This is a genomic window from Roseinatronobacter alkalisoli, from assembly GCF_028745735.1.
In the GTDB taxonomy this organism is placed as follows: Bacteria; Pseudomonadota; Alphaproteobacteria; order Rhodobacterales; family Rhodobacteraceae; genus Roseinatronobacter; species Roseinatronobacter alkalisoli.
On the sequence record NZ_JAQZSM010000006.1, the window covers coordinates 57,672 to 171,999 of the forward strand.

Annotated in this window: 105 protein-coding genes and 2 riboswitches (2 of these 107 only partly in view); of the genes, 39 read left to right on the top strand and 66 right to left on the bottom strand. The window is 59.9% G+C overall.

All coding sequences use genetic code 11. The annotated features are described in order from the left end of the window. From PUT78_RS08600 to PUT78_RS08610, 3 genes are all read right to left on the bottom strand, one after another. Positions 1-146, bottom strand: the 5' portion of a protein-coding gene (locus tag PUT78_RS08600; RefSeq protein ID WP_274351848.1) for an ABC transporter substrate-binding protein. The gene continues 1,168 nt to the left of window position 1, outside the view; only the first 146 of its 1,314 coding nucleotides appear in the window; it begins with the start codon at positions 144-146; its stop codon lies off the left edge, out of view. Positions 147-237: 91 nt separating this feature from the next. Then, entirely contained in the window at positions 238-1,260 is a 1,023-nt protein-coding gene (locus tag PUT78_RS08605) for a LacI family DNA-binding transcriptional regulator (protein ID WP_274351849.1), read from the bottom strand. A gap of 146 nt (positions 1,261-1,406) precedes the next feature. Next, positions 1,407-2,291, bottom strand: a complete 885-nt coding sequence (locus tag PUT78_RS08610; RefSeq protein ID WP_274351850.1) for a LysR family transcriptional regulator — start codon at positions 2,289-2,291, stop codon at positions 1,407-1,409. A gap of 99 nt (positions 2,292-2,390) precedes the next feature. On the opposite strand from PUT78_RS08610, the gene PUT78_RS08615 reads away from it, so the two are divergent. The 6 genes from PUT78_RS08615 (at position 2,391) to PUT78_RS08640 (ending at position 10,571) form a co-directional block, all read left to right on the top strand. After that, complete coding sequence (locus tag PUT78_RS08615) at positions 2,391-3,956, top strand: proton-conducting transporter transmembrane domain-containing protein (RefSeq protein ID WP_274351851.1); 1,566 nt, start codon at positions 2,391-2,393, stop codon at positions 3,954-3,956. Positions 3,957-3,987: 31 nt separating this feature from the next. Then, positions 3,988-6,345: a YbcC family protein gene (locus tag PUT78_RS08620; RefSeq protein ID WP_274351852.1), complete on the top strand. Its 2,358-nt coding sequence runs from the start codon at positions 3,988-3,990 to the stop codon at positions 6,343-6,345. Between the two features lie 82 nt (positions 6,346-6,427). Continuing rightward, a complete protein-coding gene (locus PUT78_RS08625; protein ID WP_274351853.1) occupies positions 6,428-8,239 on the top strand; it encodes an aminopeptidase P family protein in 1,812 nt (603 codons plus the stop codon). A gap of 94 nt (positions 8,240-8,333) precedes the next feature. Beyond that, positions 8,334-8,675 carry a DUF427 domain-containing protein gene (locus PUT78_RS08630; RefSeq protein WP_274351854.1) on the top strand — a complete coding sequence of 114 codons (342 nt, stop codon included), beginning with the start codon at positions 8,334-8,336 and terminating at the stop codon, positions 8,673-8,675. Continuing rightward, the gene (locus tag PUT78_RS08635) at positions 8,672-10,051 is read left to right on the top strand and encodes an FAD-binding oxidoreductase (RefSeq protein ID WP_274351855.1); all 1,380 of its coding nucleotides are present in this window, start codon (positions 8,672-8,674) and stop codon (positions 10,049-10,051) included. The genes PUT78_RS08630 and PUT78_RS08635 overlap by 4 nt, the downstream gene beginning before the upstream one ends. A gap of 64 nt (positions 10,052-10,115) precedes the next feature. Beyond that, a complete protein-coding gene (locus PUT78_RS08640; protein ID WP_274351856.1) occupies positions 10,116-10,571 on the top strand; it encodes a YcgN family cysteine cluster protein in 456 nt (151 codons plus the stop codon). Positions 10,572-10,830: 259 nt separating this feature from the next. On the opposite strand, the gene PUT78_RS08645 is transcribed toward PUT78_RS08640, so the two are convergent. Next, a complete protein-coding gene (locus PUT78_RS08645) occupies positions 10,831-11,565 on the bottom strand; it encodes a hypothetical protein (protein WP_274351857.1) in 735 nt (244 codons plus the stop codon). A gap of 150 nt (positions 11,566-11,715) precedes the next feature. Further along, positions 11,716-12,681: a helix-turn-helix transcriptional regulator gene (locus PUT78_RS08650; protein ID WP_274351858.1), complete on the bottom strand. Its 966-nt coding sequence runs from the start codon at positions 12,679-12,681 to the stop codon at positions 11,716-11,718. A 199-nt stretch (positions 12,682-12,880) separates the two neighbouring features. Here PUT78_RS08650 and PUT78_RS08655 point away from each other — a divergent pair, with 199 nt between their 5' ends. Then, positions 12,881-15,532, top strand: coding sequence for a cation-translocating P-type ATPase (locus tag PUT78_RS08655; RefSeq protein ID WP_274351859.1), 2,652 nt, complete (start codon positions 12,881-12,883; stop codon positions 15,530-15,532). Between the two features lie 133 nt (positions 15,533-15,665). Further along, positions 15,666-16,754: a hypothetical protein gene (locus PUT78_RS08660; protein ID WP_274351860.1), complete on the top strand. Its 1,089-nt coding sequence runs from the start codon at positions 15,666-15,668 to the stop codon at positions 16,752-16,754. A gap of 120 nt (positions 16,755-16,874) precedes the next feature. On the opposite strand, the gene radC is transcribed toward PUT78_RS08660, so the two are convergent. The 3 genes from radC to dnaK form a co-directional block, all read right to left on the bottom strand. Continuing rightward, a complete protein-coding gene (gene radC / locus PUT78_RS08665; RefSeq protein ID WP_274351861.1) occupies positions 16,875-17,651 on the bottom strand; it encodes a RadC family protein in 777 nt (258 codons plus the stop codon). A gap of 56 nt (positions 17,652-17,707) precedes the next feature. Next, complete coding sequence (gene dnaJ, locus PUT78_RS08670) at positions 17,708-18,871, bottom strand: molecular chaperone DnaJ (RefSeq protein WP_274351862.1); 1,164 nt, start codon at positions 18,869-18,871, stop codon at positions 17,708-17,710. Positions 18,872-18,944: 73 nt separating this feature from the next. Next, a complete protein-coding gene (gene dnaK / locus PUT78_RS08675) occupies positions 18,945-20,858 on the bottom strand; it encodes a molecular chaperone DnaK (protein WP_274351863.1) in 1,914 nt (637 codons plus the stop codon). A gap of 277 nt (positions 20,859-21,135) precedes the next feature. Here dnaK and PUT78_RS08680 point away from each other — a divergent pair, with 277 nt between their 5' ends. Further along, a complete protein-coding gene (locus PUT78_RS08680) occupies positions 21,136-22,257 on the top strand; it encodes a baeRF11 domain-containing protein (RefSeq protein WP_274351864.1) in 1,122 nt (373 codons plus the stop codon). Between the two features lie 58 nt (positions 22,258-22,315). Here PUT78_RS08680 and PUT78_RS08685 read toward each other — a convergent pair whose 3' ends face one another. Next, complete coding sequence (locus PUT78_RS08685; RefSeq protein WP_274351865.1) at positions 22,316-24,322, bottom strand: M3 family metallopeptidase; 2,007 nt, start codon at positions 24,320-24,322, stop codon at positions 22,316-22,318. 271 nt (positions 24,323-24,593) lie between these two features. Then, positions 24,594-27,080 (bottom strand): GcvT family protein, encoded by a 2,487-nt coding sequence (locus tag PUT78_RS08690; protein ID WP_274351866.1) that lies wholly within the window; start codon positions 27,078-27,080, stop codon positions 24,594-24,596. A 174-nt stretch (positions 27,081-27,254) separates the two neighbouring features. On the opposite strand from PUT78_RS08690, the gene panC reads away from it, so the two are divergent. From panC to PUT78_RS08715, 5 genes are all read left to right on the top strand, one after another. Then, positions 27,255-28,124, top strand: coding sequence for a pantoate--beta-alanine ligase (panC, locus tag PUT78_RS08695; RefSeq protein ID WP_274351867.1), 870 nt, complete (start codon positions 27,255-27,257; stop codon positions 28,122-28,124). Further along, positions 28,121-28,930, top strand: a complete 810-nt coding sequence (panB, locus tag PUT78_RS08700) for a 3-methyl-2-oxobutanoate hydroxymethyltransferase (RefSeq protein WP_274351868.1) — start codon at positions 28,121-28,123, stop codon at positions 28,928-28,930. Before panC ends, panB begins: the two co-directional genes overlap by 4 nt. Positions 28,931-29,002: 72 nt before the next feature. Then, positions 29,003-29,920 carry a bifunctional helix-turn-helix domain-containing protein/methylated-DNA--[protein]-cysteine S-methyltransferase gene (locus PUT78_RS08705; protein ID WP_274351869.1) on the top strand — a complete coding sequence of 306 codons (918 nt, stop codon included), beginning with the start codon at positions 29,003-29,005 and terminating at the stop codon, positions 29,918-29,920. A gap of 46 nt (positions 29,921-29,966) precedes the next feature. Next, complete coding sequence (locus PUT78_RS08710; protein ID WP_274351870.1) at positions 29,967-30,614, top strand: YiaD family glycine zipper/OmpA-like lipoprotein; 648 nt, start codon at positions 29,967-29,969, stop codon at positions 30,612-30,614. 146 nt (positions 30,615-30,760) lie between these two features. Beyond that, the gene (locus PUT78_RS08715; RefSeq protein WP_274351871.1) at positions 30,761-31,528 is read left to right on the top strand and encodes an FCD domain-containing protein; all 768 of its coding nucleotides are present in this window, start codon (positions 30,761-30,763) and stop codon (positions 31,526-31,528) included. Between the two features lie 422 nt (positions 31,529-31,950). Here PUT78_RS08715 and PUT78_RS08720 read toward each other — a convergent pair whose 3' ends face one another. The 5 genes from PUT78_RS08720 to PUT78_RS08740 form a co-directional block, all read right to left on the bottom strand. Then, a complete protein-coding gene (locus tag PUT78_RS08720; protein WP_337994666.1) occupies positions 31,951-32,514 on the bottom strand; it encodes a F0F1 ATP synthase subunit B family protein in 564 nt (187 codons plus the stop codon). Beyond that, the gene (locus PUT78_RS08725) at positions 32,511-33,029 is read right to left on the bottom strand and encodes a F0F1 ATP synthase subunit B' (protein ID WP_274351872.1); all 519 of its coding nucleotides are present in this window, start codon (positions 33,027-33,029) and stop codon (positions 32,511-32,513) included. The genes PUT78_RS08720 and PUT78_RS08725 overlap by 4 nt, the downstream gene beginning before the upstream one ends. A 73-nt stretch (positions 33,030-33,102) precedes the next feature. Continuing rightward, positions 33,103-33,339, bottom strand: coding sequence for a F0F1 ATP synthase subunit C (locus PUT78_RS08730; protein ID WP_071470100.1), 237 nt, complete (start codon positions 33,337-33,339; stop codon positions 33,103-33,105). A 64-nt stretch (positions 33,340-33,403) separates the two neighbouring features. Then, a complete protein-coding gene (locus PUT78_RS08735) occupies positions 33,404-34,111 on the bottom strand; it encodes a F0F1 ATP synthase subunit A (protein WP_274351985.1) in 708 nt (235 codons plus the stop codon). Between the two features lie 25 nt (positions 34,112-34,136). Further along, positions 34,137-34,490, bottom strand: a complete 354-nt coding sequence (locus PUT78_RS08740; protein WP_274351873.1) for an AtpZ/AtpI family protein — start codon at positions 34,488-34,490, stop codon at positions 34,137-34,139. Between the two features lie 216 nt (positions 34,491-34,706). Between PUT78_RS08740 and PUT78_RS08745 the strand changes: the two genes are divergently transcribed. Continuing rightward, on the top strand, positions 34,707-35,057 hold the full coding sequence (locus tag PUT78_RS08745) for an ArsR/SmtB family transcription factor (RefSeq protein ID WP_274351874.1): 351 nt from the start codon (positions 34,707-34,709) through the stop codon (positions 35,055-35,057). 178 nt (positions 35,058-35,235) lie between these two features. Here the strand turns inward: PUT78_RS08745 and PUT78_RS08750 are convergent, their stop codons facing one another. From PUT78_RS08750 to PUT78_RS08785, 8 genes are all read right to left on the bottom strand, one after another. Further along, positions 35,236-35,958, bottom strand: coding sequence for a proteasome-type protease (locus tag PUT78_RS08750; protein WP_274351875.1), 723 nt, complete (start codon positions 35,956-35,958; stop codon positions 35,236-35,238). 61 nt (positions 35,959-36,019) lie between these two features. Then, on the bottom strand, positions 36,020-36,838 hold the full coding sequence (locus tag PUT78_RS08755) for a transglutaminase family protein (RefSeq protein WP_274351876.1): 819 nt from the start codon (positions 36,836-36,838) through the stop codon (positions 36,020-36,022). Next, entirely contained in the window at positions 36,835-37,788 is a 954-nt protein-coding gene (locus PUT78_RS08760) for an alpha-E domain-containing protein (RefSeq protein WP_274351877.1), read from the bottom strand. Before PUT78_RS08760 ends, PUT78_RS08755 begins: the two co-directional genes overlap by 4 nt. Before the next feature lies 1 nt (position 37,789). After that, positions 37,790-39,208 (bottom strand): circularly permuted type 2 ATP-grasp protein, encoded by a 1,419-nt coding sequence (locus tag PUT78_RS08765; RefSeq protein ID WP_274351878.1) that lies wholly within the window; start codon positions 39,206-39,208, stop codon positions 37,790-37,792. Between the two features lie 119 nt (positions 39,209-39,327). After that, on the bottom strand, positions 39,328-41,334 hold the full coding sequence (locus PUT78_RS08770; protein ID WP_420793485.1) for a TRAP transporter permease: 2,007 nt from the start codon (positions 41,332-41,334) through the stop codon (positions 39,328-39,330). Between the two features lie 150 nt (positions 41,335-41,484). Continuing rightward, positions 41,485-41,955: a DUF1850 domain-containing protein gene (locus PUT78_RS08775; protein WP_274351880.1), complete on the bottom strand. Its 471-nt coding sequence runs from the start codon at positions 41,953-41,955 to the stop codon at positions 41,485-41,487. Beyond that, a complete protein-coding gene (locus tag PUT78_RS08780) occupies positions 41,955-42,914 on the bottom strand; it encodes a TAXI family TRAP transporter solute-binding subunit (protein ID WP_274351881.1) in 960 nt (319 codons plus the stop codon). The genes PUT78_RS08775 and PUT78_RS08780 overlap by 1 nt, the downstream gene beginning before the upstream one ends. Before the next feature lie 112 nt (positions 42,915-43,026). After that, positions 43,027-43,623 (bottom strand): LysE family translocator, encoded by a 597-nt coding sequence (locus PUT78_RS08785; protein ID WP_274351882.1) that lies wholly within the window; start codon positions 43,621-43,623, stop codon positions 43,027-43,029. A 90-nt stretch (positions 43,624-43,713) separates the two neighbouring features. On the opposite strand from PUT78_RS08785, the gene PUT78_RS08790 reads away from it, so the two are divergent. The 3 genes from PUT78_RS08790 to aroA all read left to right on the top strand — a co-directional run bounded on the left by PUT78_RS08790 (position 43,714) and on the right by aroA (position 46,300). Further along, on the top strand, positions 43,714-44,166 hold the full coding sequence (locus tag PUT78_RS08790; protein ID WP_274351883.1) for an Lrp/AsnC family transcriptional regulator: 453 nt from the start codon (positions 43,714-43,716) through the stop codon (positions 44,164-44,166). Between the two features lie 63 nt (positions 44,167-44,229). Then, positions 44,230-44,874, top strand: a complete 645-nt coding sequence (gene parA, locus PUT78_RS08795) for a ParA family partition ATPase (protein WP_274351884.1) — start codon at positions 44,230-44,232, stop codon at positions 44,872-44,874. Between the two features lie 76 nt (positions 44,875-44,950). Next, a complete protein-coding gene (gene aroA, locus PUT78_RS08800; protein WP_274351885.1) occupies positions 44,951-46,300 on the top strand; it encodes a 3-phosphoshikimate 1-carboxyvinyltransferase in 1,350 nt (449 codons plus the stop codon). A gap of 371 nt (positions 46,301-46,671) precedes the next feature. Here aroA and glnA read toward each other — a convergent pair whose 3' ends face one another. Both glnA and PUT78_RS08810 read right to left on the bottom strand, forming a co-directional pair. Beyond that, positions 46,672-48,078 (bottom strand): type I glutamate--ammonia ligase, encoded by a 1,407-nt coding sequence (gene glnA / locus PUT78_RS08805; RefSeq protein WP_274351886.1) that lies wholly within the window; start codon positions 48,076-48,078, stop codon positions 46,672-46,674. A gap of 59 nt (positions 48,079-48,137) precedes the next feature. Continuing rightward, positions 48,138-48,476 carry a P-II family nitrogen regulator gene (locus PUT78_RS08810; RefSeq protein WP_274351887.1) on the bottom strand — a complete coding sequence of 113 codons (339 nt, stop codon included), beginning with the start codon at positions 48,474-48,476 and terminating at the stop codon, positions 48,138-48,140. 184 nt (positions 48,477-48,660) lie between these two features. Between PUT78_RS08810 and PUT78_RS08815 the strand changes: the two genes are divergently transcribed. From PUT78_RS08815 to cobD, 3 genes are all read left to right on the top strand, one after another. Continuing rightward, a complete protein-coding gene (locus PUT78_RS08815; RefSeq protein WP_274351888.1) occupies positions 48,661-50,187 on the top strand; it encodes an NAD(P)H-hydrate dehydratase in 1,527 nt (508 codons plus the stop codon). A 101-nt stretch (positions 50,188-50,288) separates the two neighbouring features. After that, positions 50,289-50,487: riboswitch (cobalamin riboswitch) on the top strand. Between the two features lie 43 nt (positions 50,488-50,530). Beyond that, entirely contained in the window at positions 50,531-51,232 is a 702-nt protein-coding gene (gene bluB / locus PUT78_RS08820) for a 5,6-dimethylbenzimidazole synthase (RefSeq protein WP_274351889.1), read from the top strand. A 58-nt stretch (positions 51,233-51,290) separates the two neighbouring features. Further along, positions 51,291-52,271, top strand: coding sequence for a threonine-phosphate decarboxylase CobD (cobD, locus tag PUT78_RS08825; protein ID WP_274351986.1), 981 nt, complete (start codon positions 51,291-51,293; stop codon positions 52,269-52,271). A 12-nt stretch (positions 52,272-52,283) separates the two neighbouring features. On the opposite strand, the gene PUT78_RS08830 is transcribed toward cobD, so the two are convergent. The 7 genes from PUT78_RS08830 to PUT78_RS08860 all read right to left on the bottom strand — a co-directional run bounded on the left by PUT78_RS08830 (position 52,284) and on the right by PUT78_RS08860 (position 59,345). After that, positions 52,284-53,720: a cobyric acid synthase gene (locus tag PUT78_RS08830; RefSeq protein WP_274351987.1), complete on the bottom strand. Its 1,437-nt coding sequence runs from the start codon at positions 53,718-53,720 to the stop codon at positions 52,284-52,286. A 303-nt stretch (positions 53,721-54,023) separates the two neighbouring features. Beyond that, positions 54,024-55,031: a FecCD family ABC transporter permease gene (locus PUT78_RS08835; RefSeq protein WP_274351988.1), complete on the bottom strand. Its 1,008-nt coding sequence runs from the start codon at positions 55,029-55,031 to the stop codon at positions 54,024-54,026. Positions 55,032-55,112: 81 nt separating this feature from the next. After that, entirely contained in the window at positions 55,113-56,027 is a 915-nt protein-coding gene (locus PUT78_RS08840) for an ABC transporter substrate-binding protein (RefSeq protein ID WP_420793486.1), read from the bottom strand. A 17-nt stretch (positions 56,028-56,044) separates the two neighbouring features. Further along, positions 56,045-56,836: an ABC transporter ATP-binding protein gene (locus PUT78_RS08845; protein WP_274351891.1), complete on the bottom strand. Its 792-nt coding sequence runs from the start codon at positions 56,834-56,836 to the stop codon at positions 56,045-56,047. Continuing rightward, on the bottom strand, positions 56,833-57,042 hold the full coding sequence (locus tag PUT78_RS08850) for a hypothetical protein (RefSeq protein ID WP_274351892.1): 210 nt from the start codon (positions 57,040-57,042) through the stop codon (positions 56,833-56,835). The genes PUT78_RS08845 and PUT78_RS08850 overlap by 4 nt, the downstream gene beginning before the upstream one ends. A 179-nt stretch (positions 57,043-57,221) precedes the next feature. Beyond that, positions 57,222-57,425, bottom strand: a riboswitch (cobalamin riboswitch). 63 nt (positions 57,426-57,488) lie between these two features. Then, a complete protein-coding gene (locus PUT78_RS08855; RefSeq protein ID WP_274351893.1) occupies positions 57,489-58,598 on the bottom strand; it encodes a CobW family GTP-binding protein in 1,110 nt (369 codons plus the stop codon). Positions 58,599-58,760: 162 nt separating this feature from the next. After that, on the bottom strand, positions 58,761-59,345 hold the full coding sequence (locus PUT78_RS08860; protein ID WP_274351989.1) for an HNH endonuclease: 585 nt from the start codon (positions 59,343-59,345) through the stop codon (positions 58,761-58,763). A gap of 359 nt (positions 59,346-59,704) precedes the next feature. On the opposite strand from PUT78_RS08860, the gene PUT78_RS08865 reads away from it, so the two are divergent. Further along, a complete protein-coding gene (locus PUT78_RS08865; protein WP_274351894.1) occupies positions 59,705-60,445 on the top strand; it encodes a ZIP family metal transporter in 741 nt (246 codons plus the stop codon). 41 nt (positions 60,446-60,486) lie between these two features. Further along, on the top strand, positions 60,487-61,179 hold the full coding sequence (locus PUT78_RS08870) for a M48 family metallopeptidase (protein WP_274351895.1): 693 nt from the start codon (positions 60,487-60,489) through the stop codon (positions 61,177-61,179). 120 nt (positions 61,180-61,299) lie between these two features. Here PUT78_RS08870 and edd read toward each other — a convergent pair whose 3' ends face one another. Beyond that, positions 61,300-63,105, bottom strand: a complete 1,806-nt coding sequence (gene edd / locus PUT78_RS08875) for a phosphogluconate dehydratase (protein WP_274351896.1) — start codon at positions 63,103-63,105, stop codon at positions 61,300-61,302. A 204-nt stretch (positions 63,106-63,309) separates the two neighbouring features. Here edd and PUT78_RS08880 point away from each other — a divergent pair, with 204 nt between their 5' ends. After that, positions 63,310-63,486, top strand: coding sequence for an RSP_7527 family protein (locus PUT78_RS08880; protein WP_274351897.1), 177 nt, complete (start codon positions 63,310-63,312; stop codon positions 63,484-63,486). A 448-nt stretch (positions 63,487-63,934) separates the two neighbouring features. On the opposite strand, the gene PUT78_RS08885 is transcribed toward PUT78_RS08880, so the two are convergent. Further along, positions 63,935-64,390 carry a DMT family transporter gene (locus PUT78_RS08885; RefSeq protein WP_274351898.1) on the bottom strand — a complete coding sequence of 152 codons (456 nt, stop codon included), beginning with the start codon at positions 64,388-64,390 and terminating at the stop codon, positions 63,935-63,937. A gap of 114 nt (positions 64,391-64,504) precedes the next feature. Between PUT78_RS08885 and PUT78_RS08890 the strand changes: the two genes are divergently transcribed. After that, a complete protein-coding gene (locus tag PUT78_RS08890; protein ID WP_274351899.1) occupies positions 64,505-65,356 on the top strand; it encodes an SDR family oxidoreductase in 852 nt (283 codons plus the stop codon). A gap of 36 nt (positions 65,357-65,392) precedes the next feature. Further along, entirely contained in the window at positions 65,393-66,163 is a 771-nt protein-coding gene (gene truA, locus PUT78_RS08895; RefSeq protein ID WP_274351900.1) for a tRNA pseudouridine(38-40) synthase TruA, read from the top strand. Between the two features lie 49 nt (positions 66,164-66,212). Here the strand turns inward: truA and PUT78_RS08900 are convergent, their stop codons facing one another. The 3 genes from PUT78_RS08900 to recA all read right to left on the bottom strand — a co-directional run bounded on the left by PUT78_RS08900 (position 66,213) and on the right by recA (position 70,471). Beyond that, positions 66,213-66,506 carry a DUF1330 domain-containing protein gene (locus PUT78_RS08900; protein ID WP_274351901.1) on the bottom strand — a complete coding sequence of 98 codons (294 nt, stop codon included), beginning with the start codon at positions 66,504-66,506 and terminating at the stop codon, positions 66,213-66,215. Next, positions 66,503-69,163, bottom strand: a complete 2,661-nt coding sequence (gene alaS / locus PUT78_RS08905) for an alanine--tRNA ligase (protein WP_274351902.1) — start codon at positions 69,161-69,163, stop codon at positions 66,503-66,505. Before alaS ends, PUT78_RS08900 begins: the two co-directional genes overlap by 4 nt. A gap of 240 nt (positions 69,164-69,403) precedes the next feature. Then, the gene (gene recA / locus PUT78_RS08910; protein ID WP_274351903.1) at positions 69,404-70,471 is read right to left on the bottom strand and encodes a recombinase RecA; all 1,068 of its coding nucleotides are present in this window, start codon (positions 70,469-70,471) and stop codon (positions 69,404-69,406) included. Positions 70,472-70,734: 263 nt separating this feature from the next. Between recA and PUT78_RS08915 the strand changes: the two genes are divergently transcribed. Beyond that, the gene (locus PUT78_RS08915) at positions 70,735-70,941 is read left to right on the top strand and encodes a hypothetical protein (RefSeq protein WP_274351904.1); all 207 of its coding nucleotides are present in this window, start codon (positions 70,735-70,737) and stop codon (positions 70,939-70,941) included. 6 nt (positions 70,942-70,947) lie between these two features. On the opposite strand, the gene PUT78_RS08920 is transcribed toward PUT78_RS08915, so the two are convergent. Next, positions 70,948-71,523 (bottom strand): hypothetical protein, encoded by a 576-nt coding sequence (locus tag PUT78_RS08920; protein ID WP_274351905.1) that lies wholly within the window; start codon positions 71,521-71,523, stop codon positions 70,948-70,950. Positions 71,524-71,774: 251 nt separating this feature from the next. Between PUT78_RS08920 and PUT78_RS08925 the strand changes: the two genes are divergently transcribed. Further along, positions 71,775-72,467, top strand: a complete 693-nt coding sequence (locus PUT78_RS08925; RefSeq protein WP_274351906.1) for a DUF502 domain-containing protein — start codon at positions 71,775-71,777, stop codon at positions 72,465-72,467. Here PUT78_RS08925 and PUT78_RS08930 read toward each other — a convergent pair. Both PUT78_RS08930 and PUT78_RS08935 read right to left on the bottom strand, forming a co-directional pair. Further along, the gene (locus tag PUT78_RS08930) at positions 72,460-73,494 is read right to left on the bottom strand and encodes a patatin-like phospholipase family protein (protein ID WP_274351907.1); all 1,035 of its coding nucleotides are present in this window, start codon (positions 73,492-73,494) and stop codon (positions 72,460-72,462) included. The two genes, PUT78_RS08925 and PUT78_RS08930, sit on opposite strands and share 8 nt — an antisense overlap. Positions 73,495-73,690: 196 nt before the next feature. Beyond that, positions 73,691-74,464 carry a 3-hydroxybutyrate dehydrogenase gene (locus PUT78_RS08935; RefSeq protein WP_274351908.1) on the bottom strand — a complete coding sequence of 258 codons (774 nt, stop codon included), beginning with the start codon at positions 74,462-74,464 and terminating at the stop codon, positions 73,691-73,693. A gap of 295 nt (positions 74,465-74,759) precedes the next feature. On the opposite strand from PUT78_RS08935, the gene PUT78_RS08940 reads away from it, so the two are divergent. Continuing rightward, positions 74,760-76,577 carry an extracellular solute-binding protein gene (locus tag PUT78_RS08940; RefSeq protein ID WP_420793482.1) on the top strand — a complete coding sequence of 606 codons (1,818 nt, stop codon included), beginning with the start codon at positions 74,760-74,762 and terminating at the stop codon, positions 76,575-76,577. 39 nt (positions 76,578-76,616) lie between these two features. On the opposite strand, the gene PUT78_RS08945 is transcribed toward PUT78_RS08940, so the two are convergent. From PUT78_RS08945 to argS, 4 genes are all read right to left on the bottom strand, one after another. Further along, positions 76,617-77,489: a LysR family transcriptional regulator gene (locus PUT78_RS08945; RefSeq protein ID WP_274351909.1), complete on the bottom strand. Its 873-nt coding sequence runs from the start codon at positions 77,487-77,489 to the stop codon at positions 76,617-76,619. A 66-nt stretch (positions 77,490-77,555) separates the two neighbouring features. Continuing rightward, the gene (gene nagZ / locus PUT78_RS08950) at positions 77,556-78,557 is read right to left on the bottom strand and encodes a beta-N-acetylhexosaminidase (RefSeq protein ID WP_274351910.1); all 1,002 of its coding nucleotides are present in this window, start codon (positions 78,555-78,557) and stop codon (positions 77,556-77,558) included. Next, positions 78,554-79,633, bottom strand: coding sequence for an SPOR domain-containing protein (locus PUT78_RS08955; RefSeq protein WP_274351911.1), 1,080 nt, complete (start codon positions 79,631-79,633; stop codon positions 78,554-78,556). Before PUT78_RS08955 ends, nagZ begins: the two co-directional genes overlap by 4 nt. Before the next feature lie 326 nt (positions 79,634-79,959). After that, positions 79,960-81,705, bottom strand: coding sequence for an arginine--tRNA ligase (gene argS, locus PUT78_RS08960; RefSeq protein WP_274351912.1), 1,746 nt, complete (start codon positions 81,703-81,705; stop codon positions 79,960-79,962). Positions 81,706-81,834: 129 nt separating this feature from the next. On the opposite strand from argS, the gene PUT78_RS08965 reads away from it, so the two are divergent. Next, complete coding sequence (locus PUT78_RS08965; protein ID WP_274351913.1) at positions 81,835-82,788, top strand: Gfo/Idh/MocA family protein; 954 nt, start codon at positions 81,835-81,837, stop codon at positions 82,786-82,788. Positions 82,789-83,052: 264 nt separating this feature from the next. Here the strand turns inward: PUT78_RS08965 and PUT78_RS08970 are convergent, their stop codons facing one another. The 14 genes from PUT78_RS08970 to dusB all read right to left on the bottom strand — a co-directional run bounded on the left by PUT78_RS08970 (position 83,053) and on the right by dusB (position 99,001). Then, positions 83,053-83,883, bottom strand: a complete 831-nt coding sequence (locus PUT78_RS08970; RefSeq protein WP_274351991.1) for an ATP-binding protein — start codon at positions 83,881-83,883, stop codon at positions 83,053-83,055. Positions 83,884-83,954: 71 nt separating this feature from the next. Then, entirely contained in the window at positions 83,955-84,833 is an 879-nt protein-coding gene (tatC, locus tag PUT78_RS08975; protein ID WP_274351914.1) for a twin-arginine translocase subunit TatC, read from the bottom strand. Positions 84,834-84,854: 21 nt separating this feature from the next. After that, positions 84,855-85,316, bottom strand: a complete 462-nt coding sequence (tatB, locus tag PUT78_RS08980) for a Sec-independent protein translocase protein TatB (RefSeq protein WP_274351915.1) — start codon at positions 85,314-85,316, stop codon at positions 84,855-84,857. Positions 85,317-85,404: 88 nt separating this feature from the next. Then, positions 85,405-85,635, bottom strand: coding sequence for a twin-arginine translocase TatA/TatE family subunit (locus PUT78_RS08985; protein WP_274351916.1), 231 nt, complete (start codon positions 85,633-85,635; stop codon positions 85,405-85,407). A gap of 143 nt (positions 85,636-85,778) precedes the next feature. Then, entirely contained in the window at positions 85,779-86,639 is an 861-nt protein-coding gene (locus tag PUT78_RS08990) for a GGDEF domain-containing protein (RefSeq protein ID WP_274351917.1), read from the bottom strand. Positions 86,640-86,817: 178 nt separating this feature from the next. Beyond that, positions 86,818-88,146 (bottom strand): GTPase HflX, encoded by a 1,329-nt coding sequence (gene hflX / locus PUT78_RS08995; protein ID WP_274351992.1) that lies wholly within the window; start codon positions 88,144-88,146, stop codon positions 86,818-86,820. Further along, the gene (gene hfq, locus PUT78_RS09000) at positions 88,146-88,379 is read right to left on the bottom strand and encodes an RNA chaperone Hfq (RefSeq protein ID WP_142080093.1); all 234 of its coding nucleotides are present in this window, start codon (positions 88,377-88,379) and stop codon (positions 88,146-88,148) included. The genes hflX and hfq overlap by 1 nt, the downstream gene beginning before the upstream one ends. A gap of 174 nt (positions 88,380-88,553) precedes the next feature. Next, positions 88,554-90,074, bottom strand: a complete 1,521-nt coding sequence (locus PUT78_RS09005) for a potassium transporter TrkG (protein WP_274351918.1) — start codon at positions 90,072-90,074, stop codon at positions 88,554-88,556. Between the two features lie 94 nt (positions 90,075-90,168). Further along, a complete protein-coding gene (gene trkA / locus PUT78_RS09010) occupies positions 90,169-91,545 on the bottom strand; it encodes a Trk system potassium transporter TrkA (protein ID WP_274351919.1) in 1,377 nt (458 codons plus the stop codon). 121 nt (positions 91,546-91,666) lie between these two features. Continuing rightward, positions 91,667-93,049 (bottom strand): nitrogen assimilation response regulator NtrX, encoded by a 1,383-nt coding sequence (gene ntrX, locus PUT78_RS09015; protein ID WP_274351920.1) that lies wholly within the window; start codon positions 93,047-93,049, stop codon positions 91,667-91,669. Continuing rightward, positions 93,046-95,301, bottom strand: a complete 2,256-nt coding sequence (locus PUT78_RS09020) for a sensor histidine kinase NtrY-like (RefSeq protein WP_274351993.1) — start codon at positions 95,299-95,301, stop codon at positions 93,046-93,048. The genes ntrX and PUT78_RS09020 overlap by 4 nt, the downstream gene beginning before the upstream one ends. A gap of 186 nt (positions 95,302-95,487) precedes the next feature. Then, entirely contained in the window at positions 95,488-96,882 is a 1,395-nt protein-coding gene (locus PUT78_RS09025) for a response regulator (protein ID WP_274351921.1), read from the bottom strand. Continuing rightward, complete coding sequence (locus PUT78_RS09030) at positions 96,882-97,976, bottom strand: two-component system sensor histidine kinase NtrB (protein WP_274351922.1); 1,095 nt, start codon at positions 97,974-97,976, stop codon at positions 96,882-96,884. The genes PUT78_RS09025 and PUT78_RS09030 overlap by 1 nt, the downstream gene beginning before the upstream one ends. After that, on the bottom strand, positions 97,973-99,001 hold the full coding sequence (gene dusB / locus PUT78_RS09035; RefSeq protein ID WP_274351923.1) for a tRNA dihydrouridine synthase DusB: 1,029 nt from the start codon (positions 98,999-99,001) through the stop codon (positions 97,973-97,975). The genes PUT78_RS09030 and dusB overlap by 4 nt, the downstream gene beginning before the upstream one ends. Positions 99,002-99,189: 188 nt before the next feature. Here dusB and PUT78_RS09040 point away from each other — a divergent pair, with 188 nt between their 5' ends. From PUT78_RS09040 to PUT78_RS09050, 3 genes are all read left to right on the top strand, one after another. Continuing rightward, positions 99,190-100,338, top strand: a complete 1,149-nt coding sequence (locus PUT78_RS09040; protein ID WP_274351924.1) for a bifunctional 2-C-methyl-D-erythritol 4-phosphate cytidylyltransferase/2-C-methyl-D-erythritol 2,4-cyclodiphosphate synthase — start codon at positions 99,190-99,192, stop codon at positions 100,336-100,338. Between the two features lie 80 nt (positions 100,339-100,418). Next, on the top strand, positions 100,419-100,916 hold the full coding sequence (locus tag PUT78_RS09045; protein ID WP_274351925.1) for a phosphatidylglycerophosphatase A family protein: 498 nt from the start codon (positions 100,419-100,421) through the stop codon (positions 100,914-100,916). Further along, positions 100,913-101,401 (top strand): CinA family protein, encoded by a 489-nt coding sequence (locus PUT78_RS09050; RefSeq protein ID WP_274351926.1) that lies wholly within the window; start codon positions 100,913-100,915, stop codon positions 101,399-101,401. Before PUT78_RS09045 ends, PUT78_RS09050 begins: the two co-directional genes overlap by 4 nt. Here the strand turns inward: PUT78_RS09050 and PUT78_RS09055 are convergent. After that, positions 101,392-101,838 carry a type II toxin-antitoxin system RatA family toxin gene (locus PUT78_RS09055; protein WP_274351927.1) on the bottom strand — a complete coding sequence of 149 codons (447 nt, stop codon included), beginning with the start codon at positions 101,836-101,838 and terminating at the stop codon, positions 101,392-101,394. The two genes, PUT78_RS09050 and PUT78_RS09055, sit on opposite strands and share 10 nt — an antisense overlap. Before the next feature lie 64 nt (positions 101,839-101,902). Between PUT78_RS09055 and hpt the strand changes: the two genes are divergently transcribed. From hpt to PUT78_RS09075, 4 genes are all read left to right on the top strand, one after another. After that, a complete protein-coding gene (gene hpt / locus PUT78_RS09060) occupies positions 101,903-102,439 on the top strand; it encodes a hypoxanthine phosphoribosyltransferase (protein ID WP_274351928.1) in 537 nt (178 codons plus the stop codon). 86 nt (positions 102,440-102,525) lie between these two features. After that, positions 102,526-102,984 carry a c-type cytochrome gene (locus PUT78_RS09065; RefSeq protein WP_274351929.1) on the top strand — a complete coding sequence of 153 codons (459 nt, stop codon included), beginning with the start codon at positions 102,526-102,528 and terminating at the stop codon, positions 102,982-102,984. A gap of 70 nt (positions 102,985-103,054) precedes the next feature. Further along, positions 103,055-103,975: a c-type cytochrome gene (locus PUT78_RS09070; RefSeq protein WP_274351930.1), complete on the top strand. Its 921-nt coding sequence runs from the start codon at positions 103,055-103,057 to the stop codon at positions 103,973-103,975. A 116-nt stretch (positions 103,976-104,091) separates the two neighbouring features. Next, positions 104,092-105,267 (top strand): AI-2E family transporter, encoded by a 1,176-nt coding sequence (locus PUT78_RS09075; protein ID WP_420793483.1) that lies wholly within the window; start codon positions 104,092-104,094, stop codon positions 105,265-105,267. Between the two features lie 136 nt (positions 105,268-105,403). Here the strand turns inward: PUT78_RS09075 and PUT78_RS09080 are convergent, their stop codons facing one another. From PUT78_RS09080 to PUT78_RS09095, 4 genes are all read right to left on the bottom strand, one after another. Further along, positions 105,404-105,994, bottom strand: a complete 591-nt coding sequence (locus PUT78_RS09080) for a 5-formyltetrahydrofolate cyclo-ligase (protein ID WP_274351931.1) — start codon at positions 105,992-105,994, stop codon at positions 105,404-105,406. Positions 105,995-106,078: 84 nt separating this feature from the next. Continuing rightward, entirely contained in the window at positions 106,079-106,252 is a 174-nt protein-coding gene (locus tag PUT78_RS09085; protein WP_274351932.1) for a hypothetical protein, read from the bottom strand. An 87-nt stretch (positions 106,253-106,339) separates the two neighbouring features. After that, on the bottom strand, positions 106,340-106,981 hold the full coding sequence (gmk, locus tag PUT78_RS09090) for a guanylate kinase (RefSeq protein WP_274351933.1): 642 nt from the start codon (positions 106,979-106,981) through the stop codon (positions 106,340-106,342). A 5-nt stretch (positions 106,982-106,986) separates the two neighbouring features. Beyond that, positions 106,987-107,889 (bottom strand): YicC/YloC family endoribonuclease, encoded by a 903-nt coding sequence (locus tag PUT78_RS09095; protein ID WP_274351934.1) that lies wholly within the window; start codon positions 107,887-107,889, stop codon positions 106,987-106,989. Positions 107,890-108,115: 226 nt separating this feature from the next. Here PUT78_RS09095 and PUT78_RS09100 point away from each other — a divergent pair, with 226 nt between their 5' ends. Then, the gene (locus tag PUT78_RS09100) at positions 108,116-108,973 is read left to right on the top strand and encodes a PAS domain-containing protein (RefSeq protein ID WP_274351935.1); all 858 of its coding nucleotides are present in this window, start codon (positions 108,116-108,118) and stop codon (positions 108,971-108,973) included. Here the strand turns inward: PUT78_RS09100 and PUT78_RS09105 are convergent. Continuing rightward, entirely contained in the window at positions 108,865-110,232 is a 1,368-nt protein-coding gene (locus tag PUT78_RS09105; protein WP_274351936.1) for a class II 3-deoxy-7-phosphoheptulonate synthase, read from the bottom strand. The two genes, PUT78_RS09100 and PUT78_RS09105, sit on opposite strands and share 109 nt — an antisense overlap. Before the next feature lie 160 nt (positions 110,233-110,392). On the opposite strand from PUT78_RS09105, the gene PUT78_RS09110 reads away from it, so the two are divergent. Then, on the top strand, positions 110,393-111,424 hold the full coding sequence (locus PUT78_RS09110) for a GlxA family transcriptional regulator (protein ID WP_274351937.1): 1,032 nt from the start codon (positions 110,393-110,395) through the stop codon (positions 111,422-111,424). 265 nt (positions 111,425-111,689) lie between these two features. On the opposite strand, the gene PUT78_RS09115 is transcribed toward PUT78_RS09110, so the two are convergent. Together PUT78_RS09115 and PUT78_RS09120 are read right to left on the bottom strand one after the other, a co-directional pair. Further along, positions 111,690-112,928, bottom strand: coding sequence for a peptidylprolyl isomerase (locus PUT78_RS09115; protein WP_274351938.1), 1,239 nt, complete (start codon positions 112,926-112,928; stop codon positions 111,690-111,692). Between the two features lie 159 nt (positions 112,929-113,087). After that, positions 113,088-114,328: the 3' portion of an LPS-assembly protein LptD gene (locus PUT78_RS09120; RefSeq protein ID WP_274351939.1), read on the bottom strand. It continues 946 nt past the right edge of the window; 1,241 of the gene's 2,187 nt are visible here — the last part of the coding sequence; its start codon lies off the right edge, out of view; its stop codon occupies positions 113,088-113,090.

Consider the following 114,328-nt stretch of genomic DNA (forward strand, 5'->3'; position numbering starts at 1 on the left):
TCGGCGGTCAGGCCCTGCATGCGGATCATGTCGCCGTTGTTCACAGTGGCAATGGTCACAGTGCCGGACAGTTCCTGTGCATGGCCCGCACTTGCCGCAGCAATGGCCAGCGCACTCGCGATACCGAGTGACGTTCTGAAAGACATCCGTTCTCCTCCCTTGGTTGATTGGATGATGTAGCGCAGGGTAAGTCGAATCGCGCCGCGCAGTCAATATAAATTTTACGCGCGCAAATTTTTATGCAGACGCCCGCATCACCAAACGCCCCTCAAACAAGGTTTCGGAACGTGCCTGCCCGGACCTGCCCCCCTCGATCAGTTCAAACAGAATGCGCGTGCTGCGATTGGACACTGCCTCATAATCCTGTGCCACAGTGGTCAGGGGCGGACAGGTGAAACGTGAAAACGGGTGGTCATCAATTCCGGCCACGCGCAGCGCGCAACCCGCCGCATGCCCCACCCGCAAGCCACGTTCATAGCACGCTGTCAGAAACCCGATAGCAAGCCGGTCATTGCTGCACAGCACCGTATCCGTGCTGAGTTGCCCGCTGTCGATGATCTTCAGCGCCCCTTCATAACCGACCTTCTCGAATTCCCAGCCATCCCCCGCCACACGCAGCACCTTCGGGTCATGACCAAGGCGTTCCATGACTGCAATATAGGCATTGCGGCGTTTATTCGCGTTTGGGTTCACCGGCTGCATTTCGAAAAAACAGGGCGGCGCACCCGTGCGGCACAGGTATTCAACAATCTGGTCCACGAATTGCGCATTGTCCGACCCGACGAACGCCTCGCCCACGCCTTCGATATAGCTGTCAAACAGCACTGTCGGCACATCCTTGCAGAATTTCTCTATTCCGGACCTGTCAGACCGCCGCCCCAGTGGGGCCAGCAACACGCCTGCCGGTTTCAGCGACCGCAAGCTGTCCAGAATGTCGATTTCCAGTGCCTGATCGCCATGCGCACTGAACAGAATAGGCCAGAATCCGGATTCAATGCAGCGCCGTTCAATACAACGCGCGATTTCAGCAAAAAACGGGTCCGCCAGATAGGGCACCACAATACCGATATTCTTGGTCAGTTTCCGGTTCTGGTTTACTGCAAAAATATTGGGGCGGTAATCATATTGCGCCAGCGCCTGTTCAATCCGGTCGCGTGTCGTCTTGCGCACGCTTTCCGGGTCATTGAAATATTTTGACACGGTCGGCCGCGATATGCCGGTCAAACGCGCGAATTCTTCCATATTCCTGATTTTCGTCATTGGCACATCTGCATATTTTCCTGTCGGTTCTGATCGTGACTTTGCGCGCACGCTGATTTTTCACGCCGTCAAAAACGGCTTTACACGCGCAAATCATGAAACTTTACAATAGGCGAATATGTCAAGATCGGTCAACCGCCCGACAGTCAACCGCGCTGCGCGTAGTCCAGTACCTGCGCCAGCAGCGGGTTCGGGAAACGCCGTTTGCGGGTTACTGCAAGGAAATATTCGCGCAGCCCCTCCAGTCGCGCGGCGTCGCGCAACATGCCGGACGCCAGTTCATCGGCAACAACAATAGGCGGCAGGACAGCCAGCCCGGCATTCTCGCGCGCAAGAAGGCGCAGCATGGCCATGTCATCCGCTTCTGCGGCGATGACAGGAACGACACCCAGCCGCGCAGTCAAGGCATCGAATCCTGCGCGCAGGGCCGTATCGGGCGCGGGCAGAATCAGTGGCTCGCTGATCAGCAGATCCCGTATCGGGCGGTTTTGCGCGCCAACGCGCGCGGGGGTGCCAATCAGGCTGACAGGTTGTTCGGCCAATGAATCAACCAACCAGGGGCTGCTGGCATCCTGCGCCGGTGGCAGATTTGTCAGGACCACGTCCAGCGCCAGCGTTTCCAGCCCGCGCAGCAATTCCCCCTGCGAACCGGACCGCACCACCACTTCGACATCAGTGCGCCCGATCAGGGGGCGCAGGAACTGCATCTGGAAATTGCGCGACAGCGTGGCAAGCGCCCCCACGCGCAGCGCGCGCCGTGATGTACCGGCCTGTTGCAGCGTCGCGCTCAGGTCATCGGCGGTGCGAAAAATCGCTTCGGCATGGTCCAGCGCGATCTGGCCCGCCTCTGTCAGGTGCAGCCCGCGCCCGCGCCGTTCAAACAGATCATGCCCAAGCGCCGCTTCCAGCGCGCGTATCTGCGTGGACAGCGCCGATTGCGACAGGTTCAACCCCCGCGCGGCCCCGGTCAGGGTGCCATCGGTCGCGACCGCACGGAACAATCGCAGATGATGAAGGTTGATTTGCGCCATTATTTCACAAAACAGAACGAATTAAGCTAAAATATGTAATTTTATAGAAGTTATGCAAGCGGTATCTGCCCACAACACATATTGCACAGGACTTCGCCCATGCTGACGCTTCCGCCACTGACCCTGTTTGCCCCAATTCTGTTGCTGGCAGTGGCGGCATTGGCCGCCAGACATCCGGGCCGCCGTCCGGGCAAATTGCCGCTCTTGGCCGAAGGCGCGGCTTTTGCTGCTGTCCTGCTCGCCCTCGGCGGGGTGGCGCAGCTTTGGGCCAGTGGTCCCGTTACCCTGTCATCCGGTCCTGATGCTGCTCCGCTGTCCTTCCGGCTGGATGCCATCAGCGCAACAATGTCGCTGCTGGTAACTTTTGTGGGCTGGATCGTCACGCGCTATTCCCGCAGCTATCTGGATGGCGAGCACCGCGAAGGTGCGTTTCACGCCCTGATGCTGGTCACACTGGCGGCAGTGCTGGTGCTGGTACAATCCGGCAGCATGGGCGTGCTGGTGCTGGCATCGCTGGCGGTGGGGCAAGGCCTGCGCCGCTTGCTGCTGTTCTATCCCGACCGCGCAGAGGCCCGGCGCGCGGCTGCGAAATTCTCCCTCTGCTGGGGCGTGGGCGATGTCGCGCTGATCGCGGCGGCAGGGCTGCTATGGGGGGCATTCGGCACGACCGACATTGTGGCCCTGGCCGCGCTGGCCGCCACCGCCCCCCTGCCGGTGATGACCGGCTTCGCAGCCGGCCTGCTGGTTCTGGCCGCCGCTGTCAAAACCGCCGCATTCCCCCTGCATGGCTGGCTGACCGAAGTCATGGAAGCGCCCACCCCGGTTTCCGCATTGCTGCATGCAGGTATCATCAATGCGGGCGGATTCATTCTGATCCGTCTGGCACAAGTTATACAGGCCAGCCCCTCCGCCATGGCCGCACTGGTCATGCTGGGCGGGTTCACGGCGCTGTTCGGGGCGATGGTCATGCTGACGCAAAGTTCTGTCAAAACCGGGCTGGCCTGGTCAACTGTGTCGCAGATGGGGTTCTTGTTGTTGCAATGCGGGCTGGGCCTGTGGCCGCTGGCGTTGCTGCATATCGTGGCCCATTCCCTGTATAAGGCACATGCATTCCTGTCGTCCGGGGGCGCTGTTCAGGCAGTTGCTTCAGTGCGCAAACCCGGCCCGGTGGCGGTGCCGGGGGGCAAGGTAGTCATGCGGGCCTTCGCGCTGGCGCTGTTGTTATATGCAGGCGTGGCGACAGGGTTTGCGATGTTGTCCGGACCGAAATCACCACAAGCACTGGCATTGGGCGCAATCCTTATCCTTGGTGTGGCTTATCTTGTTGCACAGGGGTTGGCGGATACCGCGCCAAAAGCCCTGACACTGCGCACGCTTGCTGCGGCATTGGGCGCGGCCATCGCATATTTCGGCTTTCACCTTGGCGCGAGCGCGCTTTGGGGGCCGCATCTGCCCGCGCCTCCGGTTGCAGGGCCGCTGGAATGGGCGCTGATCACGCTGGCGATCATGTCCTTCGGGGTTGTCGCAATCGCGCAGGCGCTGTTTCCGATCTGGGCGCATCACCCCGCAGCGGCAGGACTGCGGGTGCATCTGGCCAATGGCCTGTATCTGAACGCCGTGCTTGACCGGATGATCGGCGGGTTGCGACTGTCGCAGCGCAATTGATTTTTTAACATTTCTACCAAGGAAAACCCGGATGTTCATCAGACATGCAGAAATCAAACCTGCACGCATCGCCGCCCTGCGCAAAGCCGCCGAAGCCGCCGCGCATGCCATCCCGCCCGCCTTTCCACTGGATGCAACCGTTGCTGTCAATCCTTTCATGGGACAAGCCGATCATGACCTGCCAGCCGCGCAGGCCAGACTGGCACGGGTCGCAGGCGTGCGCCTGACGCAGCCGCGCGAAACCTTTGCCGCACAGGTCATGGCAGGCACCATCAGCGACAATGACCTGCGCGCGGCATTGCAGGCCAGCGGCAGCCCGGACAAACCTTCGGATATCACAGCGCAGAAGGCACAGCTTGCCACCCCTGCGCCCCGCGCCCTGCCGCTGCCGACGCTGGCCGGGCTTGCCGCAACATCCGGCGGCACAGACTGGCCCGCCATCATTGCACGGTGTTTCGGGCTTTGGGCTGCGGGGCATTTCGAACGGGGGCAAGCGCTGTGGACACCTGCCCCCGGCCGGGATGCATTCACCGCATGGCGCGAATGGGCCAGCCATGACCTGACCCCCGAAATATCTGGCCTTACGGGGTTTTGTGCCCATGTCGCCGCCGCCCCCGATACGGCTGAACGCGCAATCCTGCGCGCCTGCGATGCGCTGAATATCCCCGATTGCGCCGCTGAAACCCTGTTTCACCGCCTGCTGATGGATCTGGGCGGTTGGGCGCAGCATGCGCGCTGGCTGTTGTGGCAGGCAGAACTTGCAGGCAACACAGACAGCACCGTGACCGACCTTCTGGCCATCCGCCTGATCTGGGAAGAAGCGCTTCTGGCGCATATGCCGGAACTGGCGCAACCTTGGGCACAAACCTGCGCAGCACATTCAACCCCTGTCAGCGCAGGTGCCGACCACATTATCGATGCCATATTCCAGGACGCCGCTGAGCGCGCCTATCAGCGCAAACTGGCCGCGGCACTGACCGGACCGAAGCCGCATGCCGGGCGGGCCACCCTGCAGGCGGCATTCTGTATTGATGTGCGGTCCGAAGTGTTCCGGCGGCAGCTTGAAAGCATTAATAACGAAATAGAAACCATTGGATTTGCAGGATTTTTCGGACTTCCTATCGCACACAAACCCCATGGTACAGATGACATGCAGGCGCATCTGCCGGTTCTGCTGGCCCCTGCGCTGACATCGTGCAGCCATGCCGACCCCGCAGCCGAGCATGGCGCGCGCATTGGCGCGCGCGCTGTCCGCGCATGGGGCAGGTTCCGGCAGGCGGCGGTTTCTTCCTTCGCCTTTGTCGAATCGGCGGGGCCGATCTATGGCTGGAAGCTGCTGAAATCTGCGCTGGCGCGCAGCCCGAAACCCGCACCGCTGGCCCCCGCGCCGCGTTTTGAAACGCCACTTCCGCCCGCAGACAAGGCCCGCATCGCGGCAACAATCCTGCGCGCCATGAGCCTGCAATCGGGCCATGCACGGCTGGTTCTGCTGCTGGGCCATGGCGCGCATGTCACCAACAACCCCCATGCCAGCGCCTATCAATGCGGGGCATGTGGCGGCCAGTCGGGCGAGGTGTCGGCACGGCTGCTGGCGCAATTGCTGAACGATCCCGACACGCGCAGCGGATTGCCCGCGCAGGGCATCACCCTGCCCGATGACACGCTGTTCATGGCCGGGCTGCATGACACCACAACCGACACGGTTACGTTGTTTCATGACACGCAAGCCCCCGCACATCAGCACGACATTGCACAGGCGCAGGAATGGCTGGCCCGCGCGAGTACATTGGCGCGCAACGAACGCGCCCCCCGCCTGCCACGCGCCACGGCGGGCAATCTGGCCACCCGCGCGGCCGACTGGGCAGAAACGCGCCCCGAATGGGGGCTGGCAGGCTGCGCGTCCTTTATTGCAGCCCCGCGCGCTGCAACTGCCGGAGCCGATCTTGGCGGGCGGGCGTTTTTGCACAGCTATGACTGGCAGGCAGATCAGGGGTTTTCCACATTGGAACTGATCCTGACCGCGCCGGTTGTGGTGGCAAGCTGGATCAGCCTGCAATATTACGCGTCCTGCGTGGCACCCGAAGCCTTTGGCGGGGGAAACAAACTGATCCATAACGTGGTGGGCGGTATCGGGGTTGTGCAAGGCAATGGCGGTATTCTGCGCCCCGGCCTGCCCTGGCAGGCGGTACATGACGGGCAGGATTTCATCCATACACCCCTGCGGCTATCGGTACTGATCGAAGCGCCCCAGCATGCCATTGCCGATGTGCTGGCCCGGCATGGCGCGGTGCGCGCACTGTTTGACAATGGCTGGCTGCACCTGCTTGCGTTGGAAAACGGGCGCGTTCAGGCACGCTACCGGCCCGGTCTGACATGGGAGGGGGTGTAGCACGCGAATGTGCCCGCCCCATTGACCCCCCTGCGACCCACCACTACCACTAGGCGCACGCACAGTCAGGAGCGCGCGCCACATGTTCCAGAATTACACCGCAACGACCCGCCCCGAAGATGGCCCGCCGCGCCTGCGCGCCTTGCGCCATGCGTTGCAGGGGCACGGGGTGGACGGGTTCATCATTCCCCGCGCCGATGCCCATCAGGGCGAATATGTAGCGTCGTGCGATGAACGACTGGCATGGCTGACCGGGTTCACCGGCTCTGCCGGGTTTTGCATTGTGCTGCCCGACCGCGCGGGACTGTTCGTCGATGGGCGCTACCGTGTGCAGGCAAAGCTGCAATGTGCCCCGGATTTTACCCCGGTCAACTGGCCCGAAACCAAACCGGCGGACTGGTTGTGCGATACCCTGCCCGCAGGTGGTGTTGTCGGGTTTGACCCGTGGCTGCACACCCCGGACGAAATTGACGCGCTGGAAAAGGGGCTGAAGGGCAGCGGCATTTCCCTCCAACGGATGGAAAACCAGATAGACGCCATCTGGAACGACCGTCCTGCCCCGCCATCGGCCCCTGCATATGCCTATCCAGAAGATCTGGCGGGCGCGAGTGCTGCCAGCAAACGCCGACAGGTCGGTGCGGCACTGGCCACCAATGATCAGCGCGCAACAGTGCTGACCCAGCCTGACAGCATTTGCTGGCTGCTGAATATCCGCGGTGCGGACCTGCCGCGCCTGCCGGTTGTTCAGGGCTTCGCGATTGTCCACGACGATGGCCGCGTGGACCTGTTTGCCCCGCCGGAAAAACTGGCGGCGGTAAATTTGGGCAGTGATGTGCAGATCCATCCGTTTGAAGCGTTTGAACCCGCACTGCGCAAGCTGGCGGGACCAGTACAGCTGGACAAGGGGTCCGTGCCGTTGCGGGTGCTGGATATTCTGCGCGACTGCAATACGGCTACCAGTTTCATGCCGGACCCCTGCCAGCAACCCAAAGCCCGCAAGACGCCAGCGGAACTTGCAGGCGCGCGCGCCGCCCATCTGCGCGACGGTGCGGCCATGGTGGAATTTCTGTGCTGGCTGGATGCGCAGGCCGCTGCACTGGTCGCAAGGCCCGACCATGTGTTGACCGAAATCGACATTGCCCGGCATCTGGAATCCTGCCGCCATGCCACTGGTGCACTGCGTGATCTGAGTTTTGACACGATCGCCGGGTCAGGGCCGAATGGCGCGATCGTGCATTACCGCGTGACCGAGGCCAGCAATCGCCGCCTGATCCCCGGTGACCTGATGCTGGTGGATTCGGGCGGGCAATATCTGGACGGCACAACCGACATTACCCGCACCATTGCCATCGGTCCGGTGGGCGGGCTGGAAGCCGCATGTTTCACCCGCGTCCTGCAAGGCATGATCGCCATTTCCCGCGCACGGTTTCCACGCGGCGTGGCGGGCGGGCATCTGGATGCGCTGGCGCGTTATCCGCTGTGGCTGGCGGGGCTGGATTATGACCATGGCACCGGCCACGGCGTCGGCGCATTCCTGTCGGTGCATGAAGGGCCGCAGCGCCTGTCACGTATTTCGCAAGTGCCGCTGGCAGAAGGGATGATCCTGTCCAATGAACCCGGATATTACCGCGAAGGGGAATTTGGCATAAGGATCGAAAACCTTGTGACCGTGCGCATGGACCCCGCCCCCGAAGGGGGCGATCCGCGTGACTGGCTGGCGTTTGAAACCCTGACCCTTGCACCGATTGACACCCGCCTTGTGGTGCCTGACATGCTGAGCGCGGATGAACGCGCGTGGTTGAACCACTATCATGCGCGGGTGGTCACGGCGCTGTCGCCTTTGCTGCCGGAGAATGCGCGCAACTGGCTGGTCGCGGCCTGCAAACCGGTCTGACCCGTCGGAATAAGGACAAATTGCGCACTTTGCCTTCGGGTCAAACCCTGCGATAGTGCGTGTAACAGGGTAAACAATAAGGACACGAAACAACATGATGCGGAATGTCAAAATATATCCGGCCGAAGGAACATGGGTGGTACGCGCCAATGGCGCCGTGATCGGGGAAAGCAACGCAGCGCTGGAACTGATACAGCGCGACTTTCCCTTCGTCATTTATTTCCCGCGCGAAGATATTGCCGCAGCGGTTCTGGAACCCTCTGACCGTGCCCTGATCTGCGATGACCGTGGGGCGGGCGAATTTTACCATCTTTCCAGCCCCGAAGGGCTTTTGCTCAATGCCGCCTATAGCCTGACCGCGCCCAGCGAAGCGGCTGCACAGGTGCAGGGTTATCTGGCCTTTGACGCCGGAAAAGTTACGGTCGAACGGGTATGACCAGCCCGATGCAACCTGCCTTTGACGCGCTGCATGCCCTGTTGGGCGACCGGTTCACCACCGGCACGTCGGACAGGGCGCTGCATGGGCAGTCAGAATCGCATTTCCCTGACATGCCTCCCGATGGCGTGGCCTATCCTGAAACCACCGCAGAGGTTGCGGGCATCGTGTCGATTTGCACCGCGCATGGTCTGCCGGTCATCGGATGGGGGGCGGGCACGTCACTTGAAGGGCATGCGCTTGCACCGCATGGCGGAATTACGGTTGATTTCAGCCGCATGAACCGCGTCCTTCATGTCAGCGCAGAAGATATGCTGGTTGTTGTCCAGCCGGGTGTGACGCGCGAGCAACTGAACGAAGAACTGCGCGCCACTGGCCTGTTCTTTCCGGTGGACCCCGGTGCGAATGCCACCCTCGGGGGGATGGCATCCACGCGGGCATCTGGAACAACAGCTGTGCGCTATGGCACGATGCGTGGAAATGTTCTGGCGCTGGAAGTGGTGCTTGCCGACGGACGCACCCTGCGCACCGGCACGCGCGCACCGAAATCATCTACCGGATATGACCTGACAGCGCTGTTTGTCGGTGCCGAAGGCACGCTTGGGCTGATCACGGAACTGACATTGCGCCTGCAGGGCCAGCCCGAAGCCGTTTCAGCGGCAGTCTGCGCCTTCGACGACATGGAAGCAGCGACGCAAACCGTCATTCTGACCATCCAGTCCGGCATTCCGATGGCGCGGATAGAATTCATAGATGCAACATTCGTCCGCGTTTTCAATGCGCAGAACGGCACGGACATGCCGGAAAAGCCGCATCTGATGGTGGAATTCCACGGCACAACCCAAAGCACGCGCGAACAGGCAGAAAGCTTTGGCGAGATTGTCACAGATATGGGCGGCAGTGCATTTCAGTGGGCCGAACGGCAAGAGGACCGCAACCGCCTGTGGAAAATGCGCCATAACGCCTATTACGCCGCGCGGGCACAGTGGCCCGACGTCCACGCCATGACAACCGATGTCTGCGTGCCGATTTCGAAACTGGCGCAGGCGGTCACGGAAACCGCCAGTGACATTGCACAATCCGGGCTGCCGGGGCCAATTCTGGGGCATGTCGGGGACGGGAATTTTCATGTGCTTCTGCTGCCTGACCGTGACGACCCCGCCCAGATTGCCAAGGCCAATGCATTGGCCCATCGCATGGCCGAACGTGCACTGCGCCTTGGCGGCACGGTCAGTGGGGAACATGGTATCGGCATGGGCAAGCTGAAATACATGGATGCCGAACATGGTGCGGGCTGGGATGTGATGACCACATTGAAAACCGCGCTGGACCCGCAAGGCATAATGAATCCCGGAAAACTGCTGCGCCAGACATGACATAAACAGCGCGGCGCGGGGATTCGACCTTTCCCTTGCGCCGCTGCCGTCTTACATGCCCCACATGAGTGAAAAACTACGCCATCGTTTCTGGGAAACCATTCCGCTGAACAGCATGACCCCGCAGGAATGGGAAGCGCTGTGCGATGGCTGTGGCAGGTGCTGCCTGAACAAGCTGGAAGATATCGACACGGGCGAACTGGTTTTCACCCGCGTGGCCTGTCGCCTGTTCGATGACAGCACATGTCGTTGCGGGAACTATGACATCCGCAAGCAGATCGTGCCGGAATGCGTTGTCCTGACGCCCGAAACCCTGGATGATATTGCTTATTGGATGCCCGCAACCTGTGCCTACAGGCGGCTGCACGAGGGCCGCACACTGCCGGAATGGCACCCGCTGATCACCGGTGACGCGAATTCCCCCCATAGCGCGGGCATGTCAATGTGCGGCCGTACTGTGCCCGAATTCGAAATCCCGGTGGAGGATTGGGAAGATCACCTGCTCGAAGACGAAACCTGACGCGACCGATCACACCGGAATGTGGCTTTGGGGGATTTCGGCGTGAAACCCCGGTTGATACTAACGCAAAGCACGCGCTATCGGCGAGTCAGGAACGGCAGCCCCACATTCAAGGCGTGTGGTGACGCTGGCCAAATCGGCAGGCGCAGGACAGCCAGACCTGTGGCGCGGCGGCCTTGCGGCCTTTGGGAATTACCAACACCCGGTTCACGCCAGTCCATCCGCAAACGGGGCGTTTCCCGCATTGCCGCACTCAGCGCTAGGGCTTGCGCAGTTGCAGTTCGCGCGCCACTTCAGCACGCACCAGTTTGCGGATATTGCGCGTGATCCGCTCACCCAACTCGCCCTGCAATTCCTGCCGCACAATGTCGGCAACGATCTGATACAGCATCGCTTCATCAATCACCGCTTCATCTGAAACCGCAGCGGTGTCATTTGCGGGCTGTCCGTCTTTTGTACCCTGCACCGCGCGCAACGGAACAGGTTCAGACCGGGAAAACCCCGCATCCTGTTGCGAAAGCGCGCGTTCCAGCCGCGCCAATGTGGCTTCCAGCGCCAGGTCCGGTTCCGCCCCTGCGGGGGTATCCGGGTTCGCATCGGCGATATCGGCAAGCGGCGCGGCGGCGGCGCGGTCCTCGGCGTCGCGCCGGTTCATCGCGCGCAGCATGTGAATAGCGGTTGGCGCTTCTGTGGGCACTTCCTGCTTTGGTTCCGCCGCCTGATCCGCCCCTTTCGCATCAGGCGCTGCCTGATCCGTGGCAAGCGCGTCATCCCCCGTATCATCCTGTGTAACGGGGGGCGCGGGTGTTTCAGCATCCGCTGCGGGCGCATCATCGGGCACGCGCAGCGCCGATGTAAGAATCAGCTTGCCCGGTGCCGCCTCCGCCGGTTGCTCAGGCGCCGACTGCCCTTGTCGGGTGGGATCCTGCGCAACCAATCTGCGGATGGATGACAAAACATCTTCGATTTCGCGCCGTGACATTGCCTCTGTCATTCTGGTCTGCCCTATACCTTACCCGCCCCAAAATCCTGAAGCTGCGCACCTTCTGCCCGGGTGCGTAGAGAATTCAGAAACAGCTTGTTGAACAATTCTTAACGCCTTGTGGCTGTTCACACAATCTTTTCTGTTGCGTGGCACCATTCGTTATCTGCCCAATGACAGCGTACTACACCACATATGGCGCACCAGCGCCGCTTGCCCCCTTAATCCAGTGCGGGCATAGATGCGTTTGGAATAGTTGCGCGCGGTTTCCACTGTCAGACCCAGTTGCGCAGCGGCGTCGATCAGCGACGCCCCTTCCCCCAGCGCACGCGCAAGGCGCGCTTCTGCGCGGGAAATGCCAAGCGCTGCAGCAATCAGCGCGGGGTCAGGCAGCGGCGCATTGATATGGCGCACATAGGCCGTGACGCAATGCGCCGCAGACCTGTCCGGCAGGATCAGCATGTCCAGCCCAGCCGGAAGGAGCACCACCGCAGGCGCTGTATATGCCTGTGCGGCACCAATCAGGCTGCTGGCATCGCGCCCGGATTCCGCCAGCAGATTGGCGGCCACCGCATCCATGTCCAGAATTTCCGCCTTGCGCATATCCAGCACCAGCCGCCCCACCCCGATACGCCGCGCCAGTTCTTCGGCCCGGTGCCGCTGTATTTCAGCGGCATGCATGCGGTGCCACAAATCCAAAGCCTGCGCCAGATGCGGCGCATAGGAGGCCAGCCGCGCCGTGTCAGCGGCCCGGAATACCCCGGAGTCGCGACGCAGCAACAGGCAGGCCGGGCCATTGTGGCATTTCAGCGCAAGCGCCCGGTTCTCTGCGCCCAGCCATACAGCTTCCTGGGCCAGCGCGCGGTCGTGCAGTTCTTCACCGGAATAAACCCGCGATGGTCGCAGCCCAGCGAATAACTGTGGGATCGGAACGTCATGCGCCGCATCCGGCGACGGTGGCGGGGCATGCCCATGGTCCCATGTCCAGTATGCGCGCGACAGAAACAGCGTGGCGGCATTGGTCTGAAACCGCGCGGCGACGGAACGCAGGAACCCTGTCCAGCCCGATACACCTGATGCGGTATCGCCCAGTTGCAGCAAAAGCGCGGAATCATCCGGTTCCAGCATGGTGACCCTTCGGCATCGCGATACAGGGTGGCAATACCCCCCTCCCAAATGGCAGGTAACATCAGGCTAAGGGTATTTCCCTCGCATGTCGATCCATATCGGGGCGGAATTTCCGGCACATGGGTTGCGCCGTGTCAAACCAGCCGTCACTTTTGTCGGGTAAGAACAAGCAACCACACCTGCATCTGAAAGGATACCCATGCGCGATTCTGCCCCCCCTTGGGCGACAAAGGCAGAAGATGTTCTGAACCAGCTTGACAGCGGGCCTGACGGGCTGGACGACACGGAATGTCGCCAAAGGATGGAACGCTATGGGCCAAACAGATTACCGGACGCCCCCCGCCCCGGCCGGTTAGTCCGGCTTGCGCGGCAGTTCAACAACCTGCTGATTCTTGTGCTGCTGGGTGCAGCGATTATCACCGCCTTGCTGGGTCACTGGATTGATACAGGCGTGATCATGGCTGTGGTCATCATTAACGCCGTCATCGGTTTCGTACAGGAAGGCCGGGCGGAAGCCGCGCTGGACGCGCTGCGCGACATGCTGGCCCCCAAGGCCAATGTCATCCGGGCGGGCAAACGGCAGGCCATTGCAGGTGCCGATCTGGTGCCAGGGGATATTGTCCTGCTGGAAGCGGGTGACAAGGTGCCCGCGGACTTGCGCCTGCTGGATGTGGCGGGTCTTTCGGTGGAAGAAGCCATTCTGACGGGTGAATCCGTGCCCGTGCGCAAATCCACCCCCCCTGTGGACGAAGCGTCCGCGCTGGGGGACCGCAAGCCAATGGCCTTCAGCGGGACAATGGTGGCCGAAGGCACGGGAACAGGGGTTGTCACCGCAACTGGCAAAGATACCGAAATTGGCCGCATCAGCACCATGATGGCGCAGGTTCAGACCCTGAAAACCCCGCTGATCCGCCAGATGGAAGTGTTTGCGAAATACCTGACCGGGTTCATTCTGGCCCTGTCGGCGGGGATATTGGGCTTCACGCTTGCCTTCCGCGACATGCCCTTTGCCGATGCCTTCATGATTGTCGTGGGCCTGTTCGTTGCTGCCATACCCGAAGGGCTGCCTGCGGTGCTGACAGTGACACTGGCCATCGGCGTGCAGACTATGGCGCGGCGCAACGCCATCATCCGCCGCCTGCCCATCATCGAAACACTCGGCGCGGTGTCCACCATCTGTTCGGACAAGACCGGCACATTGACGCGCAATGAAATGATGGTGGCGTCCGTTGTCACAGCGGGCGAAACGGCCACTGTCACCGGGCAGGGGTATTCCCCCGAAGGCCACATTCAGGGCGGCGACCACGCCATGCTGGACGCTATGGCAAGGGTCGCGGCACTGTGCAATACCGCAGCCCTGGTGCAGGGCGACAAGGGCTGGCACGTCGAAGGCGACCCGATGGAAGGCGCGCTGCTGGCATTCGCCGCCCGCGCAGGGCGCGACGACGACCCCGCGCTGCGCCCCAAACCCCGCGCCAGCATCCCGTTTGATGCGCGCTATCGCTACATGGCCGTGCTGCATGACGGGCAGATCCTGCTGAAAGGGGCCCCCGAACGGGTGATCGCGCATTGTGACCAGCAAATGGGGCCGGATGGCGCGCAAACGCTGGACCGCAACTATTGGAATGACGCAGCACAGACCATTGCCAATAACGGCCAGCGTGTGCTGGCACTGGCGCAGATGGCCCATGACGGGGATGACCTGACCCATGACACCGTGGCGAAGGGGTTGATACTGATCGGCCTTGTCGGGCTGATAGACCCGCCGCGTGAAGAAGCGATTGCCGCAGTCGCCGAATGCCACAGTGCCGGAATTTCGGTCAAGATGATCACGGGCGACCATGCGGGCACCGCCGCCGCGATTGGCCGGCAGATCGGGCTGAAACAGACTGATACCCCCCTGACCGGCGCCGAAATCGACCAGATGGATGACGCGACACTGGAAACGGCCATCCGTCGCACCGATATTTTCGCCCGCACCAGCCCCGAACACAAACTGCGGCTGGTACACGCCCTTCAGGCGCATGGCGCGGTTGTGGCCATGACCGGCGATGGCGTGAATGACGCGCCCGCCCTGAAACGCGCCGATGCGGGCATTGCCATGGGCAAAAAAGGGTCCGAAGCCGCGCGCGAAGCATCAGATTTCGTGTTGGCTGACGACAATTTCGCATCAATCGCCGAGGCGGTGAAACAGGGACGCACGGTTTATGCCAACCTGAAGAAGGTGATCACCTTCCTGCTGCCGGTGAACGGGGGTGAATCCATTTCGCTGATCATTGCGGTTCTGTTCGGCTTGATGCTGCCCATCACACCGCTGCAAATTCTGTGGGTCAATATGGTCAGTTCAGTTGCGCTGGCCATGTCGCTTGCCTTTGAACGCGCGGAAGCGGGAATCATGCGCCACCCGCCGCGCACGGCCAATGCCCCAATCCTGTCGCGCTTCATTTTGTGGCGGGTTTTTCTGGTGTCCATCCTGTTCGCTATGGGTATTTTCGGCCAGTTCGGTCTGGCACAGGCCCAGGGCGCGGGGCTTGATGAAGCGCGCACCATGGCGCTGAACACGCTTGTCGCCATGGAAGTGTTTTATCTGTTTTCCGTGCGCTACCGGCAAGGCTGGTCCATTTCATGGGAAGGGGTCAAGGGCACGCCCGCTGTGCTGGTTGCGGTGGCGCTGGTGGTCATTCTGCAAGCGGGTTTCACCTATCTTCCGGTCATGCAGGCACTGTTTGACACGGTCGCACTGACCCCATGGCAGCTAGTGCAATGTGCGCTGGCGGGTGTGGCTTTGCTGGTGGTTCTGGAACTGGACAAATACGCCGCCCAGACATGGAAAAAACTGGGCACGACATGAGGGGCCACAGCCATTGGCGGGCAGGCGCGCAGCGTATTTCCGTAAAACCCACCATAAACGACATGCTTTGGCCCAATTGCAGCCAGATTTACCCGCCATCCAACAAGCTGCGTACTTGTGTCCGGAGCATGTTATGAACAGTACAATCATTGTCCGCGGAACCGCGATTGCCATTGTCGGCATTGCAGCATCCATCTTCGCCGCGAAGGAATTCATTCGCGATACGCCCCAGCAACAGGCCGGAATGCAGCAGACCGTGCCGAAAAACACAAATGGCACCTTCGTCGGGGCCAGCCTGATCGGCGCGGGCGTCGGACAAAGCAACGAGGCCGCGCCCGACGCATCGCCGGAACTGCGCCTGAGCGCCGGAACACAGAATTCTGATACACCCGTCGTACCGGAACTGACCCTTGGCGCGCTTGACACCGGGCGTACGGGCGATACCGCGCCGCGCATTGACAGCGATTTCCGCCCCGACCTGGCATTGGCCGATGCAGAGTTGCATAACAGCGACACGCATTGCGCGCCCAGTATCGACGTGACCGCCAGTGTGGACGCGCTGCTTGATCTGCGTATTCTGGCGCCCTGCAACCCGTCAGAGCGTATTGTAATCAGCCATGGCGATCTGGCCTTCAGCGCCTATACATCCGGCGAGGGCGCATTCTCGGCCTATCTTCCCGCCCTGACAGCGACCGCAAGCGTTGATGCATATCTGGCTGATGGCACCTTGTTGCAAGCACAGGCAAACGTGCCGGATATCGCGCAGCATCATCGGGTTGTCGTGCAATGGACCGGTGATTTCGGGATCAGCCTGCATGCATTCCATCACGGCGCGGCATATGGGACCAGCGGGCATATCCATGCCGCCAACCCGTTTGACCCGAATATGGATGCGTCCTTCATCATCCGTCTGGGAGAGGCGCGCGGGCCGGAACCTATGCTGGCGCATGTCTATTCCATTCCCGCCGCTATGCTTGAACAGTCCCGCATGGAACTGGAAGCCCTGCACGACACCCGCAGTTGCGGGCTGGATCTGGCGGCCTATGTCCTGCAGATCAGTGGCGGGCAGCAGGCCGAACTCAAGGAAATGACGCTTGCAATGCCCGGCTGCGACCAGCCACAGGGGGTGGCGGTCATGCCACTGCCATTTGAACATGCGCGCCAGCCGGAACCGCAGGCCGCGGAATACAGCGCGCTGTCACTGGCCACCCGTCAGAAATAGCGCCGGGATTCGCTTTGCGCGATCCGGTGGGCTGCGCAATACAAGAAGACAGCGCCCTTCGCGTGAATGCAGGTGAACACGCCGGACCCCGTTGCCGGGGCCTTACAGACCGCCATCAGGTTACAACAGACCGGCACTGCGAAAGCTAAGCTCGCAGGATTGTCCGATGACGATATGGTCATGCAAGGTGATCGACAGGGCGTCGCACCCCGCCCGGATGGTTTCGGTCATGGAAATGTCAGCTTGTGATGGTGTCGGGTCACCCGACGGGTGATTGTGCACCAATATCAACGCCGATGCATTCAGCTCCAGCGCCCGCCGCAGGATTTCACGCGGATAGACCGGCACATGATCAACAGTGCCCTGCCCCTGCGCTTCGTCCGCGACAAGGACATTCTTCCGGTCCAGGAACAGCACGCGAAATTCTTCCGTTTCGCGGTGGGACATGGCAGTGTGGCAATAATCCAGAAGCGCGGCCCAGCTGGAAATCACGGGCCTGTGCATAACCTTCGCGCGGGCCATGCGCTGCGCGCAGGCTTCTGCCAGTTTCAGCTCGACAATAACCGCGTCCCCCACCCCATCCACAGTGCGCAACCGTGCGGCAGGGGCGGCGATAACGCGGTTCAGGTCGCCGAATGTATCAATCAGGCGGCGCGCAAGGGGTTTCACATCCTGCCGCGGGATGGCCCGAAACAACAGCAATTCCAGCAATTCGTAATCCGGCATCGCCCCTGCACCACCATCCAGAAACCGCGCACGCAGCCGTTTGCGATGGTCACGCAGATAGGATGGCGTGCGCGTGTGCAAGTTGGTGGGCGCAGCGGCGACAGCAATTGCGCCCCCTGCCCCGAAAAGGGGCAGTGCCGCATCTGAAAATCCTGAACTGTCCTGTTTCATGCCGGTTATTCTGCCCCGAAGGGACTAAAAAACCGTTAACCATGGCGGGAGCAAATTCAGTTTTTCATGCCATCCCAGAATCCTTTGACCTTGTCAAAGAAACCGCTGCTTTCGGGGTTGTTTTCCGCGCTCAGCTTTTCGAACTCTTCTAGCAGTTCCTTCTGGCGCGCAGTCAGATTGACCGGCGTTTCCACTGCCAGTTCGATCAGCATATCGCCATGCCCGCCGCCACGTAGCGCAGGCATGCCCTTGCCGCGCAGGCGCATCTGCCGCCCCGACTGGCTGCCTGCCGGAACCTTGACGCGCGAACGCCCGCCATCGATCGTGGGCACTTCGACTTCACCGCCAAGCGCGGCGCGGGCCATGCTGACAGGCACATGGCAATAAAGCGTCACGCCATCGCGCTTGAATATCTGATGCTCGGCGACATTGACGAAGATATACAGATCCCCCGCAGGGCCGCCGCGCAGGCCCGCTTCGCCTTCGCCCGACAGGCGGATGCGTGTGCCGGTTTCCACGCCTGCGGGAATATTAACCGACAGGGTGGATTCCTTCTCGACTCGCCCGGCCCCACCGCAGGCGGCACAGGGGTTCTTGACGATCTGGCCATTCCCGCCACAGGTCGGACAGGTGCGTTCAACTGTGAAAAAGCCCTGCTGCGCACGGACCTTGCCCATACCCGAACAGGTCGGACAGGTGACAGGTTCCGCGCCCCCTTCGGCACCGGTGCCATTACAGGCGTCGCATTGCGACAGGCGCGGCACGCGAATGGTCTTGCGCGTCCCGCTGAAGGCTTCTTCAAGGGTGATGCGCAGATTGTAGCGCAGGTCCGACCCGCGACTTGCCCGCGAACGCGCGCCGCCACGCCCGCCGCCGACAAAATCGCCGAACAGGTCTTCGAACACATCGGAAAACGCGCTGGCAAAATCGCCATTGCCCCCGAAACCCCGCGCGCCGGCAGCACCCGGATGGCCGCCACCGCCACCCATGCTGCCATCAAATGCCGCATGGCCAAAGCGGTCATATGCGGCCTTGCGGTCCGGGTCTTTCAGCGCGTCATAGGCCTCATTGGCTTCCTTGAACTGCGCTTCGGCATTGGGGTTGTCGGAATTGCGGTCAGGGTGCAATTCCTTGGCCTTTTTGCGATAGGCTTTCTTGATTTCCTCGGCAGAGGCGGAACGGTTGACACCCAGAACTTCATAGAAATCGCGTTTGGCCATGTGGGATCACTTTCCAATAATGCAACCGGCCTGAACAGGGCTCAGACCGGCTGCGGGTTACCTGCCAGAGGAGTTACTTGCGCTTGTCGTCGTCAAGATCTTCGAAATCGGCGTCAACAATGTCGTCATCCACACTGCGCGGTTCATCTGCATCGGTATCACCGCCTTCGGCGGCTTCGGCCTGTGCCTTGTAGATGGCTTCACCCAGTTTCATGGAGGCCTCGGTAACGTTCTGGATGCCAGACTTGATCTTGCCCGCATCTTCGGTTTCGACCGTTTCCTTCAGCGCGGCGATTGCCAGTTCAATCGCTTCAACTGTGGTCGGGTCCACCTTGTCCTTATGCTCTTCCACGGCTTTTTCGGTCGAATGGATCAGGCTTTCAGCCTGGTTCTTCGCCTCTACCAGTTCGCGGCGTTTCTTGTCGGCTTCGGCATTTGCTTCGGCGTCCTTGACCATCTTCTCGATATCGTCATCGGACAGACCACCGGATGCCTGAATGGTGATCTTCTGTTCCTTGCCGGTGCCCTTGTCCTTGGCCGACACGTTGACAATGCCGTTGGCGTCGATATCGAAGGTCACCTCGATCTGGGGCATGCCGCGCGGTGCTGGCGGGATATCTTCCAGATTGAACTGGCCCAGCATCTTGTTATCGGCCGCCATTTCCCGCTCGCCCTGGAATACACGGATCGTCACCGCGCTCTGGTGGTCCTCGGCGGTGCTGAACACCTGGCTTTTCTTGGTCGGGATGGTGGTGTTGCGGTCGATCAGGCGGGTAAATACCCCGCCCAGCGTTTCAATACCAAGTGACAGCGGCGTGACGTCCAGCAGCACGACATCCTTGACGTCGCCTTGCAGAACACCGGCCTGAATGGCCGCGCCCATGGCCACAACTTCGTCAGGGTTCACGCCTTTATGCGGTTCCTTGCCGAAGAAATTGGTCACTTCTTCCATCACCTTGGGCATGCGGGTCATACCGCCGACCAGAATCACCTCATCAATGTCGCCCTTGGACAGGCCCGCATCCTTCAGCGCCGCGGCGCAGGGTTTCAGCGAGTTCCTGATCAGGTCACCCACCAACGATTCCAGCTTGGCGCGTGTCAGTTTCATGACAAGGTGCAGCGGCTGGCCGGTGTTCTTGTCCATGCTGATGAAGGGTTGGTTGATTTCTGTCTGGCTGGAACTGGACAGTTCGATCTTGGCCTTCTCGGCGGCTTCTTTCAGGCGCTGCAGGGCCATCTTGTCCAGCGTCAGGTCAACGCCATTCTCTTTCTTGAATTCATCGGCCAGGTAATTGACGATGCGCATGTCGAAATCTTCACCACCCAGGAACGTGTCCCCGTTGGTTGATTTCACCTCAAACAACCCGTCATCGATTTCCAGAATGGTAATGTCGAACGTACCGCCACCAAGGTCATAAACCGCGATGGTACGGGTTTCTTTTTTGTCCAGACCATAGGCCAGCGCGGCAGCGGTGGGTTCGTTGATGATGCGCAGCACTTCAAGGCCCGCAATCTTGCCCGCATCCTTAGTGGCCTGACGCTGAGCGTCGTTGAAATAGGCCGGAACCGTGATGACAGCCTGCGTGACCTTTTCACCCAGATAGCTTTCGGCGGTTTCCTTCATCTTTTGCAGGATGAAGGCGGAAATCTGGCTGGGGCTATATTTTTCACCGCGCGATTCAACCCATGCATCGCCATTGCCGCCGTCGATGATGTTATAGGGGACAAGTTTCTTGTCCTTCTCGACCTCGGCATCGGTCAGGCGGCGACCGATCAGGCGCTTGACAGCAAAAACAGTGTTGGTCGGGTTTGTCACGGCCTGACGCTTGGCGGGCTGGCCGACAAGGCGTTCATTTTCCGTGAAGGCCACGATAGACGGCGTGGTACGCGCGCCTTCGGCGTTTTCGATAACCCGTGCGCTCGCCCCGTCCATGATGGCAACGCAGGAGTTGGTGGTCCCAAGGTCGATCCCGATGACTTTAGCCATGATGTGCATCCTCTTCTTCAAGCGATGTGGCAGCGGGCTGGTCCCGTCAGGCCCCGGCCCATCTGTTCTGTTGAATCCCCCCCGTGGGGGCGTCTTGTGCGCTATATAGGAAAGGGGTTTGAGGGCTGCAACCGTAACAGACATGTGAATTTCACAACTTGTGCGAATTTCTTGGTCACAAGGTGTTTTAAGAGCGTCGGCTTACCGTGATGCAGGAACCATGTTATGTGACGACAGGTTCCCATATTACAAATTCCCATATTGGAGTAGCGTGACCATGCTATATGTCGACATTCCCACACCATCCGAAATCAGCCAGCTTGTCGCCCGTCGCGGCGAGGCCATGATCAGCATCTATCTGCAGACCACGCCCGAAACCCAGCATATCGACGCGGCACGCACCCGCCTGAAACAACTGACAAATGACGCCGTGGCCCAACTGGAAGAAGTGGGTGTGGCCAAGCGCACTATCTGGCCCATCGAAGAACTTCTGCATGACCTTGTGGATGACGATGATTTCTGGCGTGTGCAGGCCAACAGTCTGGCAATTTTCGTCACGCCCGACAGCCTGCGCAGCTACCGCCTGCCCAATCACCTGAGCGAAACTGCGCAGGTTTCCGACCGTTTTCACATAAAACCGCTGCTGCGCGCAGTATCCATGCCGCAGCATGCGTTCGTGCTGGCACTGGCCGAAAACGAATTGCGCGTGGTCGAGTTGCTGGGTGATCAGCCCGCGCAGGAAATCCGCGTGCCAGACCTGCCCAAAGATGCAGCTTCGGTCGCGGGTACGGCGAACGTGAATTCACGCAGCTATTCGGGCCGCCAAGGCGGGGGCGAGGGCCAGAAACACCATTTGCGCCAGTATTGCCGCGCCATCGATGCCGCCATGCGCCCCCTGCTTGCAGGCCGCCATGAGCCGCTGATCCTTGCGGCCACCGAACCGCTTCTGTCAATGTACCGGTCCATCAACAGCTATCCCCATCTGGCAGATGCGGCCATCACCACCAGCCCGGTGCGCGTGCCCGCCCATGACCTTGGCGCAGAAGCGCGCGGGATCGTCGATGGCATCAACGCCGCATCTGTCGCGGAGTTCGGCGCGCTTTATTCCGCACGCGAAAACGATGGCCGCGCGACGACGCAGGTTGCCCGCGCCGCGCGCGCAGCCACTTTCGGGGCGGTTGAAACACTGCTGGTCGACATCGACACGGTGCTGCCCGGCGTGGTCGATGAAACCACCGGCGAGATCAGCTTTGACGACACGCAAAGCGCCGTCAGCTATGGCGTGATCGATGAGATTGCAGGCCGTGTCATCGCCAATGGTGGCAAGGTCATCGCCGTGCGCCGCGCCGACATTCCGCAGGAAGCGGAACTGGCGGCGGTACTGCGCTACGCCATCTGACCCCGTTACAAACATTGTAAGATACCGGGCCGGGGTTTCCCCGGCCCTTTTTTTCATGTCACACCGCCAGACCACGCCCTTTCAGCAGCGCGCCCACCCCCGGCATGCGCCCGCGAAAGGCCGTATACAGCGCCTCCGCCTCGTCGCGCCCCCCTGCGGACAGGATGAATTCCTCCAGCCGTGCGGCCGTATCCGGGTCGAACGGGTCACCGGCCTCGCGGAAGGCGTCGAACGCATCCGCATCCATGACTTCAGACCACATATAACTGTAATACCCGCTGGAATAGCCATCACCGGAAAACACATGCGCAAAATGCGGCGTTGCATGGCGCATCCGGATTGCGCGCGGCATGCCGAGGGCATCCAGCACCTGCGCTTGTTTCTGCATCGGGTCGCCGGGCGCAGGGCCGTCATGGAATTCCAGATCCACCAGTGCAGATGCCACATATTCCACGGTGGCAAAGCCCTGATCGAAATTCTGCGCGGCCAGAAGGCGGTCCAGCATGGCTTGCGGCATCGCCTCGCCCGTGTCCACATGGCGGGCATGCAGGGCCAGAACTTCGGGCACTTCCAGCCAGTGTTCATAAAGCTGGCTGGGCAGTTCCACGAAATCGCGCGCGACCGACGTGCCGGAAATCAGTCCGTAAGTCACATCTGACAGCATCTGATGCAGGGCATGGCCGAATTCGTGAAACAGCGTGCGTGCATCATCATAGGACAGCAGCGCCGGATCGCCCTTGGCAAAGTTGCAAATATTCACCACGATGGGCCGCACCTCGCCCCCCAGCTTGCGCTGGCTGCGCATGGTCGAACACCACGCCCCCGACCGCTTGGACGCACGCGCGAAATAATCGCCGATGAACACGGCCATATGTCGGCCATTGCGCGTAACCTCCCATGCGCGGGCATCGGCGTGATAAAGGGCCACATCCAGCGCACGGAATTCCAGCCCGAACAGGCGGTTTGCGCAATCAAACGCCGCGTTGACCATCGCGTCCAGCGACAGGTAGGGTTTCAGCGCAGCCTCATCCAGATCATGTTCCGCGCGGCGCAATTTTTCTGCATAGAAGCGCCAGTCCCACGGTTCCAGCGGTCCTTGATACCCGTCTTCATGCAGCATCACTTCCAGCCGGGCCGCATCCGCCATGGCCTTCGCGCGGGCGGGTTTCCAGACCTGCATCAGCAAATCGCGCACGGCGTCAGGTGTCCGCGCCATTTCTGTTTCCAGCTTGTAGCGGGCAAAATTTTCATAGCCCAGAAGCAGCGCGCGCTCGGACCGCAGCGCCAATATTTCGGCGGCAATCGCGCGATTATCGGTTTCGCCGCCATTCGCCCCACGCGCGCCCCACGCAGTATAGGCCCGTTCACGCAAGTCACGCCGGGTAGAGAATTGCAGAAACGGCACAATCAGGGACCGGTTCAGCGTGACAACATGCCCGTCGCGCCCACGTTCCTGCGCAGCGGCGCGGGCATTGGCCACCACGAAATCCGGCAGGCCCGCCAGATCATCCAGCGGCATCATCCAGTCGCGTTCATCCGCCAGCAGGTTCTGGGTGAATTGCGTGCCCAGACTGGCAAGCCGCGATTTCACATCGGTCAGGCGCGCGGCGTCCTTGCCCTGCAGTGCGGCCCCGGCACGGACAAACATGCGCTGATAGAGCATCAGAACGCGCATCTGTTCATCATTCAGATCCAGCGTGTCGCGCTGGTCCCAGATTGCCGAAATCCGGTCGAATAGCGCGCGGTTATTGATGATTTCTGACGAATAGGCCGACAGTTTTGACGAAAGCGCACGTTGCAATTCTTCGCGCGCCGGGTTTGAATCGCTGCCTGCCAGGTTGAAGAATACGCCCGCCACACGGTCCAGCAGGTCATCCGCGCATTCCATCGCCGCAATCGTGTTGGCGAAGGTGGGCGCATCGGGGTTTGCGGCAATCGCGGCATAGGCGGCGCGGCCCCGCTCCATGGCCATATCAAAAGCCGGTGCGAAATCCGCATCACGGATATCCGCGAAAGGTGGAAGCTGAAATTCGGTCTGCCACTCGGCAAGAAGCGGGTTTGTCATTGATGGCCCTTTGCGGCTGCTGTCAGCCGCAAGCTAGGCCCGATCCGCGACAGGTTCAATGCGGGATGCAGTGGGGGACGCACAAGGGCCGCGGCAGTCTGCGGCCTTTGCCCCGCGCCTTTGGGCGATTTCAAGCACCCGCAGCGCCCCCCCCCCGCAAATAACCTGCGTCAATATGATCGTGCCGTCGTCACAGGGCCACTGTCAGGATGACACCCTGCCAATAACGAAAACGCCGGTCTGGGACCGGCGTTTTCGCATTCATCACCCCTTACCCATCCTTGCGGATGGTCGCGTTGCTGGGGTCATAAGGGCTGTCGCAGGTGACTGTCGCATCCCATAGCTGGTTCAGCATCCGGACCTTCAGCCGTGTCCCCTCGACCGCCAGATCGGGGCGGACATAGCCCATGCCGATGGATTTGCCGAACGCCACCGAATAGCCCCCGGATGTCAGGCGTCCGATCTTGGTGTCGCCCTCATACAGCGCCTCGCGGCCCCAGGGATCGGTATCTTCCGGCCCGTCAATCAACAAGGTGCAGCATTTGGCGCGGACGCCCGTTTCCGTCATCGCATCCTTGCCGTGGAAATCCTTGGCCATATCGATAAAGCGCGGCAGATCGGCTTCCAGCGGCGTTGCGTCACGCCCCAACTCGTTCCCGAAGGCGCGGTAGCTTTTTTCCTGCCGCAGCCAGTTTTGCGCCCGCGCACCGACCAGTTTCAGACCCACATCCTCGCCCGCCGCCATTAGCTGGTCGAACAGGTAGTTCTGCATTTCGATGGGGTGATGCAATTCCCAGCCCAACTCCCCGGTATAGGCCACACGCACCGCACGCACCGGGCACATACCCAGTTCGATATCGCGCATCGACAGCCATGGGAAACGCTTGTTCGACAATGCGGTGGCGGGGTCGGCATCCTTGACAAGCTTGCCCAGCAACTCGCGCGATTTCGGACCGGCCACGGCGAAAACACCCCATTGGGTTGTCACATCATGAATGTCGATCCAGCCAAAATCGGACATTTTGTCCTCAGCCGCCTTGCGCAGGTAGTCCCCGTCATAGGCCGTCCATGCACCCGCCGAAATCAGGTAATATTCATTCTCTGCCAGCCGGATGATGGTATATTCAGTGCGCACTGTCCCATGATCTGTCAGCGCATAGGTCAGGTTGATGCGGCCGGTTTTCGGCAGTTTGTTGCAGGTGAACCAATCCAGAAACGCAGTCGCACCGGGGCCGCGCACCAGATGTTTGGTGAATGCGGTGGCGTCAATCAGGCCAACGTCTTCGCGGATGGCGCGCGCTTCTTCAACCGCATATTCCCACCAGCCGCCGCGGCGGAAACTGCGCGCGGCGTGGTCGTCAAACCCCTGCGGCGCATAGTAGTTGGGGCGTTCCCACCCGTTCACGCAGCCAAATTGCGCGCCCTGTGCCTTCACGCGGTCATAGCAGGGTGCGGTCCGCAAGGGCCGACAGGCTTCGCGTTCTTCATCAGGGTGGTGCAGGACATAGACATGCTCATAGCATTCTTCATTCTTGCGCGCGGCATATTCGGTGGTCATCCATGACCCGTAGCGCTTGGGGTCAAGGCTGGCCATGTCGATCTCGGCCTCGCCTGTGGTCATCATCTGCGCAAGGTAATGGCCGGTGCCACCTGCTGCGGTAATGCCGAAGCTGAACCCTTCCGCCAGCCACATATTCCGCAGCCCCGGTGCGGGGCCGACCAGCGGGTTACCGTCCGGCGTGTAGCAGATGGGGCCGTTATAGTCGTCTTTCAGACCCACGGTTTCCGAACTGGGAATCCGGTGGATCATGGACATGTATTCTTCTTCGATCCGGTCCAGATCCAGCGGGAACAGGTCAGCGCGGAAGGATTGCGGCACGTCATATTCGAAACACGCCGGGGCGTTGCGTTCATATGGTCCCAGAATCCAGCCGCCGCGTTCTTCGCGGACATACCATTTCGCATCAGCATCGCGCAGAACCGGGTGTTCGGGGTGGTTCTTGCGGTATTCCAGCAGCATCGGGTCGGGTTCGGTAACGATATACTGGTGTTCCACCGGAATTGCCGGAATCTTGATACCCAGCAGCCGCGCAGTGCGCTGCGCATGGTTCCCGGTAGCGGTGACAACATGTTCGGCCGTAATCTCGAAAGACTCATCCGACGGAACCAGATTGCCGCCCTTTTCCACCATGCGCGTGCACGACACCACCCATTCGCTGCCCGTCCAGCGATAGCCATCCACCTGCACCCGACGGATAATTTCCGCGCCATGCTGGCGCGCGCCCTTGGCCATGGCCTGGGTCACATCTGCGGGGTTGATGTAACCGTCGGTCGGGTGAAACAGCGCGCCTTGCAGGTCTTCGGTGCGCACCAGCGGCCAGCGGTCCTTAATCTGCGCGGGCGTCATCCATTCATAGGGAATGCCCACTGATTCCGCCGTGGACGCGTAGAGCATGTATTCATCCATGCGCGCCTGTGTCTGCGCCATGCGCAGATTGCCGACAACATAGAACCCCGCATTCAGGCCGGTTTCCGCTTCCAGCGTCTTGTAAAACTTCACGCTGTAGTCGTGAATATGGCTGGTTGCATAGCCCATGTTGAACAAGGGCAGCAGCCCCGCTGCGTGCCATGTTGACCCTGACGTCAACTCATCGCGTTCCAGCAACACCGTATCCCAGCCCGCCTTGGCCAGGTGATACGCGATAGAGGCGCCCACGGCACCGCCGCCCACAACAAGCGATTTGACATGCGTTTTCATTGGCGCTCTCCGGCTAGGGTGATTTGGGCTTAGATTGCAAATCCTGCGCAGCTCTGTGCAAGCCCTGCCGACATGCGAGAGCAGAAAAACGACGCCTTGCACAAAAGCTGCGGCACCTTGCGTGCCTGGCCGCAACCGCCTAAGAAATTGGCACCATTCTGCGAAAGGCCCCGCATGCATATCTGCCGCACCAAAGCTGCAATCCGCACCACGATCAGCGACTGGCGCGCAACCGGCGCACCGGTCGTTCTGGTGCCCACAATGGGTTTTTTGCATGACGGGCACCTGTCGCTGATGCACCGCGCACGCGAAAGGGCGGGCAAGGACGGGCGGGTTGTCGCCACGATTTTCGTCAACCCCACGCAGTTCGGCCCGGGCGAGGATCTGGACAGCTACCCCCGTGACGAAGCGCGCGATTTCGACCTGCTGCGCGGTGTTGGTGTGGATGCGGTTTTCGCACCGGATGCCCGCGAAATCTATGACCCGCAGGCGCAGACCATCGTCGAAACCACCGAACTGGCGCGTGTGCTGATTGGCCGGCTGCGGCCCGGCCATTTCCGCGGCGTGGCCACGATTGTCACCAAACTGTTCAACATCATCCGCCCTGATGCGGCCGTGTTCGGCGAAAAGGATTTCCAGCAACTGGCCGTTATCCGCACCATGGTGCGCGATCTGGATATGGATATCGACATCATCGGCGCGCCTATCATGCGCGAAGCCGACGGGCTGGCCATGTCATCGCGCAACGTCCGGCTGACACCCGCCGACCGCGCCGCCGCCAGCGTTCTGGCCCGCGCGCTGGACGAAGCGCAATCCATGGCCCCCACCGGCATCACCGCGTCGCGCCTGCGCTCGCATGTGCGCGCAAGGCTGGAGGGCGAGCCGCGCGCGCAGGTCCAGTCGGTCGATATACGTGACGCAGCGTCGCTGGACAGCGTTTCCGGCCCTCTGACACGGCCCGCCGTGATATTACTGGCTGTGAAATTCGGTACGGTTTTCCTGATCGACAACCGTGTCGTCCACCCCACGAAGGAGACATCATGAGCATGACCGCACCGATCCGCCGTATGACCGTCCCGCAAATCCGCGCGAAAAAAGGCGGCGATCCGATTGTATCGCTGACATCCTATCACGCACATACTGCGGCGATCGTTGATAAATACGCCGATTTCATTCTGGTGGGCGATAGCCTTGGCATGGTGATGCACGGCATGGAATCGACCATTGGCGTGCCGCTGGACCTGATGATCATGCATGGCCGCGCCGTGGTGCGTGGCACAAAACGCGCGCTGATTGTGGTGGACATGCCATTCGGAACCTATGAAGAAAGCCCCAACATGGCCTTTCGCAACGCTGCGAAAATCATGAAGGAAACCGCCTGCGGCGCGGTCAAACTGGAAGGTGGCGCGCGTATGGCGGAAACCATCCGTTTCCTGACCGAACGCGGTATCCCGGTGATGGCGCATATCGGCCTGACCCCGCAATCCAGCCATGTCATGGGCGGGTTCAAGACCCAGGGCCGGGATGAAGACACATGGGCAGCCCATATCGATGATGCCGTTGCCGTGGCAAATGCAGGGGCCTTCGCGCTGGTGGTGGAAGGGGTGGTTGAACCGCTGGCGGACAAGATCACCGCCGCAGTGGACATTCCCACCATCGGGATCGGCGCATCGGCACAATGCGACGGGCAGATTCTGGTTCTGGAAGACATGCTTGGCCTGAACCCATGGGTGCCCAAATTCGTCAAGAAATATGGCGATCTTGGCCCCGCTATCGAACAGGCCGTGTCCGATTACGCAAGCGAGGTGAAATCGCGCGCCTTCCCCGGCGAAGATCACGTCTATCGCTGAATGCGCAGCTTTCGGGTCGCGCGGGTCCGGTGTGACAGCTAGCATCTGCCCGACACGCAGAAAGGGCGCAGGATGGATGATCACGACGAACAGGCACATAGCAGCTATCATTACCGCGTCATCGAACGCGCCATTGCGCTGATTGATGCGCCGGGTGGGCGCAACCGCCCGCTGGAGGAACTGGCCAGCGACATGGGCATGAGTGCGGCGCATTTCCAGCGGCTCTTCAGCCAATGGGTCGGTGTGTCGCCCAAACGCTACCAGCAATACCTGCTGCTGGGCCACGCCCGCACCCTGATGGCCGAACACTTCACCACACTGGATGCGGCGCAGGAACTGGGTCTGTCGGGTTCCGCGCGGCTGCATGATTTGTTTCTGCGCTGGGAAGCCATGTCACCGGGCGAATATGCCCGCAAGGGTATGGGGCTGGTCATACGTTATGGCTGGTTCGATACCCCCTTCGGGCAAGCGTTGGCCATGGCCACGCCAAAGGGGCTTTGCGGGCTGGCCTTTGCTGGCCCTGCGGAACAGGATCAGACATTTGCCGATATGGCGCGGCGCTGGCCAAGGGCGGATTATATCCATGACCCCGCCGCCCCTGCCCCGCATGTCACAGCGGCCTTTGCCCGGCAAGGCGAAGGGCGGCTGCACCTGATGGGCACGCCGTTCCAGATCAAGGTCTGGGAAGCGCTGCTGCATATCCCGCCCGGCCATGTCAGTACCTATGGCGAGATTGCGCGCCGTGTCTGTTCACACAAGGCCGCGCGTGCAGTCGGCAGTGCCGTGGGCCGCAACCCCATTGGCTTTGTCATTCCCTGCCACCGCTGCCTGCAAGGAAACGGGACATTGGGCGGCTATCACTGGGGGCTTTCACGCAAGCGCGCAATGCTGGGCCACGAAGCCGCCAGACGGGATGCATGCACCCGCCCGACAACTGCCGCGGAACACATTTTCGTGGCCGACGGAACTATTTCTGACGCACTGCGTTAAGCGAATGTATAAGGCAAAATATCATCTGCTGTCTGAAAGGTATATCATGAAACTCTCTGTCGCCGCATTGCCCCTGGCCGCTGCCGCGCTGGCGCTTGCAGCTTGCGCGCCCGATCCCAACAATCCGCAAAACCGCACAATGACCGGCGCGCTGACTGGCGCTGCTGTCGGCGGTGTCATCGGTGCCGCAACCGGCGACGGAAGTGCGCGCCGCGCGGTCGCAGGTGCCGTAATCGGCGGGACCGCCGGTGCCGTCGTTGGCCAACAGCTTGACCGGCAGGCGGCTGAACTGCGCCGCCAGCTTGGCAACGATGTCAGCATCCGCAATACCGGACAGGAATTGATCCTGACTCTGCCGCAGGACGTGTTGTTCGCGACCGACAGCGCAACCCTGCGCCCTGACCTGCAACAGGATCTGCGCATCATTGCCCAGAACCTTGTGAACTATCCGCGCAGTGATGTGATCGTCGTCGGGCATACCGACAATGTCGGCACTGCCGCATATAACCAGGGCCTGTCCGAACGCCGCGCAGCGTCCGTGGCCCAGGTACTGCGGAATGCGGGGGTTGCATCGACCCGTATCCAGGCCATCGGGCGTGGTCTGACGCAGCCCGTGGCCAACAATTCCTCCGCCGCTGGTCGCCAGCAGAACCGCCGCGTGGAAATCTTTATCCGGCCGCACCAACCGGCCTGATCCCCCCACCTTCCGGCAAGAAGGGCCAGCTTGTCTGGCCCTTTTTTATTGCGCTAACAACAAAGTGGTCATATCTGTTTACCAGAGAGCCGCCCATTTTTTGCGCAGCCCACACGGGGCACCCACGCATATCAGGAGGAGGAGCGATGCCTTTTCAGCGAATTCAGCCCGAGAAGCTGTCGAAAAGCGTGGAGCGTCAGATCGAACTGCTGCTATTGCGCGGCATATTACGCCCGGGCGAGCGGCTGCCGTCTGAGCGTGAACTGGCCGAGAAGCTGGGGGTTTCCCGGCCGTCCCTGCGCGATGCACTGGGCGAATTGCAGCAACGCGGCCTTCTGACCACCCGCGCCGGTGCCGGGGTCTATGTCGAGGAATTGCTGGACTCGGCCTTTTCTGACACGCTGGTTCAGTTATTTGCGACCCATGACGAAGCCTTGTTCGACTACATCAGCTTCCGCCGTGATCTGGAAGGGATGTCCGCCGAACGCGCCGCGCGCTACGGGTCAGACACCGACTTGCAGGTCATCGATACGGTTTTCAAAAAGATGGAGGCCGCGCATCAGAAACGGAACCCCGCTGAAGAAGCCCATCTGGACGCTGAATTCCACCTGTCCATTGTCGAGGCGTCGCACAACATCATCATGCTGCATATGATGCGGGCCATGTTCAACCTGCTGCATGAAGGGGTATTCTATAACCGTCAGGTTATTTTCCGCCAGCGAGCGACCCGCGATGATCTGCTGAACCAGCACAAGGCGATCAATGACGCACTTCAGGCGCGGGACCCGGCCGGCGCGAAGAAAGCCGCAGAGGACCATCTGAATTTCGTTGAACAGATCATGAGCGACATGAAACGCAGCCAGAAAAACGAAGAAATCGCCAGGTTAAGGTTTGAACACGCGCAGGCAAAATAACGTGTGTTCGGTTCGGGTTGACATATTCTGTTTGTGGGTGGCGGCCTGTTTGCGGCTGGCGTCTGACCGGAAACAAGCGTTGAATTTCCCAAGGCGCGCGGAATTAAGGCCGCAGGCCACCGCGCTATCGGTGGGCCGTCCCGCGGCCTGCCGATTTCGCTGGTGTCAGTTCCATCCTTGAATGCCGGAGTGATGCCGCCTGCATAAAATGAATCCCTATAACGTCGGACCGGCAGTCCCCGGCCCACCGCTGGCGCGGGCTTGGTGCATATGCCCCATGTCTACATCTGACCCAGTATTCAACCAGTCCACAGATTCCCCCCGACGACATCACGCACGCCCTGACAAGATACGGCCAACCGATACCCACTACAAAAAAACCCGGCACAATGGCCGGGTTTTTTGTTGCTATGATGGCAGGTTCAGTGCAGCCGGTCATTCGCTGCCTGAATGGCATTCTGGATCAATGCATCGCTGCGCGCTGCATCCATCTTCTTGGCAATCAGGTCACCTGCGGCGGCAATCGAAATTGCTGTTGCCTGATCACGCACGTCGCGGATGGCAGCAGCTTCAGCCGATGCGATCTGATCTTCCGCAGCTTTCAGGCGGCGCGTGATGGACGATGCAATCTCAGCCTTGGCATTATCTGCCGCGATCTGTGCATCCGCCTTTGCCTTCTCGACGATGCGCGCGGCCTGTTCCTTGACCTCTGTGCGCTTCTTCTCGAATGACGCATGCAGATCCAGCGCTTCTTCACGCAGGCGGCGCGCATCTTCCAGTTCGGCCCGGATGGTGGCCGAACGCTGGTCCAGCAGATCCGCCAGTTTGGCGGGAACCTTGAAATAGACCAGAATGCCAACGAAGATGATGAAGGCCATCAGCACAATCAGATCGGTGTTATACAACGAAAAGAAAGGCTTTCCTTCCACCGCAGCCAGCGCAGGGCTGGCCATAACCATGCAGGCCAATACAAGACGCATCATCATGCACCCCCTTTCAGCCGCGCGGAAACCGCCGCAGTTACACTGCGCGCGTCTGCTTTCACATCGAAAGCCGACAGGATTTCCTTGGTCACATCGTTTGACACATCCGACACCATGGCCATCGCATTGTCACGGATTTCCGTGATGCGCCGCTCTGACTCCGCAGACCGCGCTGCGATTTCTGCGTCAGCCTTGGCAAGTTGCACATCGAGTTCAGCCTGCATTTCTGCTTTCGCAGCATCGACAATGCGGTTTGCTTCCGTGCGGGCATCCGCGAGCGCCTGATTATAGGCGACCTCGGCTTCCTGGGCCTTCAGCTTAAAATCCTCGGCGGCGGCAATGTCACTGGTAATCGTGCCGCGACGATCCGCCAGAACGGCGGCGATACGCGGCAGGGCCACGCGCGACATGATGAAATAGAGCACCACCATAGTCACCACGAGCCAGAAAATCTGGTTCGAGAAGGTGGTTAGGTCCAGTTGGGGCATTCCCGGCCCCGAAGTGGCAGCATCTGCCATGTCGTCCCCCTAAGCCCTGAATTGACCGAAGGGGCCGCACGGCCCCCCCGGAGGATAGATTATCGGGGTCAGATCAGACAGCGAACATCAGCAGCAGAGCAACGAGGAACGAGAAGATCCCCAGCGCTTCTGCGAATGCGATGCCGATGAACAGCATGGCGGTCTGGCCAGCAGCAGCCGACGGGTTGCGCAATGCGCCCGACAGGAAGTTGCCTGCAATGTTGCCCACACCGATTGCGGCGCCGCCCATACCGATGGCGGTCAGACCAACACCGATGTACTTGCCCATTTCTGCGATATCGCCTTCCATGTCGTATCTCCTTGAGTTTTGGAATTGGCTGGATTGGTATTCGACCTTTTGGCCCGCGGTGGTATCAGTGCGACGGGTGCAATGCGTCACGCAGGTAGACGCAGGTCAGAATGGTGAAAACATAGGCCTGGATGACTGCAACCAGCAGTTCCAGCGCGTAAAGCGCGGTCACGGCCAGCACCGGCACAAAGAAGATCGCCCCCAATGCGCTGGCGAAGCCCGCGAAAACCTTGGCCACGGCATGCCCTGCCATCATGGCGCCAGCCAGACGAATAGAATGGCTGATGGGGCGCGCAAAATACGAGATCAGCTCGATCAATGCCAGCACGGGGCGCAGCGCCAATGGTGCGGAACTGACCCAGAACAGGCCCAGAAACTTGGTACCGTTCAGAATGAAGCCCAGCGCAGTGACCGACAGAAACACCGTCAGCGCCAGCACAGCCGTCACCGCGATATGCGATGTGGTGGTAAAGGCGAACGGGATCAGGCCCAGTAGGTTCGCAAACAACACGAACATGAACAGCGTGAAGATATGTGGGAAGAAACGCACGGCATCATGACCGGCAACATCTTCGACCATCTTGTAGATGAAGCCATAGGCCATTTCCGCGGCCGATTGCCCCCGCGACGGAATGATCGCGCGCTTGCGTGCGCCCAGAACCATCAGCGCGGTCGCGGCAAGAACGGTCAGCGCCATCCACAGCGTGACATTGGTTGGTGTGTACCAGCTTACATCGCCGCCAAACAGTGCTTTGACCTCGAACTGGTCCATCGGCCTGATTGAGAGGCCACCATTTTCATCCGCCACTGGTCTTGTCCCCTTTTTTCGCACCCGTATCATGCGGGGCCGTATTTTCCGCCTGCGCCTGCAGCGCGCGCGCCGAACGCAACATAGTTTTCACGCCGGCCGCAAAGCCCAACAAAGTAAACAGCACCAGCAGGAAAGGTCGGGTGTCCAACAGAACATCCAGCCCGTAGCCAATGCCCGCACCGATGCCAAGCCCTGACACCAGTTCGATCACCATGCGCCAGCCCACCTGGGCCATTGAATGGTGATCCTGCGTCGCCCTTGGCGGGTTTATCGCGGCTTTGGCCTTGGCGATCCGATCTTCAAGGGCCTTCAGCCGCTCCAATTCGTCACGCTGTGCCATGCCTGCCACCTCCGGCTGCAAGTTGGGCGGAAACTAGGCAGCAGCGGGCACAGAGTCAAGCACCTAAAACGGGGCGATCATGATTTTAAGTTACTGATAATGTTGATTAAAAATATTCAGGCGATACAACGCCCGTACATGCGGACCGAATTCGCGCCAAATCGCATATTCAACCATATAGTTGACCTTTTCGCGTTAGCGCGTGACAAGGGCTGTATGACTCATGCCCCCGCCCCATCGCTGGATCAGGTCTTCATGGCCCTGGCAGACCCGACACGGCGGGCCATTCTGGCCATGCTTCTGGAAGACGACATGGCCGTGACCGATGTGGCCCACCCGTTCGATATGTCACTTGCGGCCATTTCCAAGCATCTGGGCATATTAGCCGGGGCGGGTCTGATCAGTCAGGAAAAGCGCGGGCGCGTCAAATGGTGCAAACTGGAACCCGACGCCCTGCGCGAGGCCAGCATCTGGATGCAGGCGTTCGGCCAGTTTGAAGCGGTCAATCTGGATGCGTTTGAACGGTTTCTGGCGCAGGAATTGCAAACCCCGGTGCCGGACGCGTAAGCGACAGACCGCAGCGGGAGTATGATCACATCAGAAGGGACCGCAAGGCTGGTTGAAGTTGGCCTGAAGGGGACGTTGGTGCCTGGATCAAGCCCGCGCCTTTGAATGTCCCCTTCAGCCCATGAGCCCCACCCACACACCGGATATCCCGCCCGGATCATTCCTTATTCACGCAAGATCAGCCGATCCGGGCGAATGCGTCGCGCAGTGCCTGTGACCATGCGGCGGACATGGCGGCGAAATCCTCGTCATTGGCCTCGATGCGGCGGTGTTCGCTGACGCGCAACGCATCCGTTTCAATAATGGCCATATCCAGCGGCATCCCCACGCTCAGGTTGGAACGCAGTGTTGAATCCATCGACAACAGCACGGCCTTGCGGGCCTCTTCCAGGGGGGTGTCGGCGGTAATTACGCGGTCCAGAATGGGTTTTCCGTATTTATGCTCGCCTATCTGCAGATAGGGCGTGTCATCCGTGGCTTCGATGAAATTGCCTTCGGGATAGATCAGGAACAGACGCATGCGCCCGCCCCGGCGCTGGCCGGCCACAATCATGGATGCCGTTGCCGCCTGATTCATCCGGTCCATCCGCGCCTTGGTTTCGGCAGTCACATGCGACAGCATTTCACCGGTAATCGTGGCAACATCCAGCATGCTTTCGGCCCGCATGATGGAGGTTTGCGGCGTCGCTTCGGGGTCATCAACAGCTTCGCCCAGACGTGCCAGCGTGGTCTGGGTGACCGACAGATTGCCTGCGGTCATCATGACGATCACACGTTCACCGGGTTCTTCGAACGTAAACATCTTCCGATAGACGGAAATATTGTCCAGACCCGCATTCGTGCGCGTGTCCGACAGCAAAACCAATCCCGCCTTCAGCAGCAGCCCCACGCAATATGTCATCGCGCCTTTCCAAATAAACCAGCCCGCAAGTGTTAACGCCCTGCCGGTGGGGCCGCAAGGGTCATTGCTGCTGGGCTTCGATCACAACTGTCACGTCCAGCACTTCGGCACCGCCGCCCAGCACAAGCCCGCGCAAAGGCGCGGCATTCTGCGCATCAAGCCCCGAGCCAAGCCGGATATATTGATCATTCGGGCAGCATTTATTCGACGCGTCGAAGCCCACCCATCCCAATCCTTCAATGTAGATCTCCGCCCAGGCATGGCTGGCTTCATGCGCACTGCCATCTTCGGTCGCATTCAGATAGCCACTGACATAGCGGGCGGGAAAATCGGCCAGATGCGCACAGGAAATCAACACCTGCGTATGATCCTGGCACACGCCCGCACCCGCATTCATGGCCTCGGCGGCGGTGGTATGGGCATGGGTTGCACCGGGGCGGTAAGGCAGTGCTTCCGACACGGCGGCCGCCAGCAGATGCGCGTGTTCCAGTGCGCTTGCCGATGCCGCATCGCGCAATGTGTCCTGCACCAGATCCACAATCGCGCGGTTCGGTTCGGTCCGCACAGTGTTGCGCAAATAGGCACGCGGCGGCACACGTTCCCTGTGCCCGCGCAAAACACCTGCGGTATCAATGGTTTCGATTGTGCCACTGACCGTGATTTCAATATGCTCCACCCGCTTTCGCAGTGAAATGGTCTGGATATAATCGCCTGCCCCGTCACGAAACGCCTCTCCCATCACGGCGTCGGGCACATCCACCGACCAGTTGATCACCTTCTGGCTGTCGCATTTCGCAGGTGTCAGGCGCAGGCTTTGGATGATGCCTGCCACGGGACTGGCAAAATCATAGCGGGTTTTATGAAAAACCTTCAAAATCATCGCGCTTCCCCCGTCAGATACTGGTCATGGATCGCCTGTGCCAGCCCGCCGTTTACATTGATCATGCGCGTCAGGAATTCATGCAGCCCTTCATCAAATACATCGTCGATATGCGCCTCTGCCAGTTCACCCAACAGCGTGCGGGCACCTTCCTGCGCCGGGGTGGACCGCCCATAGACACGCGCCAACTGGTCCAGGTGTTCATTCGCCTGCGCATAGCATGACAGCAGCGAACGCGGAAATTTCGGGTTCAGCAGCAGGAAATGTGCAATCTGAACAGATGTCAGTTCCCCCCCATAGGCCCAGTTATAGGCCCTGTGGGCAGACAAGGCGCGCAGCAGCGTGGTCCATTGGTAATTGTCCAGCCCCGACCCGACATAGGCAACCGACGGCAGCAGCACATAATATTTCACATCCAGCAGCCGCGCGGTGTTATCCGCACGTTCCACCGCATAGCCCAGATTCATGAAATTATAGCCGTCAATGCGCAATTGGGTCGATTCAATCGCGCCACGGATCAGCGAACTGGTGCGGATGGTCCAGTCTGTCAGATCGGGGATCGACAGTTTCGACCGCTCCGTCCGCTGCATGGCCATCAGTTCCTGATAGCTGGTGTTGATCGCATCCCAGACCTGACTTGTCAGCGCCGTGCGCACAATGCGCGCATTTTCCCGCGCGGACCGGATGCAGCTTGCCACGGATGACGGGTTTTCCATGTCGAAAAACAGGAAGCTTTCAACATTGCGCTGCACGATTTCACCGTATTTATCGGTAAAGGACTGCAACACCCCCTTACTTTGCAGAATGGCGCCCCATTCATTGCGATAGCCCCCGCCGGTATTGGGCAGAAGCGCATTGCGAAACCCCATATCCAGCAGGCGGGCAGTGGTTTCAGAACGTTCCAGAAAACGGGTCATCCAGAACAGATTCGCGGCTGTACGGCTTAGCATGTCATTCCTCCGCGATAACCCAGGTGTCCTTGACGCCGCCGCCCTGACTGGAATTCACCACCAGCGACCCATCGGTCAGGGCAACGCGCGTCAACGCACCGGGAACCAGTTCGACATCGCGCCCGACAAGGCAATAGGGCCGCAGATCAACATGGCGTGGCGCGATACCTTCATCCACGAAAGTCGGGCATGTAGACAGCGCAAGCGTTGGCTGGGCGATGTAATTCGACGGGTTTTCAGCCACTTTTGCCGCGAATGCTTCAACCGTCGCGCGGTCGGAAGCGGGGCCGACCAGCATGCCATAGCCGCCCGAGCCATGTACTTCCTTGACCACCAGTTCCCCGATATTTTCCAGCACATATTTCAGATCATCCGATTTGGCGCATTGCCATGTCGGCACATTGTCCAGAATAGGTGTTTCCCCAAGATAGAAGCGCACCATTTCAGGTACGTAGGTATATATCGCCTTGTCATCGGCCACGCCCGCACCGGGGGCGGAACAGATTGTCACCCCGCCAGAGCGATAGACATTCATCAGCCCCGGCACGCCCAGCGTGGAATCTGGGCGGAAACACAACGGGTCAAGGAAAGCATCATCAATACGGCGATAAATGACATCCACCTTGCGCGGCCCTTCGGTCGTGCGCATCCAGCAGAAATCCCCTTCGACGAACAGATCCTGCCCTTCGACCAGTTCAATCCCCATCAGATCCGCCAGAAAGGAATGTTCATAATAGGCCGAATTGAAATGCCCCGGCGTCAGCAGCACCACACAAGGGTCACGGTCGCATTTCGCGGGCGCGACAGATGCTAGGGTGCGCTTCAGCAGCCGTGCATAGCCATCAACTGGCGCCACGCGGTTTTCCTGAAACAGATGCGGGAACATGCGCATCATGACTTCGCGGTTTTCCAGCATATAGGACACACCCGAAGGGGTGCGGCAGTTGTCTTCCAGAACATAGAACTGCTCGGCCCCTGTGCGCACCAGATCAATGCCCACGATATGGCTGAAAATTCCCAAGGGCGGGCGGAACCCGGCCACGGCAATTTCATAGGCATCATTTCGGTAAACCAGATCAGCGGGGATCAGTCCTGCGCGGACAATCTCGCCCCGGTCATAGACATCGGACAGGAATGCATTCAACGCGCGGGCACGTTGCTTGATGCCGCGTTCCAGCTTGCGCCATTCCTGCGCCGTGAATACGCGCGGAAACATGTCAAACGGGATCAGCCTGTCGGGGTCGCCCCCTTCGCCATAAACCGCGAAGGTAATGCCATAGCGGCGAAACAGGTCTTCGGCCTCTGCCTGTTTCAGGGCGCGGAATTCGGCGGGCATGTTCTGATACCAGCCTTCCAGCATTTGATAAGGTGCCCGTAACCCGTCTGACGCATACATTTCATTGAAAAAACTGGCCACCATCGCGCGCGAACTCCGTTATTTTCAGCCATCAAAGCAGGTCTGTGCCGAAAGTAAAGACCACCGCAAGCCACTGCCCAAATTATAGGCGCAAATGCGGTTGATCTTTTAGCACAGCAGTTTCAGGACGGATGCGCGCGGGCCTGCCGGGCATTCAGCCAGTTTATCGACAGCAGCACCAACAGCACCCCCGCACCGGCCACCTCCACAGTGAAGGATGGCCAGAACAGCGCAACCACCGCAGGCAGGGCAAGCAGACGCGAGAGCGCATCCATCCGCCCGAACAGATACCCTTCGATTGCGCTGGCAAAGGCCACCAGTCCCAGTATCGCAGTGAACCCTGTCCAAAGCACATGTGGCAGCGGCCCACCATAGATGATTTCGGGATTGAACACCATGAACAGCGGAATCAGATACAGGCCCTTGGCGAATTTCCACGCCTGCATGGATGTTTCCATGGGTTTGGCCCCGGCCACAGCGGCACCGGCAAAACCCGCAAGAGCAACTGGCGGTGTCACGTTACTGTCCTGACTATACCAGAACACCACCAGATGCGCGATCAGCAGCGGAATGCCGAATTCATTGTGCAACGCCGGGCCAACCAGCACGATCAGCACGATATAGCTGGCCGTGACCGGCAACCCCAACCCCAGCACCAGCGATGCAATCAGCACCAGCCCCAGCGCCAGCACGATGTTGCCACCCGAAAGTGCCACCATCATGGAACTGAATTTCAGCCCCAGCCCGGTCAGCCCGACAACCCCAACGATGATACCTGCAACCGCGCAGGCAATCGACACCGCAACTGCATTGCGCGCGCCCAGTTCCAGCGATTCAAATATCATGCGCAGCCCGCGCATGACCGACGCCAGCACCCTTTCGCGCGTGACCGGCCCATCGGCCATTACCGCCCAGGCCCCGCGCAGCCCCGCAACGCCCACCACCGACAATATGGCCCAGAACCCCACCCGCATGGGCGATATATTGTTGACCAGCAGCACCACCAGCAGCACCAGCGGCACAATGAATTGCCACCCCGCCGCCAGAACATGGCGCACAATGGGCAATTCTGCCGCCGACATCCCCGTCATGCCCTGTTTCATCGCCACGATATGCACGAACAGATATACCGTGCCCAGATACAGGATTGCCGGAAAGATCGACACAAGAACAATGTCGATATAGGGAACCTGCGTATATTCGGAAATCAGGAACGCCCCTGCCCCCATCAAGGGCGGCGTGATCTGCCCGCCAGTGGATGCGGCGGCTTCAATGCCCCCCGCCTGTTTTGGCTTATAGCCCAGGCGTTTCATCAGCGGGATGGTGAAGGCCCCGGTTGTCACCACATTGGCGATGGCCGAGCCAGAAATTGACCCCATCCCCGCCGAAGCCAGCACCGCCGCTTTCGCAGGTCCGCCCGGCTTGCGCCCTGTTGCCGCAAAAGCAAGATCAATGAAGAACTTGCCCGCGCCGGTCTTTTCCAGAAAGGCCCCGAACAACACGAACATGAACACGAATGTCGCGGCCACGCCCAGCGGCAGGCCGAATATCCCTTCCTGCCCCAGATACAACTGCCCCACCAGCCGGTCCACATTCGCGCCGCGATGCGACAGGATACCCGGCATCCATTCGCCCACCTGCGGCAAAGCCCCGCGCGGCCCCGCCAGCGCATAGATGATGGCCAATGCGCCGATGATGGTCATGCCCAGCCCTACTGCGCGGCGGCTGGCTTCCAGCACCGCGATGATGCAGATAATACCCACGGTGATGTCTGTTGCGGTCCACCAGCCGGCGCGCGCGATGATATCATCCAGATACCAGATGATATAGAACCCGCTGATGAAGGCCGCAGTCAGAAAGCCCGCATCGATGACCCAGCCCAAGGCCCCGCGCGCGCGCGTCTGTCCGAACACCGGAAAGATCAGGAAGGCCAGAAACAACACAAAGCCCAGATGCGCAGTGCGCTGATAGAACAGGCCCAGCGGCTGAATGCCGGCAGTGTATAGCTGAAACAGCGACAGCATGATCGCCACAACCGTGATCAGCCACAGTACCGGTCGCGGCTGATACGCATCAGCAGATCGCAGGTTTGACGGAATGACCCCGCCTTCCACCCGGTCAGGTTGCATGGTGTCGGGAGTATTCAAGTGTGATGCCATCGGGGCTGCCCTGTCACTGGTGCATGTTGCGCGGAAGTGGGAACCGGTCCTGCGCTTTTGGGACATGCGTTATCAGAAGGTTCAAAGGAAGATGCACGAAGGTGAATGAACGCGCATCCATCAGGGGTGAGTATTCAGATGCAACCAGACCCGCGCGCCCTGCGCCGCTTCCGCAGAAAGGGCCAGTTCCTGCGTCGCGTCGGTCAGCCTGTGCCCGGTTTGCACGGACCCTATACGCAGCGACAGGCTGTTTGCGGGAATAACCTCGTCCATGCCGACAATCCAGTACCCGCCCCCCTGCGCGGGAATCAGACTGCCACGGCCCGTAACTTCGCCCAGGCCCGCTGCGAAATCATGCAGGTAACTGCGCGTCAGCGTCAGTTGGCCCGCACGGTTTTCGAAGCAATCCGCCACTGCGCCCCCGGTCACGGAATGCGCCCAGCGCAGACAGATTTCCGCACCTTCGGGCATAGGCAACTGGCCCAGCAAATCGCCCGTTGGCAAACGCGCCTGCAAGGCAGGGTCGGCGGTAGCAATCGTTGGCAGGAACAGGGCGGCCAGTACCAGCCGCCCCGAAATACCATCTGCCATCACGGACGCTGATGGTCCTGCGGGGTCGCGCCCGCTTCTTCCAGATAGCGCAGCGTGCCGGGGTGGAAGGGAATGGGCGTTGAATCAACGCTGAATTCCACAGTCGTGTCATTCGCGGCGGGGTGAATGGCTATCAGTTCATCCACGTTTTCATACATCGCCTTGGTGATGTTATAGGCCAGTTCATCATCCATATCTGCATGTACGATCAGCACATTCGGGGTTGATATGGTCAGAACAGGTTCTTCCATGCCGTCATATAGCCCTGCGCGCAGCGAATACGGCGCGAAAGTCGGCTCCGCCGCGATTGCTGCGGCAATTTCTTCCGTGCTCAGCGCAACCATGCTGATGGACCGCGTTGTGGCCAGGTTCATGATGGAACTAGTGGGTGGCCCCACACTCCAGAAGCCCGCATCAATATCTCCGTCACGCAGCGCATCGGCGGTTTCGTTGAAATTCAGGCGCTGCGCGTTGATGTCATCATAGGTGATGCCATTTGCCGCCAGCAGGGTTTGCGCGCTGACTTCGGTGCCCGACCCCGGCGCACCCACTGACACACGCTTGCCGCGCAGGTCTTCAAGGCTGGTGATGCCACTATCGGCCAGTGTCACAAGCTGCACGGCATTGGGATAGATCGACGCAATCGCGCGCAGTTCATCCACCTGACGCCCTTCAAACGCGCCTTCGCCATGGAACGCCTGATACACGGTATCCGCCAGCGCCAGTGCCAGATCGGAATCAAACCGCGAGATCAGCGCCACGTTTTCCACCGATGCGCCGGTGACTTCCGCACTTGCGGACGCACCTTCGACATGGCGGTTGATCACTTCGGCCAGACCACCACCATAGGGAAAGTAAACCCCGCCGGTGCCACCTGTGGCAATGGACAATTCCTGCGCCTGAACGGGGGCTGTCAACAGGGCCGTTGCAGCCGCGAGTGCTGCAAATCGATAAGTCATTGGTATCCTCCCAGGATCATTGTTTTTGTTTTTTCTGATCGCAAGCGATCTATGGGAAAGACTAGCCGCGCTTTGAGCGTCGCGCAAGTATTGTAGGGCAGGATTGCGCAGGCTAATCCCCGAACACCACCGGCACAAGGGACGCCACCAGCAACGCAGCCATGGAATAGTTGAACACCCGCAGCCAGTCAGGGCGCTGCAACAGGCGGCGCACCCCCATACCAAGCCCTGTCCATATGACCGTAGAGGTCCAGCCCACACATAAAAACCCCGCCGCCACCCAGGCCACAGCCCCCCATTCCTGCCCCGGTGCATAGATTGACACTGCACCAAGCGAAATGACCCATGCCTTGGGGTTGACCCATTGAAACGCCGCCGCCTGCACGAATGTCAGCGGCCGCCCCTTTGCGCTGGCCCCATCCGGGGGGGCGGCATTGGCAATTTTCCACGCCAGCCACAGCATATAGACAACCGAAACCAGCTTCAGCGCCATCTGCGCGGGCGGGTAGCCGATGAAAATACCCATCAGCCCGACACCTACCAGAAACACCATTGCCGCATGGCCGATGGCAATTCCTGCCATATGCGGGACGGTACGGCGAAACCCGAAATTCACGCCGGAGGCCAGCAACATCACATTATTCGGCCCCGGCGTGGCCGAGGTCACGAAGGCAAAAGCAAGCAGCGCAAGGAAAAGTTCTGTTGTCATGACACCTGTTCCGTATTTGCGCAAAATCTAATGCAATGGACGCGAAATCGAATTGCAAATGCTGCAAATTATACCCATAAACTGCAACTTATGACCGAGTTTGACAGTACATCTGAACATATATTGCGTATCCTGACCCAAGAAGGACGCATATCCAATCTGGACCTGGCAGAACGTGTCGGGCTGTCGCCATCAGCCTGTCTGCGCCGGGTGCAGGAACTGGAACGCAGGCGTATAATCACCGGCTACAGGGCGGTGCTGGACCCCGCGCAAACCGGCATCGGGTTCATCGCCTATGTTACAGTGGGCCTGTCGCGACATACCAAGGTTGCACAGGAAGAATTCGAACGCCTGATGCGCACGGCCCCGCAGGTGCGCGAATGCCATAATATTACCGGCACAGTCGAATACCTGCTGCGCGTGGAAGCGCGCGATCTGGCTGGTTATAAGCATTTTCACACCAATTACCTAGGCGCATTTCCCTATCTGAACACCTTGACGACCATGGTTGTCATGGCGTCGCCCAAGGATGAACGCGCCTGAATTTTTGCGCGTGCATTACGCCTGCAAATTCGCTATGCTGCAGTGCAGCAAAAGGGGTGAACCATGCCAAAGGGAAAAGTCATTACAGTGGCCCAGCAAAAAGGCGGCTCTGGCAAGACCACGCTTGCGGTCAATCTGGGGGCCATGCTGCAACGCGCGGGCCATAAGGTGGCATTTCTGGACACCGACCCGCAAGGCTCGCTCGGGCGTTGGTTCATGACGCGCCATCAGGCCGGACGCAGCGAGGGCCTTGAATTTTCCACCGCCTCTGCATGGGGCGTGGGGTATGAGGTGGGCAAGCTGCGCGACATGGCGGAATTCATCATCATCGACACTCCGCCCAAGGCCGATGCCGACCTGCGCCCTGCCCTGCGCGAAGCGGATCTGGTGCTGGTGCCCGTGGCGTCAAGTCATGTGGATCTGTGGGCAACAGATGGCGTGCTGGACCTGACACGCCGCGAAGGACGCGATGTGCTGGTCGTGCTGAACCGCGCGCGGGCAGGTACACGGCTGGGCACTGAAATTGCCGAAGCGGCCGGTGCATTGGACGCAACCCTTGCACAGACCCAGATCGCCAACCGCGTGGCTTATGCCGAAACGCTGGGTCAGGGGCTTGGCGCGATCGAGGGCGCGCGCAACCCCGCCATCCGGGCCGAACTGGATGCGCTGCTTGGCGAAATTCTGGACAGGTTGCAACAACAGGACTAAGCGCGCCGCTTGCCCATGGACGGGGCACGGCGCTTGCGCTATCAGCAACGCGCATTCCGTCAAGAAAGGTGCGCGCATGTCCGGCCACGGCCCCGCAATTCCAATGACCGCCCGCAAATCCGTCGCCCTGCGCGGTGTGGCGGAAATTCCCGGCGACAAATCCATATCGCACCGCGCGCTGATCCTTGGCGCATTATCCGTGGGCGAAACCCATGTGACGGGGCTGCTGGAAGGGCAGGATGTGCTGGACACTGCCACCGCCATGCGCGCCTTCGGCGCAGAGGTCATCCAGAACGGGCCGGGGGACTGGACAGTGCATGGGGTGGGTGTGGGCGGCTTCCGTGAACCCGATTGCGTGATCGATTGCGGCAATTCCGGAACCGGCGTGCGCCTGATCATGGGGGCTATGGCCACCACAGATATCACCGCCACATTCACAGGCGATGCCAGCCTGAACAAACGCCCTATGGGGCGTATCACCGACCCGCTGGCGCAGTTTGGCGCGCAGGCCTTCGGGCGCAAGGGCGGGCGTTTGCCGATGACCGTCATCGGCGCACCAGACCCGGTTCCTGCACGCTACAAGGTGCCTATGCCATCGGCACAGGTGAAATCCGCTGTGTTGCTGGCCGGGCTGAACGCGCCGGGCCAGACCGTGGTGATCGAATCAGAACCAACCCGCGACCATTCCGAACGCATGTTGCGTGGCTTCGGGGCCGAAATCACAGTCGCAGATACGGATGAGGGTCGCGTCATCACCCTGACCGGCCAGCCTGAATTGCGCGGCCAGTCTGTCACCGTTCCGCGCGACCCCAGTTCAGCGGCATTCCCGGTATGCGCGGCGCTGATGGTGCCGGACTCCGATATTCTTGTGCCCGGTGTCAGCCAGAACCCGACAAGAAACGGAATCTTCATCACATTGCAGGAAATGGGCGCTGATCTGGTAATGGAAAACCCGCGCGAGGAAGGCGGCGAACCGGTTGCCGACCTGCGGGTGCGGTTTTCAGCACTGAAAGGGGTTGAAGTGCCCCCCGAACGAGCCGCAAGCATGATTGACGAATACCCGGTCCTGTCAGCGCTTGCCGCCACCGCCGAAGGTGTCACCATCATGCGCGGCGTCAAGGAACTGCGTGTCAAGGAATCCGACCGGCTGGATGCCATGGCGCGCGGGCTGGAAGCCTGCGGTGTGCGTGTGGAAGAGACAGAGGACAGCCTGACCGTTTACGGCATGGGCACAGGCAGCGTTCCCGGTGGCGCAACAGTCCAGACCCATCTGGACCACCGCATCGCCATGAGTTTTCTGTGCCTGGGCCTTGCCACACAAAAACCGGTAACAGTGGATGATGGCACCCCCATCGCGACATCTTTCCCAGCGTTTGAAGGGTTGATGGCCGATCTGGGCGCGCAGATCACGCGCAGCAATCGCTGACGCCGGGCATAGGCGGCAACGCCGGGTTGGATGAGAGAATGGCCTGAAGCGGACGCCCAAAGGCGCGGAGCAAAGGCCGCAGGGTTTGAAGGGACCGTCGCGCCAGTGGCGCGGCGAAAGACCGGAAAACGCGCCATAGGTCTGGCCGTCCCGCGGCCTGCCGATGACGCCAGCGACAATTCAAACCTTTTATGCCGGGGTATTCCGCCTGCACAAAGTGAACTTCTCAGGGCGTGGGACCGGCAGTCCCCGGCCCGACCTGTGGCGCGGGCTTAAACCGCGCTTCATAGGCCCAAAGCCACAGCTTAACGCAGTTCCGCCAACAAAAAGCCCCCGCAAATGCGGGGGCTTTGACTGTATCGGCCAGCTGATCAGCAGCTGTAATACATTGCATATTCGATCGGGTGGGGTGTGTGCTCATAGGCATACACTTCTTCCCATTTCAGATCGATATAGGCCATGATCTGGTCCTTGGTGAACACGTCACCGGCCAGCAGGAAGTCATGATCCGCAGCAAGGCTGTCCAGCGCTTCGCGCAGGGACGCACAAACCGTGGGGATGCCTTCCAGTTCTTCCGGCGGCAGATCATACAGATCCTTGTCCGATGCAGCGCCCGGATCGATCTTGTTCTTGATCCCGTCAAGGCCCGCCATCAGCAGCGCAGCAAAGGCCAGATAGGGGTTCGCCGACGGATCGGGGAAACGGGCCTCAACGCGCTTGGCTTTCGGGCTTTCAGTCCATGGAATGCGGATACAACCCGAGCGGTTGCGGGCCGAATAGGCGCGCAGAACAGGGGCTTCAAATCCGGGGATCAGGCGCTTGTAGCTGTTCGTGGTGGGGTTGGTGAAGGCGTTCAGCGTTTTGGCATGTTTCAGAATGCCGCCGATGAACCACAGCGCTTCCTGGCTAAGATCGGCGTATTTGTCGCCTGCAAACAGCGGCTTGCCGTCTTTCCAGATCGACATGTTCACATGCATGCCGGTGCCGTTGTCACCCTTGACGGGTTTCGGCATGAAGGTTGCGGTCTTGCCATAGGCATCGGCCACGTTGCGCACGACATATTTGTATTTCATGATTTCGTCGGCCTGCTTGGTCAGCGATCCGAAGATCAGACCAAGTTCATGCTGCGCCGAAGCCACTTCCGTATGGTGCTTGTCGACCTTCATCCCCATGTCTTTCATGGTGGTCAACATTTCAGAACGCATGTCCTGATTGGCATCCATCGGGTTCATGGCGAAATAGTGACCCTTGACGCCCGGACGGTGGCCGGTATTGCCGGTGTCATATTCGGTGTCGGAATTCCACGCCGCTTCTTCTGCATCCACTTCAAAGCTGACTTTGTTGATCGAGTCGCTGAATTTCACGCTGTCGAAAACAAAGAATTCGGCTTCCGGACCGAAATAGGCCGCATCGCCAATGCCCGAAGATTTCAGATAGGCTTCTGCCTTCTCTGCGGTGCCGCGCGGGTCACGCTCATAAGGTTCGTTGGTGTCGGGTTCAACGATCGAGGCATGAATCGCCAAGGTCTTTTCGGCATAGAACGGGTCGACATATACACTGTTCAGATCGAAGACCAGTTTCATGTCAGATGCTTCGATACCCTTCCAGCCCGGCACCGACGATCCGTCAAACATGAAGCCTTCTTCAAGGAAATCCTCGTCAACCAGATCACCCACAATGGTCACGTGCAGCATGCGGCCGCGCGGGTCGGTGAAACGGATATCAAGATAGGCGATATCTTCGTCTTGCATAAGCTTGAGAACGTCAGCAGAACTCATGTTTTTTTCCTTTGCTTTGGGAACTCGTCCGGGGGTCACCCCCGATAAATTTCGTTACGTCAGAGCGCGTCATCACCACTTTCGCCAGTGCGAATGCGGATTGCCTGCTCAACGGGGGAAACGAAAATCTTGCCGTCGCCGATTTTCTCGGTCCGGGCAGCGGCGATGATGGCCTCTATGGCTTCGTCCACCTGATCATCTGGAAGAACAATCTCGACTTTCACCTTGGGCAGGAAATCGACCACATATTCAGCACCGCGATACAATTCAGTGTGCCCTTTCTGACGGCCAAACCCTTTGACCTCCAGCACGGACAACCCCTGAACGCCGATATCCTGCAGCGCCTCTTTGACTTCATCAAGCTTGAACGGTTTGATGATTGCTTCGATCTTTTTCATACCCTCGCCTTTTCACTTCCCCAAGCCCTTGTCCGGCTTGCATCGTTCAGACCATGTTCAGACGGCTCTCACAATCTGATAGACTGCAACAGGGTCGGGATGAAACACCCAAATGACAGCAGCGCATCAATAATAATCATTGTGATTATTATTTGGGCATTTTTGAAAAGCAGGGTTGGAAAAAATGATTGAAATACTGACATCCGCCCAAATGCGCGCCGTTGAAATGGCCGGTATCGATTCTGGCGCGGCAACCGGGTCGGGTTTGATGGAACGCGCGGGCCAATGCGTTGTGGATGCCTTGCTGCGCCACTGGTCGCTACCGGAAAACCCGGCGCAAAATGCACTTATTTTATGCGGTCCCGGAAATAACGGGGGCGATGGGTTCGTCGTGGCCCGGTTACTGGCGGCACAGGGGTGGCAGGTCCTGGTCTGCCTTCATGGTGACGCGGACAAATCGCCCGCAGATGCGCGCAACAATCATGCCAGATGGGCGCATATGGGGCCGGTTCATGACTTGTCACAGGACATCTTATCCGCACTTCCGCCAGATATGTTCTTGATTGACGCATTGTTCGGCACGGGATTGACCCGTCCGGTCACCGGCTCGCTTGCCACGCTGCTGCAAAAGATGTGCCATATACCATGGCGCGGGCGTGTGGCCGTTGATGCACCAAGCGGCCTGTGCATGGATAGCGGTCGCGTGCTTGGCACAGTGCTGCCTGCTGACCTGACGGTTTCATTCCATCGTGCGAAACCGGGGCATTATCTGGCGCAGGGGCCAGAGTGCTGTGGGGCAATCACCGTCGCCGATATCGGACTGACGGGCGATGCCCCCCACCCCCCGCGCACAGGACTGCTGGACCATCACAGCACCAGCGACGTGGCGCGCAAAACTGGCGGCCACAAATACACGCATGGGCATGCGCTTGTTCTGTCGGGTAGCGTGGGCAAGGGCGGGGCTGCCCGCCTTGCTGCACGCGCAGCGTTGCGCATGGGCGCTGGCGTTGTCACACTTGGTTGCCCCCCTGCGGCCCTTCAGGAAAATGCCTGCCGACTGGACGCCATCATGCTGCAACCCATCCGCGATTCCGGCGCGCTGGCCACCGCGTTGCAGGACACGCGCCTGAACACGATCTGCATCGGGCCGGGGCTGGGGCTGTCAACCCGCGAAGCAGGGTTGATCATGACCGCACTTGATCCTGGTCGGGCAAGTGTTCTGGACGCCGACGCACTGACATTGCTGGCGCAGACCCCGGCAGGGTTGGACGCACTTGGTCCGGATTGTGTACTGACCCCGCATGCGGGCGAATTCGCCCGGCTGTTTCCCGACCTTGCCCAAAATCTGCGCAGGGAACCGGAACGCGGACCGGCATATTCCAAACTCGACGCGACCAGAGAAGCCGCGCACCGCGCGGGATGTGTGGTTCTGTTCAAAGGGCCGGATACTGTCATCGCCGCACCTGACGGTCGCTGCGCCATCAATTCCGCGCAATATGACCGTGCCGCGCCCTGGTTGGCAACTGCGGGATCAGGCGATGTTCTGGCGGGCATGATCACGGGTCTTCTGGCCCGCGGCTTCCCCCCGTTTGATGCCGCCTGCGCCGCTGCCTGGCTGCATGTCGCAGCCGCGCGCCGTTTCGGTCCGGGACTTATTGCAGAGGATCTGCCGGATATGCTGCCGCAGGTCATGCAGGATCTGATTGTCTAGGGCATACCCGCGTTCCCGTGCATTCATACGGGGCCTGCTGCGACCTGCCGACAACCTGTACTTGGGACGCAGAAAACCAGTTTCGCAGTTGCGCAAAGCGCGCTAGAACCGAAGTATCTGGTGCCCGCGCACAGCAGTACCCCTGCAGAAGCGGGAGAATCGGGAATGCGGTGCAATTCCGCAACGTGCCCAACGCTGTAAGGTGGATGGCGCTGCAAAATGCCACTGGCCCTGCTGGCCGGGAAGGCGCAGTTGCCGGTGAAACCAAGTCAGAAGACCGGCCAGATGCAACCGGGCTGCCCGATGGTCAACGGGCGGTCGTGTCCGTGACAGGGGAGATGTCATGCAGCCACCCGTTACCCCCGCCCCGGCGGGTCCGTTTTCGCCCGACGAACAAGCCGCAGTCTACCGCGCCATCTTCACACGCCGCGATGTCCGCAGCCAGTTTACCGACCGTCCGGTTGACGACCCCACATTGATGCGGCTGCTGAATGCAGCCCATCACGCGCCCTCGGTCGGGTTCATGCAACCGTGGAATTTCATCGTTATCCGCAGTGCAGATGTCAGAGCGCAGGTTCAGGCGGCCTTTGCCCGCGCCAATGCCGAAGCTGTTGCCATGTTTCCTGCAGACCGCCGCCCACTTTATTCGGCACTGAAACTGGAAGGCATTACCACCGCGCCGGTCAATCTGTGCATCACCTGCGACCGCACACGCGGCGGCGAGGTCGTTCTGGGGCGCACGCATAACCGCGACATGGATCTGTATTCGACAGTTTGCGCCGTGCAGAACCTATGGCTGGCCGCACGCGCGGAAGGGTTGGGTGTGGGCTGGGTCAGCATATTCCACGAAGCCGATATACGCAGCATTCTGAACCTGCCCGAACATGTGGTGCCCGTGGCCTATCTGTGTATCGGGCATGTCGATACGCTTTATGAATCACCGGAGTTGCAGGCCAAAGGCTGGCGCGACCGCCTGGCATTGTCGGATCTGGTGTTTCAGGACCGCTGGGGAAACCCGCCCGGCCCGACTGTGCATAACCCATAGCGACCTTATGAATGCGAAGGAATGCGGGCATGTGTGAGCCAGTAAAAGCGGGGCAATGATGCGCGATCACGGCGGAAATATCGACACGGCCATGGCACGCTATGGCGGGGATGACTGGATCGACCTGTCCACCGGCATCAACCGCCGCCCCTACCCCATGCCCACCCTGCCCGATTCTGTCTGGCATGGCCTGCCCACTGCCCGTGCCCAAGGCGCGCTGGTCACTGCTGCCGCACAGGCATGGGGCGCTGACACGCGGCTGGCTGGGCTGGCGTTCGGCGGGGCGCAGGCCGCCATCCAACTGGTACCCCATCTGGCGCCCAAAGGGCGCGCCCATGTCCTTGCTCCCAGCTACAATGAACATGCCGCATGCCTGAACGCCGCAGGCTGGACCGTGCAGGACAGCGCCACACCGCAAAGCATGGCGGGGGCGGATCTGGCGGTTCTGGTCAACCCCAACAACCCCGATGGCCGGTGCTGGTCCCCGGCAGATCTGCTGGAACTGGCGCAGAATGTGGGCTTTCTGGTCGTTGATGAAAGTTTCGGAGATGTTACACCGGACCTGTCCCTGCTGCCCCATGCGGGCGGGGTCACCAACCTTCTGGTCCTGCGATCATTCGGGAAATTCTATGGGCTGGCCGGATTGCGGCTTGGCTTTGCCTTCGGCGCAAAACCCGTCATCACCCGGCTGGCGGATATGGCAGGCCCCTGGCCGGTATCAGGTGCCGCAATATGCGTGGGGTGCCACGCGCTTGCCGACCGGAACTGGGCCGATGCCATGCGCGTGCAACTTGGCCTCGATGCCGCACGCGCGGATGATCTGGCGCGCGCGGCGGGTTGGACCAGCCTCGGCGGGACAAGCCTGTTCCGGCTGTATGACACAGAAGATGCAGACGTCGCGCGCGACCATCTGGCCGGGTATCAGATCTGGTCGCGGGTATTTCCCTATTCATCGCGCTGGCTACGCCTTGGCCTGCCGGGACCGGAACGCGAATGGCAACGACTGGAACAGGCGCTGGCAAGAACGCCCACCGCCTGAATTGCCCGGCCCTTATCGCGCGCGGGCCAGCAGACCGTCCACATCCAGATGCGCCTCCAGATGATCGGCAAGCGCGTCCAGCGTCGCATCCACCACTGCGCCATGCTGGTGTCCGGACGGCGCGACCCCAAGACCCGCCAGAAACGCCGAGCGGAATCTGTCCGACGCAAAAAGCCCATGCAGATAGGTGCCCATGATACGTCCATCAGGCCCCGTAGCACCATCATCGCGCCCAGCCAGCCGGGCAAAGGGGCGCGCACAATCCGCACCTGTAGTCCGCCCGATATGAATTTCATATCCCGCAACATCCAGCCCCGAGGCGACATGCCGTGCCTGCACGCGCTCCAGCCGCTTGTCGGGACTCATGACTGTTGTGACATCCAGAAAGCCAAGGCCTTGCATGTCACCGGCCGGTCCCTCAACCCCGTCAGGGTCAGACACCTGCCGCCCCAGCATCTGATAGCCCCCACATATGCCCAGCACATGACCGCCGCGCCGGATATGGGCCGCAAGATCAATATCCCAGCCCTGCGCCCGCAGAAAGGCCAGATCCGCCCGCGTGGATTTCGACCCGGGCAGAATGACCAGCCGCACATCCCCCGGAAGGGGCTGGCCCGCGCGCACCATAACCAGCTCCACCCCGGGTTCGGCCTGCAGAGGGTCCAGATCGTCGAAATTGGCAATCCGCGAAAACACCAGACAGGCAATCCGCACCGCCCCCCCGCCGACCACACCAGCCCCAAGGTCAAGCGCATCTTCGGCGGGCAACAGATGGGCGCGCTCAAACCACGGCAAGACCCCGTATCCCTGCCAGCCACTGCGCGATGCGATCTGCCGGTAGCCTTCGTCAAACAAACGCGGATCACCGCGAAACTTGTTGATGATGAAACCCGCGACCCTCGCCGCGTCCGCGGGGTCCAGCACCGCCTGCGTGCCGATGATCTGCGCAATGACACCACCCCGATCGATGTCACCCACAAGTACCACCGGCACATCTGCCGCCTCAGCAAACCCCATATTGGCAATGTCATTCGCCCGCAGATTGATTTCGGCAGGACTGCCCGCGCCTTCGACAATCACCAGATCATAGGATGATTTCAGACGCCCGAAACTTTCCAGAACAGCCGCCATCAACTGCGGCTTCAGCGCAGCATAGGCGCGCGCCCTGACAGTACAGATACGCTTGCCCTGAACCACTACCTGCGCGCCGGACTCGCTTTCCGGTTTCAGAAGTACCGGGTTCATGTCGACAAGCGGCTCCAGCCCGCAGGCAAGCGCCTGCAAGGCCTGCGCGCGCCCGATTTCGCCCCCGTCGGCGGTCACCGCCGCATTATTCGACATGTTCTGCGGCTTGAAGGGCGCGACACGCAACCCTCTGCGCAGCGCGGCACGGCAAAGCCCGGCAACAAGCATGGACTTGCCCACATTCGACCCGCACCCCTGGATCATGATGGCCGTGTTCAATATCTGCACCTTTGTCTATGGCCACGAAAGCGCGGCATGGTCAGGGGGCGCTGCCCCCTCGGCCCTGCGGGCCTCACCCCCGGGATATTTGACCCAGAATGAAACACCATCTGCAGACATATCCGCAAGACCAGAGGCCCATTTCTGTATCCGTCGCATGGTGCGACCCGGTCATCGTGGACACTGCGCAAGGCTATTGCTTTCATTCTGGGTCAAATATCCCGGGGGTATGGGGGCTGGCCCCCATTCTGAGCAGATGAACGCTGCGTGCAGGCGGCGGGGTCATGTTCATGACCTTATCCCCCTGCGATGACGCAGGAGCCAGATGAAGAACACCCCGCCGATCAGGCCGGTGACAATACCGATCGGCATATCTTCAGGCCGCAGAAGGGTGCGCGCGACGACATCTGCCCAGACCAGAAAGACCGCGCCCAGCGCCATTGACGCGGGCAGAACCCGCGCATTGTCGCCGCCCGTCAGCAGGCGCACGATATGCGGGATCATAAGCCCTACAAAACCGATGACACCGGAAAACGCCACCATCACACCGGTCACCAGTGCGGCAACAACAAAGACTGTCAGCCGGAAACGTGCCACTGCAATGCCAAGTGTCGTGGCGGTTTCATCCCCGATGGTCATCGCATTCAGCGACCCGGCGACAGCGCGGAACCAGCATCCCGCGCCCAGCAGGATCACTGCAGGCCAGATCAGGTGCGCCCATTGCGCCAACCCAAGCCCGCCCAGCATCCAGAACACGACCGTATGGGCGGCGCGCGGATCGCCCAGAAATATCAGGACATTGGCAAGCGCCATGACGATGAAGGACACTGCGACGCCGGTCAGTACCAGACGGTCTGCGCTGGTCGCCTGCGCGAAGCTGGCCACAGAAAGCACAAGCGCCGTTGCGCCAAGCGCCCCGAGGAATGCCAGTATGGGAACTGTGGCAAACCCCAGGAACATGCCTGTATGCAGCAGCGCCAGAATGGCGCCGAACGCCGCCCCCGATGAAATGCCCAGCAGATGCGGGTCGGCCAGCGGATTGCGCGTCACGGCTTGCAGCACCGCCCCCACAAGCGCAAGTCCCGCCCCGACCAGCGCGGCCAGCAGCGCGCGGGGCAGCCGGATTTCCCAGACAATGGCCGCATGCCCCACAGGCCAGTCAGGCGTCAGCAGACCGGGCAGCAACCGGTCAAGAACCACGCCCCAGACTGTGCTTAACGGGACCGGCACGGCCCCGATACTGACTGCCGCCGAAATGGACGCCGCAAGCACCGCCAGTGCACCGCAAACCCACATCGCCGCGCGCCCGCCCCGCCGTAGGCGTGGCGCAGCACCTTGGCCGGGTGATGCAGGGCGGCGTGGGTTTGTCATCTTTGCCTACCGCCCGTGGAAAGCGTCAGCCAGGGTGCGGATCGCCCGGATATTGCGCGGGCCGGGTGTGGCCTCTACATATTCCAGCACGACGAAGCGATCATGAATCACGGCATCCATTTGCGCAAAAGCGGGGTTTGTGCGCATAAAATCGATCTTCTGTTGGGCGGTCACTTCACCATAATTCACGATGACAACCACTTCGGGATTGCGGTCCACCACGGGTTCCCACGCAACGCGGGTCCAACTGCTGTCAACATCATCCATGATGTTGCGTCCGCCTGCGGCCTCGATCATCGCGGTGGGGATCGCATAGCGCCCGGCGGTAAAGGGTGTGTCTTCGCCGCTGTCATAAACGAAAACGCGCAGCGGCTCGCCCGTCGGGATGCTTGCCTTGATCGCGTTCAGGTCTTCCTGCCAGTCCGCAATCAGGGCATCCGCACGTTCCGGCACACCGAAGATCGCCGCGAGATTTCGGATATCGTTGAACATGTCATCCATCGCAACACGTTCGCGCGCCATGATATGGATGCAGCTTTCGGTCAGTTCATAGACCTGAATGCCAAAGCGGCCCAAAGTGTCTGGTGTGACCTCTCCGCCCACGCGCATGCCGTAGTTCCAGCCTGCAAACCAGAAATCCGCATCTGCCCCGATCAGCACTTCGCGCGACGGGTAGCGCGCGGACAGTTCGGGCAATTCGGCCACGCCTGCACGCATTTCCGCGTCCAGTTTGTTCCAGCCGGAAATACCGGTATATCCGACCATCCGGTCGGCCAGTCCAAGGGCCAGCATCATTTCTGTCAGATTGACATCGTTGGACACCGCACGGGCGGGGGGCGCGTCAAAGGTCACCTCTCGGTCGCAGCTTTGTACTGTGACCGGATGCGCCAGCGCGGGCGCGGCAAGAACCAGTGCCGTCATGGCCAAAGGAAGGGTTTTCATGCAGACAATTCCTGTCGTGTGTCGTTGAAAAGGGAAAAATCAAAGCGCGCAGGCCCGCGCGCCACTGCCATCACACCAAAGGCGCGGGCAATAAGATCGGGTGTCAGAACGTCGCAGACAGAACCAAAGGCAAGCGGATGGCCCTGTCGCAGGACCAGCAGATCATCGGCGAAACCCTGCACCAGATTCAGATCATGCAGTGATGCCACCACTGTGACGCCCAGTTCCCGCACCAGACGCAACACTTCCAGCTGGTGGCGGATATCGAGGTGGTTGGTCGGTTCGTCCAGCACGATCAGCCCTGGTTCCTGCGCAAGCGCGCGGGCCACCATGACCCGCTGGCGTTCGCCACCCGACAATGTGCCGAAGGGGCGCTGCGCAAAAGCTTGCAGGTCCAGACGGTCCAGTGCGTGGTCCACCAGATGCCGGTCGCGTTCAGATGGCCCCGACAAGGCCCGCCGGTGCGGTGCCCGCCCCAGAGCCACGATCTCTGCCACGTTCAGGGCAAAATCGGTGGGTTGTTCCTGCAACACGGCGGCCACGCGCTGCGCAACCTGACGCGCTGGCGTTGTGTGAATATCCTGACCATCCAGAAGGACACGGCCGGTCTGCGGCGCATGAAACCGGTAGATCAGGCGCAGCAATGTCGATTTGCCCGCCCCGTTGGCCCCCAGCACGCCAAGAATGCGCCCCGGCGCCAATGTCAGGGACACCGGATGCAGGATGCCATTGCCCCAGGACAGCGAATCCAGTGTCAGGCTGGCGGGTTTGGGGGGCGGACAGCTCATGTCGGATACCCGGTTGTCAGATGGGCCTGCAACAGGGGCGTCTGCGCATGGCAGAGTTCCATCCGCCCCTGCCCCGCGCGCCATTGCAACAGGCAGTCCCGGGCATGGGGGCATTGGTCCAGAACCACCTCGCCATGCATGTCGGGAATGTCGCCCGTCACCTTTTCAACCAGCGTCATGCTGGCGCCAAGGCGTTCCAGAAACATATATCCTTCCATACAGGGACCGGCGCGCAGCCGGCAGTCACGACATGGTGTTATATGGAAATGTCGGGTCATTGCCTTGTCCTCTGTCTGTGGAAACAGGGGGCACAGGCTGCCAGAAACAGGGCACAGCGTATCGCGCTGACATCATTTGGCCTCCTCCGGACACCCCGTCCGGTTTGGTGTTGCGTTTATTGATGGCAGGTCTCCTGGCTTGCGGTTGGTCGCGCGGCCCCCACCTTCCCGGACCAAAACAGGTCCAGTGGCGTGAAGGGGGCGCGCACCGCTTACAGTTGCGGGGGCAGCATCGGAATTGGGGCGAATGCCCCGCACCGGTTTCCCTATTCTCCCGGCAGATACCGGGCACCATCAGATTTTCTGCCTAGTGGGCGTTGCCCCCTGTGTCAATGAAAACCAACGAAGGGCCGTGCGCGCGTGTGCGGGACAGATCAGAACGGTGTTTCCAGACTTTGCCCCATCATGCCGGGCGCTTCCGTTTTTTCTGCGGGGGGCGACAACAGAAGGGCAAGATGGCGGTCCAGTTCCGGTTTCGGAATGTCGCGGGCGATCACAACGATACGGCTGGATGTGTCGCCCTTCGGCCATGATTTCAACGGGGTGGGCGGCGCGAATATATGCTGCACGCCATGAAACACGAAAGGGTATGGAATATCTTCCAGATGAACAATTCCTTTGATGCGCAGAATATCCGGCCCCTTGATTGCAATCAACGAATCCAGCCAGAAATCGAACACCTCGGCGGGAATCGGGGTTTCGATCCGGATAGAGGCCGTGGCGATCCGGTCGTCACTGGCATGATGGGACACGGTTTCAAAGGGCGCGGAAGTCGCAGCTTCCGGCAGCGCAATTCCCGAAAGCCCGGCCAACGGGTCCGCGGCGGGGGCTGCAAGCCAGGCCAGCGCGTCATCTGCGGCAATATCCTGGCGCATTGCGCCCAGTCCGAACACATTTGCCGCAGGCACCGCGCCCATATCAGCCCAGACGGGCTGCGCACCCGGATTCAGCCGTTCAAGCCGCGCCTGAAGATTGCGGCGCATGGTGGCATCGGTCAGGTCACGCTTGGTCAGAACGATGCGGTCCGCCATGGCAACCTGCGCCAGCGCTTCGGCATGGCGGTCAAGCGTGGACATGCCCAATGCGCCATCCACCACTGTCACAATGCCGTCCAGCGTATAATTCGGCGCAAGCACACGATCAACCATAAGCGTGTGGTGAATCGGCCCCGGATCGGCAAGCCCGGTTGTTTCGATCACAACGCGGTCGAACTGCAGCTCATCGCGCACCCGCCGCGCCAGAAGCGAAACCAGTGTCCGGGACAGATCACCGCGAATGGAACAGCAGATGCAGCCTGATTGCATCAACACGACATCTTCGGCCGCGTCCTCTATCAGGTCGTGGTCAAGTCCGGCTTCGCCGAATTCATTCACGACAACCGCCACGCGGCCCGCAGCCGGATCATGCAGCAGCCGGTTCAGAAGGGTGGTTTTTCCCGCGCCCAGAAATCCGGTCAGCAAGGTTACGGGGATCTTGTCATGCATGGCGAGGCGCTTTCAGTCCGGGGATATTAGGCTGATTGTTACATTATAACATTCGCAACAGCAAGCCCAGCCTGTTATCGCGCCAACTGCTGAATTTATGCCTTTTAATTCAATTAAATTACAACGGCTTGCGCTTCGATCTTAAAGCAACCTGCGCGTATCTCAGGCTTCCAGTTCAGTATCCCAATACAGGTAATCCATCCAGCTTTCATGCAGATGGTTCGGCGGAAAGCGGCGACCCAGATTACGCAGTGTTTCTGCATCCGGGCGATAGGGCGTCTTGCGCAGCTTCATTCCAGAGGCCCGCAAGGTCTTTGACCCTTTGGCCAGGTTGCATGGCGCGCAGGCGGCCACCACATTGTCCCAGCTTGTCACCCCGCCCAGTTTGCGCGGCACAACATGGTCAAATGTCAGGTCATTGCGCGCCCCGCAATACTGACAGGAAAATTCGTCCCGCAGGAACAGGTTGAAACGGGTAAACGCCACACGTTTGCGCGGTTTGACGAAATCGCGCAGCACAACCACAGACGGCACCCGGATTTCCAGCCGCTGGCTGCGCACGATCTGATCATATTCAGCCAGAATATCAACGCGGTCCAGAAACACGGCCTTTACCGCATCCTGCCATGGCCACAACGATAAGGGGTAATAGGACAAAGGCCGGTAGTCAGCATTCAGCACCAGTGCCGGAAAGTTCCGAAGCGACACCGGATCACGCGTAAAATCGGTTCTGAAATCACCATCCATAGGTGCCGCCTCCGCATTGGCAGCCCCCCAGGGCATCTGCCCCGCAGGGCCATTGGCGCAAACAAAGATCCGCGCCATGAACTGGACTATATATTGCGCAATCCATCTGACAAGCCTTTATAACGCACCAGATGTCGCCTGTTGCACTATAGCGCAGGTAAACAACAATGATGTGACAATTCGCGCTCATGTCGCTGAAATAGCAGGCATTGCGCCTTCTTGGGGGCGCAGGCAGCCACCGGCCCGGTTCGGCATATCGGCGCTAGGGGCGGCGCGCAGTCGCCTGTGCCTGATGACAACACTCTTGCCATGCGGCCTGATACAACATAGGTTAGAACTATTCTAATGTTTGACTGGCAATGTCTGATCCCACCATCCTTCTGGTTTTCCTGGCTGCGGCCATCACCGCAATAGCAACCGGGCTTGGCGCGCTGCCGCTGGCCGCGATGCGCAATGTCACGCCGCGCGCGCTGTCCTATGGGAATGCCGCGGCGGCGGGGCTGATGCTGGCGGCCACTTTCAGCCTGATCGGCGAAGGTTTCGCATTCTCCGGTCTGCGCACCTTGACAGGTGTGCTGCTGGGGCTGGGTGGCATATGGGTCGCCAAACGACTTCTGGCCGGGAATGACAGTGGCGACATTGCCAATGTGAACAAGGCCGACGGGCTGAAAATTCTGCTGATCATGGGGGTGATGACCGTGCATTCCGCCGCCGAAGGTGTGGGAGTGGGCGTGGCCTATGGCAGCGGGCGGGAACTTGGCGATTTCATCACCATCGCCATTGCGCTGCATAACGTGCCCGAAGGGCTGGCGATCGCGCTGATCATGGTGCCACGCGGGGCAAGCGTGCGCAAAGCGGCGTGGTGGGCAATTCTGTCATCGGCGCCGCAGCCCGTCCTGGCGGTCCCGGCCTTCCTTTTCGTGCTGAGTTTTGCGCCGTTTCTGCCCATAGGGCTGGGACTGGCCGCAGGCGCAATGCTGTGGATGATTTTTTCCGAACTGCTGCCCGAAGCGCGCGACGGCGTGGACCCCGCGACAACTGGTGTGATTGTGACCCTTTCCTTCGCGCTGATGATGGGTCTGACACTGGTTATTGGCTAAGCACCATTGCCCCGCCGCCCGCCCTGCCCCATATTCCGCATATGTTGAAACTTACCCCCATTCTGATCCTGCTGCTCTATGGGCTGGCGATGTACTGGTTTTCGGCCTGGCGTACCAAGCAGGAACTGGATGCCAGATCCACACCGCTGGCCGATGCACGCCTGAAACAGCTGACTGACAGTTTCGCAAAAGCAGTGGGTGTTGAACGGATCAAGGTGCATATCTATGAAATCGACCCGGTCAACGGGCTCGCTGCCCCTGACGGGCGCATCTTCATCACGCGCGGGTTTTACAACAAGTACCGACAAGGCGAAGTTACTGCGGAAGAAATGGCAAGCGTCATTGCGCATGAACTGGGACATGTCGCCCTTGGCCATTCCCGCAAGCGCATGATCGATTTTTCAGGAACAAACGCCGTGCGTATTGCGCTGGCGACAGTGTTTAACCGGTTCCTGCCGGGGCTGGGCGTGATCATTGCGAATTTTCTGGTCTCTGTGCTGGCCGCGAAATTAAGCCGCAATGATGAATATGAAGCCGACGCCTATGCATCCGCGCTGCTGGTAAAGTCCGGAATCGGCACTGCGCCGCAAAAGAACCTGTTCAGGAAGCTGGAAACCCTGACCGGCATGGGCGGCGGCATGCCCGCTTGGCTGATGAGCCACCCCAAGACTGCCGAACGCATTCGCGCGATCGAGGAAAATGAAGCGCGCTGGAAAATCGCGCCTGAAAGCTGACCCCTGGAAAACCTTGAAAAGGGGAGCGCGCCTTGCCCCCATTGAGGGGGCGGCGGCGCGCGGCGGGACTTGCGCCCTTCGGCCCAGCCAGAAGCGACCCGCCCCGGATGCCGCGTTTCGTCAAACGACGACGGCGGCCCCTTCCGTCGAATCGCCCACCGCCTGCCGGAATGCGGCGAACATTTCCCGCCCCAGCCCGAATTCATTCGCGGACAGGTCAACCGTGACCGGCGTGCGCGCGTCAAATCCCTCCTCCAGGACATCCAGACGCCCTGCAACAGCGTCAAGGCGCACCATGTCCCCGTCCTGAATGCGGGCCAGCGGGCCGCCCTTGGCCGCTTCGGGCGCGACATGAATCGCTGCCGGAACCTTGCCGCTTGCCCCCGACATGCGCCCATCCGTGACCAATGCCATTTTCAGTCCGCGATCCTGCAGCACCGCCAGAATCGGTGTCAGCGAATGCAGTTCCGGCATGCCATTGGCCGCTGGTCCCTGAAACCGGACCACGACCACAGTGTCTTCGGTGAATTCACCCGCCTGAAACGCCGCCTTGACGTCCGCCTGTTCCCGGAACACGCGCGCACGCGCCTGAATTACATGGCGTGACGGGTCCACTGCGGAGGTCTTGATCACCCCCTGCCCCAGATTGCCCGTCAGTTGTTTCAACCCGCCGGATTTCTGGAATGCGTCGCCAGCCGGACGCAGAATCCGGTCATTCAGCGTATGCCCCGCGCCGTCTTCCCAGACCAGGGTGCCATCACGCAGCTTCGGTTCCTGCGCATAGCGCGCCAGCCCATCACCCGCGATGGTGCAGACATCATCATGCAGCAAGCCCGCATCCAGCAATTCGCCGATCATGAAACCAAGGCCGCCAGCGGCATGGAAATGGTTCACATCGGCCAGACCATTTGGATAGACCTTGGCCATAAGTGGCACGATGTCGGAAATATCAGCAAAATCCTGCAAGGTCAGTTCAATCCCTGCCGCACGCGCCATGGCCGGCAAATGCAGCACCAGATTGGTTGACCCGCCCGTGGCCATCAGCCCGACGATACCATTGACGAAGGCCCGTTCATCCAGCACCTGACCGGCAGGGCGATAATCGTTGCCAAGCGCAGTGATGGCCAGCGCGCGTTCAGTTGCAGCAACCGTCAGCGCATCGCGCAGCGGCGTGCCCGGATTGACGAAACTGGTTCCCGGCATATGCAGACCCATGAATTCCATCAGCATCTGGTTGGTGTTGGCCGTGCCGTAAAAGGTGCAGGTGCCCGGACCGTGATAGCTGGCCATTTCGGCCTGCATCAGTTCATCGCGCCCGATTTCGCCTTGCGCGAATTTCTGGCGGACTTTCGCCTTCTCATCATTCGGCAGGCCGCTGGTCATGGGACCGGCCGGAATAAACACGGATGGCACATGACCAAATGTCGCTGCCGCAATGATAAGCCCTGGTACAATCTTGTCGCAGACCCCAAGCCAGACAGCGGCATCAAAACAGTTATGCGACATGGCAACCCCCGCCGACAGGGCAATCACATCGCGCGAAAACAGCGACAGTTCCATGCCGGGCTGGCCTTGGGTAACCCCGTCGCACATGGCAGGCACACCGCCAGCAACCTGCGCAGTTCCGCCTGCCGCGCGTGCGGCGCTGCGGATGATGTCAGGATAGGTCTGAAACGGCTGATGCGCCGACAGCATGTCGTTATACGCGGTGACAATCCCCAGATTGGGCGCGCGCCCTTCTGCCAGACTGGCTTTGTCCGCGTCCATGGCCGCATAGGCATGGGCCTGATTGCCGCAAGCCAGATGCGCACGCACGGGGCCGGATTCGGCAGCGGCGCGCATTCTGTCCATATATTTCGCCCTGCGCGCAGCCGAGCGGTTGCGAATTCTGTCCGTGACGGCTTCAATCCCGGAATTGATTGGCATGATCCCTCCGATAGGCTGGCGCGAAACGCGCGGGCAAAAGTTCAGCGTCTTGCCTTCATATAGACAGTTAGCGCTAACGTGGCAAGCATGCTCCGCAGGAATGCGTCTGCTGCATAGCGGGCTTTCCGAATTGTCCCTCGCAATGCTGCGGCGCAGCGTCTACCTTCGTCAACAAGAGACAAACACCATCGCAAGGCACACACAATGGAAACGCTTCACAACGAGACACTGACAGTTCTGGATGTCACCCAACTGGAAAAAGAAGCGCGGCGCATGCGCGCGGCGTATATTCAGGCTGGCGTTCACAAGGCATGGACCGCTCTGGTCGCATATTTCGGCCATGCCGCAGGCGCACAGGACCACGGCGCCAGCAAGGCCTGAGCACGCATCCGGAATACGACACGCTGAAAAAGGCGGGCCTGATATGGCCCGCCTTTTCACATGAAAGCCCCGGCCCCCGGCGTAATCGGATCAGGCTGAGACGGCCTGTTGGCGGGTGGTTTGGCCTGAAGGGGACGTTGGGGCGCATTCCCGAGGCGCGGAGCAAAGGCCGCAGGGTTTGAAGGGACCGTCGCGCCAGTGGCGCGGCGAAAGCCCGGAAAACGCGCGATCGGCGGGCGGTCCCTTGACCCGCCGATTTCACTGATGTCACGTCAAGCTTATGAACTCAGGATTGTGACGCCTGCATAAAGTGAACGTCTCCGATGTGGGACCGGCAGTCCCCGGTCCACCGCTGACGTGGGCTTTGTGCATAGGTCAGCGTCCCGTTCAGGCCGGAATTGACCGGCCCTACAATGCCATCAGGCGCGATCAGCAATCCAAACCGGCTCTATGATGGCGGGCGTTGGGCCAGCACCACCCCCACTGCCATCAGCACAATGCCCGCAATGCGCGGCAGATCCAGCGGACGCAGCCGCGCCCCGAAAAGGCCGAACTGGTCAATCACGCAGATCGCAACAATCTGTCCCAGAAGCACGAACATCACCGCATTCCCTACCCCGAAACGCGGTGCCACCCAGGAAATCGACAGCAAGTAGAACGCGATCAGAAGCCCCGCCAGAAACAGGTGCCTGGGCTGTGTCGGCAATGCGGCCAGGGCGTTGGTCTGGCCCAGAACCGCAGCAACCCCCATCGCCGCAATACCCGCGATCAGGAACATCATCGCGCCCGCAATCGCGGGCGATCCGATGCGTGTACCAAGCTGGGCGTTCAAGGCCGCCAGAACCGGCACGCCGATGCCTGCGGCCAGCATGATCACCGCATATTTTATCGTTTCCGGGGTCATTGATCAAACCTTTGCAATTTTCACTACCCTGCCAGCAGCGCCCCCGCCCTGCCAGTGGGAAAATGCGCATTCCGGCCCTTGCGGTGCCACTACACATGACCCAATACTGGCCGCATGACAGGAACACTTCTTTCAATCGGCCACGGATACAGCGCGCAGGCGCTGGAGCCGCTGTTGCTGCCGCGCGGCTGGACCATCATCGGAACCACACGCAACGCCGACAAGGCCCATGCCATGGCCGCGCGCGGCGTAACACCGCTGATCTGGCCGGGAACCCCCTTGCCGCTGGCACAGGCCACGCATGTACTGACCTCCGTCGCGCCGCGACAGGATGACCCGGTACTGGCCGCGCATGGTGACCAGATTGCCAGCGCGACGCATCTGCGCTGGGTCGGATACCTGTCCACAATCGGAATCTATGGCGACCATCAGGGGGCGTGGGTTGACGAAGACACGGTCCCCAATGCGGTATCCGCACGCGCCCGGGCGCGTGTGAATGCGGAAACCGCGTGGCAGGATATCTGCGCCCGCGCGGGGGTCCGGCTGCATATCTTCCGGCTGGCGGGCATATACGGGCCGGGTCGTGGCCCTATAGCCAAACTCCGCGAAGGGCGCGCGCAGCGTGTCGTCAAACCCGGGCAATATTTTTCACGCATTCATCAGGCCGATATTGGTCAGGCGCTGGATCGCGCAATCCATTCCGACATAGGCAATCGCGTCTATAATCTTTGCGATGATCACCCGGCCCCGCCGCAGGATGTGCTGGCCTGTGCCGCACGCCTTGCCGGAATGCCGGTCCCGCCCGAAATCCCCTTTGAGGATGCGGACCTGACGCCCATGGCGCGCAGTTTCTATGCCGACAGCAAGCGTGTCCGCAATGACCGGATCAAGCGCGATCTGGGAGTTGAGTTGCTGTATCCGGATTACGAAAGCGGGTTGCGCGCGATTCTGGACGCAGAAGGCTGATTGCCAAACCGGCGCGCCCACGTTAATTGCGCGCTCATGCCACGCTATGCCCTGAAAATCGAATATGATGGCCGGCCCTTTTGCGGCTGGCAACGTCAGGCAACCCTGCCATCCGTGCAGGGCGCAATCGAGGCTGCACTGGCCAAACTGGAACACGATCTGCCGTCCATCGGGGCAGCCGGGCGCACGGATACTGGCGTGCATGCCACTGCGCAGGTTGCCCATTGCGATATGCGCCGCGACTGGAACCCCTTTCGCCTGATGGAAGCGCTGAACCACCACCTGCGCCCGGCCCCTGTCGCCATTCTGGCCTGCGCGCAGGTTGATGAGGGGTTTCACGCGCGTTTTTCCGCCACTGAGCGGCGCTATCTGTTCCGCTTGCTGGCCCGGCGCGCGCCCCCCACATTCGCGGCGGGTCAGGTATGGCATATCCGCCACGCGCTGCAACTCGCGCCCATGCAACAGGCGGCGACCCATCTGCTGGGCCTGCATGATTTCACCACGTTCCGCGCAAGCCAATGTCAGGCGGCATCGCCCTGCAAGACGCTGGATGCATTGGACATCACTTGCGAGGATCTGCCCGAAGGTCAGGAATTCCGGTTTTCCCTACGCGCACGGTCATTTCTGCACAATCAGGTGCGCAGCATCGTCGGCACACTCGAACGCGTGGGCGCGGGCGCATGGGCGCCGGAAGATGTAAAAACCGCACTGGACGCGCGCGACCGCACTGCGTGCGGCCCGGTCAGCCCGCCCGATGGGCTATATCTGACCGGTGTCGGCTATCCGTCCGATCCGTTTGCGGCCTGACCGCCGGGTCAACAGAATCTGTCACACACCACGGGTGCATGCCAGAAGTTCAGTCCGGGTTGACCTCTTCAACGATGACCAGATCCCGTTCAGCCGCGCCTTTGGCAAACCCAAGGGCTTCCTGATAGGCCGCTGAATGATAGCAGGCGACCGCGTCTTCCAACGACGGAAACCGCGCGACAACGTTGCGCGCGCGATCGCGCCCTTCAAGCTGAACATAGCGCCCGCCCCGTGCGATAAATACGCCGCCATGCGCCGCAATCGCCCCTGTCGCCCGTTTGGCATATTCGCCATAGGCGTCAGGGTCCGTTACCTCAACATGTGCAATCCAAAGCGCGCTCATACGGATTCCTTTTCTATCAGGGACAGGGCCGCGGCCAGGGCCGCATCGGCATTTGCAATATCAGCCCCGCCGCCCTGTGCCATATCCGGGCGACCACCTCCGCCCTTGCCGCCAAGCCCGGCCACAACCGCGCGCACCAGCTCAACAGCGGAAAACCGGTCAGTCAGATCCGCTGTCACACCTGCCGCCACGGCTGGTTTACCTCCGGTATCGGCGATAAGGATAACCGCTCCGGAGCCAAGTTTCTCTTTCATCGCGTCTATCAGTGGCGGCAGATCCTTGCCTGACACGCCGTCCATGACCTTGGCAATGACCTTGATACCTGCCACATCGCGCAGGTCATCCCCACCATCACCACTGCCACCCATTGCCACCTGGCGCTTCAATTGCGCGATCTCGTTCTGAAGCGCACGGCGTTCATCCAGCAGAGCGCGGACACGCCCGCCCACATCCTGCGCGGGGGCTTTCAGCAGGCCTGCAATATCCGACAGGCGGGCATCCTGCGCGCGCAGATATTCCAGTGCGGCTTGCCCGGTCAGCGCCTCGACACGGCGCACCCCGGCGGATGATGCTGCATCCCCCAGCAGGACAAACGCGCCGATATCGCCAGTGCGTGCAACATGGGTCCCGCCGCAAAGTTCCAGCGAATAGGTGTTGCCATCATGCCCCTTGCCCGAACCGGGCAGGTTGCCCATGGACACAACGCGCACTTCATCACCATATTTTTCACCAAACAGCGCCTGCGCACCCAGCGCGCGCGCCTCATCGGGTGTCATGATGCGCGTTTCGACCGGGGTGTTCTGGCGGATGAAGCTATTCACCTCTGCCTCGATCTGCGCCAGATCATCTGCACTGATCGCGGCACCATGGCTGAAATCGAACCGCAGCCTGTCATGCGCATTCAGCGACCCTTTTTGCGCTACATGGTCGCCCAGCGCACGGCGCAGCGCTTCGTGCAACAAATGCGTGGCCGAATGGTTGGCGCGGATGGCGCTGCGGCGGGTATGGGACACTTCCAGCCTGACCGGCTGGCCGGTCACGATTTCGCCTTCGGTCACATTCGCGAAATGGATGATAAGCCCGGCAGATTTGCGCGTGTCGGTCACTTCGGCCACACCGGTGCCCGACCGGATAAAACCACAATCGCCCACCTGCCCGCCGGATTCGGCGTAAAACGGGGTCTGATTGGTGATGATCTGCACAGTGCCGGTGGCGGAAGCTACCTCTGCCCCGTCGGCGACCAGCGCAAGAACCTGGCCCTCTGCGGTTTCCATATCATCGCCCAGAAACTCTGCGGTGCCCAATCGATCCGCCAGATCGAACCAGATCGTGGCATCCGCAGCTTCGCCAGATCCCGCCCAGCTGGCGCGCGCGCGGGCCTTCTGTTCCGCCATCGCGGCGTCAAATCCCGCGACATCCACGCTGCGACCGCGTTCGCGCAAGGCATCCTGCGTCAGATCCAGCGGAAACCCGAATGTGTCATACAGCTTGAACGCCGCTTCGCCTGTCAGCGCGGCCCCTTCGGGCAACCCTTCCAACTCGGCATCCAGAAGTTTCAGGCCGCGGTCAAGCGTCTGGCGGAAACGGGTTTCTTCAGCGCGCAGGGTTTCGGTGATCAGGGCCTGCGCATCGCGCAATTCAGTATAGTGGCCGCCCATCGCCGTGACCAGCACGGGCACAAGGCGGTGCATCACCGGATCTTGCGCGCCCAGCATATGGGCATGGCGCATCGCGCGGCGCATGATCCGGCGCAGGACATAGCCGCGCCCATCATTGGCGGGCATCACCCCGTCAGCAATAAGAAATGAAACGGCGCGCAGATGGTCGGCAATGACGCGGTGGTGGGTCTTGCCCGGTCCATCGGGGTCTGAACTGGTGGCGTGGCTGGAGGCTTCGATCAGCGCACGCATCAGGTCAGTGTCGTAATTGTCATGCTTGCCCTGCAATAGCGCACCGATCCGTTCCAGCCCCATGCCGGTATCGATGGACTGGCGCGGCAGGTCAGTCAGGCGGCCATCTTCATGCTGTTCATTCTGCATGAAAACAAGGTTCCAGATTTCAATGAAACGGTCGCCATCTTCATCCGCACTGCCCGGAGGGCCGCCCCAGATGCTGGGACCGTGATCGAAGAAAATCTCGGTGCAGGGACCGCAAGGACCGGTCGGCCCCATGCGCCAGAAATTGTCATCAGTCGGAATGCGGATGATCCGGTCATCCGACAGGCCCGCAACCTTCTTCCACATATCCGCGGCTTCATCATCGGTATGATAAACAGTGACCAGAAGCCGGTCCTTCGGGATATCGAAATCACGGGTCAGCAATTCCCATGCAAAGGGGATCGCATCCGATTTGAAGTAATCGCCGAAGCTGAAATTCCCCAGCATTTCAAAGAACGTATGGTGACGCGCAGTATAGCCCACATTGTCCAGATCATTATGCTTGCCACCCGCGCGCACGCATTTCTGAGAGGTGGTCGCGCGATTGTAGTCGCGATGTTCCAACCCGGTAAAGACATTCTTGAACTGCACCATACCGGAATTGGTGAACATCAATGTCGGGTCATTGCGCGGAACCAGGGGCGAGCTGTCGACCACCGCGTGCCCGTTCCGGGCAAAGTAATCAAGGAAAGTCGTGCGAATGTCGTTCAGGCTGGGCATTTTTCACTCCGGCGCGGAAAACGGGACAGGGCAGGTTTGAAACCCGTTTATCCGCGCAGACAGGGCCTGTCCACACCTGAGCAAGAAACGCGCGTGACTGATCTGCGCAGAGCTGCGTAAATCCATGTCACGCGGCGACAGAACCACCCGGGTCGGCAGATGCTTCATCCGGAAAAACGAAATTCCGGCAGCGGGTTACGGTTCAGGCGCATGCCGGGTAAGCACACGCCTGAATGCCCGTCAATCCTCTGTCAGGGGGGTGTCACCATCTGCCATGGGAAAGTCCAGCCCATGGGCGGCACGGATCTTGTCTTCAATTTCCAGGGCGCGTTGCGGGTTTTCCTTCAGAAAGGTTTTCGCATTCTCCCGTCCCTGCCCGATACGTTCATCCCCATAGGAATACCACGCGCCCGATTTTTCAACCACGCCCGCCTTGACCCCAAGATCCAGCAATTCACCGGTTTTGGAAATGCCTTCGCCATACATGATGTCGAATTCCACCTGCTTGAAGGGCGGTGCGACCTTGTTCTTGACGACCTTCACGCGGGTCTGGTTGCCGACAATTTCATCCCGGTCCTTGATCGCGCCGATGCGGCGGATGTCCAGCCGGACAGAGGCATAGAATTTCAATGCATTGCCGCCAGTAGTGGTTTCGGGACTGCCGAACATGACACCGATTTTCATGCGGATCTGGTTGATGAAAATCACCATGCAGTTCGACCGCGAAATCGAACCGGTCAGCTTGCGCATGGCCTGCGACATCAGCCGCGCATGCACGCCGACATTCGAATCGCCCATGTCACCTTCAAGTTCGGATTTAGGCGTCAATGCCGCGACCGAATCAACCACGACCATAGACACAGCCCCTGAACGCACCAGCGTATCAACGATTTCAAGTGCCTGTTCACCAGTATCAGGCTGCGAGATCAGCAATTCATCCAGATTCACGCCCAGTTTGCGCGCATAAAGCGGGTCAAGCGCATGCTCGGCATCAACAAAGGCGCAGATGCCGCCTTTTTTCTGTTCTTCGGCCACGGCATGCAGCGTCAGCGTTGTCTTGCCCGAACTTTCAGGACCATAGATTTCGATGATACGCCCTTTTGGCAGACCACCGATCCCCAGCGCGATATCCAACCCCAGCGACCCTGTGGATGTTGATTCAATCTCTGCCACGGGGGCGCCTGCGCCCAGCTTCATGATCGACCCTTTGCCGAACTGCCGTTCAATCTGGGCAAGCGCTGAATCAAGCGCCTTTTGTTTTTCTGCCGTCCGCTTGTCAGTCATTGTCAGCAAATCCACTACAGCCATTGTTCCGCCCCTTATTCCACAGCGCGCCGCGCGCGGCAATCGCAGGTTTGTTCAACTAATGTTCCATAACCCAATCATCAGGACAAAGCGAGAACTTTTCGCATGCCCGCGCAATCAATCTGGCGATGATAGGTTAATAATCCGTTGATTTCCGGCATTGCGCCCAGCGCAAGGCGGGGTTGCCGAACCTGCACTGGTGATGTCAGCGCTTCTGACCTATCTTGAGGATCAAGGGAGGAAACACCTTCTGAAAGGGTTTCCAAATGGCAAGCATCACAACCAATATTCATATCGGCGGCAGCGCGTTCGGTAAGCGCCTTCTGGCATTTCTGACACATCTTGCAACATTGTCACCGACCTACAAGCGCATCACCTTTTACAACAGCAAATCGGACGAAGAACTGGCCGAAATGGGCATGAGCCGTTCAGATGTTCCGGCCAAGGTGTTCGGTGCGCGGCTGTATCTGTAACACGCGCTATCGCGCGTCCTGAAGACATGGCACATCTGCCTGCGCCAGCATTGATAATGTTTGCGCAGGATCGCCATGCAGCAGGTTGAACGCGCCCGGCGGCATGTCCGCTTCTGCCGCAAGACAGGTAAGCAGCGTCGCGAACAGCGCCTCGTTTGCTGGCGGGCAGTAGACAAGGCCGCAGGCCAACCCCTGCCCCAGGCGCTGGCCGAATCTTTGCGGGGCCTGCCGCACAGACCCGTGCAAGCAGACCGGATGGCGCATGTTGCCGTCACTGGCCCCAATACCGGCACCCAGTTGCACCATGGCTGTACGGTCAGGGCACGCGCCCTGCATGGCAAGCGCCTGTGCCAGATCATCAGCAGCCTGTGCAACGCGCGCGGAAAACCGCGCCAGCGCCGCAGTATCGGCCCCGCGCAGGCCTTTGCACAGGCGCGCTATATCCGCCGGTTCTGCGGCAATGACCTGCCCCGCCACCCTACCATCCAGGGTGACAACAGGTATCGCGCGCGTTCCCAGTGGCGCACGCCACGCACCACCGACATAATGCGTAAAAAGCCGTTCTGAAAAATCCTCATACATGGGTATGTCTGTAGCGCATGTTGTGCAAAAGTGGGAACCGGTTTTCTGCTTTCCCACATGCGGTATCAAAAGGTCAGAGAGCGGCGCTTGAACGCGAATGAGCGCGATACCTCTGCCCCACTGCCGGACTCCCGCAGGCGCATATGGCGCTACGTCATAGCTGCAGCCCTGGCGTGGCGTTTGCAAAGGCGCTTGCATCGCGGTGATGTCTGTCACATCTATGCAAAACACCTGCAACATGGAAGTATCGCATGAGCCAAGACCCAAGCAAACGCGGCCTGATCGCATCGCTCCGCGGCAATTTCATCGCCGGTCTGGCCGTAATCGCGCCCGGCGTGCTGACTATCTGGTTGGTCTGGAATGTGATCACCTGGATTGACGGGCTGGTTCTTCCGCTGTTCCCGAGCAGCTTTCACCCGCAGGCGGTGATCGGTCTGGATGTACCCGGAGCAGGGGTGATTGTCTTTGTGATCTTTACACTTGTGATGGGCTATTTCACCAAAGGCCTGATCGGGCGCACGCTGGTCAACTGGGGCGAACGCATAGTCGAGGCGATGCCGATCATCCGGTCCATCTATAATGCAGTCAAACAGATTGCCGATACGATACTGGCACGCACTGCACCCACATTCGACCGCGCCTGTCTGGTGCAGTACCCGCGTCCCGGCATATGGGCGATGGCCTTCATTTCCACGACCACGCGCGGGGAAATCGGGGACCACCTGTCCGAGAAGGGCGACATGGTATCGATCTTCCTGCCGACAACGCCCAACCCGACATCGGGGTTCCTGCTGTTTGTCCCGCGCGAAGATGTGATCGAACTGAACATGTCGATCGAAGACGCCGCCAAACTGGTCATTTCAGCCGGGCTGGTCTATCCCGACACGGGCAAGGGAAAGACGCGCAACAATGGCGTGGTACTGCCCGCCAGTGACCCTAGCTGAACATCGCTTCCAGATCGATTGTCGTGCGCGTGTTCAGATCCGCCATATGCTGGTCCAGAAAGCGATCACAGGCCACGCGCCCTGCTTCTTTCAGACTGTGTAGCAGATAAGGGGTTGGTGTGACCTTGCTGGTAACAGACAGCGTGTTCATCAACTCATCATCCGCAATCATATGCAACAGAACGTCCTTCATCTTTCCGCGCTCCATCCGGCCTTCGGCTATCAGGCGTTTGACAAAACCGATCGCCCGCATTTCCCGCAACAGGGATGAATTGAAACTGATCTCGTTCAGACGATTCTGAATTTCCTGCGCCGTGCGTGGCAGCGTGTCGCGGGTCAGCGGGTTGATATTCACAATCATGATATCATCAGGCAGATGCGCCTCGAACAAGGGAAACAACGCGGGATTTCCGGTATATCCGCCATCCCAGAAGGCCTCTTCCTTGCCGGATTTCGGGTCCGTGAATTCCACGGCCTGAAACAATGTCGGCAGGCAGGCCGATGCCAGGATGACATCGCAGGACAGTTCATCGCCGGAAAACACCCGTATCTTGCCACTACGCACATTGGTCGCAGCGATATACAGTTCCGGCCCCTCACGGCTGCACACATTGTCAAACCGCAGGGACCGCACGACCGGTTCCAGCGGGTTGCGATACAAGGGACCATATTGATAGGGGCTGGTCACCAGCGCTGCAATATCCATGGGCGATACCGGCATCACGCTTTCCATCCATGAATTTATCACACCGACCGGCGGCAAGGCCTGCGCGATCCAGCCTGTCAGGCGCAGGTCGTGCACTGCGCCCACCTGATGCCATATCTGGTCCAGCAGCGCGCGTGCGCCTGCGCGCCCGCCTTCGGTCATGCCCGCCTTCAGGGCCGCGGCGTTCAGCGCCCCTGCCGATGTTCCCGAAATCGCAGCAATCTCGATGCTGTCATCCTGTAGCAGGCGGTCCAGAACACCCCAGGTAAACGCCCCATGCGCGCCCCCGCCCTGCAATGCCAGATTGATGCGCTTTACCATTCAGCAGCCTTTCAGTAGCGCGCCTGGGTGGCGGGTGGCACAATGCCCCCGATCACCGGCGCGGCAGTTCACGTATATGCAGCTTCCGGACAACCACGCGCGGGCGAACCTGCGCAAAACCCTTTGGCGGGATGCACGACACCGCATCTTCACCTTGCCGGAAATATTCATTTCAACATCAGGGCCGCCCCCATCATCAAAGAGCCGTCCAGCCCCCATCAACCGAAATCGTGGTACCGGTGATCTGGGCTGCCGCATCGGAGCACAGAAACACTGTCGTCCCGCCGATCTGTTCAACAGTGGCAAATTCACCCGAAGGCTGACGCGACAACATGACTTCCCTGATGACCGTTTCGCGGTCCATGTTATGGGTCTTCATCTGGTCGGGGATCTGTTTCTCAACGATAGGTGTCAGCACATAGCCCGGACATATGGCGTTGCAGGTCACGCCCTTGCCTGCCGCTTCCAGCGCTGTGGTCTTGCTCAGCCCTACAACCCCGTGCTTTGCCGCGATATAGGCAGATTTATAGGGGCTGGCCGTCAGACCATGCGCGGATGCAATATTGATCACCCGCCCCCAGCCCTTGGCATACATTCCCGGCAGGGCCGCCGCGGTGGTATGAAAGGATGACGACAGGTTGATTGCGATAATCGCATCCCATTTGTCGGCGGGGAATTCCTCTATCCGGGCGACATGCTGAATGCCCGCGTTATTGACAAGAATATCGCAGCCGCCCGCCTTTTCGATCAGGGCGCGGCAATCATCTGCCTTCGACATGTCGGCCTGAATATATGTGACCGTCACACCGGTTTCGCTGGCAATATCTGCGGCGATCCGATGATCGTCAGACGTGTCGGTAAAGGAATTGATCACCACATCTGCACCGGCGCGCGCCAGTTCACGCGCAACGCCCAGCCCGATTCCCGAATTCGATCCGGTAACAATCGCGCGTTTTCCTGCAAGCTGCATTCTTCTGTCCTTCTTACATATTTCTCTGCCCTGCAGCATAGACCCTGCGCCGGTAAAAACCAAAGGGTAGCTGCGGGGGGAATGGTGATCCGAAGAAACGAATTGTAAAAAAAACGCCCGCACAAGGCGGGCGTCAGTAATTGAGGCAGGTTTCATACAGGCAAGAAACCTATCGAGCAGTGACTCATATATAGACCTTGTGACCGCACGTTCCAAGCTAAAAGTTTGAAAACTCTGTCAACCGACTGTAGCGTATAGGGAAACGCTGCCCGCATAACCCCCAGGAGTCGCTTCAATGTTATCACGATTTTATCAGCATACAGCAGCGATAATCGCCTTTGTGCTAAGCTGTGGCGCAGCTTTCCCTGCGCTTTCGCAGCCCAGCCATGGCATAGCTATGTATGGCGACCCTGCTCTACCACCAGATTTTGAACATCTGCCCCATGTCAACCCTGATGCGCCTGCAGGTGGACGAATCGTTCAGGGGGAAGTCGGCGGCTTCGATTCGCTTAACCCGCATATCCTGAAAGGGCGCAGCCCGTGGCAATTGCAATATCTGGCCTATGAAAGCCTGATGGGCCGCAACTGGGACGAACCCTTCACCCTTTACGGGGTTCTGGCCGAATCAGTCGAAACCGATGACGAGCGGTCCTGGGTCGAATTCACCCTGCGCCCGGAGGCGCGTTTTTCAGATGGCAGCCCCGTGACAGTGGAAGATGTCCTGTGGTCCTATGAAACGCTGGGCACAGAGGGGCACCCCCGCTATCACGGCACCTGGGCTCGCGTAGAAAGCGCAGAAATTACGGGCGAGCGGTCCATCCGCTTCACATTCACGGAACCGGACCGTGAACTGCCACTGATCATGGGCATGCGCCCGATCCTGCAAAAGGCCCAATGGGAAGGGCTGGATTTCGGCGAATCGGGCACATCGGTCATTCCGATCACCACGGGCCCCTATGTCATCGACCGCTTTGAGGCGGGGCGCTATGTCTACCTGAAGCGTAATCCCGACTATTGGGGCAATGACCTGCCGTTCATGCGTGGTCAGGCCAATCTTGATGAAATCCGCATGGAATTTTTCGGCGATGGCACCGCCATGTTCGAGGCGTTCACCTCTGGCATGCTGAATACCATGCGTGAAACCAATGCCAATGCCTGGAACACCCGCTATGATTTTCCCGCGATGCAGGCGGGCGAGGTGGTGAAATCGATCATCCCGCATGAACGCCCGTCAGGGATTGCGGGATTCGTGATGAATAGCCGCAATCCACTGTTTTCGGACTGGCGCGTGCGCGAGGCGATGATTCACGCCTTCAACTACGACTATATCCATCAGGTGATCAACGGGTCCGAAGACCCGCGCATTACGTCTTATTTCAGCAACTCGGTGCTGGGCATGCGCGACGGGCCGGCGACCGGGCGCGTGGCGGAGTTTCTGGCCCCTTTCGCAGATGATCTTCTGCCCGGCACGCTGGAAGGCTACACCCTACCTACATCAGATGGCAGCGTGGCAAACCGTGCCAATATGCGCGCGGCCACCAATCTGCTGGCAGAAGCCGGTTGGCAGGCCGACAGCGCCGGTTTGTTGCGGAATGATAATGGCGACCCGTTCCGCTTTACCATCCTGTTGCGGCAAGGGTCCAGCGAAGTGCTGGCCATCGCCAATATCTATACCGAAGCCCTGATACGGCTGGGCATGGATGTGAATGTGGCCCAGATCGATTCGGCGCAATATACTGAACGCACGAATGGGTTTGATTTCGACATGACCTATATGATCCGTGGTCTGTCGCTGTCCCCCGGCGCTGAACAGCGGCTGTACTGGGGGTCAGAGGCCGCCACCGCAGAAGGGTCGCGCAACTGGATGGGGGTGCAGAACCCGGCTCTCGATGCGCTGATCGAACGGCTGGTGACGTCCACCGATCAGGATGATTTCATTGCAAGCGCCCGCGCGCTGGACCGTGTTCTGACTGCGGGACGGCATGTCGTGCCCTTTTGGTTCAACGACCGCGCGCGCATCGCCCATGCCCGCGAATTGCAATATCCCGAACGCCTGCCGGTATATGGCGACTGGATCGGGTTTCAACCTGATGTCTGGTGGTGGCAGGAGTAGCAACTATAGCGGAAAACCGGTTCCCGGTTTTCTGCTTATCTAACCTGATGCCGGGGCCAGTATCTGCTTGAAGGCGGCAGTTGCGGCCTGAACCTTTGCGCTTCGATGCAGATCGACATGTGTGACCAGCCAGATCGGCACCGCCCATTCGGGTTGCGGCGCAAGCACCTGCACCAAGCCACCGGGCACAAGCGCGGGCGTCAGAAACCCAAGCCCCAGACCTGCGCGCGTTGCTTCGGCACGGACCATGGAACTGTTGCTGCGCAGGCCGACCTTATGCCCTGCCTTCTGCAGCCAGACATCGAACGGGGCGCGAATATGCGTTACATCCGCGCCGATGAACCGGTGGGTGCTCAGATCATCCAGATCCTTCGGGGTGCCATGCTGTGCCAGATAGCTTTCTGCGCCATACAGCGCGAAGGGCAGATGCCCCAGTGCCTGCACCACATTGTCCGGTTCCTGCGGGCGGGCACCCGCGCGGATGGCAAGATGCGCTTCCCCGTATTCCAGTTGCAACACACGTTCTTCGGTGCGCAGGCAGGGTTTCAGCGCGGGATGGGCGGCCACAAGTGACTGAACCGCAGGCATGATAAGCAGGCATAGCTCCGGGACTGTGGTGATCACCAGTTCACCGCTGATCCCGTCCTGCAACCCATGAAGTCTGGCAGCCAGCGCATCAAAATTCTGCTCGGCCCCCCCGGCCACTTCTGCCAATGCCTGACCGGCCTCAGTCGGGGAATAGCCCTTGGCATGGCGCTGGAACAGCTTGACACCAAGCCGGTCTTCCAGCGCATCAACATGCCGGATGACCGTTGCGTGATGCACCCCCAGCGCCTGCGCCGCCCCGCTGACAGTACCCGCGCGTGCAACATGCAGCGCAGTGCGCAACTCATCCCATGGGGCAAGGCTCATGCGGGTCAGCTCCGTTCGGGTATTTGCGACAGGATGGGCAGACGGGCGATGCGAAGTCAAGCAATGTCACGCTGTACCAAGAAGCGCATCATATTCAGCCTGCAATGCGCCCGTATCAGCCGCATCAGGGGCATTGCGTTGCGCCAATGCAGATTGCGCGCGCTGCCAGGATTCTGTGGTCAGGGGCGGGCATGTATCAGCAAGGCTGCGCATTTCATCCATATCACCATTGCAATGCAGAACAATATCGCACCCGGCCTGCAAGGCCGCAATCGCGCGCGCCGCAACCGGGCCGCTTAACGCCTGCATAGAAATATCATCGCTCATCAACAGGCCCTGAAACCCGATATTGTCGCGAATAAGACCAACCATCCGCGGCGATATTGTCGCGGGCAGATCAGGGTCAATGGCGGAAAACACCAGATGCGCACTCATCGCCAAAGGCAGATCGGCAAGCGCGTGAAAGGCCGCGAAATCCGTTTCTTCCAACACCTGAAGCGGGGTATCGACCACCGGCAGGGCCAGATGGCTGTCCATACCCGCACGGCCATGGCCGGGAATATGCTTCAGCACGGGCAAAACCCCGCCTGCCAGTAAGCCGTCAGCCATGGCGCGCGCGCAGGCAATCACGGTTTCCAGATCCTGCCCATAGCAACGGTTGTGCAGGATCGCATGGGTCTGCGCACGGGCAATATCCGCCAGCGGCGCGCAATTCACATTCACACCAACCGCGTGCAGTTCGGCCGCGATCAGACGGCCGCGCAGATACATCGCGCGTGCAGGATCGGGGCTGCGCCGGCTTTGCTCCAGCGCGGGGATCCATTCGCGCCAATGGGGCGCACGCATGCGCTGCACGCGCCCGCCTTCCTGATCGATCAGGATCGGCAGATCGCGCCCCAGCGCATCGCGCCAGTCCGATGTTAGCGCAGTAAGCTGGTCAGGAGTTTCGATATTGCGCGCGAACAGGATCGCCCCCCAAGGGGCCGCGCGCGCCAGAAAGCGCCGTTCCTGCGCGCCAAGCCGCGTCCCTTCGCACCCGAAAATCACCGCACGCGGTGCTGTGCTCATCGCACAAGAACCGGAATACAATCGATATTCTGGGCAACAAGCGCTGCGCAGAAACGCCGTGCATCACGTTCATCCTCGAACCCATGCGCGCGCAAACGATAGAAAACCGACCCGCCACTATGGGCAGCCTCGATCACGCGACCACGGTCATCAAGCAAGGGGGAGAAGCGGCGCGCCAACTGGTCCCATGCGGCACGCGCCGCAGGCGCATCATCATAGGCACCAAGTTGCACCAGCCGCGTGCCCGGCCCAATGCTGGCAGGGTCCACATCCAGCCCCCGCGGCGATGACAGACCAGCCGCGACCGAGGCCGCGATGGCATCAGCGTCCGAAGAACTGCTTGAAACTGTCGGCGCGGGTGCCTGTGCCTGTGGCTGGGTACGCGGCGCTGCGGCTGCAACCTGCACCGCCTGCCCACGCGCCGGTGGCCGGGGCGAGGTGGAAACCGCAAGCCTGTTCGGGGACACAAAACCCAGTGGCGCGCTGCTGGTTTCCGGGACATCGCGCTGCAGCGCAACAGGGACCGGCACCATTTCATCGACATTATCTGTCGCAGCGGGCTGCCCCTGATCAGCGCGGCGGGGATCAATATCATTTGCGCCCAGTCCCGTAGGCGGGGGCGCAAGAACGATGGAGTCGGGGTTTTCCACTTCGCCCGCAGCGGCTAGTTCATTGATGGACAGCCCCTGAAATGCAGCCTGTCGTCCACCCGGATTTTCAGGCGCAACACGCGATGGCCCTTCCAGTGCGCGCACCACCGGAACCCCGGATACATCGCGCTGCATCAACTGCCATGTCCAGATGCCCGCCGCCACCACAAGCGCAAGCGATGTCACCGCCCCCAATGCATGCACAACAGCTTTGGGCCGCATCCTGACATCATGCCCGCCACCACCCGAAAGCGGAACCTGCTGATGCGCAGCATGACGCGGCATATCATGATAGGGTGCATGCTGATGGAACTGGAGATCATGGGCGGGACCGGGTGCATAGGGACGCGCATGTTCCGGATAGGGCGCATATCCGCGCGCCGGTTCATGGACAGGGGCATATCCCGGGGCCGGCTGGCGCGTCATATAAGGGTCAGGATGTGGCGGATACCCCCCATCCCGGCCATATGCATGATAAGACCGTGCATCATTATGGCCATGGCCAGAACTATCTGACACTGGCACATGACCATAGGCATTATTTGCGGGAAAATACCTGCTCTCACCCATAACTGCCTCTTTCACGCGCAAGCCGCACAGAAAATCCCTGCGTCCGCACACATGTATTCCGACGTCTGGCAAGATGCCTGCTCGACACTGCCGCTGTTTGGCGCGTATTTTCGCGCCCATTTTTATTAATCACAGGGCGATCTGTGCCGCCCTGTCCACGTATTGGTCAGAAAACCGCGTTTTCAGCGCATTTCCGTAACCGGCGTGACCCCCAAGATAACAAGACCAGCAGAAATAACAACGCTTGTCGCGCGGGCCAGCGCGATTTTGGCTGAAGTTGTGGCAAGATCGCCCTCTTGCACAAAACGAAGCGCGGGGGTGTCATTGCCGCGGTTCCACAATCCATGGAATTCTGCAGCGACTTCAGACAGATAGGCGGCAACCCGGTGCGGTTCCTGGGTGCGGGCAGCCAGTTCGACCATCCGCGGCCATTCCGCCAGCTTGCGTATCAGGGCCAGTTCTGCGGGGTCATCCAGCCGTGCCAATGCAGCCTGCGCCAGCGCCGGATCGTCAGTTGCGGCGCCCATATCCGCCGCCTTGCGCAGCACCGAACAAATCCGCGCATGGGCATATTGCACGTAAAACACCGGATTATCCTTGGACTGCTCCAGCACACGCGCGAAATCGAAATCCAGCGTCGCGTCATTCTTGCGCGTCAGCATGACAAAGCGGGTCACATCTGCGCCGACTTCTTCGACCACATCGCGCAGGGTGACAAAGGTGCCCGCGCGTTTGGACATCTTGAACGGCTCGCCATTCTTATAGAGCTTCACCAGCTGGATCAGCTTGACCTCCAGCGGCACCCGCCCGTTGGACAGTGCCGACACCGCCGCCTTCATGCGCTTGACATAGCCGCCATGATCGGCGCCGAAAATATCGATCAGCATGTCAAAACCGCGCGATACCTTGTTGTAGTGATACGCGATATCCGGCGCGAAATAGGTCCAGCTTCCGTCCGATTTCATGATCGGGCGGTCCACATCATCGCCATGCGCGGTTGACCGGAACAGTGTCTGTTCACGCGGTTCCCAATCTTCCAGGGTCTTGCCCTTTGGCGGCTCCAGTGTGCCGGTATAGATCAGGCCCTGCGCGCGCAGTTTTTCGATCGCGGTCTCAATCTCGCCCGTGCCGTAAAGTGCCTTTTCGGATGAATAGACATCCATGCGAACGCCAAGCGCGGCCAGATCCTCGCGGATCATGACCATCATCCGGTCAGTGGAAAAATTGCGCACGGTTTCCAGCCAGACGGATTCCGGTTGGTTCAGAAACTTATCGCCGAATTCAGCCTTCAGCGCTTCGCCCACTGCGATCAGGTATTCACCGGGATACAGCCCTTCAGCGATTTCGGGCGACAGCCCATGCGCTTCGCGGTAGCGTTCATAAGCCGAACGGGCCAGAACATCGACCTGCGCGCCGCCGTCGTTGATGTAATATTCGCGCGTCACGTCATAACCCGCGAAAGCCAGCAGGTTGCACAGCGCATCGCCTACCACGGCCCCGCGCGTGTGGCCCACATGCATCGGCCCGGTCGGGTTGGCAGACACGAATTCGACATTCACCCGCAGGCCTTGCCCCATATCGGAGCGACCGTAATCAAGCCCCTCGCGCAGCGCCGTTGCAACAACACCCTGCCATAGCGCAGGCGACAAACGCAGGTTCAGAAACCCCGGTCCCGCGACATCAGCGTTGCTGATACGGTCATCGGCAGTCAGACGCGCGGCCAGCGCGTCGGCAATATCGCGCGGTTTCATCCCGGCAGGTTTGGCCAGCACCATCGCCGCATTTGTCGCCATATCCCCATGGGCGGGGTCGCGCGGAGGTTCGACCGCGACATTGCCGAAATCAAGCCCCTGCGGCAACGCGCTATCGGCGACCATGGCCTGTAAACAGTCCAGCACCAGCGCACGAATATCGGAAAACAGGTTCATCTTGTCCGTCCTTGTTGCTGTTCCTGCCCTACGCCGCAGGCGCACGGTCGTCAATGGGCGCGAAGCCCTTGTGTTGTGGGGTTCAGGGTGTATGGTTGCGCTAACACATCAGTAAACAGGGACAGAACCATGCGCTGGGGAATACTGGGGGCGGCCAAGATCGCCCGAACGGAAGTTGCGCCTGCTATCATGCTTGCACAAGGGGCGGAACTGGTTGCAGTCGCCACACGCGACATCGACCGCGCCCCGCCCTTTCAGGCATTGGCACCCGCGATACAGGTTCACGACAGCTATGACGCGCTGCTGGCCAACCCGGATGTGGATGCGATCTATATTCCGCTGCCCAACCACCTGCATGTCGAATGGTCGCTGAAAGCGGCGCAGGCGGGCAAGCATGTGCTGTGTGAAAAACCCATCGCACTGCAGGCGGATGAAATCGACCAGCTGATCACCACGCGCGATGCGACAGGCAAGCTGATTGCCGAAGCCTTCATGGTGGCCCATCACCCGCAATGGGCATTGGCGCGCGATCTTTTGGCGCAAGGGGCCATTGGCAAGCTGGAACATGTCGAAGGGTGTTTCACCTATACCAACCGCGATCTGACCAATATCCGCCATATCGCCGCGATGGGTGGCGGTGGGGTGCGCGATGTGGGCGTTTATCCCTGTATCACAGCACGGATGACAACGGGGGCCGAACCGCAAGCCTTGCGCGCCGATATCCGCAGCCAGAATGGTGTCGATATTTTCGCCCGCGTCTGGGCCGATTTCGCGGATTTCACCATGTCATTCTATTGCGGCATGATGCAGGCGCGACGTCAGCAAATGGTGTTTCATGGCCAGGATGGCTGGATCGCCCTGAACGCGCCGTTTAACGGGCCAACCTACGGGGATTGCCGCGTGGAATGGTGCGATGCCAACGGACGCATGACGCGCGAGCATTTCAACAGCGTGAACCAATATGCGCTGATGATCGAAGCCTTCGGCAAATCGGCGCAGACCGGCGAAGCGTTCGCCTGCCCGCTGGAAATGTCGCGGGGCAATCAGGTCATGATCGACGCGATTTTTGACGCTGCTGCTTAGGGTGTGATGGATATGTGAGGCCAGTTCAACCGGGCCTGATGGTGACATTGTCCCTTTCACAAAGCCTGCACCATCGGCGGGCCAGGGACTGCCGATCCGACGCTTTGGGGGCGCACTTTATGCTGGCTGCAAACCTCCGACATTCAAGACTTGGACTGACGCTGGCGGTATCGGCAGGCGGCGGCCTGCGGCCTTTGTTCCGCACCTTTGAGCGACCGCAACAAACCGGTTCCCCGCCCCGACCCAATCCCGCTTTGAAGCCCGTTAGATACGCAGCCCTTCGCGCCCGGCCAGATCGATGAAAAACTGCCACGCAACACGGCCCGAACGGCTGCCGCGTGTGGCCTGCCATTCAATCGCTTCTGCGCGCAGGCGCGCGGGGTCGATATGCAGGCCATAGGCGGTGCAATAGCCCTGTATCATGGCCAGATATTCGTCCTGATCGCAGGGGTGAAACCCCAACCACAGGCCAAAACGATCCGACAGCGACACTTTTTCCTCAACCGCCTCGGACGGGGAAATTGCCGTTGAACGTTCATTCTCGATCATGTCGCGCGGCATCAGGTGGCGGCGGTTCGATGTGGCATACAGCACCACATTGTCAGGCCGCCCTTCAACACCGCCATCCAGAACCGCCTTCAGCGACTTGTAATGCTGGTCATCATGGCTGAAGGACAGATCATCGCAATACAGGACGAACCGCGCATCAGCCTTGCGCAAATGCGCCATCAGCCGCCCGATGGATGGTAGATCCTCGCGCTGAATTTCCACCAGCTTCAGCGCGGATTGCGGCACCTGATCCAGCACAGCCGCATGCACGGCCTTTACCAGCGATGATTTTCCCATTCCGCGCGCGCCCCATAAAAGCGCGTTATTGGCGGGCAGACCACGGGCAAACTGCAACGTATTGGCCAGTAACGTGTCGCGCGCGCGGCCAATCCCTACCAGCAATTCCAACGCTACACGATTGACCTGCGCGACCGGCTGAACATGGTCAGGCGCAACATGCCACACAAACGCATCTGCCGCGCCAAAATCCGGCGCGGCGCTGGCGGGCGGTGACAGGCGTTCCAGTGCATCGGCAATACGCGCCATGTTTGCGGACAGGTCTGGTTCCGGCGAACCCGGACTTTCTGTGTCAGATGGCAGGACGAAGGGCGGCAAGGTCATTTCTCGTCTTCCAACTCATCTGCGAAAATCTCGTCATCTTCGTCCAGCAATCCTTCGCGGCGCAACTGTTCATTCCGCTTCTTTTCAACCCGCGCAACAAGGAAGATCGAAATCTCATACAGGCCATAAACCACCACAAACAGGATGACCTGCGTTATCACGTCGGGCGGGGTGACCAACGCGGCCAATGTCAGAATACCCACGATCGCCCATTTGCGCCCAGCCTGCAGCCCAGCCTCTGACACCAGCCCCGCCTTGCCCATCAGGGTCAGCAGAACCGGCAACTGAAAGCACAGGCCGAATGCCACGATGAATTTTATCGTCAGGTTCAGATATTCCTGCGCCGACCCCTGAAACACCACCGACAAGGGCGCAGCCGCCTGCCCGCCATCCAGCGCTTCGCCTGTGGCCCCAAATTGCTGGAAGCTCAGGAAGAAATTATAGGCCAGCGGGGTGACAACATAAAACGCAAAGGACGCGCCCAGAAGGAACATGAAGGGCGATGCAACCAGAAAGGGCAGGAACGCCCCCTTTTCCGACCGGTAAAGGCCCGGCGCAACGAACCGCCACATCTGCGTCGCGATCATCGGAAAGGCCAGCATGAAGCCGCCCAGAATCGACACTTTGATCGCAACAAAGAACCCTTCCTGCGGGCTGATGAAAATCAGGTCACAGTTCTGGCCGCGATCTGCCAGCGCCGAACACAAGGGCGCGGTCAGAAAGTTGAAGATCGGCGTCGCAATCGCGAAACAGGCCAGCATCGCGACAACAAAGGCCAGCACGGATTTTATCAGCCGTGACCGCAATTCCGCCAGATGTTCGATCAGGGGCGCGCCTTTGTCTTCGATCTCGTCCTTGGCAGGGGGTTTTGTCATGTCATGCTCTCGCGCAGCGGCCTAGGCTTTGGACGCCGGGTCATCTTTCGGGGATTCGGCTGAACTGTCTTTTGCTGGTCGGGTTGTTGCAGCACCGGTTTCGGGCGCATGGTCGCTGGGTGCCTGCTCCATCCCGGCGGCGATATCATCCAGTTCCTCCAGGTTATCCCCGGCATCGGAATCCCTGGTCTTGCGCTTTGCCGGGGTGTCGGATTTCAGTGGATCCCAGTTTTTCATCTTGTTCAGTTCATCAAGCCCCATCTTTTGGGGGTCAGTCATCCCGCGCAGGTCGCGCGCGACATCCTTGACGCCTGTTTCATCCGCGGCTTCATCCATGGCACGCTGGAATTCGCGCGCCATATTGCGGGCCTTGGCCGTGAACTGACCCAGGGTCCGGAACATTTTCGGCAGGTCTTTCGGACCAACGACAATCAGCGCAACCACACCGATCACCAGAAGTTCTGTCCAGCCTATGTCTAGCATCGAACACCCCCTGCACGCTTGCTGCAAAAGCACTGCGCGCGCCCGTCATGCGGTCTGACGCGGTATTGCGCCATCCTGTCTGCGCGTATCAGGCCTTGTCTTTTTCGTGCTCGGTTTCGGGGGTCACGTCGCGGGCGGTCTTGGTGGCGTCGTCAGATTTGTTTTCAAGTTCTTCGGAACCATCCTTCAGCCCCTTCCGGAACGAGGTGATCCCTTTGCCCACCTCACCCATCAGAGCACTGACCTTGCCGCGCCCGAACAGGACCAGAACGACAACCGCGATGATAATGAAGCCTGCGGGGCCTATGTTGTTCAGCATGATAATCTCCCTCCGGCCATGGTAACAGCATGGCTGCGCGTGTCTACAGCTTCCATTTATGGATTAGCAGCGGGCAATCAAAGCCCCAAATTGGAAAAGCCTGAAATTTCCTGTCAGGTTTTCCGGTCACGCCTACGGAGTGGTCAGTTCACAACCCGTTTCTGCGCGGCCATGCTGGGTGCGCAGACAATGTTGCGCCCGGATGCTTTTGCGGCGTAAAGCTGCGCATCCGCCCGTGCCATCAGTGCATCGACAGTGTCGATACCGATTTCGCAGGTCGCAACACCAAGGCTGGCCGTGAAGTTGATTTCAGGGAATGTCGGCGCAACGGATCGTGCGATAACCACACGCAACCGTTCAGCAATTTCCAGGGCTGCATCAGCCCCGGCGGCGACCAGAACGCCAAATTCTTCGCCGCCCAGACGTCCGAACCGGTCTTCCAGACGCAGTTCCGCCTGAACAGCATGGCCGACGGCGCGCAGAACCGCATCACCGGCCACGTGGCCGAAATTGTCGTTGATCGCCTTGAATTCATCCAGATCGAACATGATCAGGCTGTAGTCACTGCCGTTGCGGCGACATGCCGCAACCGCGCGCGTCAGATCATCGGCAAAGGCGCGGCGCGTCATCGCCCCGGTCAGCGCGTCGCGGTGCGCTTCGGTCCATAATGCAGCCTGTTCCACGATAAGCGCAGCGAAACTGTTCAGAATGCTGGCTGCGGTGGGTGCGAATGCCGGTGCATAGGCGCGCAATGTCCCGATACGCTGTGCATTTTGCAGCAGCGGCGCTTCGATGCATTCCTGCCCCGCCAGTACCGGCTGGGGAGCATCGCCAGTGAATTGCGCGCTGATATGCGTGGCACCTGTAGTCTGACGGATCAGGTTGAAAACGGTTTCAAAGCGATCATCCGCCTGCCCGCAGAGCGCCCGTTTCTGAACATGCAACACTGCACCCGCTTCAGGGACAATCTGTGTATCTGCGATGATCTGGCGATGGAAGCTCATGGCGGCACCTTGCGAAAACTTATGATGCAGGTATCGCCGTTAACTATGGTCAGGCTTAGGAAGCATTATGGCGGAAAATTAACCAATTAAGGCAGACCCGCCACAATTGGTTAATGTCGCCTTAATCTGGCCGCAAATACACACCAATAGGTTGTAATTCTCTGAATTTTCACAATTTTTACGAACCAGACTCTTTGGCGCGCAAATCGCGGAAGTTCCGTTTCTGGCGATCAGTCCAGAAAACCTGAAGGACGAATCCTTCATCTGTCTGCGATTCGCTTTCCACGATGCCCTGTTCAAACAGCCATGCGCGCGCGCGGCCCTGACCGAAACCAAGCGTGAATGTTTCATGATGGCGCACATCATCCAGCACCATCGTGGCGGCGTCAAAGAACGCATCCAGCCCCTGCCCTGTCACAGATGACGCCAGAAACACCCCCTCTGCACGTTCGGCACGACGGCTGACAGATTCGGCACCTTCTTCATCCAGCAAATCGGCCTTGTTCCACAGCTCGATCAGCGGCGTTTCATCGCGAACGCCCAGCTCCGCCAGAATGGAGCGTACATTCTGCGCCTGCGATTCGGTTTCCGAATGCGCAATATCGCGCACATGCACGATAAGGTCCGCTTCCAGCACCTCTTCCAGCGTGGCACGGAAGGCCGCGACCAGTTGCGTTGGCAGATCCGAGATGAAACCCACTGTATCCGACAGGATTACCTGTTTGCCGGTGGGCAGCGTGACTGCACGCATTGTCGGGTCAAGCGTGGCAAACAGCATATCCTGCGCCAGCACGTCGGCGCCCGTCAGTCGGTTGAACAGGGTGGATTTACCAGCATTGGTATAGCCCACAAGCGCCACAACCGGAAAAGGCACTTTCTTGCGTGCAGCGCGGTGCAGATCACGGGTCTTGGCGACTTTTGACAATTGCCGACGCAGCCGCACCATCTGTTCGTCAATGGCGCGGCGGTCAGCTTCTATCTGCGTTTCGCCCGGACCGCCCACGAACCCAAGCCCGCCGCGCTGCCGTTCAAGGTGTGTCCAGGCCCGCACAAGCCGCGTGCGCTGGTAACTCAGCGCCGCCAGATCCACTTGCAGCACACCTTCGCGGGTACGCGCACGGTCAGCAAAGATTTCAAGGATCAGACCAGTGCGGTCCAGAAGCTTGACATCCCAGGCGCGTTCCAGATTGCGCTGTTGCACGGGGCTTACCGGCCCGTCAATCAGCACCAGATCCACATCCAGATCACCTATGCGGGTGCCAAGTTCGTCAACCTTGCCGGTGCCGAACAGCAGGCCGGGATGGGCCTTTGGCAGGCGCACAACTTCTGCCCCCACAACTTCCAGTCCGGGCAGCGCATGCGCCAGCGCTTGGGCTTCCGCCAATGCATGTTCAGGAAGGCGGCCGCGATCCACTGACCTGATATCAGGATGCAGCACATAAGCGCGGGTCGGGCGCGTGCCCCCCTCGCCACCAAGATCAGAAACGTCAACAGGGGTGCGTGAGATCAGCCTTCACCTTCATAAAGAGAAATCGGCTGGCCCGGCATTATTGTGGAAATCGCATGCTTGTACACAAGCTGGCTTTGACCATCACGGCGCAACAACACGCAGAAATTGTCAAACCATGTGATAACGCCTTGCAGCTTGACACCGTTGATCAGGAAAACAGTTACAGGAACCTTGTTCTTGCGAACATGGTTCAGAAATGCATCTTGCAGGTTTTGCTTATCATTGGCCATGCGTCTGCCTTTTTGTCTGGGCTTGTTGCTTTACGCAGAGTGCCTCATCTCCCTATTGACGCAGTATGAAACGCCAGACAGAAAAGTTCCAGACCCGTTGCGCGACAAAACGGGGTTTGAAGCAATTTATTTCATTCATGCAGGGTATTCCCGTTGCCCGTCCGGCAGGAATAGTCACGATCGGGGCCAAAGTACCGACAACAACAGCAGAAATTCCAGCCGACCCAGCAGCATCCCGGCCCCCAGAACCGCCCTTTGCGCATCACCAAGCTCAGTCCAGGTAAGCGGCACCGACCCCGCGATCTGCACAAGCGGCCCGGTCGTTGTCAGTGCAGCGACAGCATAGCTCAGCGCATCTTCCATAGTGCTGCCCAGAATGCTGAGGGCGGCCATCACAAGCCCCAGCCCCAGAATGAAGATCAGCAGAAACAACCAGGCCGAAAATGCCCCCTCGGTGCGCAGCCCCCGCATATGTGCCCCGTCACCGCCAACAGCTGCGGGATGCACCAGATGTTGCAGTTCATATTTGGCCTGCCACATCAGCGCAAAAATACGCATCAGTTTCAGCCCCCCCGCCGTGGTCGCAACGCCGCCCCCGATCAGGGCAAGCCCCAGCAGAACAATCCCCGCAGGCCCGGCAAAAAAGCCACTCCGCAGGTCTGTTGCGCTGCTGATGAATCCGGTTGTGGTCAGGAATGACAGACCATTGAAAACCACGCTCCATAATTCCCGCAGAAACCGGTTCAGGCTGTTGCCGTCATCACCGAATGCGAACCCCAGCACGAACAGCCCGCACAGACCGGCCAGCAACACCCCGGCGAATGTCAGCTCTATCTGCCGCCAGTTCAACCGCGCCCCATGCCCGCGCGCGCCAGCCAGCCAGAATGTACGGCTTAACCCCAGCACCAGAAACACCAGCAACAGGAACTCGCTTGAAAAGGTCAGGGCCGCAACGTCCCATCCCGGCCCCGGCACAATACCAGAGGTGGACAGCGCCGACATTGCCAGGATCAGCGCGACCAGCGGCGGGTTACCGGCGATCGACAGCGCCACCCATAGCAACAGCGTCAGTCCTGCATAAAGTGGCGCAATCAGTCCGACCTGTAGCCGCAACCGCTGTAGCGTGGCATCGGGTGCAGCCGCGTTGTTGTCTTCGGACAGAAGCTGCTTGCTTAGCGCCGGTCCTGCCGTCTGCCTTTCATTGCGCACGGCCAGCACTTCGAACCCGCCCATATTCATGGGCGCCAGAATGGCAATGACATAGACAAGAACGAACAAGCCCCCAAGCCAGCCCACAATCGCGCGCCACAGATGCACGCTGCGCGGCACTGGATTGTCCAGCAAGGTCGCCCCCGTGGTGGTGAAACTTGACAGCATTTCAAACCACGCATCCGCAAACCGTAATCCCGGCACCGCTTCTGTCAGGGGAATGCTCATCAGAACCGGCAGCAGGACATAAGCCGCCGACAACACAAAAAACGGATGCGAAATAAGCCTCTCGCGCGGTTTGCGCGACTTGTTCGCCAGGTAAATCAGGGCCGTGAAACTGGCCAGCAGGAAGGCCGAGTACAAGAACGCGCGCGCACTTTCATGTTCGCGCAGAGTAAAACCCACGGCAGCGGGAACAATCATCGCCACGGCCGTCACCGCAACGAGAACCAGCAAGATGACCGTGCCGCGCGACCGCTGCGCCATCAGCGCCCCCTTGCAAACGACAAGGGAACCTTAAGAACGGGTGATAGCATATTGCTATAAAATAATTTTATGATCATTTCGATCCGTCTCTTCATCAGAAGAACTCAACAGCGACCTGTAGCAGTTCATCCACCTTGGGCACATCTTCCGTCAGCGAGAAGATAACCACCAGATCCCCTTCGCGCAGGATCATGCTGCCTGTCGGCTTCAGGAATTCCCCCTTGCGCAATGCCCCGATCAGAAGCGCGCCTTCCGGGAACTGGATGTCACGCACCGCGCGGTCTGCCAGTTGCGACGTGCCCAGAACCTGCGCTTCTATCACCTCGGCCTCGCGGTCACCGACCATATAGACCGACCGGACGCGCCCATGTCGGACATGGCGCAATATGGAACTGACCGTCAGCGCGCGCGGGTTGATATAGGCATCCACCCCTAATGCATCGGCCAGCGGCACAAGGCTGGGATCGTTGATCAGCGCGATGGACATTTTCCCGCCAAGCGACTGCGCGCGCACCGCCGCCAGCAGGTTGGTCTTGTCGTCATCGGTCAGGACCAGAACGGCATCGGTCTTGGTAATGCCTGCCTCATTCAGCAGTTCCGCGTCCAGCCCGTCACCATGCAGCACGATCGAGCGTTCCAGCTTGTCGGCGGCGATTTCCGCGCGACCTCTGTCGCGTTCGATAACCTTGACGCGCACACGTTCAGGCTGCGCTTCCAGCATGCTGGCCACGCTTAACCCGACATTGCCACCGCCAATGACCAGAACCCGCTCCTGACGGGCCTGTGTCTTGCCGAATACTTCAAAACAGCGACTGACATCACGCGCATCGGTCAGGACATAGATCTGGTCACCTTCGAATAACTGGTCTTCGGGTTCAGGCGCAAAAAGCCGCTTTCCGCGCCGCACACCGGCCACCATGACCCGCAGCGTCGGAAACAGTTCGGACAATTGCCGCAGCGGCGTGTTCAGCACCGAACATTCCGCCTGCAAGGTCATTCCTACCAACAGCGCCTTGCCATCGAAATATTCATGCACATCGAAGGCACCGGGATAGGCAACCCGCTTCAGCGCAGCAAGCGACACTTCGCGTTCAGGGCTGATTATGACATCAATGGGCATATGTTCACGCCGGAACAGCCCTGCATACTGGCGTTCCAGATAGGTTTGCTGACGCAGACGCGCAATTTTGCGGGTGACACCAAACACCGAATGCGACACCTGACAGGTGACCATGTTGACCTCATCCGAATAGGTCGCGGCAATCACCATATCCGCATCCGCCGCACCGGCCTTATCCAGAACATCGGGATGGCTGGCGAACCCGAGCACCCCCTGCACATCCAGCGTGTCGGTGGCGCGCTGAACAAGGGCGGGATTGTTGTCAACGATGGTAACGTCGTTGTTTTCACGCGAAAGGTGGCGGGCAATCTGCCAGCCAACCTGACCGGCACCACATACGATCACTTTCATGGCGCGCGCGCTCCTTTATCGATGCAACCGCGCCAGATGGGCGGCTTCCGCGTCTTCTGTCAGCCTTGATGCCCGCATGCAAGCGAAGTTGACGTGCCCACAATGGATGGGCACGCCCCACCTAGCCCGCGTTTTTCGCCGTGCTGACGCCCAGCGATTTCAGCTTGCGGTGCAGCGCGGATCGTTCCATCCCCACGAAACTTGCGGTGCGGCTGATGTTGCCGCCAAAACGGTGAATCTGGGACAGCAGATATTCGCGTTCGAACAATTCACGGGCATCCCGCAACGGCAATGTCGTCAACGCACCCGACAGGATGATTTTCGCGGTATCATCGGAACCCGCCGACGGGGCGTGCGTGTCATTTTGCAGATCTGCCAGACCGATGGGCGCAGACGCATCGCCAAGGATCAGCGCCCGTTCGACGACATTGCGCAATTGCCGGATATTGCCGGGCCAGTGCATGGTCTGCAAATGCGCCTGCGCGGCATCCTGCAGGATACGCCGGGGCAGCCCCTGCGATTTGTGCAGCATGTCGATGAAATAGCTGGCCAGCAACGGAATATCCTCGCGGCGTTCATCAAGGCCGGGAACGCGCACCGGCACCACGCTCAGCCGGTCCAGCAATTCCTGACGGAACAGCCCTTCGCGGATCAGCGCAGCAAGGTCATGGGTGGTCGCACTCATCACGCGCATATCGACGCGCACCTTGTCGGCACCGCCCAGACGCATGAATTGCTGGTCAACCAGCACGCGCAGTATCTTGGACTGGGTACCAAGCGGCATATCGGCCACTTCGTCAAAAAACACCACGCCGCCATGGGCCTGTTCCAGCAAGCCGGGTTCCACGCCGCGATCCGCGCTTTCGCGGCCGAACAACACTTCTTCCATGCGCTCCGGTTCAATAGCCGCAGAGGACACGCACACAAAAGGACGCGACGCCCGGTCAGAGTTTTCATGAACAAAGCGCGCCGCAGCTTCCTTGCCACTGCCCGCAGGGCCGGTAAACATAATCCGCGCGTTGGAATGGGTCACTTTTTCCAGTTGTGCGCACAGGTTGCGGAACGCATGACTTTCGCCGATCAGTTCCGATGAATGATTGTCACGCCTGCGCAGATCCTGATTTTCGCGCCGCAGCCGCGATGCCTCCATAGCGCGGTTGATGACCACCATCAGCTTGTCGATGTTGAACGGCTTTTCAATGAAATCATAGGCGCCCTGCTTGATGGCCGCGACGGCAATCTCGACATTGCCATGGCCGGAAATAATGACGATGGGAATATCAGGATTGGAGCGTTTGACCTTCATCAGAATGTCGATCCCGTCCATCTTGCTGTCCTTCAGCCAGATGTCCAGAATGATCAGCGCAGGCGCTTTTGCGTTGACTTCGGCCATGGCCTGATCCGAATTCGCGGCCAGGCGCGTAACATAGCCTTCATCCTTCAGAATGTCCGATATCAATTCGCGGATGTCGCGTTCGTCATCGACAATCAGGATGTCACTCATGCCCTCAATTCCTTGTTTTCTGTGTCACTACTGATAATTTCCTGCCCCGCCGATGACAATAACGGCAAGGTGATGACAGCCATTGCGCCCCGGTGACTGCAGCCGTCAAACACCGGCGCATCTTCCAGCCGCAAAGCGCCGCCATGTTCTTCGATGATCTTGCGCACGATCGACAGCCCAAGGCCGGTGCCTTCGGCGCGGGTGGTCACATAGGGTTCGAACAGCCGCGCACGGTCTTCGGGCAGGCCGATACCGTTGTCAGAAATCGTGACCTGCAGGCCACTGTCACTGGTTGCTAGGGTGATGCGGATTTCCGGCACATACCCGTCCGATGGGTGGGCTTCGCGCCGGGACTGGGTTGCTTCACCGGCATTCTTGATCAGGTTTGTCAGCGCCTGTGCCATCATGGTGTCATCCACCTCGACCACCAGCGGGGCATCGGGCAGGTCAGTGACGAAACGCACATCCGGCTGACCGTTTTCCTGCAACAACACGCAATCGCGCAGAATTGCCACCAGATCATGCGCGCGGCGGTCGGGTTCCGGCATACGTGCGAAACGCGAAAATTCATCCACGATCCGGCGCAGGTCATTGGTCTGGCGCACAATCACCGATGTCAGTTGCGACAGGCTTTCGGCATCCTCGGCGTTCAGCTTACGCGAGAATTTGCGGTCAATACGTTCAGATGAAAGCTGGATGGGCGTAAGCGGGTTCTTGATTTCATGCGCAATCCGCCTTGCCACATCCCCCCATGCGGCCATGCGCTGCGCGCTTACCAGATCGCTGACATCGTCAAATGCCACAACATAGCCTTCCAGATGCCCGTCGCTGCGCCGCCGTTCGGCAACCCGCACCAGCAATGTTTCCAGCCGGCCCGAGCGCGACAGCCGCAATTCTTCCTGCACGCGGCCCAGCGCAACCTGACCGTTTTGCAAACGCGCCAGCAACGGGGCGAATTCAGGCACTACATCAACAAGGACACGATCATGCGCCGCGTCGGCATCCAACTCTATCAGGGTCTGCCCGGCCTTGTTGATGAATTCCAGCCGCCCCTGCGCATCCAGCCCGATAACGCCTGCGGTCACTGACCCGAGAACGGAATCAAACAGCCGCCTGCGCGCTTCGATCTGGCGGTTGTTTTCCACCAGTGTTTCATGCTGGCCTTTCAACTGCGTTGTCATCTGGTTGAACACCCGCCCCAGCAGGGTAATTTCATCATCGCCGCGCGCCAGTTTGACCTGCACGTCAAAATCACCCGCACCCACGCGTTGCGCCGCTTCGGCCAGCCGCCCGACAGGGCGTGCCAGACGTTCAGCGAATGACAGGCCCAACCATACCGCCGCCAGAATAAGGATCAGCGCAAAGCCCAGGTAAAGCGCTGCAAACTGGAACAATAACTGCCCGCGTTCCTGTTCCAGCTGTTGATACAACGCCACAGTTTCGCGCGTTTCATCCAGAAGGGACAGGATTTCCCCATCCACTTCGCGGGCGACATACAGATAGCGGTCAACATAATTCTGCAATGCAACAATCGCGCGGAACTCGTTATTTTGCCAATCTTTAATCACAACTATCTGATCATGTGCCGCACTGATCGCGTCTGAATCCGGCGGGGTAAAGTTGAACCTGTATGACCGCTCGCCGCGCGAGCGTAATTCGCCCGTGCCATCCACGACAAAAGCCACGCGCAAACCGCGCTGGATACCCGCCTGCCCCTCTGACAGAAGATTGCGCAGATCACCTTCGTCCATGAAGGGGAACAGGCGACGTGCGGTTTCCAGGTATTCGGCCAGTTCGCGGGTATCAACACGCAGATCGCGTTCCTGTTCGAACTGATAGGCTTCCGCAGCCGCAAGCGATGCGCCAACGACCCGCTGCACGCGGTCAGAAAACCACCCTTCCAGACCGACATTCACGGTCAGCGCGGCAAAAACCGCCACTGTGATTGTCGGTACCAGGGCGATGGTGGCAAATAACGTAGACAGGCGCAGATGTAGTTTTGACCCGGCGGAATCTGACCGGCGCGCGGCCACCAGTCGCGCTACGCGCACAGCAACAAGGCCAGCCGCGATCAGGATATAGACCAGATCCGCCAGCAGAATCAGAAACAGCCCGCGCGATTCGACAGTTTCGCTAAGCGGGCCAAGTGCCAGCAGCGTCAGTAATACCAAAGCGGGGCCAAGCAGGATCAGCAAAACTGGTGCCGCCCCGGAAAACCGCTGTTCCCATACAGGGGAGATGCGCCGCCCCAGCCCTGCTTTGCGCTTCAGACTTAGTTCTGACAAGACACCCTACCACCGCCATTCAGGTCGCTTTTGGTACAACCCGTTTTTCAGCCTATCGCTGTTGCGGCCAGAATGCCACATGCACTGTGGTAATTCTACATCAAACATCCGCAACAGGCAGAATGCCTGTGCAACCCTTTGACGCTGTGCTGTTCAGGCCAGCTTGCGCCTGCGCGACACCTCGATTTCCAGTTCAGTGATCTTTTTACGCAATGTATTGCGATTGATCCCCAGCAAGTCCGCACAACGGGCCTGATTGCCCCCGGTTGCATCCAGCGAAATCTCAATCAGGGGTGTTTCAATTTCGCGCAGAATGCGGGCATGCAACCCAGGTGGTGGCAGATCCTGCCCATGCAGGTCGAAATAACGCCGAAGGTGCCGCGCCACAGCTTCCGACAGGGTTTCACCGCTGAAATTCGCGCCGATGGCGGCCGCACTGGGCTGGCTTTTCAACGCTGATTCCATTTCTGCACGCGAAATGACGGAATCCACCCCGGTCAGCGTCAGCCGACGCAGGGTGTTCTGCAGCTGCCGCACATTGCCGGGCCAGGAATAGGCGCGCACCAGGTCCAGCGCCTCTGGTGACAGTTTGCGCTGGATGGCCCCGTCATCTGCGGCCTGCCCCAGGAAATGCTGCGCCAAGGATTCCAGATCATCGATGCGTTCGCGCAAGGCAGGTACATTCAGCGTGACCCCACCCAGACGGTAATACAGGTCTTCGCGCAGCTTGCCTTCAGCCAACGCCTTGGCAAGGTTCGACTGGGCCGTTGCCATGATGCGCGGTCCGTCATCCTGCACCATATCCAGCACGCGCGCGGCGCGCAGTTGCGCTTCGTCGTCATAGCTGCCCAGTTCATCAAACAGCAATGTTCCGCCGCGCACCCGTGACAGCAATGTCTGCGCCCCGTCGGGCGAACGGAAATCTTCGGATGTGGCGCTGATGAACGGCTGGCCGCGCCGGTCGGACAAGTCATGCAACGTGCGCGCGATCAGGGATTTTCCCGTCCCTGATTCACCGGTAATCAGTACCGGCATCGCCGAATTAATGACCCGCGCAATCAGGCGGTACAATTCCTGCATGACTGGCGTGCGCCCGACAAGCGGCAGCCCTTCCATGCTCAGGACATCGCCGCGCGGGGTTGCGGCGGCCGGACGATTGACCACTTCGGTTGATGACATCAGCTTGCGATTCTTCATCGCGGCCCCGGCGCGTTTCAGCAATTCCGGCAGGTCAAAGGGTTTGGGCAGGTAATCATGTGCGTCCACTTCATTCGCCTGAATGGCGGTCATGATGGTGTTTTGCGCCGAAATCACGATAACCGGCAGGTCAGGGCGTTCCTGACTGATTTTCGGGATCATCTCGATCCCGTTGCCATCAGGCATCATCACATCCGTGATGACCAGATCACCACGCCCCTCTTCGACCCAGCGCAGAAGCGTTGTCAGGCTGGAGGTCGCATGAACCTTGCAGCCCGCGCGCGTCAACGCCTGTGTCAGAACCGTTCGGATTGTTCGGTCATCATCAGCAACAAGGACAGTTCCGTCCATCAGGACACCTCCGTTAGGATTGACGCGTGCGGCGCACGCGGTAGTGAAATTCGAAAGACGGTGCGTCCGGGCTTGCTATCCACACTGATCCAGCCGGTATGCGCCGAAATGATCTTGGACACCAAGGCAAGCCCCAGACCAGTGCCATTCTCGCGCCCGGATACGAAAGGGTCGAAAATGTCATCGGCAATGTCATCAGGCAGGCCCGGCCCGTCGTCTATGATCTCGATATGGATGGGAAGGGCCACTTCCTCGCCATGGCCGCCGCGCACGCGCAGCGATTGTTCGAAATAGGTCTTGATCCGGATGCGCCCGCCCTGCGGCTGGGCCTGTGCTGCATTCTTCAGCAGGTTCAGGAAAACCTGCAACAACTGGTCAGGGTCCGCCCAGACCGGTGGCAGGGACGGGTCATAACTGTCGGTAATACGCATATGCGCCGCAAACCCCACTGCGGCCGACCGGCGCGCGCGTTCCAGAACGTCATGGATGTTCACAGGCCCGCAATCAGGCGGGCGTTGGTTGCCGAATTGTTCGACCTGATTAAGCAATTTCACAATGCGCTGGGTTTCTTCGACAATCAGGTCGGTCAGTTCGCGGTCTTCGGGGCGCAGGTTCATGGACAACAGCTGCGCCGCGCCTGCGATTCCGGCCAAGGGGTTCTTGATTTCATGCGCCAGCATCTGCGACATGCCGATGACCGAACGCGCGGACTGGCGGATGCCTTCGGCCTGCCCCAGCTTGCCCGCAATTTCGCGCGGATTGATCAGCACCAGAACCAGATCCGGTCTGTCGCCGATCAGCGCAAGCTGTAGCGAACACTGCACCGGGGTACGGGTGCCGATGGTCAGATGCACATCATTGATGAATACCGGCGCGCGATTTGCCCGGCACCGTTCCAATGCTGTGTCCAGCGACACATCCATCTGGATTAGCTGCGCCACCGCCCGGTCCAGAACCCCGCGCCGCGACAGACCAAGAAACTGTTCAGCAGACGGGTTGCAATCAACGATCGTTTCCTGCCCCTTTACATACCCGACCATCAACGCGGGCAAGGGAAGTGCCGACCATATGGCCCCTGTGACTGGCGGTGTCATGCGGCCTGCCCCATTTCCGGCAGCGGTTCCAACGCATCCGGCAACAGGCCCAGAACCACAGCGGGATCCGTTGCCGTCTGGACCCGGCGGCGCAACTGCGGACACCCGCCCGCCTGCTGCGCGTACCAGCCCAGATGCTTGCGCGCGACCTTCATGCCAAGGGCGGCGCCGTAGAATGCCAGCATATCTTCGTAATGCCCCGCAACCAGATCAACCAGCGCGGAACCAGTGGGAATATCCGGCTGGGGCTGGCCGAACAGATCCGCTGCGATCTGCGCCAGAACCCAGGGCTGGCCTTGCGCGCCGCGCCCGACCATGACACCCGCCGCGCCCGATTGCGCCAATGCCGTGCGAGCCGTATCCGCGCAGATGATGTCGCCATTGGCGATAACCGGAATATGTGTGGCGCGCACGACATCGCCAATCGCGCGCCAATCCGCCTGTCCCTTGTAGAACTGACAGCGCGTGCGCCCATGAATCGTGACCATGCGCACCCCCGCAGCGGCGGCACGCTGCACCAGTTGCGCGGCATTCAGGCAATCATCATCCCAGCCCAGACGGGTTTTCAGCGTCACCGGAACCGATACCGCGCCGACCACCGCTTCAATCAAACGCAGCGCATGATCAGGTTCGCGCATCAGCGCCGAGCCGGACATGCCGCCCACAACTTTCTTGGCAGGACAACCCATATTGATGTCGATTACTTCAGCGCCGCCATCCGCCACCATGCGCGCCGCCTGCGCCATCCAATGTGCATCCCGCCCCGCGATCTGAACCGCAGTCCGCGCTTCGCCCAATCCCAGTTCACTGCGCGCGCGGGCACGCGCCGACGGTTTGGCCTGCACCATTTCCTGACTTGCAACCATTTCCGACACGACAAGCCCCGCGCCGAACCGTGCCACCACGCGGCGAAACGGCAGATCCGTGATTCCCGCCAAAGGTGCCAGCAGCACCGGGGGCGTGATTTCTGCCCCGCCTGCTGCGGCCTGTAGCGTGATCCGGTCCGATATGAAGACTGATTTCATGCGCTGTCCTAAACTTCTTCTGCCGCTTTACACCCATTGGATGAAACAGCGCAAATCAACAGCACGTATTCGTGACGCGAATTTCATCGATTGCCCGAATTTTAGGCAATCCGTGTCATCCAACGCGCGGATTGTCAGCACCCCCTGCTTGCGCTTATAGCACGAACACCAACAACAGGCGGAAAACGATGCGCAACATCGCAGCTATTATCGTCGCGGCCGGACGCGGCACCCGCGCAGGCGGCGCAGCCCCCAAGCAATGGCAGATACTGGGCAATCGCCCGGTTCTGGCACATACGCTGGACGCGCTGCGCGATGCGGGCCTGTCACGGCTGGTTCTGGTGCTACATCCCGATGATTTTGCGCGCGCGCAGGCGCTGGACCTGTCGCATGTTCAGCTTGTTGCGGGCGGGACAACGCGCAGCGCGTCAGTGCGCGCCGCGCTGGATGCGCTGGCACCGGACCCACCCGCGAAGGTGCTGATTCATGACGGCGCGCGGCCGTTCGTTTCCGCCAAGATCATCCATGATGTTCTTGCCGCGCTGGAAACCGCAGGTGCTGCCGCACCGGCCTTGCCGGTCACTGATGCACTATGGCAGGGCACGGACGGGGCAGTCAGCGGGTTTGTCCCCCGCGCGAGCCTGTACCGGGCGCAGACCCCACAAGGGTTTGATTTCGGGTTAGTTCATGCAGCGCATCACAACCATGATGGTGACGCCGCCGATGATGTGGAAATCGCGCGGCTGGCAGGCCATGATGTCACCATTACCAAAGGCTGCGAGGATAACCTGAAACTGACATATCCGGCGGATTTTACCCGCGCGGCCCGCATATTACGTGAAAGGACAGGACACCGCATGGATATCAGGCTGGGAAACGGGTTTGACGTGCACCGCTTCGGGGTGGGGGATGGCTGCTGGCTTTGTGGTGTGCTGGTGGCGCATGATCGCGGGTTGCAGGGCCATTCGGACGCCGATGTCGGCATGCATGCCTTGACGGACGCCATCTATGGTGCGCTTGGCGCAGGCGATATCGGACAGCATTTTCCGCCCAGTGACCCCCAATGGAAAGGTGCTGCCAGCCATATTTTCCTGCGCCACGCCGTGGAACTGGCACAGGAACGCGGATTCAGGATCGGCAATTGCGATGTGACGCTGATTTGCGAATACCCGAAGATCGGACCCCACACGCAACGCATGCGTCAGGCGCTGGCTGATATCATGGGTATTGATGTCGCGCGCGTCAGCGTGAAGGCAACCACATCGGAAAAACTGGGATTCACCGGGCGTGAAGAGGGGATTGCCGCCCTTGCAACAGCCTGCCTGATGGCGGATTGAGGGGGCATTCTGCCCCCTTCCGGGCCTGCGGCCCATTCACCCCCTGCGCGTATTCGGGGTAAGATGAAAAGGATAATAACATGCGCATGACACGGCTGATCGCAGTGTTTTTCGGGGCGGGGCTGTTGCGGCCCGCGCCCGGAACATGGGGCACATTGGCGGCACTGCCGGTGGCCTGGGGCCTGCATGTCATTGGCGGATTCTGGCTGCTGGCGCTGGCCACTGCGCTGGTGTTTTTTCTGGGCTGGTGGGTGACCATCGTGGAAACACGCGGCATGGACGACCCGGACCCGTCGGAGATTGTGATCGATGAAGTGGCAGGCATGTGGCTGGCCCTGTGGCCAGTGTCGCTGGGCGCGATGATGCAGGGGGTGGCGATCAGCGCTCTCTGGCCAGGTTGGATTGTTGCCTTTGTGGCCTTCCGCGCATTTGATATCCTGAAACCCGGCCCTGTGGGCTGGGCGGACCGCATGCACACACCGCTGGGGGTGATGCTGGATGACATGATCGCGGGCGTATTCGCCGCGCTGGTGGTCATCGTGCTGGCTGCGCTGGCGCATGGGGTATTCATGGCATGAGCAGCGCGCAGCATGTGCTGAACGCCGCACGCGCACGCAAGGTGAGGATTGCCACTGCCGAAAGCTGCACGGGCGGCATGATCATCGCCGCGCTGACCGACATCGCAGGGTCATCGGATGTCGTGGATCGCGGGTTTGTCACCTATTCCAACGCGGCCAAGCAACAAATGCTGGGGGTTCAGGCCGTGACACTGGACACATTCGGGGCGGTGTCCGAACAGGTGGCGGCGGAAATGGCGAGGGGCGCACTGGCACATTCGGATGCCGGAATGGCGGTGGCGGTCACAGGCATCGCAGGCCCCGGCGGGTCAGAGTACAAACCCGAAGGGCGGGTCTGTTTCGGGCTGGCGGATGCGCAGGGCGTGCGGACAGAAACAGTCGAATTCGGGCCACTGGGCCGCGCGCATGTCCGGCAGGCCACTGTTGCCCATGCGCTGGCAATGCTGCTGGATGCGCTGGAAAAAGCGCCGCGCCCTCAGCCGTAAAGTGCTTTGGCGCGGGCTTCGAATGCGCCAACGATACGGTGCATGGCCTGATCGAAAACAACGCCGATCAGCTTTTGCAGAACCGGATTGCGGAATTCGAAATCGACATGAAAATCCACCACGCAACCGCCCGCCGGGTTGTCGCGCACCTGCCAGCGTGACTGCATATGTTTGAACGGGCCATCAATATAGGCCGTGTCAATCTCGCCCTTTCCGGGGAACAGTTTGACCCTGCTGGCGAATCGTTCCCGGAACACCTTGAAGGAAATCACCAGATCGGCCTCCAGTTCTTCGCCGCCGTCGATGGGTTTACGCGACCGGATGCGGGCCGCTGCGGTCCAGGGCAGAAATTCCGGATAACGCGCCACATCTGCCACAAGATCGAATATCTGCTGCGCCGTATAGGGCATGTGGCGGTGTTCATGGTGCTGGGGCATGTGTTCGCTCTTTTCTGTGTTGTGCACATGTCCTAAAGTCAGCCCGGAAAATCAAGAGGCCGAAATGACGCAAAAACCCTATGTCATCGATCAGATGATCAGCGCCAAGCAAATCGCGGCACGGGTCGAAGAACTGGCGAAGGAAATCAGCCGCGACTTTGCGGGAACCGAAAAACTGGTGGTGGTGGGGTTGCTGCGCGGATCATTCGTGTTCATCGCCGATCTGGTGCGCGAAATCGACCTGCCAGTGGAAGTCGATTTTCTGGAAGCCTCCAGCTATGGCAGTTCCACACAATCATCGCGCGAGGTCCGGATTCTGAAAGATCTGAGCGGCAAGATCGCGGGGCGCGATGTTCTGGTTGTCGAGGATATCGTCGATACCGGCTACACGCTGAGCCATGTATTGCAGATGTTGCTGGCCCGCAGTCCCGCGCGGCTGGAAGTCTGCGCGCTGCTGGACAAACCGTCGCGGCGCGAAGCGGATATTCGCGCAAGATGGACAGGGTTCGAAATTCCGGACGAATTTGTTGTCGGCTATGGCATTGATTATGCCCAGCGAAACCGCAACCTGCCCTATATCGGCAAAGTGCGCTTCACCTGAGCGTGCGATCACGTGCCCGTGTGTTGATCTTCCCGAACCGTGCCATAGGATGGGTTCAGCATTAATTGTCAACACGAGGGATATTCATGAAGCCACGCTTATTCATAGGCGCCAGCCTGATTTGTACCGTTTTTTCCTTGCCAGCTCTGGCGCAGGAAAATCCCGAAATCCAGCAGCGGCAGGGTCAGTTCAACCTTTTCGTGCATAATTTCGCACTATTGGGTGGCATGGCCCAGGGGCGCGTTGATTATGATGCGGAACTGGCCCAGACTGCGGCCGATAACCTGTTCCACGTCACCCGCCATAACCAGAGTCGCCTGTGGCCGGAAGGAACAGATGCGGAAAGCGTGGAAGGTACCCGTGCCCTGCCTGCGATCTGGGAAAACCTTGATGATTTCATGGTAAAGTTTGCCGGTCTTCAGGATGCAGCTGAAGGCGCACAGGCAGTCGCAGGTGACGGTCTGGATGCATTGCGTCCCGCTGTGGGCGCGCTTGGCGCGGCATGCCAAGCCTGTCATCAGACCTATCGCGCCGAAGCCGGTTAGCACACCCTGACGGAACCGGAACGCCCGTGCGGCTGCGTCGCGCGGGACACCCTGCATATGGTGTATCGATATGACCAGACCAGACGCCCTTTCGCGCAGCCGAAAGCCCGGCCTGAAGATACTGACCGTGACCGGCGTGATTGGCGCCGCCACTGCCGCAGCGCTTTGGTGGGTCAGCGCCCCCGCGCCGGTATCTGCCGCCCGTATCGCGGGACTGTCCGGCAATGCGCAAGACGGAGAGGCCGTGTTTCTGGCCGCAGGCTGCGCATCATGTCATAAGGAACCAGGAACGGAGGCCGACCCAAGGGTTCTGGCAGGCGGGCGGGCGTTTCAGTCCGATTTCGGCACATTCTACGCCCCCAATATCAGCCCCGACCCCACCCATGGCATAGGTGAATGGTCGCAGGACGATTTCATGAATGCCGTGATGGCCGGTGTTTCGCCCGAAGGGCAGCATTACTACCCCGCCTTTCCCTATACCGCCTATATCAAGGCCGATCCGCAGGATATCGCGGATTTATATGCATTCATGATGACCCTGCCCGCAGATGCAACGCCCTCGCAGCGGCATGATCTGGCCTTTCCGTTCAGCATCCGGCGCAGTCTGGGCCTGTGGAAGGCGCTGTATCTGGATGACGGCTGGACCGTCACCGGCGACCTGAATGAGGCGGAAACGCGCGGGCGCTACCTGTCCGAAGCGCTGGCTCATTGCGCCGAATGCCACACTCCGCGCAACGCCCTTGGCGCATTGGACACCAACCAATGGTTGCAGGGCGCGCCAAACCCTTCGGGTCAGGGGCGCATTCCGGCAATTGCCGGGCCGGATTTCGACTGGACACATTTCGACATCAGCGCATATCTGGAAAGCGGGTTCACCCCGTCATTTGATGTTGTGGGCGGGTCCATGGCAGATGTCGTTGCCAGCCTTCAGCAACTGGAGAAATCCGAACTGGATGCGATTGCTGCCTATATCCTGCGCGCAAATCCGTAAACACCCCATCCGTTGATACCCGGTCGCGGGGATGCGGGGTTGTGCCCTCTGGAATTCATGCCCATACTTCGGCCAGATCGCATATGGCGGCCATTCATGCAGGCATTCGGAATCAGATGTCAGACCAACCGGAACCACCGCGCCTTTCGACCATAAACCGCCTGACCTTTGGTGAAAAGTTCAGGCTGCAAACATGGTTGATGGGCATTATCGCGTTCGCGGTGATTCTGTTTCTGCTGGTGCAGGCAAAATTCATCCTGATCGCTCTGGCAATCGCGATCATCTTGTTTTCGCTGACATCCGATGCGATCAATTCCATCTCGCGGTTGCGATTTGGCAGTTTCAGAATCACGAACTGGCTGGCCTCTGTTGCGGCAGTGTTTCTTATTGCATCGGGGTTGCTGACGCTGGCTGGACTGGTGATTTCCCAGATCAACACAGTGCTGACCACCACGCTGTCCTATGCCGATGATGCGCAAAGCGCGATCGCACAGATGTTTTCCTGGATGGGCGAGGACGTGGAAGAATCGGTTCTGCAAACCATGCGCAGCATTGAAATTTCCGGCTATCTGCGGTCCGCTGCGGGGCAAGCCGGCACCATCCTCAGCCAGTCTGTGCTGATTATCCTGTTTGTCGGTTTCATGTTCGCAGAGCGCGTCTGGTTTGACACGAAACTTGAGAATCTGATGACCGACAAGTCACAGGCGCGGCGTGTAAATGCGATTATCGGGTCAATCATCCGGCGGGTTAACCGTTACCTACTGGTCAAGACATTGATCAGCAGCGTCACCGGGACAGTGGTGTTCATGATAATGAAGGTCTTTGGTCTCGAATTTGCGGCGGCCATGGGGCTGTTGACCTTCGTGCTGAATTTCATTCCGTCGGTCGGGTCCATCATCGCGACGCTGGTTGTCACGCTAGTGGCGTATATTCAGGTTACCGAACCCTCGACAGCAGTGCTGATTTTCGTGTTGGCGGGCATGGCGCAATTTCTTCTGGGCAATGTGATTGATCCCATGCTGATGGGGAAAACGCTGCGCCTGTCATCTTTCGGGATCATAATTTCGCTGGCATTCTGGGGGGCGGTCTGGGGTATTCCCGGCATGTTCCTGGCAGTACCGTTCATGGTCGCTGTGATGATCGTGTGTTCCCATATACCAGCCGCGCGCCCGGTCGCTGTGCTGCTGTCCCGAGAGGGGCTGCCGGAAGAGGAATTTCCGCTGACGCCCGTTTCCCCTGTCGAACTGGACGAGGACGAACAAGGGTTTGAGCGCAGAATCGGTGCCGAATAACCCGATATGCCGGTTGGGCGTGCCTTGAATATCTGCACATCCTTCATGACAGTTGCGAAGCGCATCATGCGCTGAAAAAGCTGTTGGCGCGCATTCCTGACGGTTCAGCCCCGCCCTGCATTTTCATTCGGCATGATCACCCTCTGGTCCAGATGACGCCGCTGCCGGTAATGATCGCATCAAGCTGCTGGTCCGTGGCTTCAGTCGGAAGATCGTCACAAATCTGGGCGTCGAATGCCAGCCCGACCGCCAGAACGGGACCGGCGCTGCGCAATTTTTCCAGCGTCCGGTCATAAAACCCGCCCCCATAGCCCAACCGATACCCGCGCCTGTCAAAGGCAAGCATAGGCACGATCAGCGCTTGCGGAATGACTGGATCCGCGTTGGCCGGGATCAAGGCCTTGAACGCCCCTTCAATCATCGTGGTCTGCGGTGTCCAGCGGTGGAATTCCAGTGGCGTGCCCGCGCGCAAAATGACCGGCACACCAACTGGTCCGGGGTGGTTTGCCATTATATCAAGCGGGCTTATTTCTGACCGCATCGGCATGTATCCAGCCAGCGTCACATCCGCCAGCCGATCACCAAAAATGTCTGCCAGATAATCGCTGAAACTGCGGGATGCTGCGGCCACCTGCTGCGCGGCCTGAATATCCAGAAACGCTGCATTGCGTCGGATCGCGGCCAGATTGCGCGCCTGCGCTTTGCGGGTCGTAGTATCGTGTTGCATGATGGCCTGCCCTGCTGGTTGCTTTGCGGCAATATGCAACAGGCAGGCCAGCAAAGCAAAGCCGCCCGCGACAGATTCATCCGCTCAGGCGACTCCATGCCCCCGCGCACCCATACCAAGCCCGGCCAGAACAAAACCCGCGGCCCCGAACAGGCTATAAGCAAGGAAGGCCCAGATCAGGCCATATCCCGATGCGAAAACCAATGCCGCCGCAAACAACCCGGTGATAATGGCCAGCAGCATAGAAAGAAACAACATTCGCGCCCCCGTTTTGGCGGTGTGTGTGTTGATACTAGCGCGCAGGTCATAACCAAAGGTAAACAAAAGGGACGGAAATTACCGCAATCAGGCTTTTCGGGCCTCGAATTCGGCATTCAGGGTGCGCACCAGATCATTCAGCCATGGCTGACGTTCGCGGCGCTGGCGCTCTGCCTGGATAATTCCGCAAAGCGCCGCTTCGGTCTGGTCCAGATCATCATTGACCAGCACATAATCATATTCCGCCCAATGGCTGATTTCATCGCGTGATTTCTGCATCCTTCCGGCAATAACCTCATCGCTGTCCTGCGCACGTCCGCGCAGGCGCGATTCCAGCTCATTAATGGATGGCGGCAACACAAAAACCGAGATCACATCCTTGCCAAGGGTCGAGTTGCGCACCTGCTGGCCGCCCTGCCAGTCAATGTCGAACAAGGTATCGCGCCCTTCCGCGATGGCATTTTCAACCGGGCCTTTGGGCGAACCATAGAAATTGCCAAAAACTTCAGCATGTTCCAGCATTTCCCCGGCATCAATCATCGCGGTGAACTCCGCACGGGTGCGGAAATAATAGTCACGCCCGTCCACCTCACCCGGACGCGGCGCACGGGTTGTTGCCGACACCGAAAACCGGATCGACGGGTCCCATGCCATCAACCGCTTGGCCAATGTTGATTTCCCGGCGCCGGAAGGGGATGACAGGATGATCAGCAGGCCGCGTCGCGTCATGGTTACTACTCCAGATTCTGAACTTGCTCGCGCATCTGATCGATCACAGCCTTCAGATCAAGTCCAATCCGGCTTAGCCCAAGATGCTGCGCCTTGGAACACAGGGTATTGGCCTCGCGGTTGAATTCCTGTGTCAGGAAATCCAGCTTACGCCCGGCCGGACCGCCGGTTTCCAGCAATTCCCGGGCAGTATCACAATGGGCGGCAAGCCTGTCCAGTTCTTCGGTGACATCGGCCTTGACCGCGATCAGCGCCAGTTCCTGCTCCACGCGCAGGCTGTCTGGCCGCGCCATGTCGGTCAGTTGCAATATGGCTTTGCGCATATGCTCCGCCATGGCCTGCCTGCGTTCGGGCAACAGCGCGCGCGCAGCAACAGTCATCACCCCGATCTGATCAAGTTGCGCCGCGATCACCTGAACCAGCGTTTGCCCTTCCTGATGCCGCATCGCATTGAAGCAATCCAGAAGCAGGTCGAAATCCTGCGCCACAATCTCGCCCAATTTTGCCAGATCAATTGCGGCGAAATCTTGTCCGGCAGACAATACCGCGCGCCATCCCAGCACATCCAGCGCCGAGGGTTCAGTCAATCTGACGCCGACGGCCTGTGCCTTTGCCATAACCGCGGTCATGGCCGCCATCACGGAATCCAGCGCGTCGTGGTCAATCGTGCCGACATTCGCGACATTGCGGATATGCATTTTCAATGTCACGCTGACATTGCCCCGCGCAATAACCGAGCTTAGCCTGGTTCTGATGCTTTTCTCAATAAATCCAATAGCATCCGGAAGCCGCATACGGATATCCAACCCGCGTCCGTTCACGGAACGGATGTCCCATTCCAGTTCCAGTTCAATTCCGTCTATCGTCGTAAGCGTGGATTTGCTGGCAAATCCTGTCATTGAATGCATCGCGCATTTTCCTTGTCAAATATTCCGGTTCAGCCAGACGAACCGGCCCAGACGTCGCGTGCGTTAACCATTTGTTCAAATTGTGGCAGAAATTGGGAAAAATTTGCGCTATTCATGTCTTATTCAGAGACCTTGCCAGAATATGAACACGGCAGAAAGCCGGAAGGTCTGTTCTTCCCACGCCATACGCCAAAAGCATGCGCTGCATCTGCTGAAAGGTATCACAATGACCGAAACCATATTCACCACTGCTGACACCACCGCCTTTTCAGCGACAGCAAACACCGACAGCACAGGATACCGGACCATCGACCGTGTTTGCGCGTATTGGGCATCGCTGCCGAAAACCGGCGCGGCCCCGAACCGGATGCTGATTGACGCGCGCGCACTTTCGGATGTGTTGCCGCATGTTTTTCTAGCGGAACTGGCGACACCACGGGTTGCCCGCTTGCGCATCATCGGGCACCGCATTGAAGAACTGACCGGGCTGGACATGCGCGGAATGCCCCTGACAACGCTGTTTTCAGGCCCGGCGCGCGAAGAAATCATGACGGCTTGCGAACAGGTCAGCCGTGGCGCGCGCGTGTCACTGTCGCTGAAGGGCGAAGCAGGTTTCGCCCGCCCCCAACTGGACGGCATGCTGGCCATGATGCCGCTATGCGACACCAAGGGGAATATCACCCGTATTCTGGGCGTTTTCGGCCACCAAGGAGAGATTGGCCGCGCGCCCCGCCGTTTTGACCTGGCGCACCGGTCATCATGCCAGAACCAGCGCAGACACCAGAACCGCAATCCACGACAGCACCATTTCTGCGCGTCATTCAGGGCGGCAAAGCCTGAACAAGCCACAGATCGTGCGGTACATGAAAAATGGCGCCGGGCATATGCCGCGGCGCCATTATCCGTTTGTCGATGCGGAGACCACCCCAACAAGGCCCCCGCCGCCGCGGGAAGCCCGGTTGCGCGGGCCGCGTGCTACATCGCGGCCGCCAGTTTCTCACGTCGGCCAACAAGTTCTTCCGCCACCAGAAACGCCAGTTCCAACGACTGGCTGGCATTCAGCCGTGGGTCGCATGCGGTGTGATAGCGTTGTGACAGGTCTTCGTCGGACACAGCCCGTAACCCGCCGGTGCATTCGGTCACATCCTTGCCTGTCATCTCGAAATGCACGCCACCCGGGATTGTTCCTTCGGCATTATGCACTGCAAAGAATTCACGCACTTCGCGCAACACCGAATCAAACGGGCGGGTCTTATATCCGGTAGAAGATTTGATCGTGTTTCCATGCATCGGATCGCAGGTCCAAAGCACATTCGCGCCTTCTTCCTGCACAGCCTTGATCAGGCGCGGTAGATGGTCGCCCACAGCACCTGCGCCAAATCGCGCGATCAGCGTCAGACGGCCTGCTTCATTGTCCGGGTTCAGCTTAGCCATCAGTGCCTTCAGGTCGTCTGCGGACAATGACGGACCGCATTTCAACCCGATCGGGTTCTGAACCCCAGTGCAGAATTCGACATGCGCGCCGTCAGGCTGGCGGGTGCGGTCACCGATCCAGATCAGATGCCCTGACCCCGCCACCGGCATGCCGGATGTCGAGTCAATGCGGCACAGCGCTTCTTCATATTCCAGCAGCAAGGCTTCATGGCTGGTGAAAAAATCAACCTCCGCCAGATCCCTGTTGGTTTCCGAGGTGATTCCCGCTGCTGTCAGAAAATCCAGCGTGTCCGAAATGCGGGTCGTCATTTCGCGGTAGCGTTCCGCCTTCTCGCCACTGGCAAATCCCAGCGTCCAGTTATGGACGCGGTGCATATCGGCATAGCCGCCCTTGGAAAAGGCGCGCAGCAGGTTCAGGCTGGCGGCCGCCTGTGTATAGGCCTGCAACATGCGGTTTGGGTCGGGAATCCGCGCTTCGGCGGTGAAGTCGAACCCGTTGATGATATCGCCGCGATAGCTGGGCAGTTCCACCCCGCCGACAGTTTCCATGGGGGCCGATCGCGGCTTGGCGAACTGGCCCGCCATCCGGCCAACCTTGATAACCGGCACTTTCGCGCCATAAGTCAGCACGATGGCCATCTGCAACAACACCTTGAATGTGTCGCGGATACTGTCAGCGGTGAATTCGGAAAAACTTTCGGCGCAGTCGCCACCTTGCAGCAGGAATGCCTCGCCACGGGCTGCGGCCCCAAGCTTGCGCTTCAGCGCGCGCACTTCGCCTGCAAATACCAGCGGCGGATATTTTGACAACTGCGATTCAACATTGGCCAGCACCTGCTGATCCGGATAATCGGGCATCTGGATCCGGGGCTTGTTGCGCCAGGTCGATTTCGTCCAGCCATTGGTCATGGCACCCTCCGGTGTTATCTTAATCCGATGTGTTAGCGGTCGCGCCGCAGATGCATCTATACGTAGGCCAGCGCGGGTATGCAAACACGATTGGACTTGTCACATCGAATGAAAGCTGATTGTGTCCATCGACATTCATCCGGACCATACAGCATCAAAGATGGCAAAACCCAAGACCCAAGCCCCGGCAGCCACAAGCACCCCCCAGGCACAGGCACAATCCAACCCCACGTTGCCGCGCCATTTCGCTTTCCTGTTGCTGGACAGATTCACGCTGATCGCATTTTCTGCGGCGATTGAACCCTTGCGCCTTGCAAATCGCGTTGCGGGGAAAACGCTATATACATGGCAGTTGATCAGCGACACCGGACAGCCTGTCACCTGTTCCAACGGAACACAGGTCAGTGTGCATACCGGCATGGACGATCTGCACAAGGAAGCGGTGGTCATCGTCTGTGGTGGAGTTGATGCGAATCGGGCAACCAGCCCGGCAATCCTTGCATGGCTGCGCAAACGTGCCCGCTATGGCAATGTGATCGGCGGCATCTGCACCGGCGGCTGGGCACTGGCCAAGGCCGGGCTGCTGGATAACCGGCGCGCGACCATCCATTGGGAAAACCACACCGGCTTCGCCGAGGATTTCCCCGAGATTGACCTGACAAGATCGGTTTTTGTGATCGACGGAACGCGCGTGACATCAGCGGGCGGCATGGCCGCGCTGGACATGATGCTGACCATGATCGCCAACGAGCATGGCAGCCCGTTGGCGAATTCCGTGGCGGACCAGTTGATCTATTCCTCGATCCGCACAAACCGCGACACGCAACGTCTGTCGATCCCGGCGCGCATTGGCGTGCGGCACCCGAAGCTTGCCCGCGTGATCGAAATCATGGAAAGCCATATCGAAGACCCGATCAGCCCCGCCGAACTGGCGCAGGATGTGGATATGTCCACCCGCCAGCTTGAACGCCTGTTCCGCCGCTATCTGAACCGCAGCCCGAAGCGTTACTACACCGAATTGCGCCTTGAACGCGCCCGCAACCTGCTGATGCAAACCGATATGAGCGTGATAAATGTGGCGCTTGCGTCCGGGTTCACGTCACCTTCGCATTTCTCAAAGTGCTACCGGGCGCATTACAACACCACCCCCTACCGCGAACGCGGCGCGCGATCTTCTGACGACGATCAATAGCGCCCCACACATGATGCGGTCAGTGTGAAACCCGCAGGTGCCGGGTGTTGAAACTCGCGGCGCGCGCAGCAAAACCCGCACGCGCCGCAGTTCTGTCCTGCTGCGGCCCGCAGATGGTGCGGCGTAGTCCATGACCCAACCGTTCTACCCCTGATTTAAGCGGCCTTGCAGTTTCACCCGACAGGACGCCCCCGCATGCGGGTATTATCTGGTTCAGATCAGCGCGCGCCCTTCAGCAGGCATCGGACGAATGGTGGGTCCGGTGTCAGTAGTCGCGAATCTCTGCATCGGCGACAAGTTCCTGTAGTTTGACATCCGCCATGCGCCCAATCCATTGATCGAACAGAATATCGCGCAACTGGTTGGTGCCGGGGCGGTCATCGAACTGCAACTCGCGTGCGCACAGCATCAACACCACCAGATTATTACCCTCGACAGTGTTTGCGGATACTTCGTTCCGGTCCAGACGCGCCAGTTCAACGGCATCGGATTGCGGGATGTTGCGTTGCAATTCTGTGCGCTCGCTCAGGGCGTCATCACTCAGGTCGCGGGCAAAACCACCCAGTTCGGCGCAGCTGCGCACTTCTGCGCGAATGCGCGCCACACGTTCAAGATTTGCTTCGCTGCGCCCCCCGGGAAGCAGCAGACGCTTATAGGTCAGTTCAATCTGATCAGCAGGTATATTGCGCGTGCTGTCACGGGAACGCAGCTGGAAATAGGCAAATGCGCCGCTCAGTTCCAACGGACCGATAATTTCACCGGGGCTGGCCGCAGATATCGGGCCTGCAATATTACCCGGCAGGTTTTCCAGCGGCAGCCAGTCCAGACGCCCGCCCTGATCGCGTGACCCGGCAAGCGAGAATTCGCGCGCAATGGCGGAAAATTCCTCCGCACTGCGCGCGGCGGCGATCATGTCCATGATCTGGCCTACGGCATCGGCGAATTCGGGATCGCTTGGCAGGAATATCTCCGAAATCAGAACCCGTGTCGTGCCGCGAATGGCGGCAACATCACGGGCGCGCGCAACGTCACTGTCCGAAACGGCAACCAGCCCCGGAAACTCGCGCTCCGCGATTTTGCGCCATAACAGACCCACGCTTACGAATTGCCGGAAGCTGTCCAGATCCACGCCACCCTGGGCCAGCACATTAAGCACTTCTTCCGCGGTCAGTTCCACGCGCGCGGCAAATTCGGCCACGCCTTCGGACACTTCGTCACTGGTTACGCGCAGGCCCTTGCGGCGCGCATAGTCCATCTGCACGGCTTCTTCGGTCAGGCGCGACAGCGCTTCCTGGCGCATATCGGCCGCGCCGACATTCAGCAATTCCAGAAAGGCAATGCGCTGGGACACATCATAATTGGTGATGATCCTGTCATTGACCTTGCGCGCAGGTGCAAACATTCCCTGTGCCTGCGCAGCAGTGGCGGTGTAAAGCCCCGCCCCGACACATAGCATCATGACAATGCCAAGCCGCGAAACGATGGAAGAAGTGAAAAAACGCATCAGGTCAGGTCCGTTCGGTTGGTCTGCATAAATCATGGTCACTTATTCGCTGGCATACATCACAAGCGCGGCCTTGTCATCCATGCGCTGTCATCAGCGGGCAGACAGGTTGTCATACTGCCCGCCGACACAGCCGGATGACGGACGCGCGGTCTGTCCCTATCCACCGGAACAGCCCCTGCGCGCCCGTGACGGGTTGCCGCCAACCCCCAGCACATCAATGCTCAGCCCGAAGCTGGTCGTATCCCCCGCTGTTATGGCAGAGGCGAAACGGCGCTCCACCTCCATTTGCATGCGCAGACATTCATTCTCAAACGTCAGCCCAGCCCCGACGCGCGCGGCGCGGTTGCGCGCAATGTCGTACCGCCAGTTTACGCTGGCCGTCCAGTATTCGTCCAGTGCCCGCGATCCGTCCAGCGACCATTCCGCGGCCTTTGCCGGGCGGTTTTCCGCAAGATCGGGGCGGATATGCATATATGTAGTGGAAATCGAATAATCCGGCGTGCTCCAGTCCAGTTCCAGCGCGTTGCGCGTCAGGCGGAAATCGGAATTGAACAACGCGCGATTGCTCAGCGTCAGGCCCTGATCAGTGTCAAGCGAACTGACCAGCAACCAGTCCGACCGCCGCCCCGCCAATGCCGATTGCGGTGAAAACTGGCCAAGGTCGGTCTTGCGCCAGATGCGGCCAAGGGTCAATGTGCCGGACCAGCCCTGGGGGTCATGGCGCGTCCAGCTTAGCCCCAGATTGGCGCGCAGTCCCATTTCGCGCTGGTCGCGCGCGGCAAACCTGCTGTGGCTGAACAGATTGCCTTCGTCCAGTTCGGGCATGCTGCTGATATCATTCGGCAATGCATCAACGCGGTCCCGCCCCCAGATGACCTGCGCCACAGGTTCCACAACATGGACCGCCCCCCCAGATGTGGCGCGCACCAATGGCCAGCGCAATTCTGCCATGGCAGTCGGAACAACGCGGGTGGTCGATTTCGCGAAAGCTGTCGAACCCGGCGATATGGCGAAGTGATCCACCCCCAGATTGACACCCAGCGTGCCCACCACCCCAGCGGGAAGGATCGCATCGCGCCGCCAGTCCAGATCGGCGCTGAAGCGTGCAACGGATTTCACATCAGCGGCCAACGGTCTGCGGCGTGAATGACTGTGAACCTCGAATCGCAGTCCGGCTACACCGCCGAGCCCGGGCATGTCAAAGCGGCGTTCATACACGGCCTGCCCGATCTGATTGGGCAATTCGCGGTTGTTATCCACCAGCCGCAGCGACCGGAATTGCAGCGCCTGCAGCCGAATACGCTCGTCCCGGCGCACACGTTCAAGCGTGATATCCGATGCCAGTTGCGCTTCAGAACGATCATAATCTTCCAGAAGCTGGCGGTCGGACACTTTGA

Excerpts from the sequence above, each read along its gene's own strand:
- PUT78_RS08605 (WP_274351849.1), bottom strand. The coding sequence starts at position 1,260 with ATGACGAAAATCAGGAATATGGAAGAATTCGCGCGTTTGACCGGCATA.
- PUT78_RS08610 (WP_274351850.1), bottom strand. The coding sequence starts at position 2,291 with ATGGCGCAAATCAACCTTCATCATCTGCGATTGTTCCGTGCGGTCGCG.
- PUT78_RS08615 (WP_274351851.1), top strand. The coding sequence starts at position 2,391 with ATGCTGACGCTTCCGCCACTGACCCTGTTTGCCCCAATTCTGTTGCTG.
- PUT78_RS08620 (WP_274351852.1), top strand. The coding sequence starts at position 3,988 with ATGTTCATCAGACATGCAGAAATCAAACCTGCACGCATCGCCGCCCTG.
- PUT78_RS08625 (WP_274351853.1), top strand. The coding sequence starts at position 6,428 with ATGTTCCAGAATTACACCGCAACGACCCGCCCCGAAGATGGCCCGCCG.
- PUT78_RS08630 (WP_274351854.1), top strand. The coding sequence starts at position 8,334 with ATGATGCGGAATGTCAAAATATATCCGGCCGAAGGAACATGGGTGGTA.
- PUT78_RS08635 (WP_274351855.1), top strand. The coding sequence starts at position 8,672 with ATGACCAGCCCGATGCAACCTGCCTTTGACGCGCTGCATGCCCTGTTG.
- PUT78_RS08640 (WP_274351856.1), top strand. The coding sequence starts at position 10,116 with ATGAGTGAAAAACTACGCCATCGTTTCTGGGAAACCATTCCGCTGAAC.
- PUT78_RS08645 (WP_274351857.1), bottom strand. The coding sequence starts at position 11,565 with ATGACAGAGGCAATGTCACGGCGCGAAATCGAAGATGTTTTGTCATCC.
- PUT78_RS08650 (WP_274351858.1), bottom strand. The coding sequence starts at position 12,681 with ATGCTGGAACCGGATGATTCCGCGCTTTTGCTGCAACTGGGCGATACC.
- PUT78_RS08655 (WP_274351859.1), top strand. The coding sequence starts at position 12,881 with ATGCGCGATTCTGCCCCCCCTTGGGCGACAAAGGCAGAAGATGTTCTG.
- PUT78_RS08660 (WP_274351860.1), top strand. The coding sequence starts at position 15,666 with ATGAACAGTACAATCATTGTCCGCGGAACCGCGATTGCCATTGTCGGC.
- radC (WP_274351861.1), bottom strand. The coding sequence starts at position 17,651 with ATGAAACAGGACAGTTCAGGATTTTCAGATGCGGCACTGCCCCTTTTC.
- dnaJ (WP_274351862.1), bottom strand. The coding sequence starts at position 18,871 with ATGGCCAAACGCGATTTCTATGAAGTTCTGGGTGTCAACCGTTCCGCC.
- dnaK (WP_274351863.1), bottom strand. The coding sequence starts at position 20,858 with ATGGCTAAAGTCATCGGGATCGACCTTGGGACCACCAACTCCTGCGTT.
- PUT78_RS08680 (WP_274351864.1), top strand. The coding sequence starts at position 21,136 with ATGCTATATGTCGACATTCCCACACCATCCGAAATCAGCCAGCTTGTC.
- PUT78_RS08685 (WP_274351865.1), bottom strand. The coding sequence starts at position 24,322 with ATGACAAACCCGCTTCTTGCCGAGTGGCAGACCGAATTTCAGCTTCCA.
- PUT78_RS08690 (WP_274351866.1), bottom strand. The coding sequence starts at position 27,080 with ATGAAAACGCATGTCAAATCGCTTGTTGTGGGCGGCGGTGCCGTGGGC.
- panC (WP_274351867.1), top strand. The coding sequence starts at position 27,255 with ATGCATATCTGCCGCACCAAAGCTGCAATCCGCACCACGATCAGCGAC.
- panB (WP_274351868.1), top strand. The coding sequence starts at position 28,121 with ATGAGCATGACCGCACCGATCCGCCGTATGACCGTCCCGCAAATCCGC.
- PUT78_RS08705 (WP_274351869.1), top strand. The coding sequence starts at position 29,003 with ATGGATGATCACGACGAACAGGCACATAGCAGCTATCATTACCGCGTC.
- PUT78_RS08710 (WP_274351870.1), top strand. The coding sequence starts at position 29,967 with ATGAAACTCTCTGTCGCCGCATTGCCCCTGGCCGCTGCCGCGCTGGCG.
- PUT78_RS08715 (WP_274351871.1), top strand. The coding sequence starts at position 30,761 with ATGCCTTTTCAGCGAATTCAGCCCGAGAAGCTGTCGAAAAGCGTGGAG.
- PUT78_RS08720 (WP_337994666.1), bottom strand. The coding sequence starts at position 32,514 with ATGATGATGCGTCTTGTATTGGCCTGCATGGTTATGGCCAGCCCTGCG.
- PUT78_RS08725 (WP_274351872.1), bottom strand. The coding sequence starts at position 33,029 with ATGGCAGATGCTGCCACTTCGGGGCCGGGAATGCCCCAACTGGACCTA.
- PUT78_RS08730 (WP_071470100.1), bottom strand. The coding sequence starts at position 33,339 with ATGGAAGGCGATATCGCAGAAATGGGCAAGTACATCGGTGTTGGTCTG.
- PUT78_RS08735 (WP_274351985.1), bottom strand. The coding sequence starts at position 34,111 with ATGGACCAGTTCGAGGTCAAAGCACTGTTTGGCGGCGATGTAAGCTGG.
- PUT78_RS08740 (WP_274351873.1), bottom strand. The coding sequence starts at position 34,490 with ATGGCACAGCGTGACGAATTGGAGCGGCTGAAGGCCCTTGAAGATCGG.
- PUT78_RS08745 (WP_274351874.1), top strand. The coding sequence starts at position 34,707 with ATGACTCATGCCCCCGCCCCATCGCTGGATCAGGTCTTCATGGCCCTG.
- PUT78_RS08750 (WP_274351875.1), bottom strand. The coding sequence starts at position 35,958 with ATGACATATTGCGTGGGGCTGCTGCTGAAGGCGGGATTGGTTTTGCTG.
- PUT78_RS08755 (WP_274351876.1), bottom strand. The coding sequence starts at position 36,838 with ATGATTTTGAAGGTTTTTCATAAAACCCGCTATGATTTTGCCAGTCCC.
- PUT78_RS08760 (WP_274351877.1), bottom strand. The coding sequence starts at position 37,788 with ATGCTAAGCCGTACAGCCGCGAATCTGTTCTGGATGACCCGTTTTCTG.
- PUT78_RS08765 (WP_274351878.1), bottom strand. The coding sequence starts at position 39,208 with ATGGTGGCCAGTTTTTTCAATGAAATGTATGCGTCAGACGGGTTACGG.
- PUT78_RS08770 (WP_420793485.1), bottom strand. The coding sequence starts at position 41,334 with ATGCAACCTGACCGGGTGGAAGGCGGGGTCATTCCGTCAAACCTGCGA.
- PUT78_RS08775 (WP_274351880.1), bottom strand. The coding sequence starts at position 41,955 with ATGGCAGATGGTATTTCGGGGCGGCTGGTACTGGCCGCCCTGTTCCTG.
- PUT78_RS08780 (WP_274351881.1), bottom strand. The coding sequence starts at position 42,914 with ATGACTTATCGATTTGCAGCACTCGCGGCTGCAACGGCCCTGTTGACA.
- PUT78_RS08785 (WP_274351882.1), bottom strand. The coding sequence starts at position 43,623 with ATGACAACAGAACTTTTCCTTGCGCTGCTTGCTTTTGCCTTCGTGACC.
- PUT78_RS08790 (WP_274351883.1), top strand. The coding sequence starts at position 43,714 with ATGACCGAGTTTGACAGTACATCTGAACATATATTGCGTATCCTGACC.
- parA (WP_274351884.1), top strand. The coding sequence starts at position 44,230 with ATGCCAAAGGGAAAAGTCATTACAGTGGCCCAGCAAAAAGGCGGCTCT.
- aroA (WP_274351885.1), top strand. The coding sequence starts at position 44,951 with ATGTCCGGCCACGGCCCCGCAATTCCAATGACCGCCCGCAAATCCGTC.
- glnA (WP_274351886.1), bottom strand. The coding sequence starts at position 48,078 with ATGAGTTCTGCTGACGTTCTCAAGCTTATGCAAGACGAAGATATCGCC.
- PUT78_RS08810 (WP_274351887.1), bottom strand. The coding sequence starts at position 48,476 with ATGAAAAAGATCGAAGCAATCATCAAACCGTTCAAGCTTGATGAAGTC.
- PUT78_RS08815 (WP_274351888.1), top strand. The coding sequence starts at position 48,661 with ATGATTGAAATACTGACATCCGCCCAAATGCGCGCCGTTGAAATGGCC.
- bluB (WP_274351889.1), top strand. The coding sequence starts at position 50,531 with ATGCAGCCACCCGTTACCCCCGCCCCGGCGGGTCCGTTTTCGCCCGAC.
- cobD (WP_274351986.1), top strand. The coding sequence starts at position 51,291 with ATGCGCGATCACGGCGGAAATATCGACACGGCCATGGCACGCTATGGC.
- PUT78_RS08830 (WP_274351987.1), bottom strand. The coding sequence starts at position 53,720 with ATGATCCAGGGGTGCGGGTCGAATGTGGGCAAGTCCATGCTTGTTGCC.
- PUT78_RS08835 (WP_274351988.1), bottom strand. The coding sequence starts at position 55,031 with ATGTGGGTTTGCGGTGCACTGGCGGTGCTTGCGGCGTCCATTTCGGCG.
- PUT78_RS08840 (WP_420793486.1), bottom strand. The coding sequence starts at position 56,027 with ATGACGGCACTGGTTCTTGCCGCGCCCGCGCTGGCGCATCCGGTCACA.
- PUT78_RS08845 (WP_274351891.1), bottom strand. The coding sequence starts at position 56,836 with ATGAGCTGTCCGCCCCCCAAACCCGCCAGCCTGACACTGGATTCGCTG.
- PUT78_RS08850 (WP_274351892.1), bottom strand. The coding sequence starts at position 57,042 with ATGTTTCTGGAACGCCTTGGCGCCAGCATGACGCTGGTTGAAAAGGTG.
- PUT78_RS08855 (WP_274351893.1), bottom strand. The coding sequence starts at position 58,598 with ATGCATGACAAGATCCCCGTAACCTTGCTGACCGGATTTCTGGGCGCG.
- PUT78_RS08860 (WP_274351989.1), bottom strand. The coding sequence starts at position 59,345 with ATGGATGGTGATTTCAGAACCGATTTTACGCGTGATCCGGTGTCGCTT.
- PUT78_RS08865 (WP_274351894.1), top strand. The coding sequence starts at position 59,705 with ATGTCTGATCCCACCATCCTTCTGGTTTTCCTGGCTGCGGCCATCACC.
- PUT78_RS08870 (WP_274351895.1), top strand. The coding sequence starts at position 60,487 with ATGTTGAAACTTACCCCCATTCTGATCCTGCTGCTCTATGGGCTGGCG.
- edd (WP_274351896.1), bottom strand. The coding sequence starts at position 63,105 with ATGCCAATCAATTCCGGGATTGAAGCCGTCACGGACAGAATTCGCAAC.
- PUT78_RS08880 (WP_274351897.1), top strand. The coding sequence starts at position 63,310 with ATGGAAACGCTTCACAACGAGACACTGACAGTTCTGGATGTCACCCAA.
- PUT78_RS08885 (WP_274351898.1), bottom strand. The coding sequence starts at position 64,390 with ATGACCCCGGAAACGATAAAATATGCGGTGATCATGCTGGCCGCAGGC.
- PUT78_RS08890 (WP_274351899.1), top strand. The coding sequence starts at position 64,505 with ATGACAGGAACACTTCTTTCAATCGGCCACGGATACAGCGCGCAGGCG.
- truA (WP_274351900.1), top strand. The coding sequence starts at position 65,393 with ATGCCACGCTATGCCCTGAAAATCGAATATGATGGCCGGCCCTTTTGC.
- PUT78_RS08900 (WP_274351901.1), bottom strand. The coding sequence starts at position 66,506 with ATGAGCGCGCTTTGGATTGCACATGTTGAGGTAACGGACCCTGACGCC.
- alaS (WP_274351902.1), bottom strand. The coding sequence starts at position 69,163 with ATGCCCAGCCTGAACGACATTCGCACGACTTTCCTTGATTACTTTGCC.
- recA (WP_274351903.1), bottom strand. The coding sequence starts at position 70,471 with ATGGCTGTAGTGGATTTGCTGACAATGACTGACAAGCGGACGGCAGAA.
- PUT78_RS08915 (WP_274351904.1), top strand. The coding sequence starts at position 70,735 with ATGGCAAGCATCACAACCAATATTCATATCGGCGGCAGCGCGTTCGGT.
- PUT78_RS08920 (WP_274351905.1), bottom strand. The coding sequence starts at position 71,523 with ATGTATGAGGATTTTTCAGAACGGCTTTTTACGCATTATGTCGGTGGT.
- PUT78_RS08925 (WP_274351906.1), top strand. The coding sequence starts at position 71,775 with ATGAGCCAAGACCCAAGCAAACGCGGCCTGATCGCATCGCTCCGCGGC.
- PUT78_RS08930 (WP_274351907.1), bottom strand. The coding sequence starts at position 73,494 with ATGGTAAAGCGCATCAATCTGGCATTGCAGGGCGGGGGCGCGCATGGG.
- PUT78_RS08935 (WP_274351908.1), bottom strand. The coding sequence starts at position 74,464 with ATGCAGCTTGCAGGAAAACGCGCGATTGTTACCGGATCGAATTCGGGA.
- PUT78_RS08940 (WP_420793482.1), top strand. The coding sequence starts at position 74,760 with ATGTTATCACGATTTTATCAGCATACAGCAGCGATAATCGCCTTTGTG.
- PUT78_RS08945 (WP_274351909.1), bottom strand. The coding sequence starts at position 77,489 with ATGAGCCTTGCCCCATGGGATGAGTTGCGCACTGCGCTGCATGTTGCA.
- nagZ (WP_274351910.1), bottom strand. The coding sequence starts at position 78,557 with ATGAGCACAGCACCGCGTGCGGTGATTTTCGGGTGCGAAGGGACGCGG.
- PUT78_RS08955 (WP_274351911.1), bottom strand. The coding sequence starts at position 79,633 with ATGACGCGCCAGCCGGCCCCGGGATATGCCCCTGTCCATGAACCGGCG.
- argS (WP_274351912.1), bottom strand. The coding sequence starts at position 81,705 with ATGAACCTGTTTTCCGATATTCGTGCGCTGGTGCTGGACTGTTTACAG.
- PUT78_RS08965 (WP_274351913.1), top strand. The coding sequence starts at position 81,835 with ATGCGCTGGGGAATACTGGGGGCGGCCAAGATCGCCCGAACGGAAGTT.
- PUT78_RS08970 (WP_274351991.1), bottom strand. The coding sequence starts at position 83,883 with ATGGCGCGTATTGCCGATGCACTGGAACGCCTGTCACCGCCCGCCAGC.
- tatC (WP_274351914.1), bottom strand. The coding sequence starts at position 84,833 with ATGACAAAACCCCCTGCCAAGGACGAGATCGAAGACAAAGGCGCGCCC.
- tatB (WP_274351915.1), bottom strand. The coding sequence starts at position 85,316 with ATGCTAGACATAGGCTGGACAGAACTTCTGGTGATCGGTGTGGTTGCG.
- PUT78_RS08985 (WP_274351916.1), bottom strand. The coding sequence starts at position 85,635 with ATGCTGAACAACATAGGCCCCGCAGGCTTCATTATCATCGCGGTTGTC.
- PUT78_RS08990 (WP_274351917.1), bottom strand. The coding sequence starts at position 86,639 with ATGAGCTTCCATCGCCAGATCATCGCAGATACACAGATTGTCCCTGAA.
- hfq (WP_142080093.1), bottom strand. The coding sequence starts at position 88,379 with ATGGCCAATGATAAGCAAAACCTGCAAGATGCATTTCTGAACCATGTT.
- PUT78_RS09005 (WP_274351918.1), bottom strand. The coding sequence starts at position 90,074 with ATGGCGCAGCGGTCGCGCGGCACGGTCATCTTGCTGGTTCTCGTTGCG.
- trkA (WP_274351919.1), bottom strand. The coding sequence starts at position 91,545 with ATGAAAGTGATCGTATGTGGTGCCGGTCAGGTTGGCTGGCAGATTGCC.
- ntrX (WP_274351920.1), bottom strand. The coding sequence starts at position 93,049 with ATGAGTGACATCCTGATTGTCGATGACGAACGCGACATCCGCGAATTG.
- PUT78_RS09025 (WP_274351921.1), bottom strand. The coding sequence starts at position 96,882 with ATGGACGGAACTGTCCTTGTTGCTGATGATGACCGAACAATCCGAACG.
- PUT78_RS09030 (WP_274351922.1), bottom strand. The coding sequence starts at position 97,976 with ATGACACCGCCAGTCACAGGGGCCATATGGTCGGCACTTCCCTTGCCC.
- dusB (WP_274351923.1), bottom strand. The coding sequence starts at position 99,001 with ATGAAATCAGTCTTCATATCGGACCGGATCACGCTACAGGCCGCAGCA.
- PUT78_RS09040 (WP_274351924.1), top strand. The coding sequence starts at position 99,190 with ATGCGCAACATCGCAGCTATTATCGTCGCGGCCGGACGCGGCACCCGC.
- PUT78_RS09045 (WP_274351925.1), top strand. The coding sequence starts at position 100,419 with ATGCGCATGACACGGCTGATCGCAGTGTTTTTCGGGGCGGGGCTGTTG.
- PUT78_RS09050 (WP_274351926.1), top strand. The coding sequence starts at position 100,913 with ATGAGCAGCGCGCAGCATGTGCTGAACGCCGCACGCGCACGCAAGGTG.
- PUT78_RS09055 (WP_274351927.1), bottom strand. The coding sequence starts at position 101,838 with ATGCCCCAGCACCATGAACACCGCCACATGCCCTATACGGCGCAGCAG.
- hpt (WP_274351928.1), top strand. The coding sequence starts at position 101,903 with ATGACGCAAAAACCCTATGTCATCGATCAGATGATCAGCGCCAAGCAA.
- PUT78_RS09065 (WP_274351929.1), top strand. The coding sequence starts at position 102,526 with ATGAAGCCACGCTTATTCATAGGCGCCAGCCTGATTTGTACCGTTTTT.
- PUT78_RS09070 (WP_274351930.1), top strand. The coding sequence starts at position 103,055 with ATGACCAGACCAGACGCCCTTTCGCGCAGCCGAAAGCCCGGCCTGAAG.
- PUT78_RS09075 (WP_420793483.1), top strand. The coding sequence starts at position 104,092 with ATGTCAGACCAACCGGAACCACCGCGCCTTTCGACCATAAACCGCCTG.
- PUT78_RS09080 (WP_274351931.1), bottom strand. The coding sequence starts at position 105,994 with ATGCAACACGATACTACGACCCGCAAAGCGCAGGCGCGCAATCTGGCC.
- PUT78_RS09085 (WP_274351932.1), bottom strand. The coding sequence starts at position 106,252 with ATGTTGTTTCTTTCTATGCTGCTGGCCATTATCACCGGGTTGTTTGCG.
- gmk (WP_274351933.1), bottom strand. The coding sequence starts at position 106,981 with ATGACGCGACGCGGCCTGCTGATCATCCTGTCATCCCCTTCCGGCGCC.
- PUT78_RS09095 (WP_274351934.1), bottom strand. The coding sequence starts at position 107,889 with ATGCATTCAATGACAGGATTTGCCAGCAAATCCACGCTTACGACGATA.
- PUT78_RS09100 (WP_274351935.1), top strand. The coding sequence starts at position 108,116 with ATGACCGAAACCATATTCACCACTGCTGACACCACCGCCTTTTCAGCG.
- PUT78_RS09105 (WP_274351936.1), bottom strand. The coding sequence starts at position 110,232 with ATGACCAATGGCTGGACGAAATCGACCTGGCGCAACAAGCCCCGGATC.
- PUT78_RS09110 (WP_274351937.1), top strand. The coding sequence starts at position 110,393 with ATGGCAAAACCCAAGACCCAAGCCCCGGCAGCCACAAGCACCCCCCAG.
- PUT78_RS09115 (WP_274351938.1), bottom strand. The coding sequence starts at position 112,928 with ATGCGTTTTTTCACTTCTTCCATCGTTTCGCGGCTTGGCATTGTCATG.